The 107,563-nt window shown below is 71.2% G+C and carries 104 protein-coding genes and 3 pseudogenes; 50 read left to right on the forward strand and 57 right to left on the reverse strand.

Annotation, left to right across the window (positions count from 1 at the left end; genetic code table 11):
- The coding region (locus tag ACFHVL_RS13030; RefSeq protein WP_416627911.1) for a biotin/lipoyl-containing protein at window positions 1-723 on the reverse strand (723 nt) is incomplete at its 3' end.
- 18 nt (window positions 724-741) lie between these two features.
- Window positions 742-2,130 (reverse strand): dihydrolipoyl dehydrogenase, encoded by a 1,389-nt coding sequence (gene lpdA / locus ACFHVL_RS13035; protein WP_416627912.1) that lies wholly within the window; start codon window positions 2,128-2,130, stop codon window positions 742-744.
- A gap of 277 nt (window positions 2,131-2,407) precedes the next feature.
- On the opposite strand from lpdA, the gene ACFHVL_RS13040 reads away from it, so the two are divergent.
- Window positions 2,408-2,734, forward strand: coding sequence for a hypothetical protein (locus tag ACFHVL_RS13040; protein ID WP_416627913.1), 327 nt, complete (start codon window positions 2,408-2,410; stop codon window positions 2,732-2,734).
- Between the two features lie 80 nt (window positions 2,735-2,814).
- On the opposite strand, the gene ACFHVL_RS13045 is transcribed toward ACFHVL_RS13040, so the two are convergent.
- A complete protein-coding gene (locus tag ACFHVL_RS13045; protein ID WP_416627914.1) occupies window positions 2,815-4,407 on the reverse strand; it encodes a leucyl aminopeptidase in 1,593 nt (530 codons plus the stop codon).
- Between the two features lie 134 nt (window positions 4,408-4,541).
- Here ACFHVL_RS13045 and gcvT point away from each other — a divergent pair, with 134 nt between their 5' ends.
- On the forward strand, window positions 4,542-5,669 hold the full coding sequence (gene gcvT, locus ACFHVL_RS13050) for a glycine cleavage system aminomethyltransferase GcvT (protein ID WP_416627915.1): 1,128 nt from the start codon (window positions 4,542-4,544) through the stop codon (window positions 5,667-5,669).
- A 53-nt stretch (window positions 5,670-5,722) separates the two neighbouring features.
- On the opposite strand, the gene ACFHVL_RS13055 is transcribed toward gcvT, so the two are convergent.
- The 3 genes from ACFHVL_RS13055 to ACFHVL_RS13065 form a co-directional block, all read right to left on the reverse strand.
- Window positions 5,723-7,033 (reverse strand): DUF2314 domain-containing protein, encoded by a 1,311-nt coding sequence (locus ACFHVL_RS13055; protein ID WP_416627916.1) that lies wholly within the window; start codon window positions 7,031-7,033, stop codon window positions 5,723-5,725.
- 84 nt (window positions 7,034-7,117) lie between these two features.
- Entirely contained in the window at window positions 7,118-7,915 is a 798-nt protein-coding gene (locus ACFHVL_RS13060) for an adenosylcobinamide-GDP ribazoletransferase (RefSeq protein ID WP_416627917.1), read from the reverse strand.
- The gene (locus ACFHVL_RS13065; protein WP_416627919.1) at window positions 7,912-9,732 is read right to left on the reverse strand and encodes a bifunctional adenosylcobinamide kinase/adenosylcobinamide-phosphate guanylyltransferase; all 1,821 of its coding nucleotides are present in this window, start codon (window positions 9,730-9,732) and stop codon (window positions 7,912-7,914) included. The genes ACFHVL_RS13060 and ACFHVL_RS13065 overlap by 4 nt, the downstream gene beginning before the upstream one ends.
- A gap of 132 nt (window positions 9,733-9,864) precedes the next feature.
- Between ACFHVL_RS13065 and ACFHVL_RS13070 the strand changes: the two genes are divergently transcribed.
- Window positions 9,865-10,065: a hypothetical protein gene (locus ACFHVL_RS13070; RefSeq protein WP_416627921.1), complete on the forward strand. Its 201-nt coding sequence runs from the start codon at window positions 9,865-9,867 to the stop codon at window positions 10,063-10,065.
- Between the two features lie 61 nt (window positions 10,066-10,126).
- Here ACFHVL_RS13070 and ACFHVL_RS13075 read toward each other — a convergent pair whose 3' ends face one another.
- The 3 genes from ACFHVL_RS13075 to ACFHVL_RS13085 form a co-directional block, all read right to left on the reverse strand.
- Window positions 10,127-11,125 (reverse strand): aldo/keto reductase family protein, encoded by a 999-nt coding sequence (locus ACFHVL_RS13075; RefSeq protein ID WP_416627923.1) that lies wholly within the window; start codon window positions 11,123-11,125, stop codon window positions 10,127-10,129.
- A 134-nt stretch (window positions 11,126-11,259) separates the two neighbouring features.
- Window positions 11,260-14,694 (reverse strand): WG repeat-containing protein, encoded by a 3,435-nt coding sequence (locus ACFHVL_RS13080; protein ID WP_416627925.1) that lies wholly within the window; start codon window positions 14,692-14,694, stop codon window positions 11,260-11,262.
- Between the two features lie 322 nt (window positions 14,695-15,016).
- Window positions 15,017-15,571 (reverse strand): helix-turn-helix domain-containing protein, encoded by a 555-nt coding sequence (locus ACFHVL_RS13085; RefSeq protein ID WP_416627927.1) that lies wholly within the window; start codon window positions 15,569-15,571, stop codon window positions 15,017-15,019.
- Window positions 15,572-15,637: 66 nt separating this feature from the next.
- Here ACFHVL_RS13085 and ACFHVL_RS13090 point away from each other — a divergent pair, with 66 nt between their 5' ends.
- Together ACFHVL_RS13090 and ACFHVL_RS13095 are read left to right on the forward strand one after the other, a co-directional pair.
- Window positions 15,638-16,348, forward strand: a complete 711-nt coding sequence (locus ACFHVL_RS13090; RefSeq protein ID WP_416627928.1) for an AzlC family ABC transporter permease — start codon at window positions 15,638-15,640, stop codon at window positions 16,346-16,348.
- Window positions 16,348-16,656, forward strand: a complete 309-nt coding sequence (locus ACFHVL_RS13095) for an AzlD domain-containing protein (RefSeq protein ID WP_416627930.1) — start codon at window positions 16,348-16,350, stop codon at window positions 16,654-16,656. Before ACFHVL_RS13090 ends, ACFHVL_RS13095 begins: the two co-directional genes overlap by 1 nt.
- A 31-nt stretch (window positions 16,657-16,687) precedes the next feature.
- Here the strand turns inward: ACFHVL_RS13095 and ACFHVL_RS13100 are convergent, their stop codons facing one another.
- From ACFHVL_RS13100 to nadA, 3 genes are all read right to left on the reverse strand, one after another.
- The gene (locus tag ACFHVL_RS13100; RefSeq protein ID WP_416627932.1) at window positions 16,688-17,305 is read right to left on the reverse strand and encodes a DUF3043 domain-containing protein; all 618 of its coding nucleotides are present in this window, start codon (window positions 17,303-17,305) and stop codon (window positions 16,688-16,690) included.
- A gap of 168 nt (window positions 17,306-17,473) precedes the next feature.
- Window positions 17,474-18,829, reverse strand: coding sequence for a UDP-N-acetylglucosamine 1-carboxyvinyltransferase (gene murA, locus ACFHVL_RS13105; protein WP_416627934.1), 1,356 nt, complete (start codon window positions 18,827-18,829; stop codon window positions 17,474-17,476).
- A gap of 333 nt (window positions 18,830-19,162) precedes the next feature.
- Window positions 19,163-20,332: a quinolinate synthase NadA gene (nadA, locus tag ACFHVL_RS13110; RefSeq protein WP_416627935.1), complete on the reverse strand. Its 1,170-nt coding sequence runs from the start codon at window positions 20,330-20,332 to the stop codon at window positions 19,163-19,165.
- A gap of 69 nt (window positions 20,333-20,401) precedes the next feature.
- Here nadA and ACFHVL_RS13115 point away from each other — a divergent pair, with 69 nt between their 5' ends.
- The 3 genes from ACFHVL_RS13115 to ACFHVL_RS13125 all read left to right on the forward strand — a co-directional run bounded on the left by ACFHVL_RS13115 (window position 20,402) and on the right by ACFHVL_RS13125 (window position 23,203).
- Complete coding sequence (locus ACFHVL_RS13115; RefSeq protein ID WP_416627936.1) at window positions 20,402-21,547, forward strand: glycerate kinase; 1,146 nt, start codon at window positions 20,402-20,404, stop codon at window positions 21,545-21,547.
- Window positions 21,548-21,686: 139 nt separating this feature from the next.
- A complete protein-coding gene (gene erpA / locus ACFHVL_RS13120) occupies window positions 21,687-22,055 on the forward strand; it encodes an iron-sulfur cluster insertion protein ErpA (RefSeq protein WP_326552683.1) in 369 nt (122 codons plus the stop codon).
- Between the two features lie 170 nt (window positions 22,056-22,225).
- Entirely contained in the window at window positions 22,226-23,203 is a 978-nt protein-coding gene (locus ACFHVL_RS13125) for a carbohydrate kinase family protein (RefSeq protein ID WP_416627939.1), read from the forward strand.
- 456 nt (window positions 23,204-23,659) lie between these two features.
- Here the strand turns inward: ACFHVL_RS13125 and ACFHVL_RS13130 are convergent, their stop codons facing one another.
- From ACFHVL_RS13130 to ACFHVL_RS13140, 3 genes and pseudogenes are all read right to left on the reverse strand, one after another.
- Window positions 23,660-23,860 (reverse strand): DUF397 domain-containing protein, encoded by a 201-nt coding sequence (locus ACFHVL_RS13130; protein ID WP_416627941.1) that lies wholly within the window; start codon window positions 23,858-23,860, stop codon window positions 23,660-23,662.
- A gap of 14 nt (window positions 23,861-23,874) precedes the next feature.
- On the reverse strand, window positions 23,875-24,114 hold the full coding sequence (locus ACFHVL_RS13135; protein WP_416627943.1) for a Scr1 family TA system antitoxin-like transcriptional regulator: 240 nt from the start codon (window positions 24,112-24,114) through the stop codon (window positions 23,875-23,877).
- A gap of 38 nt (window positions 24,115-24,152) precedes the next feature.
- A pseudogene (locus ACFHVL_RS13140) lies at window positions 24,153-24,440 on the reverse strand (Scr1 family TA system antitoxin-like transcriptional regulator); the annotation flags it as partial.
- Window positions 24,441-24,456: 16 nt separating this feature from the next.
- Between ACFHVL_RS13140 and ACFHVL_RS13145 the strand changes: the two are divergent.
- Window positions 24,457-24,624: a hypothetical protein gene (locus ACFHVL_RS13145; RefSeq protein WP_416627945.1), complete on the forward strand. Its 168-nt coding sequence runs from the start codon at window positions 24,457-24,459 to the stop codon at window positions 24,622-24,624.
- Between the two features lie 10 nt (window positions 24,625-24,634).
- On the opposite strand, the gene ACFHVL_RS13150 is transcribed toward ACFHVL_RS13145, so the two are convergent.
- The 3 genes from ACFHVL_RS13150 to ACFHVL_RS13160 are packed head-to-tail and all read right to left on the reverse strand — an operon-like array spanning window position 24,635 to window position 26,674.
- Entirely contained in the window at window positions 24,635-25,249 is a 615-nt protein-coding gene (locus ACFHVL_RS13150) for a class I SAM-dependent methyltransferase (protein WP_416627947.1), read from the reverse strand.
- Between the two features lie 22 nt (window positions 25,250-25,271).
- Window positions 25,272-25,496 (reverse strand): sulfurtransferase TusA family protein, encoded by a 225-nt coding sequence (locus ACFHVL_RS13155; RefSeq protein WP_416628058.1) that lies wholly within the window; start codon window positions 25,494-25,496, stop codon window positions 25,272-25,274.
- A 38-nt stretch (window positions 25,497-25,534) separates the two neighbouring features.
- Entirely contained in the window at window positions 25,535-26,674 is a 1,140-nt protein-coding gene (locus ACFHVL_RS13160; RefSeq protein ID WP_416627948.1) for a cysteine desulfurase family protein, read from the reverse strand.
- Window positions 26,675-26,877: 203 nt separating this feature from the next.
- Here ACFHVL_RS13160 and coxB point away from each other — a divergent pair, with 203 nt between their 5' ends.
- Together coxB and ACFHVL_RS13170 are read left to right on the forward strand one after the other, a co-directional pair.
- A complete protein-coding gene (coxB, locus tag ACFHVL_RS13165; RefSeq protein WP_416627949.1) occupies window positions 26,878-27,861 on the forward strand; it encodes a cytochrome c oxidase subunit II in 984 nt (327 codons plus the stop codon).
- 10 nt (window positions 27,862-27,871) lie between these two features.
- On the forward strand, window positions 27,872-28,297 hold the full coding sequence (locus ACFHVL_RS13170) for a cytochrome c oxidase subunit 4 (protein ID WP_416627951.1): 426 nt from the start codon (window positions 27,872-27,874) through the stop codon (window positions 28,295-28,297).
- A gap of 8 nt (window positions 28,298-28,305) precedes the next feature.
- On the opposite strand, the gene ACFHVL_RS13175 is transcribed toward ACFHVL_RS13170, so the two are convergent.
- The 4 genes from ACFHVL_RS13175 to ACFHVL_RS13190 form a co-directional block, all read right to left on the reverse strand.
- Window positions 28,306-28,434 carry a hypothetical protein gene (locus ACFHVL_RS13175; protein WP_416627953.1) on the reverse strand — a complete coding sequence of 43 codons (129 nt, stop codon included), beginning with the start codon at window positions 28,432-28,434 and terminating at the stop codon, window positions 28,306-28,308.
- A gap of 16 nt (window positions 28,435-28,450) precedes the next feature.
- Window positions 28,451-29,527, reverse strand: a complete 1,077-nt coding sequence (gene trpD / locus ACFHVL_RS13180; protein ID WP_416627955.1) for an anthranilate phosphoribosyltransferase — start codon at window positions 29,525-29,527, stop codon at window positions 28,451-28,453.
- Window positions 29,528-29,594: 67 nt separating this feature from the next.
- Window positions 29,595-30,002, reverse strand: a complete 408-nt coding sequence (locus ACFHVL_RS13185) for a hypothetical protein (RefSeq protein ID WP_416627957.1) — start codon at window positions 30,000-30,002, stop codon at window positions 29,595-29,597.
- A gap of 120 nt (window positions 30,003-30,122) precedes the next feature.
- Window positions 30,123-31,034 (reverse strand): cytochrome c oxidase assembly protein, encoded by a 912-nt coding sequence (locus ACFHVL_RS13190; protein WP_416627958.1) that lies wholly within the window; start codon window positions 31,032-31,034, stop codon window positions 30,123-30,125.
- A gap of 108 nt (window positions 31,035-31,142) precedes the next feature.
- Between ACFHVL_RS13190 and ACFHVL_RS13195 the strand changes: the two genes are divergently transcribed.
- The 4 genes from ACFHVL_RS13195 to ACFHVL_RS13210 all read left to right on the forward strand — a co-directional run bounded on the left by ACFHVL_RS13195 (window position 31,143) and on the right by ACFHVL_RS13210 (window position 35,425).
- Entirely contained in the window at window positions 31,143-31,742 is a 600-nt protein-coding gene (locus ACFHVL_RS13195; RefSeq protein ID WP_416627960.1) for a cytochrome c oxidase subunit 3, read from the forward strand.
- Between the two features lie 79 nt (window positions 31,743-31,821).
- On the forward strand, window positions 31,822-32,682 hold the full coding sequence (locus ACFHVL_RS13200; RefSeq protein ID WP_416627962.1) for a c-type cytochrome: 861 nt from the start codon (window positions 31,822-31,824) through the stop codon (window positions 32,680-32,682).
- Window positions 32,679-33,782: a ubiquinol-cytochrome c reductase iron-sulfur subunit gene (locus tag ACFHVL_RS13205; RefSeq protein ID WP_416627964.1), complete on the forward strand. Its 1,104-nt coding sequence runs from the start codon at window positions 32,679-32,681 to the stop codon at window positions 33,780-33,782. The genes ACFHVL_RS13200 and ACFHVL_RS13205 overlap by 4 nt, the downstream gene beginning before the upstream one ends.
- A complete protein-coding gene (locus tag ACFHVL_RS13210; protein WP_416627966.1) occupies window positions 33,779-35,425 on the forward strand; it encodes a cytochrome b in 1,647 nt (548 codons plus the stop codon). Before ACFHVL_RS13205 ends, ACFHVL_RS13210 begins: the two co-directional genes overlap by 4 nt.
- Before the next feature lie 120 nt (window positions 35,426-35,545).
- On the opposite strand, the pseudogene ACFHVL_RS13215 reads toward ACFHVL_RS13210, so the two are convergent.
- The 5 genes and pseudogenes from ACFHVL_RS13215 to ACFHVL_RS13235 form a co-directional block, all read right to left on the reverse strand.
- Window positions 35,546-35,716 (reverse strand): annotated as a pseudogene (locus ACFHVL_RS13215) (Lrp/AsnC ligand binding domain-containing protein); the annotation flags it as partial.
- A 137-nt stretch (window positions 35,717-35,853) separates the two neighbouring features.
- Window positions 35,854-36,717: a sugar phosphate nucleotidyltransferase gene (locus ACFHVL_RS13220; protein WP_416627967.1), complete on the reverse strand. Its 864-nt coding sequence runs from the start codon at window positions 36,715-36,717 to the stop codon at window positions 35,854-35,856.
- On the reverse strand, window positions 36,714-37,292 hold the full coding sequence (locus ACFHVL_RS13225) for an NUDIX hydrolase (RefSeq protein WP_416627969.1): 579 nt from the start codon (window positions 37,290-37,292) through the stop codon (window positions 36,714-36,716). The genes ACFHVL_RS13220 and ACFHVL_RS13225 overlap by 4 nt, the downstream gene beginning before the upstream one ends.
- Window positions 37,293-37,302: 10 nt before the next feature.
- The gene (locus ACFHVL_RS13230; protein ID WP_416627971.1) at window positions 37,303-39,117 is read right to left on the reverse strand and encodes a RelA/SpoT family protein; all 1,815 of its coding nucleotides are present in this window, start codon (window positions 39,115-39,117) and stop codon (window positions 37,303-37,305) included.
- Window positions 39,118-39,241: 124 nt separating this feature from the next.
- A pseudogene (locus ACFHVL_RS13235) lies at window positions 39,242-40,951 on the reverse strand (DEDD exonuclease domain-containing protein); the annotation flags it as partial.
- Window positions 40,952-41,164: 213 nt separating this feature from the next.
- Here ACFHVL_RS13235 and ACFHVL_RS13240 point away from each other — a divergent pair.
- Entirely contained in the window at window positions 41,165-42,628 is a 1,464-nt protein-coding gene (locus tag ACFHVL_RS13240) for an NYN domain-containing protein (RefSeq protein WP_416627973.1), read from the forward strand.
- 13 nt (window positions 42,629-42,641) lie between these two features.
- Here ACFHVL_RS13240 and ACFHVL_RS13245 read toward each other — a convergent pair whose 3' ends face one another.
- Window positions 42,642-43,145, reverse strand: a complete 504-nt coding sequence (locus ACFHVL_RS13245; RefSeq protein ID WP_416627975.1) for a DinB family protein — start codon at window positions 43,143-43,145, stop codon at window positions 42,642-42,644.
- Between the two features lie 242 nt (window positions 43,146-43,387).
- On the opposite strand from ACFHVL_RS13245, the gene ACFHVL_RS13250 reads away from it, so the two are divergent.
- The 3 genes from ACFHVL_RS13250 to ACFHVL_RS13260 all read left to right on the forward strand — a co-directional run bounded on the left by ACFHVL_RS13250 (window position 43,388) and on the right by ACFHVL_RS13260 (window position 46,072).
- Complete coding sequence (locus ACFHVL_RS13250; protein ID WP_416627977.1) at window positions 43,388-43,621, forward strand: hypothetical protein; 234 nt, start codon at window positions 43,388-43,390, stop codon at window positions 43,619-43,621.
- A 67-nt stretch (window positions 43,622-43,688) separates the two neighbouring features.
- Window positions 43,689-44,951 (forward strand): M48 family metallopeptidase, encoded by a 1,263-nt coding sequence (locus tag ACFHVL_RS13255; RefSeq protein ID WP_416627979.1) that lies wholly within the window; start codon window positions 43,689-43,691, stop codon window positions 44,949-44,951.
- The gene (locus tag ACFHVL_RS13260; protein WP_416627981.1) at window positions 44,948-46,072 is read left to right on the forward strand and encodes a glycosyltransferase family 4 protein; all 1,125 of its coding nucleotides are present in this window, start codon (window positions 44,948-44,950) and stop codon (window positions 46,070-46,072) included. Before ACFHVL_RS13255 ends, ACFHVL_RS13260 begins: the two co-directional genes overlap by 4 nt.
- Before the next feature lie 51 nt (window positions 46,073-46,123).
- Here ACFHVL_RS13260 and ACFHVL_RS13265 read toward each other — a convergent pair whose 3' ends face one another.
- The 5 genes from ACFHVL_RS13265 to ACFHVL_RS13285 all read right to left on the reverse strand — a co-directional run bounded on the left by ACFHVL_RS13265 (window position 46,124) and on the right by ACFHVL_RS13285 (window position 53,072).
- Entirely contained in the window at window positions 46,124-47,785 is a 1,662-nt protein-coding gene (locus tag ACFHVL_RS13265) for a putative bifunctional diguanylate cyclase/phosphodiesterase (RefSeq protein WP_416628060.1), read from the reverse strand.
- Window positions 47,786-47,906: 121 nt separating this feature from the next.
- Window positions 47,907-48,716 (reverse strand): SAM-dependent methyltransferase, encoded by an 810-nt coding sequence (locus ACFHVL_RS13270; protein WP_416627983.1) that lies wholly within the window; start codon window positions 48,714-48,716, stop codon window positions 47,907-47,909.
- A 171-nt stretch (window positions 48,717-48,887) separates the two neighbouring features.
- A complete protein-coding gene (locus ACFHVL_RS13275) occupies window positions 48,888-49,556 on the reverse strand; it encodes a response regulator transcription factor (protein WP_123602728.1) in 669 nt (222 codons plus the stop codon).
- Window positions 49,557-49,563: 7 nt separating this feature from the next.
- Entirely contained in the window at window positions 49,564-51,261 is a 1,698-nt protein-coding gene (locus tag ACFHVL_RS13280) for a GAF domain-containing sensor histidine kinase (RefSeq protein WP_416627985.1), read from the reverse strand.
- A gap of 14 nt (window positions 51,262-51,275) precedes the next feature.
- Window positions 51,276-53,072: an AMP-dependent synthetase/ligase gene (locus ACFHVL_RS13285; RefSeq protein WP_416627986.1), complete on the reverse strand. Its 1,797-nt coding sequence runs from the start codon at window positions 53,070-53,072 to the stop codon at window positions 51,276-51,278.
- Between the two features lie 178 nt (window positions 53,073-53,250).
- Here ACFHVL_RS13285 and ACFHVL_RS13290 point away from each other — a divergent pair, with 178 nt between their 5' ends.
- The 6 genes from ACFHVL_RS13290 to ACFHVL_RS13315 all read left to right on the forward strand — a co-directional run bounded on the left by ACFHVL_RS13290 (window position 53,251) and on the right by ACFHVL_RS13315 (window position 58,558).
- Window positions 53,251-53,712, forward strand: a complete 462-nt coding sequence (locus ACFHVL_RS13290; RefSeq protein WP_326552713.1) for an SRPBCC family protein — start codon at window positions 53,251-53,253, stop codon at window positions 53,710-53,712.
- Between the two features lie 9 nt (window positions 53,713-53,721).
- Complete coding sequence (locus tag ACFHVL_RS13295) at window positions 53,722-54,399, forward strand: hypothetical protein (protein WP_416627987.1); 678 nt, start codon at window positions 53,722-53,724, stop codon at window positions 54,397-54,399.
- 113 nt (window positions 54,400-54,512) lie between these two features.
- Window positions 54,513-55,460, forward strand: a complete 948-nt coding sequence (locus ACFHVL_RS13300) for an ROK family glucokinase (protein WP_416627989.1) — start codon at window positions 54,513-54,515, stop codon at window positions 55,458-55,460.
- Window positions 55,457-56,227 carry an endonuclease/exonuclease/phosphatase family protein gene (locus ACFHVL_RS13305; protein WP_416627991.1) on the forward strand — a complete coding sequence of 257 codons (771 nt, stop codon included), beginning with the start codon at window positions 55,457-55,459 and terminating at the stop codon, window positions 56,225-56,227. The genes ACFHVL_RS13300 and ACFHVL_RS13305 overlap by 4 nt, the downstream gene beginning before the upstream one ends.
- Before the next feature lie 112 nt (window positions 56,228-56,339).
- Window positions 56,340-57,743: a flavin-containing monooxygenase gene (locus tag ACFHVL_RS13310; RefSeq protein ID WP_416627993.1), complete on the forward strand. Its 1,404-nt coding sequence runs from the start codon at window positions 56,340-56,342 to the stop codon at window positions 57,741-57,743.
- Entirely contained in the window at window positions 57,740-58,558 is an 819-nt protein-coding gene (locus tag ACFHVL_RS13315) for an alpha/beta hydrolase (RefSeq protein ID WP_416627995.1), read from the forward strand. Before ACFHVL_RS13310 ends, ACFHVL_RS13315 begins: the two co-directional genes overlap by 4 nt.
- A gap of 45 nt (window positions 58,559-58,603) precedes the next feature.
- Here ACFHVL_RS13315 and ACFHVL_RS13320 read toward each other — a convergent pair whose 3' ends face one another.
- The 3 genes from ACFHVL_RS13320 to ACFHVL_RS13330 form a co-directional block, all read right to left on the reverse strand.
- Complete coding sequence (locus ACFHVL_RS13320; RefSeq protein WP_416627996.1) at window positions 58,604-60,016, reverse strand: alpha,alpha-trehalose-phosphate synthase (UDP-forming); 1,413 nt, start codon at window positions 60,014-60,016, stop codon at window positions 58,604-58,606.
- A gap of 164 nt (window positions 60,017-60,180) precedes the next feature.
- Window positions 60,181-61,167 (reverse strand): DUF308 domain-containing protein, encoded by a 987-nt coding sequence (locus ACFHVL_RS13325; RefSeq protein ID WP_416627998.1) that lies wholly within the window; start codon window positions 61,165-61,167, stop codon window positions 60,181-60,183.
- A 200-nt stretch (window positions 61,168-61,367) separates the two neighbouring features.
- The gene (locus tag ACFHVL_RS13330) at window positions 61,368-64,895 is read right to left on the reverse strand and encodes an adenylate/guanylate cyclase domain-containing protein (RefSeq protein WP_416628062.1); all 3,528 of its coding nucleotides are present in this window, start codon (window positions 64,893-64,895) and stop codon (window positions 61,368-61,370) included.
- A gap of 268 nt (window positions 64,896-65,163) precedes the next feature.
- Between ACFHVL_RS13330 and ACFHVL_RS13335 the strand changes: the two genes are divergently transcribed.
- Window positions 65,164-65,394, forward strand: a complete 231-nt coding sequence (locus ACFHVL_RS13335) for a hypothetical protein (protein ID WP_416627999.1) — start codon at window positions 65,164-65,166, stop codon at window positions 65,392-65,394.
- A gap of 78 nt (window positions 65,395-65,472) precedes the next feature.
- On the opposite strand, the gene ACFHVL_RS13340 is transcribed toward ACFHVL_RS13335, so the two are convergent.
- A complete protein-coding gene (locus ACFHVL_RS13340; protein ID WP_326552722.1) occupies window positions 65,473-66,165 on the reverse strand; it encodes a Crp/Fnr family transcriptional regulator in 693 nt (230 codons plus the stop codon).
- 373 nt (window positions 66,166-66,538) lie between these two features.
- Between ACFHVL_RS13340 and ACFHVL_RS13345 the strand changes: the two genes are divergently transcribed.
- From ACFHVL_RS13345 to ACFHVL_RS13365, 5 genes are all read left to right on the forward strand, one after another.
- On the forward strand, window positions 66,539-67,045 hold the full coding sequence (locus ACFHVL_RS13345; RefSeq protein WP_416628001.1) for a polyadenylate-specific 3'-exoribonuclease AS: 507 nt from the start codon (window positions 66,539-66,541) through the stop codon (window positions 67,043-67,045).
- A gap of 177 nt (window positions 67,046-67,222) precedes the next feature.
- Window positions 67,223-68,251 carry a 6-phosphofructokinase gene (locus ACFHVL_RS13350; protein ID WP_416628003.1) on the forward strand — a complete coding sequence of 343 codons (1,029 nt, stop codon included), beginning with the start codon at window positions 67,223-67,225 and terminating at the stop codon, window positions 68,249-68,251.
- Window positions 68,252-68,366: 115 nt separating this feature from the next.
- Entirely contained in the window at window positions 68,367-69,185 is an 819-nt protein-coding gene (gene proC, locus ACFHVL_RS13355) for a pyrroline-5-carboxylate reductase (protein WP_416628005.1), read from the forward strand.
- Window positions 69,186-69,497: 312 nt separating this feature from the next.
- Complete coding sequence (locus ACFHVL_RS13360) at window positions 69,498-69,848, forward strand: DUF2203 domain-containing protein (protein ID WP_416628007.1); 351 nt, start codon at window positions 69,498-69,500, stop codon at window positions 69,846-69,848.
- A gap of 213 nt (window positions 69,849-70,061) precedes the next feature.
- The gene (locus ACFHVL_RS13365; protein ID WP_416628009.1) at window positions 70,062-71,657 is read left to right on the forward strand and encodes a glycosyl hydrolase family 18 protein; all 1,596 of its coding nucleotides are present in this window, start codon (window positions 70,062-70,064) and stop codon (window positions 71,655-71,657) included.
- Between the two features lie 62 nt (window positions 71,658-71,719).
- Here the strand turns inward: ACFHVL_RS13365 and ACFHVL_RS13370 are convergent, their stop codons facing one another.
- Together ACFHVL_RS13370 and ACFHVL_RS13375 are read right to left on the reverse strand one after the other, a co-directional pair.
- Window positions 71,720-72,514, reverse strand: coding sequence for an ABC transporter ATP-binding protein (locus ACFHVL_RS13370; RefSeq protein WP_416628010.1), 795 nt, complete (start codon window positions 72,512-72,514; stop codon window positions 71,720-71,722).
- A complete protein-coding gene (locus ACFHVL_RS13375) occupies window positions 72,507-73,412 on the reverse strand; it encodes an ABC transporter permease (RefSeq protein WP_416628012.1) in 906 nt (301 codons plus the stop codon). Before ACFHVL_RS13375 ends, ACFHVL_RS13370 begins: the two co-directional genes overlap by 8 nt.
- 274 nt (window positions 73,413-73,686) lie before the next feature.
- Between ACFHVL_RS13375 and ACFHVL_RS13380 the strand changes: the two genes are divergently transcribed.
- Window positions 73,687-74,319, forward strand: coding sequence for a TetR/AcrR family transcriptional regulator (locus ACFHVL_RS13380; RefSeq protein ID WP_416628014.1), 633 nt, complete (start codon window positions 73,687-73,689; stop codon window positions 74,317-74,319).
- Here the strand turns inward: ACFHVL_RS13380 and yicI are convergent.
- Genes yicI through ACFHVL_RS13400 form a run of 4 tightly spaced genes read right to left on the reverse strand, consistent with a single transcriptional unit; the run spans window position 74,285 to window position 79,742 of the window.
- Window positions 74,285-76,567: an alpha-xylosidase gene (gene yicI, locus ACFHVL_RS13385; RefSeq protein WP_416628015.1), complete on the reverse strand. Its 2,283-nt coding sequence runs from the start codon at window positions 76,565-76,567 to the stop codon at window positions 74,285-74,287. The two genes, ACFHVL_RS13380 and yicI, sit on opposite strands and share 35 nt — an antisense overlap.
- Window positions 76,568-76,589: 22 nt before the next feature.
- Window positions 76,590-77,444 (reverse strand): carbohydrate ABC transporter permease, encoded by an 855-nt coding sequence (locus tag ACFHVL_RS13390; RefSeq protein ID WP_416628017.1) that lies wholly within the window; start codon window positions 77,442-77,444, stop codon window positions 76,590-76,592.
- Window position 77,445: 1 nt separating this feature from the next.
- On the reverse strand, window positions 77,446-78,369 hold the full coding sequence (locus ACFHVL_RS13395) for a carbohydrate ABC transporter permease (protein WP_416628018.1): 924 nt from the start codon (window positions 78,367-78,369) through the stop codon (window positions 77,446-77,448).
- Between the two features lie 59 nt (window positions 78,370-78,428).
- Complete coding sequence (locus ACFHVL_RS13400) at window positions 78,429-79,742, reverse strand: ABC transporter substrate-binding protein (RefSeq protein WP_416628019.1); 1,314 nt, start codon at window positions 79,740-79,742, stop codon at window positions 78,429-78,431.
- Window positions 79,743-80,116: 374 nt separating this feature from the next.
- Here ACFHVL_RS13400 and ACFHVL_RS13405 point away from each other — a divergent pair, with 374 nt between their 5' ends.
- Genes ACFHVL_RS13405 through ACFHVL_RS13415 form a run of 3 tightly spaced genes read left to right on the forward strand, consistent with a single transcriptional unit; the run spans window position 80,117 to window position 83,147 of the window.
- The gene (locus ACFHVL_RS13405; RefSeq protein WP_416628020.1) at window positions 80,117-80,677 is read left to right on the forward strand and encodes a hypothetical protein; all 561 of its coding nucleotides are present in this window, start codon (window positions 80,117-80,119) and stop codon (window positions 80,675-80,677) included.
- A 9-nt stretch (window positions 80,678-80,686) separates the two neighbouring features.
- Window positions 80,687-82,093, forward strand: a complete 1,407-nt coding sequence (locus ACFHVL_RS13410) for a class II 3-deoxy-7-phosphoheptulonate synthase (RefSeq protein WP_416628021.1) — start codon at window positions 80,687-80,689, stop codon at window positions 82,091-82,093.
- A gap of 31 nt (window positions 82,094-82,124) precedes the next feature.
- Window positions 82,125-83,147: a threonine aldolase family protein gene (locus tag ACFHVL_RS13415; protein WP_416628063.1), complete on the forward strand. Its 1,023-nt coding sequence runs from the start codon at window positions 82,125-82,127 to the stop codon at window positions 83,145-83,147.
- Here the strand turns inward: ACFHVL_RS13415 and ACFHVL_RS13420 are convergent.
- Window positions 83,144-83,890 carry a TetR/AcrR family transcriptional regulator gene (locus ACFHVL_RS13420; RefSeq protein WP_416628022.1) on the reverse strand — a complete coding sequence of 249 codons (747 nt, stop codon included), beginning with the start codon at window positions 83,888-83,890 and terminating at the stop codon, window positions 83,144-83,146. The genes ACFHVL_RS13415 and ACFHVL_RS13420 overlap by 4 nt on opposite strands.
- 75 nt (window positions 83,891-83,965) lie before the next feature.
- Here ACFHVL_RS13420 and ACFHVL_RS13425 point away from each other — a divergent pair, with 75 nt between their 5' ends.
- Together ACFHVL_RS13425 and ACFHVL_RS13430 are read left to right on the forward strand one after the other, a co-directional pair.
- Window positions 83,966-84,916 carry an ATP-binding cassette domain-containing protein gene (locus ACFHVL_RS13425; RefSeq protein WP_416628023.1) on the forward strand — a complete coding sequence of 317 codons (951 nt, stop codon included), beginning with the start codon at window positions 83,966-83,968 and terminating at the stop codon, window positions 84,914-84,916.
- Window positions 84,913-85,692, forward strand: a complete 780-nt coding sequence (locus ACFHVL_RS13430; RefSeq protein ID WP_416628024.1) for an ABC transporter permease — start codon at window positions 84,913-84,915, stop codon at window positions 85,690-85,692. Before ACFHVL_RS13425 ends, ACFHVL_RS13430 begins: the two co-directional genes overlap by 4 nt.
- A 7-nt stretch (window positions 85,693-85,699) precedes the next feature.
- Here ACFHVL_RS13430 and ACFHVL_RS13435 read toward each other — a convergent pair whose 3' ends face one another.
- Both ACFHVL_RS13435 and pknB read right to left on the reverse strand, forming a co-directional pair.
- Entirely contained in the window at window positions 85,700-86,611 is a 912-nt protein-coding gene (locus ACFHVL_RS13435; protein WP_416628025.1) for a deoxyribonuclease IV, read from the reverse strand.
- Window positions 86,611-88,665 carry a Stk1 family PASTA domain-containing Ser/Thr kinase gene (gene pknB / locus ACFHVL_RS13440; RefSeq protein WP_416628026.1) on the reverse strand — a complete coding sequence of 685 codons (2,055 nt, stop codon included), beginning with the start codon at window positions 88,663-88,665 and terminating at the stop codon, window positions 86,611-86,613. Before pknB ends, ACFHVL_RS13435 begins: the two co-directional genes overlap by 1 nt.
- Window positions 88,666-88,794: 129 nt before the next feature.
- On the opposite strand from pknB, the gene ACFHVL_RS13445 reads away from it, so the two are divergent.
- From ACFHVL_RS13445 to ACFHVL_RS13455, 3 genes are read left to right on the forward strand one after another with little or no spacing between them, the layout of a single operon-like run.
- Window positions 88,795-89,187 (forward strand): Rv2175c family DNA-binding protein, encoded by a 393-nt coding sequence (locus tag ACFHVL_RS13445; protein WP_416628027.1) that lies wholly within the window; start codon window positions 88,795-88,797, stop codon window positions 89,185-89,187.
- 5 nt (window positions 89,188-89,192) lie between these two features.
- Window positions 89,193-89,609: a lycopene cyclase domain-containing protein gene (locus ACFHVL_RS13450; protein ID WP_416628028.1), complete on the forward strand. Its 417-nt coding sequence runs from the start codon at window positions 89,193-89,195 to the stop codon at window positions 89,607-89,609.
- Window positions 89,606-89,980 (forward strand): lycopene cyclase domain-containing protein, encoded by a 375-nt coding sequence (locus ACFHVL_RS13455; protein ID WP_416628029.1) that lies wholly within the window; start codon window positions 89,606-89,608, stop codon window positions 89,978-89,980. Before ACFHVL_RS13450 ends, ACFHVL_RS13455 begins: the two co-directional genes overlap by 4 nt.
- A 10-nt stretch (window positions 89,981-89,990) precedes the next feature.
- On the opposite strand, the gene ACFHVL_RS13460 is transcribed toward ACFHVL_RS13455, so the two are convergent.
- Window positions 89,991-91,073: a polyprenyl synthetase family protein gene (locus ACFHVL_RS13460; protein WP_416628031.1), complete on the reverse strand. Its 1,083-nt coding sequence runs from the start codon at window positions 91,071-91,073 to the stop codon at window positions 89,991-89,993.
- 60 nt (window positions 91,074-91,133) lie between these two features.
- Here ACFHVL_RS13460 and metF point away from each other — a divergent pair, with 60 nt between their 5' ends.
- Both metF and ACFHVL_RS13470 read left to right on the forward strand, forming a co-directional pair.
- The gene (gene metF, locus ACFHVL_RS13465) at window positions 91,134-92,051 is read left to right on the forward strand and encodes a methylenetetrahydrofolate reductase [NAD(P)H] (protein ID WP_416628033.1); all 918 of its coding nucleotides are present in this window, start codon (window positions 91,134-91,136) and stop codon (window positions 92,049-92,051) included.
- A gap of 47 nt (window positions 92,052-92,098) precedes the next feature.
- Entirely contained in the window at window positions 92,099-92,776 is a 678-nt protein-coding gene (locus ACFHVL_RS13470) for a CDP-alcohol phosphatidyltransferase family protein (protein ID WP_416628035.1), read from the forward strand.
- A 32-nt stretch (window positions 92,777-92,808) separates the two neighbouring features.
- Here the strand turns inward: ACFHVL_RS13470 and ACFHVL_RS13475 are convergent, their stop codons facing one another.
- The 7 genes from ACFHVL_RS13475 to ACFHVL_RS13505 form a co-directional block, all read right to left on the reverse strand.
- Complete coding sequence (locus ACFHVL_RS13475) at window positions 92,809-94,344, reverse strand: phytoene desaturase family protein (RefSeq protein WP_416628036.1); 1,536 nt, start codon at window positions 94,342-94,344, stop codon at window positions 92,809-92,811.
- 72 nt (window positions 94,345-94,416) lie between these two features.
- Window positions 94,417-95,610: a glycosyltransferase gene (locus tag ACFHVL_RS13480; RefSeq protein ID WP_416628037.1), complete on the reverse strand. Its 1,194-nt coding sequence runs from the start codon at window positions 95,608-95,610 to the stop codon at window positions 94,417-94,419.
- Window positions 95,607-96,371, reverse strand: coding sequence for a carotenoid biosynthesis protein (locus ACFHVL_RS13485; protein WP_416628038.1), 765 nt, complete (start codon window positions 96,369-96,371; stop codon window positions 95,607-95,609). The genes ACFHVL_RS13480 and ACFHVL_RS13485 overlap by 4 nt, the downstream gene beginning before the upstream one ends.
- Entirely contained in the window at window positions 96,368-96,958 is a 591-nt protein-coding gene (locus tag ACFHVL_RS13490) for a GNAT family N-acetyltransferase (protein ID WP_416628039.1), read from the reverse strand. The genes ACFHVL_RS13485 and ACFHVL_RS13490 overlap by 4 nt, the downstream gene beginning before the upstream one ends.
- A gap of 13 nt (window positions 96,959-96,971) precedes the next feature.
- Complete coding sequence (locus ACFHVL_RS13495; RefSeq protein ID WP_416628041.1) at window positions 96,972-97,742, reverse strand: monooxygenase; 771 nt, start codon at window positions 97,740-97,742, stop codon at window positions 96,972-96,974.
- Window positions 97,739-98,227 (reverse strand): YbaK/EbsC family protein, encoded by a 489-nt coding sequence (locus ACFHVL_RS13500; protein WP_416628042.1) that lies wholly within the window; start codon window positions 98,225-98,227, stop codon window positions 97,739-97,741. Before ACFHVL_RS13500 ends, ACFHVL_RS13495 begins: the two co-directional genes overlap by 4 nt.
- 257 nt (window positions 98,228-98,484) lie before the next feature.
- The gene (locus ACFHVL_RS13505; RefSeq protein ID WP_416628044.1) at window positions 98,485-99,234 is read right to left on the reverse strand and encodes a hypothetical protein; all 750 of its coding nucleotides are present in this window, start codon (window positions 99,232-99,234) and stop codon (window positions 98,485-98,487) included.
- Window positions 99,235-99,275: 41 nt separating this feature from the next.
- On the opposite strand from ACFHVL_RS13505, the gene ACFHVL_RS13510 reads away from it, so the two are divergent.
- From ACFHVL_RS13510 to ACFHVL_RS13525, 4 genes are all read left to right on the forward strand, one after another.
- Window positions 99,276-99,758, forward strand: a complete 483-nt coding sequence (locus tag ACFHVL_RS13510; RefSeq protein WP_416628045.1) for an NUDIX hydrolase — start codon at window positions 99,276-99,278, stop codon at window positions 99,756-99,758.
- 135 nt (window positions 99,759-99,893) lie between these two features.
- Entirely contained in the window at window positions 99,894-100,451 is a 558-nt protein-coding gene (locus tag ACFHVL_RS13515) for a hypothetical protein (RefSeq protein WP_416628046.1), read from the forward strand.
- Window positions 100,452-100,460: 9 nt separating this feature from the next.
- Window positions 100,461-101,003, forward strand: a complete 543-nt coding sequence (locus ACFHVL_RS13520) for a GNAT family N-acetyltransferase (protein ID WP_416628047.1) — start codon at window positions 100,461-100,463, stop codon at window positions 101,001-101,003.
- Window positions 101,004-101,288: 285 nt separating this feature from the next.
- The gene (locus ACFHVL_RS13525; RefSeq protein ID WP_416628048.1) at window positions 101,289-101,387 is read left to right on the forward strand and encodes a DUF397 domain-containing protein; all 99 of its coding nucleotides are present in this window, start codon (window positions 101,289-101,291) and stop codon (window positions 101,385-101,387) included.
- 34 nt (window positions 101,388-101,421) lie between these two features.
- On the opposite strand, the gene ACFHVL_RS13530 is transcribed toward ACFHVL_RS13525, so the two are convergent.
- Together ACFHVL_RS13530 and ACFHVL_RS13535 are read right to left on the reverse strand one after the other, a co-directional pair.
- Window positions 101,422-102,306, reverse strand: coding sequence for a diacylglycerol/lipid kinase family protein (locus tag ACFHVL_RS13530; protein WP_416628050.1), 885 nt, complete (start codon window positions 102,304-102,306; stop codon window positions 101,422-101,424).
- Between the two features lie 30 nt (window positions 102,307-102,336).
- Window positions 102,337-103,383: an EamA family transporter gene (locus ACFHVL_RS13535; protein ID WP_416628051.1), complete on the reverse strand. Its 1,047-nt coding sequence runs from the start codon at window positions 103,381-103,383 to the stop codon at window positions 102,337-102,339.
- Window positions 103,384-103,545: 162 nt separating this feature from the next.
- Here ACFHVL_RS13535 and ACFHVL_RS13540 point away from each other — a divergent pair, with 162 nt between their 5' ends.
- Genes ACFHVL_RS13540 through ACFHVL_RS13555 form a run of 4 tightly spaced genes read left to right on the forward strand, consistent with a single transcriptional unit; the run spans window position 103,546 to window position 106,627 of the window.
- A complete protein-coding gene (locus tag ACFHVL_RS13540; protein ID WP_416628052.1) occupies window positions 103,546-104,556 on the forward strand; it encodes an ABC transporter ATP-binding protein in 1,011 nt (336 codons plus the stop codon).
- Entirely contained in the window at window positions 104,553-105,380 is an 828-nt protein-coding gene (locus ACFHVL_RS13545) for an ABC transporter permease (RefSeq protein WP_416628054.1), read from the forward strand. The genes ACFHVL_RS13540 and ACFHVL_RS13545 overlap by 4 nt, the downstream gene beginning before the upstream one ends.
- Window positions 105,381-105,382: 2 nt before the next feature.
- The gene (locus tag ACFHVL_RS13550; RefSeq protein ID WP_416628055.1) at window positions 105,383-106,216 is read left to right on the forward strand and encodes an ABC transporter permease; all 834 of its coding nucleotides are present in this window, start codon (window positions 105,383-105,385) and stop codon (window positions 106,214-106,216) included.
- 48 nt (window positions 106,217-106,264) lie between these two features.
- The gene (locus ACFHVL_RS13555) at window positions 106,265-106,627 is read left to right on the forward strand and encodes a hypothetical protein (protein WP_416628056.1); all 363 of its coding nucleotides are present in this window, start codon (window positions 106,265-106,267) and stop codon (window positions 106,625-106,627) included.
- Window positions 106,628-106,747: 120 nt separating this feature from the next.
- Here the strand turns inward: ACFHVL_RS13555 and ACFHVL_RS13560 are convergent, their stop codons facing one another.
- Window positions 106,748-107,065: a DUF2087 domain-containing protein gene (locus ACFHVL_RS13560; RefSeq protein ID WP_416628057.1), complete on the reverse strand. Its 318-nt coding sequence runs from the start codon at window positions 107,063-107,065 to the stop codon at window positions 106,748-106,750.
- Window positions 107,066-107,563: the final 498 nt, after the last annotated feature.

Raw genomic sequence — 107,563 nt, forward strand, 5'->3', positions numbered from 1 at the left:
CGAGGCACAGGCCGGGGCCGCGGCTGGCTCGGGCTGCGCCGGGGCCGCGGCTGGCTCGGGCTGCGCCGGGGCGGCGGGTGCTGCCGCCGGCTCGGGCTGCGCCGGCTCGGGCGCGCCACCATTGGCACTGCCGATCAGCGCCAACTCGGCACCGACATCGGCGGTGCCGTCCTCGGCGACCTTGATCTCCAACAGGGTGCCGGCGACCGGTGACGGGATCTCGGTGTCGACCTTGTCGGTGGAGACCTCGAGCAGCGGCTCGTCGACCTCGACCGAGTCACCGACCTGCTTGAGCCAGCGGGTCACCGTACCCTCGGTGACGCTCTCCCCGAGTGCGGGCATCTTGACCGCGGTGGCGTCGCCACTCTGCGCGGCCCCGCCACTCTGCGGCTGCGGCTCTGGCTCTGGCTGCGGCTCAGCCGGCTGCTCCGTCGCGGCCTGCGGCTGTGCGGCGGGCTCCGGCGAGCTGTCCTGCCCGCCCTCGTCCGTGCCGGAGATGACCGCGAGCTCGCTGCCCACCTCGGCGGTCTCGTCCTCGCTCACCACGATCCGGCTGAGTACGCCAGCGGCGGGTGAGGGGATCTCGGTGTCGACCTTGTCGGTGGAGACCTCAAGCAGCGGCTCGTCGACCTCGACCCGGTCGCCTTCCTGCTTCAACCAGCGGGTGACGGTGCCCTCGGTGACGCTCTCGCCGAGCCGGGGCATGGTGACCGATACCGGCATATCTCAAGACTCCTCTAGTCAGGCGTGTGCGTGCAGCGGCTTGCCGGCCAGGGCCAGGTGGGCCTCGCCGAGAGCCTCGCCCTGGGTGGGGTGGGCGTGCACGAGTGGTGCGACGTCGGCCGGGTCGGCCTCCCAGTTGTAGATCAGCTGCGCCTCGCCGATCAGCTCGCCGACCCGGGCGCCCACCAGATGCAGGCCGACGACCGGGCCGTCGACCACCCGGACCAGCTTGACGAAACCGGTGGTCTTGAGGATCTGGCTCTTGCCGTTGCCGCCGAGGTTGTAGTTGTAGGTCTTGATCTTGTCAGCCCCGTACTGCTCCTTGGCCTTCGCCTCGGTCAGGCCGACCGACGCGAGCTCCGGGTCCGAGTAGGTGACCCGGGGGATGCCATTCTCGTCGATGACCGCCGGGTTGAGACCGGCGATCTGCTCGGCGACGAAGATGCCCTGCTGGAACCCGCGGTGCGCCAGCTGAAGACCGGGCACGATGTCGCCGACGGCGTAGACGTTGGGCAGGTTGGTGCGCAGCCGCTCGTCGGTCGGCACGAAGCCCCGGTCCATCTTCAGACCCTGCTCGGCGTACCCGATGTCGGCGGTGACCGGGCCGCGCCCGACGGCGACCAGCAACAGCTCGGCCTCGAGGGTCTCACCGCCGGCGATCGTCACCGCGACGCCGGACTCGGTGCGCTCGACCTTCTCGAAGGGCTTGCCGGTCTTGAACGCGATCCCGCGCTTGCGAAACGCCCGCTCCAGGGCCTTCGACGACTCCTCGTCCTCGGCCGCGACCAGCCGGGGGAGCGCCTCGACGATGGTGACGTCGACGCCGAAGGAGCGCCAGACGCTGGCGAACTCCACGCCGATGACGCCGCCACCGAGCACGATCGCGGAGGTGGGGACCCGGTCCAGCTCCAAGGCGTGCTCGCTGGTGAGGATGCGCTCGCCGTCGACCGCCACGCCCGGCAGGCTGCGCGAGTAGGAGCCAGTGGCCAGGATCACGTTGCGGCCGGTGTACCGGGCGCCGTCGACCTCGACCGTGTCCGGGCCGACCAGCCGACCGGTGCCCGCCACGTAGGTGATCTTCGAAGACTTGATCATGCCCTGCAGGCCCTTGTACAGGCGCCCGACCACGCCGTCCTTGTAGCTGTTGACCCCGGCCATGTCGATGCCGACGAGGTCGGCCTTGACGCCGAACTGTTCGGACTCACGCGTGGTGTCGGCCACCTCGGCGGCGTGCAGCAACGCCTTGGTGGGAATGCAGCCACGGTGCAGGCAGGTGCCGCCGACCTTGTCCTTCTCGATCAGCGCCACCGACAGCTCGAGTTGCACGGCGCGCAGGGCGGCCGCGTAGCCACCGCTACCGCCGCCGAGGATGACCACATCGAAGGTCCCGCCGTTCGGCTCACTCACAGTTCACTCCCAGATCGCGTCGCTGCACAGGAGGGCCGTCCCACACGTCGTCCCATGGAACGGGCAGACTTACCCCGGCCATCTTGTCACTTGTAGTGTCTGAACGCTCAACGAGGTGCCCAACGACACGTGGCAGCAACGTAGGCTTGCTCTGTTCGTCAATGCACGCGGGCACCGGTGGCGGGTCCGGTCCGACCGCACCAGCGGCGCCCGACGGCGTGCCGGTGCCTGATCGTCGAGGTGCGGTAGCGCCCGACAGCAGGGGAGGAGATCGCCGGTGGCGTGGTTTCGTCGGCGCAAGCAGTCGAGTGCGGGGCCGGGTGGTCGGCCAGCGAATCGTGCCGATCTCGCGCATCTTGAGGAGTTCATCCGGAGTCGTCGGGGAGTGGAAGCCTTCATCGAGCCACGGACCACTGTCACCGAGACGACGGTGATGCTCATCGCCCACGACGGCGAGTGGACCCGGCGCCGGGTGGACGGACCCGAGACCGCCCGTCGCTTCGCCCACAAGATGGCGATCCCGATCTACGACGTGGCACTCGTCGGCTACCCACAGCGGATGCGTGACTTCAACGAGCGGCGCAAGCGGGCCGACCGGGGCTGACCGCCCGCCCGGCGAGTGGTCGCCCCGGGGCATCGGGCGCGACAAGTTCCACGCTGACGCCCCGGGGCACCGTCGGCGCGTCAGCCGTTGGCCGCGATGTCCTCGACCACCTGCACCAGGGTGCGCACCGGCACTCCGGTGCCGCCCTTGCTCCAGTAGCCGTTCGGCTCACCCGAGTGGTACGCCGGCCCGGCGACGTCGATGTGCGCCCAGGAAACATCGTCGCTGACGAATTCGCGCAGGAACACCCCGCCCTGGAGCATGTGTCCGGCCCGGTCCATCGACGAGTTCACCTGGCAGATGTCCGCGATGTCGGACTCCATGCCCTTGCGTACGTCGTCCGGCAGTGGCATCGGCCAGGCCGGCTCGCCCACCGCTTCGCCACCCGCCTGCACCCGCGCGCACAGCTCGCTGCTGCCCATCACCCCGGCCATCCGCTTGCCCAGCGCGACCACCTGTCCGCCGGTCAGCGTGGACGTCTCCAGCAGGTAGTCACAACCGTCGGCGCAGGCACGGGCCATCGCGTCGCCCAGCACCATCCGGCCCTCGGCGTCGGTGTTGAGCACCTCCACCCGCTTGCCGTTGAACATGGTGACCACGTCACCGGGCCGGTAGGCCGTACCCGAGGGCATGTTCTCCGCCATCGGCAGATACGCGGTGACCGCGACCGAGGGCTTGAGCGCCGCGATCGCCAGCATCGCCGCGCCCACCGCCGCCGCGCCGGCCATGTCCGACTTCATCTCCCACATGCCCTGCGCCGGCTTGATAGAGACCCCGCCGGTGTCGAAGGTGATGCCCTTGCCGACCAGCGCGACCCGGGGCGCGTCCTGCGCGGCGCCGCCCGGCGGAGTGTAGGAGAGCACCACCATGCGGGGCGCGGCGGTCGATCCGCCGCCGACCGCCAGGATTCCGCCATAGCCGCCGTCGGCCAACGCCTGCTCGTCGAGCACCTGCACGTCCAGCCCGGCCGCGCTGGCCGCCGCGCCGACCGACTCGGCGAACGCCGGCGGCCGCAGCTCGTTCGGCGGGGTGTTCACCCAGTCGCGGCACGCCACCACCGCCGCCGTGACGGCGGCGGCCCGGACCACCTCGGCCTGCGCGGCCGGGTCGGCCGCGTCGGTCACCTGCACCGTGACCGAGGCGACCGGCGCCCGCCGGCCCGGCTGCGGACGGGTCTTGTAGCCGGCGAACCGGTAGCTGCCCAGCTGCGCGCCCTCCGCCACCGCGCGCAGCGCCGCCGGGCCGTCGGAGTCGTCGGGAATCGGCAACGCCAGGGCGACCCGGGCGGTGCCGGCGAGCGCCCGGACCGCCGCGCCGGCCGCCCGGCGCAGCGTTTCCGGAGCCGGTGCCGCACCGGCGGGTTCCGGACCCAGCCCGACCGCGACCAGCAACGGCGGCCCGATGGTGCCGAGCGTCGCCAACTTGATCACCTCACCGGCTGACCCGGTGGCGCCCAGCAGGGCGAGCGTCTCGGTGAGCCGGCCCTCGAACGCGACGGCGATGCTCTCCGCGCCGCTCGCCAACAGCAGACCGGTCGTTGGGAGCGGGCCGTCCGCCGCAGCCTGGCCGCCGGCCGGCTGGTCCTGGCTGTGTACGCCGATGACGAGTGCGTCGACGGCCAGTTCGGCGGGATCGGTGTCGACCAGGTCCAGGGTGGTGGTGAATGATGTCACTCGGCGTCTCCGGCGGCTGGGCCGGCCGCTTCGTGAGCGACCGGCGGGTTGGTCTCCGGCGCGACATGATCCGCCGGACAGGGTGGTGCCCGCCGATGCTAACCACCTGCGGGTCCGCGGGTAAGTTGCGACCCATGTCCGAGGTGACCCTGACCGGCAGCGGTCCGCTGCGCCGATCCCCCCTGCACGACCGGCACGCCGCGCTGGGCGCGAAGTTCGCCGCCTTCGGCGGCTGGGAGATGCCCCTGGAGTACGCTGGCGGCGGCGTACTGCGTGAACACGAGTCGGTACGCCGTGCGGTCGGTGTGTTCGACGTGTCGCATCTGGGCAAGGCCCGGATCACCGGGCCGGGAGCGGTCGGCTTCGTCAACTCCTGCCTCAGCAACGACCTGGACCGGATCGGTGCCGGAGCAGCCCAGTACACCCTGTGCTGTGACGAGGTGACCGGCGGTGTCGTCGACGACATCATCGCGTACCGGCACGCCGACGATCACGTCTTCCTGATTCCCAACGCGGCCAACACCACCGAGGTGGTGCGCCGGCTACGCGACGCCGCCCCCGGCGGCGTCACCGTCACTGACGAGCACACCGGGTACGCCGTCCTGGCCGTGCAGGGGCCGGCCGCCGTGGCGCTGCTCGACGGACTGGGCCTGCCCACCGGGCACCCGTACATGAGTCTCGCCGTCGGCCGGCTCGGCGGCACCGAGGTCGTCGTCTGCCGGACCGGATATACCGGCGAACACGGCTACGAACTGGTCGTTCCCGCCGACCACGCTGCGCAGGTGTGGGACGCGCTGTTGGCGGGTCGGGCGCCGGTGGCCGCGCAGGCCTGCGGGTTGGGTGCCCGCGACACCCTGCGGACCGAAATGGGGTACGCGCTGCACGGCCAGGACCTGAGCCCGCAGATCACCCCGGTGCAGGCCCGGCTCGGCTGGGCGGTCGGCTGGCGCAAGCCGCAGTTCTGGGGCCGCGCCGCGCTGCTGGCGGAGAAGACGGCCGGACCGGCCCGGCTGCTGTGGGGCCTGCGGGCGGTGCAGCGGGCGATTCCCCGGCCGGGCATGCCGGTGCTGCTCGACGATTGCCGGATCGGCGAGGTGACCAGCGGTACCTTCTCACCGACCCGAAAGGCCGGCATCGGGCTGGCGCTGCTGGACACCGCCGCAGTCACGGCCGAAGGCGTCGAGGTGCAGGTCGACGTGCGCGGCCGGCTGGCGCCGATGCAGGTGGTGCGCCCGCCGTTCGTGCCGTCGTCGGTGCGCTGACGGCACGGTTGGCCACGGTCGGTCCGGGCCAGGCCTGCCCTGTCTGGTGTCGGTCACTGCGTGGCGGGCCTGGCCCGGTCACCGCTGTCCAGCACCGCCTCGGTCCAGCCGCCCTCAGCCATCCGGCCGTCGTCGAGCAGCGCCCAGTCGACCACGTCGGCGGCGTCCACCACGACCGGGCTGCCGACCCGCACCGTCGGGTCGCTCGCCGCGTCGACCGTGCTGGCTGCCACGATCCGGCCCGGGTTCGGCCAGCCGGTGACGCTGGCCCAGACGTACTCACGTCCGTCCGGTGCGGCGAGACCGTACTTGACCAGCAGCTGGCCGCCACCTGGTAGCCCGTCGGCGAGGAACCGGGCGCGGATCTCGCCGAGCGACCGGCGGGCGGTCGCGATCGCCTGCGCCATCGCGTCGCTCGACCGCGCGTAGTGGATCTCCGGCTGCCCGGCCCCGAACAGTTCGCCGCAGACCTGGGCGAAGTACCGACGGGCATCGGCCTCGGCCAGCGGCTGCGGCGGGCCGAGCGTGAGGAACGAGTCGGCGTCCGGATCGGTCGACGGATCCAGCGCGATGCGCAGCAGCGCGGAGCCCGCAGAATCGTGCCGGTCCTGGTTGCCGTACGCGACTGCGATGTCGTGCCCGGTGACCGCCAGTTGGACCGGCAGCTGGACGAACGCCGGCGGGTCCGGATCGCTCAGCGCCTCCGTCCAGATCCGCAGCAGTCGGCGACCGACGCCCGTCATGATCGCGCCCCAGGCACGGACGTAGCGCGGTGGCACCCGTTGCGCCTGGAGCTCCAGCAGACCGAAGCGACGCAGCCCTTTGGTGGTGAACCACAGGCCCTCGTCGTCGGGCGAGTAGGGCACCAGAATCCAGTCGACCAGCCGGATCCGGCCGTCGGCGTCGGGCAGCGAGCGCAGCGCGGCCGGCGGGTCCAGGAACTGCAGCCCGAACAGGTCGATCAGGTCGACGCCGAGCGCGTCGGCCAACGCGGCGCCCACTGCCCGTGCGCCCCACTCGTGTGCCGGCGGCCAGCCGGGCCGGTAGCTGGCCTGCACCACGACGCACCGTTGCGCGCTGCGCAACCGTGCCAACTGTCCGCCGGTGGCGCCGAACGCGGCCAGCAGGTCCGGTGGCAACTCGGGCAGCTGATCGATCGGACGGGTCTGCACGGTCAGCAGCGGACTGCCGAGCAACTGTCCGGCCAGGTCACGCACCGGCTGGGACAACCGGTCACCGAGGCGGTCGAGTGCTTCCCGGGCGGTCGGCACCGGGGCGTCCGGCGGCACGATCGGCACCAGGTAGGTGGCCGTGAGCGACTCCGGCACCGGGACCGGCAGCAGCAGGTCGTCCGAGCTGGCCATGGGCGCCCCCGGTCGGGTGAGTCTCGCGTCGGTGATACCTGGCGAGGTGAACGCTACTCCGACCGGCCGCCGTCCACCGCCGGACTACCCACCGGTCACCAATCCCAGGTAGGCCAGCGTCGTGGTGACCTCGACCCCGCAGCCCAGTACGTCACCGGTCACCCCACCGAACCGGCGCACCAGGTGCCGCAGCAGGCCCAGCCACACCAGCGCCGCGACCAGCACCACCAGCGGTCCCTGCCAGGGCCGGCCCGGCACCGCCGCCACCGCGACCGCGGCGACGAGCACCGTCCCGGTCAGCGTCGCCAGCCGACCCTGGGTGCCGGCGACCAGGGCGCCGAGCCCGTCCGGGCGGGCAGCCGCAACGCCACGCCGACAGGCCCAGGTGACCGCGAGTCGACCGGTGCCGGCCGCTGCGGCCACCGTGGCCAGCACCGCCGGCCACGGGCGGTCCGCCGCCACGGCCGCGACAGCCGCCGTCTGCACCAGCAGCGCCACGACCAGAGCCACCACACCGAACGGGCCGATGTCCGGCCGGCGCATGATCTCCAGAGCGCCGGCCGCGTCCCGGTGCGAACCCAGCGCGTCGACGGTGTCGGCCAACCCGTCCAGGTGCAGGCCACGGGTCAGCGCTGCGGCCAGGCCGGTCATCACGGCCGCGGCGACCAGCGCCGGCGTCCCGGCGTACGACAGCGCGAGCAGCGCCCCGGCGAGGCAGCAGCCGAGTCCGGTGCCGACCACCGGGGCGAGTGCCATCGCGACCGCGGCCACCTGCCGGTCCACCCGGCCGGGCCGCACCGGCAGCACGGTGAACGTGGTGACGGCGAGCCGGATCCCGGCGGTCAGTCGCAGTGCCGGGCCGGCCTGGCCGGCGTCGGTCACCGGGTCGGATCGGTGCTCGCCGGCCCGGGGCCGGCCGGTTCGGGCTCGACGAACAACGTCACCTCGTCGTCGGGCTCGACGAACAACGTCACCTCGTCGGCGTCGTCCTCGGCAGCGCGGTCCTGCCCGGTGTCGACCGACACCGGGTCGGCCGACCCGGCCGGCGTCGGATGTTCGCCGAGGGCACCGGCGAGCGTCGGCGCGCACCGCAACAGCGGCAACGCGGCGAGGGCCGCCGTGCCCTCACCCAGGTCGAGTCGCAGGTCGACGATCGGCGTCAGGCCCAGTACGTCGGCGGCGTGCCGCACGGTCGGCTGCCGGCCGTGGTCAGGCAGCAGGCACCAGTGCCGGGCCTGGCCGGCGAGATCCCGGCTGACCAGTGCGGCGGCGACGCCGACCGGCCCGTCCAGCAGCACCGGAATCCGGTTGGCGGTCGCGCCGAGCAGTAGCCCGGTGGCGACCGCGATGTCACCGCCGCCGTACTGCGACAGCACGTCGAGGGCGCCCCGGGTGCCCCGGCGGGTCCGGTGCAGAGCGTCGCGTACGGCGATGCAGCGCAGCATCCAGGCGGCGTCGTCGATCTTCTTCCCGGGGGAGGCGACCCGGCCCAGGATCGCGGCCGGTTCCGCGCCGGTGGTCGCGGCGAGCACGGTGGCGGCGGCGCCGGCGGCACCGGCACCGCAGGCGGCGAGGACGATCGCCTGTACGCCGGCCAGGCCGGCCTGCTGCGCGACGTCCCAGCCGAGCGCCAGCGCGGCCTGTACCTCGTCGGCGGTGAGCGCCGGCCCGTCCTCGATCGGCGCGGCGGCCGGTGCCTCGACGACCGTCACGTCGGCGCCTGCTGCGGCGGCGAGCCGGGCGAGCGGGCCTTCGCCGGAGCGGGCCTGCCCGGCGCGTCGTGACGACTCCTGCGGGCTGTCGCCGGCCGCGATCCCACCACCGTGGTCACCGTGCAGCAGCACCACCCGTACGCGGTCCCACGGTCGGGGCGTCGCGTCGTCCTGGGTGGCGGCGGCGAACCCGACGACGCGCTCCAGCACCCCGAACCCGGACCCTGGCTGGTCCAGCGTGGCAAGGCGTTCGACGCTGGTGGCCCGGATCCGTTCGGCCGGCATCGGCAGCGTCATCCCGGGCTTGAACTCCGGCGGCTGACCGGCGTCGCCGCCGGCGTCGGAAGTGAGCTCCACCGCGGCCACGGGAACGGCGGGCGCCGCTGGCGTCGTAGCCGCTGGTTCGGCGGCCACCGGCGGGCCGGTCGGTGCGGAGGCCGCACCGTCAGACTTGATCGTCACCGGCTGTCCGGCCACTACCAGCGTCACCAGGTCGACGACCTCGGCCACCGCCTGGTTGGTCACGCCGAGCGCGTCGGCGAACGCCCGGCCGACGGGGGTCGTCGGCACCAGAGCCAGCCCTGCCTCCGGGCTGACCAGGACCAGCCGCGCCGGGCAGGCGCGCACGGCGGCGGCGAGTTCGGCGATGGTGGCCCCGTCGTCGGCAGGCTGATGCGTCGGATCGAGCAGGGCGTTGACCCAACCGCCGAGGTCGTCGACGAGCAACGTCTCCTCCGGCTGGGCCGAGGAGAGCACCTCGACCAGCTTGGCCGGGTGACCGGTGACCTCGTCGGTGTGCCAGCCGTGCGGTCGGCGTTGCCGGTGCGCCTCGATCCGGGCGAGCCATTCGGCGTCGGCCGGGTCGGTCGCGCCGGTCGCCACATATCGCACCACCGGCGTGTCGGCGACCAGCGATTCGGCGTAGCCGGACTTGCCGGACCGGATCCCGCCGAGCACGAGTACGGACTTCCAGCCGTCAACGGACATGTCCCGTACCTTACGGCGGGCGGTAGCCGACCTGACCGGCCGGGCGGGCGTCGCGACCGGCGATCCGGTATCCGTCGATGTCGGCGGTCGCGGCTAGGCTTGCGAGGTACATCGCCGAGGGGAGCACCGAACATGCCGTGGAGTTGGCGGTACGAGGACGCGGACGGCCAGCCCGTTGAAGGGCCGGCCGAGACGTTCGGCACACAGGCCGACGCCGAGTCCTGGATCGGCCAGACCTGGCGGGAGCTGGCTGCGGCGGGCGTCGCCTCGGTCGAGCTGATGGAGGACGACCGTTCGGAGTACCGGATGAGCCTGCTGGCGACCGGGCAGTAACCGGCGCGCCAGGTCTGCTGACAACGGCTCGGGGCCGACCGGCCCCGAGCCGCCACGGTGACTACGGCCGGGTGGCCGGGCTGACCGTCTTGCCGGGGTCGCGTTCGACGATCGGGTCCAGCACCTCGTCGATCGCCTTCAGCAAGCCGCTGTCCAGCTGGACCCCGCTGGCCTTGACGTTGTCCTGCACCTGCTCCGGCCGGGTCGCACCGATGATCGCCGACGAGACGTTCGGATTCTGCAGCACCCAGGCGATGGCCAGTTGTGCCATCGACAGCCCCGCCTGCTCGGCCAGCGGCTTGAGCTGCGCCACGGTGCTCAGCACCTGGTCGGTCATGAACCGGGAGATGAACGTCGCCCCACCGGACTGGTCGGTGGCCCGCGAACCGGCCGGCGGCGGCTGCCCCGGCAGGTACTTGCCGGTGAGTACGCCCTGACCGATCGGGGAGAAGACGATCTGCCCGATGCCGAGTTCCTCGCTGGCCGGCACCACCTCTGCCTCGATCACCCGCCACAGCATCGAGTACTGCGGCTGGTTCGACACCAGCGGGATCTTCAGCTCGCGGGCCAGCGCGTGACCCTGCCTGATCTGCGAGGCGTTCCACTCCGACACCCCGATGTAGTGCGCCTTGCCGGAGTGCACGACGTCGGCGAAGGCCTCCATCGTCTCCTCCAGCGGGGTGACGTGGTCGAAGCGGTGTGCCTGGTAGAGGTCGACGTAGTCGGTCTGCAGCCGGCGCAGCGAACCGTTGATCGACTCCATGATGTGCTTGCGGGACAGGCCCCGGTCGTTCGGGCCGGGACCGGTCGGCCAGAAGACCTTGGTGAGGATCTCCAGGCCCTCGCGCCGCTCACCGTGCAGTGCCCGGCCGAGCACCTCCTCGGCCCGGGTGCCGGCGTACGTGTCGGCGGTGTCGAAGGTGGTGATGCCGACGTCGAGCGCGGCACGTACGCAGGCCTTGGCGGCCTCTTCCTCCACCTGCGATCCGTGGGTGATCCAGTTTCCGTAGGAGATCTCGCTGACGAGCATGCCGGAGCGGCCAAGGTGTCGGAATTCCATTGCTCAACCCTAGTTGGCGCCGGGTGGTCGGGTGTGCCGGGAGGCCCATCACACAGCGGTAAATCGATCTCGTAGCGGGTGCCGACCGACCGAATGTCCGGGTCCGCCGCACCGGCCCGCCGGGTCACTGTGGTTCACAACACCGGCATGGTGTCCGCCAGCAGCCGGTCGATCTCGTCCATCACGGCGGCCCGAGACGGATGCGCCGGATCGATCAGTGGCTCACCGCGTCGGTCCAGCGCCCCCCACCGGCCGTCCGGCGTGGCGACCAGGAACGCCACCGGATGGATCGCCATCGCGGGGTGCACCGGCGGCACGATCATCCGGCCGGACCGGTCGACCACGCCCTTGCGTCCGCCAGCGTCGATGATGGCCAGCCCTTCGTCGGTGAACCCGTCGATGTACCGGCCGTCGGTCAGCGCCGTCGGGAAGCCGCTGTAGCGGGTCGGCAGCAGCAGCCGGCCGGTCTTGTCGACCGCGCCCCAACCGCCCCGCCGGACCACCGCGACCCCGCGGCGGAACGGTCGGACGTCGTCGAAGCCGGCCCCGATCACCACGGTGTTCTCCCGGTCGATGGCGATCCAACTCCCGGTGCCGTCGGCGGTCACCCAGGCGATTCCGTCGGAGAAGGAGCCGACGGCGATGTACCCGGCGGTCGCCGCGATCGTCGTCGTGCCGGCCTCGTCGATGAGCTCCCAGAACCTGGACTCGGGTCGGCGGACCCAGGCGACCCCGTCATGGAACGGCTGTACGTCGGCGAAGTTCGGCGCGATCACCAGGTTGCCGTCGGCGTCCGCGTAGCCCCAGCGCTGGGCCTGGTCGCTGAAGGTCGGTCGCGGCGGCCGGTGCAGGCGCAGGATCTCGTCACGGTCCCGTGGGTACGGCCCCCAACCGTTCTCGGCGACCTTCGCGAACACCGCGTCCAACGCCAACTCGGTACGGGCGATCAGGTCGGGATCCTCGACCTTGCGAAGCTCCAACGCGCGTTCGAAGTGGTTGCACGCCTCCATGTACCGGCCCTGGTCGTAGCAGGACCGGCCGGCGTGCTCGTGCATCGTGGCCCGCAGCCGGTCAGGCAACTCGGAGGAGTTTGCCTCCTCGAAGAGCCGGTCCGCCTCGGCGAAGTCGCCCCGCCACTGCAGTACGTGCGCCAGCCGGGCCTGGGCGATCGCGACCCGGCGCAGCTCACCGGTGGCCTCGGCGTGTGCCAACGCCAGCTTGGCGTCGGCGAGTGCCTTGCCGAGGTCGCCAAGGATCCGGGAGACCACCGCGCGCAGGCTCAGCAGCCGGGCCCGGGTCGCGTTGTCCGTCGCTGGCGCGATCTTCTCGGTGAGCCGGTCCCGGATCGCCCGCAGGTCGTCCGGGTTCTCCACCAGCTCACGCAGCGTGTCCGGGTGGAAGCGCCACTGGTACGCGGACAGCACGTGTTCGGGGTCCGCCGACTTCGGCTCGACCGGGGGTGGTGGGTCGGGCTCGGCGGTCTGATCCGGTTGCACCAGTGGAGCCAGCATGGTCGGCGCGCCGAGGGCGGTCGCCGTGCCGGCCGCGGTGCCGACGACCGGTAGGACCGTGTCGGGGCTCGCGGACTGCTCCGGTACGTCTTCGTCGGCAGACTGTCCGCTGCGGTCGGCGGCCTGTCGGCTGGCCGAGTCCTCGGGCTGCTCGCCTCCCGGCGGATCAGGGTCGACGGGTTCCCTGGTCCGGGCGGCAGGGGCGGCCGGCTCGACGGCCCCGTCTGCCGCGTCGACTGGCGGCCGCTCGCTTGCTTGCACCAGCGGTGTCGGTGTCGGTGCCGGTGCCGGTGGCTCCGGCACCCGCACGGCTGCCTCTACCAGGTGACTCGCGGGGTCGAGAGCAGCCGGATCGGCCGTACGCGGCTGCTCGATGTCGACGCCGGTGGGTTCGGCGGTGTCGGTTTCGGTTTCGATCGACCGGGATTCGGCCGCCGACCTGGCGTCGACCGTTGGCTGGTCGGTGTCGGTCGGGCCGGGTGTCCCGGTCAGGATCGGTTGTGGCGCGGGACGGGACACCACCGGCGCGTTGTCCTCGCGTTCCGGCGGATTGCGCACGATGTACGGCGGCGGGGCGTGCCGTGGCTCGGGTCTGGCCCGCACGACGTACGCGGGCTCGTCGGCACCCTGTTCCTTGCGTACCGGTCTGACCTGTGGGTGTTCCCCGGTGGCCGTACTGACCCGGAACTCCGGTGGCGGGCCGGCTGGCGCGGACACCGGGATCGGCAGTTGCTCGCCGGTCTGGTCGGGCGGGGTGGGGCGCCGTGGCACGGCGTCGACCGGTGGGCTGGCCGGGACCGGCCGGGCAACGGGGGGCTGGGCGGTGGGCCGGGTCGGTGGCTCGCGGTACTCGCGGCCGCCGGGACCGAACTGCGGCGCGGAGTCGAAGCCGGGAACCCGACTTCTGCCGGCACCGGAGGTCGGCCGGCCTGGCACGCCGGAGACGGGCCGACCGGGTGGCTGGGTGCGGGTCCGTGCCACCGGTGGCTGCTGCTCACCGCGCGGCGGTCCCGGCGGCGGCGGGCCGGGCTGCCGCACCGGCTCGGCCGCCGGGTCGCCGGGCTTTACCCGGTACACCTCTGCCGGACCGGGCCGGCGAGGGTCCGGACGGCTGACCGGCGGCGGTTGATCGGCCTGATGCGCGGGCCATCCCCGCTGCGACTCGGGCCGCTGATCAGGTTGCCGGTCTTCCCGGCGGTAGCCCTCCGGCGGCCGATCGCGGGGTCCGTCCCACCGGCCTGCCCGGTGGTCCGGTCGTCCCGGCGGTTGACCCTGGTCAGGGTGCCGCTGCCGATCGAACGGCTCGACGGGACGCCGTGGCGGCTGCCAGTCCGGGGGTGGTGCCGCGCGCTGGCGGTCCTGCGGGTGCCGGCGTTGGTGGAACGCGTCGTCGGGGTGCCGGCGTTGGTGGAACGCGTCGTCGGGGTGCCGGCGTTGGTGGAACGCGTCGTCGGGGTGCCGCCGTGGCGGTTCGCCGGAGTCCGGGCGGGGGCTGCCACGCTGCCCGTCCCCGGTGAACCAGTCCGCCCGGCCTCGGGCTGCCGGCCGCTGTGGGTCGGCCGGTCGGTAGACGTCGTCCGGCCGCTGTGGGTCGGCCGGTCGGTAGACGTCGTCCGGACGGTGGGTGTCGGCCGGCCGGTAGGTTCCGCGGGCGGCTGCGGCCTCCGGCCGTGCGCCCCGTTCGTCTATGTCGGCTTCGTGACGTCGGTATCCGTCGAGTTGACGCTGGTCGGGTGACGGGCGCTGGCTGGACTCGGCCCGGTAGACGTTCGCCCTGCCCCGGTTCATCGTCGCGGGCGGGTCGGGCTCGCGGCCGGGCCGCCGGCCGGCCATCTGGTCGCCCGGGTATCGCTGACCGGGCAACGGGACCCATTCGGTGGTGGGATCGGTCAACCACGCCGGCTCCTGCGGACGCTGGTCCCTGGCCCGGCGCATGGCTTCCCAGCGGTCGTCGTCGTCCCACCTGGTGTCACCACGGTCGTCAGCTGGACGGTCCGGCGTAGCGCCGTCGTCCCATTGCCAGGATTGCCAACGGCGGTCGAAGTAGCCCTCGGTCACGCCCGCACCTCGCCGTGTGGGCCGGTCCCCGTGGTCCGCCGGGCAGGCGAGAACCGTGTGAAAGCTTCACGTGGCTCGCTCACGGCGATGTCACCTCGTCGAAATACTCGCAGAGCAACCGTGGCAACCCGATAGAGTCCCCCCGGCCCGGTGGCAGCATGGTTGCGGATGGAGGGTAGCCGCGTAGGCTCGGTCGACGCCACCGAACCGCCAGCAATGAATCAAAACAGTGTCCTTTGGGTCGCGGTCGTCCGCCGCCTTGCCGGCTCCGGACCGGCACGTCGGACCGGGGCGGCAATCCGGCAGTGCCGGGGTCGCAGGGTCAACGGTGCTCCATGACCAGCACCGCCACCGTACCCGCCGCCAACGCCTGGTAGATGTGCGGCTGGTCGGCGGTGAAGGTCACGTAGTCGCCGGGGTCGAGCTCGACCGGTTGGTCGACGGGGCCGGTGCGCAGCCGTCCGCTGGCCAGGATCAGATGCTCCACGCTGCCGGGCAGGTGCGGTGCGGCGGACCGGCCAGGGCCGGGTTCGGCCCGGATCAGGTAGAGGTCGCGGCGGCCCGGTCCGGCGGCGGACAGCAGAGCGCTGATGAAGTCGGACTGCTCGGAGCGCAGCCCGGGGCCCTGTCCGGCGCGGATGACCCGGATCGTCGACCTCGGCGGCTCGACGAGTCGGCTGAACGGTACGCCGAGCGCGACGGCCAGTGACCAGAGCGTCTCCACGCTCGGGTTACCGCTGCCGGACTCCAGCTGCGACAGGGTCGATTTGGCGATGCCGGCCCGGCGGGCGAGCTCGGTCAGCGTCAGGCCTGCCTGCTCCCGTTCATGTCGTACGGCCCGAGGGATCGAGTCCAGCGGGGAGACCTCGTGCGCCATGTTCGCTCCTTCGGTCGAACTTGTTCGGTTTGACGAACCACTGCATGGTTGTTCATTATGGCGAACGTGCGATCGGGGAAGCGAACATCTGGCAACCGGTCGGAACGAGGGCTGGTCCGCGACGTTGCCGCGATCGCCGCGGCCGTCGGTGCGGTCGGTGCCTCCTTCGGCGCGATCGCCGTCGTCGCCGGACTTCCCGGCTGGCTCGCGGTGACCATGTCGATCCTGGTCTTCGCTGGCGGCGCCCAGTTCATGGCGGTGGGGCTGCTCGCCGTCGGCAGCCCGGTGGCTGCGATCGCAGCCGGGCTGCTACTCAACGCCCGCCACCTGCCGTTCGGCCTCGCTCTCGCCCCGGTCATCGGGCAGCGCTGGTGGCAGCGGGTGGTCGGCAGCCACCTACTCACCGACGAATCGGTCGCGTTCACCCTCGCCGAGCAGGACCCGGCGCGTCGCCGCCGTAGCTTCTGGCTGGCCGGCACGGCGGTCTTCGTCAGCTGGAACGTCGGCACCGTACTCGGCGTCGTGCTCGGCGGGGCCACCGGGGATCCGGCGGCGCTGGGGCTCGACGCCGCCTTTCCCGCCGGCCTGCTCGCGCTGTTGCTGCCCGCGCTACGCGACAGCGACGTACGCCGCTGCGTGGTCATCGGTGCCGCCGTGGCGGTGCTCACGACGCCGCTGCTGCCCGCCGGTCTGCCGGTGCTGCTCGCCCTCGCCGGGCTGCTGGCACTGGCGGTGCCGACCCCGCCTCGCTGGACCCGTCGGACAGGAGCCGCCTGATGCTGATCGCTGCGGTGCTGGCGCTCGCCGTCGGCACGTACGCCTTCCGGGTTGCCGGAGTCCTGCTACAGGACCGGATCGCGTTGCCGCCACAGCTGCGTACCCTGCTGCCGATCGCCGCAGCCACCTTGCTGGCGGCGCTGGCGGTGACCGCGGCCCTCACCGATGGTGGTGGTTTCGCCGGCTACGCCCGGCCCGCCGGCGTGCTGGCCGGGCTGCTGCTGGCCTGGCGTCGGGCACCGTTCGTGCTGGTCGTGGTGGCTGCCGCCGCGACCGCCGCGGTGCTGCGGCTCCTCGGCGTGCCGTGAGATCCGCCGAAGGTCGGGTCGGACCGTCGAGTCAGATCTTGTCGCCGAGCTGCACCCGGGGCGTCGGGGTACGCATCCGGCGGAACGTCATCGCCCGCATGATCGCGTAGAAGTACAGGCCCCCCATCCGCTGGTCGGACTTGGGGTAGCGCTGACGAACCAGCTTGCGGATGCGTCGGGAGATCAACACCGAGTCGACGACGACCAGCACCGCCAGGGTCACCCACAGTAGGTTGGAGCCCAGCTGGACGGCCGGTGGCATCGTCGGACCGGAGCCGATCAGCACGAGCAGCGCGCCGCCGAAGAACCAGGTGCCGACCGTACGGCGGGAGTCGACCACGTCGCGGGCGAGGCCACGCTCCGGGGCGCGGTCGCGGGGGCCGCCTTCGCGGCGGAACTCCTCGGAGATGGCCGCCCGTCGGGCCCGCCGTTGCTCGCGGGCCTCCTGCTTGGTCAACGCCTTGGTGTCGCCAGCGGGCCGGCGACCGGCGGCGGGCCGCTTCGGGGTGACCACCCCGAGCTCCTTCTTGCTCGGGGTGTGGCCCCGGACCCGGTTGGCTGCGGCTACCTGCTCAGGCTCGGGGACGTCGTCCCCCGGCCGATCGGCTTCCACGACATCGGCGGACTTGCGACGAAACAGGGAGGGCACTCGTGAAGGGTAGCCAACCAGGGACGGCAACCGCACCTCGCACCCGGTCGGCCGCACCTGCGCCGACGATCTCGCGCTCATCGAGGGACATTCGGCACAAATCTTCTCGATAAGCGCAAGATCGTCGGGATCTTGCGGCTTCGGCGCCAGGGGCACCGAGGGGTGCGTTCAGGGGCGTTCGACGTGGGCGCCGAGGTCGGCCAACTTGGCCTCGAAGTCCTCGTAGCCACGGTTGATCAGGTCGACGCCGTACACCCGGGAGGTCCCCTCGGCGGCGAGCGCCGCGATGAGGTGGCTGAAACCGGCCCGCAGATCCGGGATGACCAGGTCGGCGGCGTGTAGCTTGCTCGGCCCGGCGATGACCGCCGAGTGCTTGAAGTTGCGCCGGCCGAAGCGGCAGGGCGTGCCGCCGAGGCACTCCCGGTAGACCTGGATCGTCGCGCCCATCGTGTTCAGCGCGGCGGTGTAGCCCAGTCGCTGTTCGTACACCGTCTCGTGGACGATCGACAGGCCCCGGGCCTGGGTCAGGGCGACCACCAGCGGCTGCTGCCAGTCAGTCATGAAACCGGGGTGTACGTCGGTTTCGAGGGCGACCGCCCGCAGTTCGTTGCCGGGGTGCCAGAACCGGATGCCGCCCTCCTCGCCGGCGCTGCCGACCCGGGGCGGCCGGGCGTCGGTCACCTCGTACGCGCCGCCGACCGAGCGGAACACGTTCAGGAAGGTCATCATGTCGGCCTGCTGGGCACCGAGCACGTTGACGTCACCGCCGGTGGCCAGCGCCGCCGCCGCCCAGCTGGCGGCCTCGATCCGGTCCGGGATCGGCCGGTGCGAGTAGCCGCCGAGCCGGGGCACGCCGTGGATCTCGATGACCCGGTCGGTGTGTACCTTGATGATCGCGCCCATCTTCTGCATCAGGCAGATCAGGTCGATGATCTCCGGCTCGACCGCCGCGTTGCGCAGCTCGGTCACCCCGTCGGCGAGCACCGCGGTCAGCAGCACCTGCTCGGTGGCGCCGACGCTCGGGTACGGCAGTTCGAACTTCGTACCGTGCAGCCCGTTCGGGGCGGTCAGGTGCAGCCCCTGCGGGGTCTTCTCGACGACCGCGCCGAACTCGCGCAGTGCCTGCATGTGGAAGTCGATCGGGCGGGGCCCGATGTGGCAGCCGCCCAGGTCCGGGATGAACGCGTGGCCGAGGCGATGCAGCAGCGGTCCGCAGAACAGAATCGGGATTCGGCTGGAGCCGGCGTGCACGTTGATCTGGTCGAACGAGGCGCTTTCGACGTTGGCCGGGTCGAGAACGAGTTCGCCGTTCTCCTCGCCGTCACTGACCTTGACCCCGTGCAGTTCGAGCAGGCCACGGACGACCTCGACGTCGCGGATGCGCGGTACGTCGTACAGCCGGCTCGGTTCGTCGCCGAGTAGCGCGGCCACCATCGCCTTGGAGACGAGATTCTTGGCGCCCCGGACCCGGATCTGCCCGTGCAGGGGTGTGCCGCCATGCACGATCAGGACGTCGTCGGTCAACGAAACCTCCAGCGCGTCGATGCTGCCGTCGTATAGGGGTGGAGCTGGGCCCGGCGATGCGGGGAGATGTGTCCCGGTCGGCGGTGGGCGAAACCCGCACGACCGCGGACGGGGCCAGCGGTCGGTGGTGCGCAAGGCATCAGTCGGTTACCGACCGTGCGCATTGGCATCGACGATCCGCGTCGCCCGTTCGTCGCCGGGGAAGCATAGCGCTCTGTGATGAAAGAGGGATCCCGCAACCGCTGCGATTGGCACGAATTCGGGAACGATGGCCCGCTTATGTAGGTCTTAGATTACGTTGGGTGACCTATTGGTGGGGTGTCGGTTATCCGATCAGGGCAGCGCCAGCATCTGATCGAGCGCCACCCGCGCGAAGTGCGCCGTCCGCTCCTCGACCGTGATCTGATTGGGCACCCGCCCGGCGACGAGCTCCTCCAGCGCCCACACCAGGTGCGGCAGATCGATCCGGTTCATCGTCGAGCAGTAGCAGACCGCCCGGTCCAGGAACATGACCTGCTTGTCCGGGTGGGCCAGCGCCAACCGCCGGACCAGGTTCAGCTCGGTGCCGACCGCCCACGCCGAACCGGCCGGCGCGGCCTCGATGGCCCGGATGATGTACTCCGTCGAGCCGACCTGATCGGCCGCGGTGACCACCTCGTAGCGGCACTCCGGGTGGACCAGCACGTTGACCCCGGGGACCCGCATCCGTACCTCGTCGACGCTGCTGCGGGTGAACCGGCCGTGCACCGAGCAGTGCCCCCGCCAGAGCACCATCTTCGCCTCGCGCAACTGCTGCGCGGTCAGCCCACCACCGGGCTTGTGCGGGTCGTAGAGCACACAGTCGTCGGCGTCCAGCCCCATCTCCAGCACCGCCGTGTTGCGGCCCAGATGCTGGTCCGGCAGGAAGAGCACCCGCTGACCGCGCTCGAACGCCCAGTCCAGCGCCCGCCTGGCGTTCGACGAGGTACAGACCACCCCGCCGTTTCGGCCGACGAACCCCTTGATGTCCGCCGACGAGTTCATGTACGTCACCGGGACCGTCGAGGTCGCCGCGCCCGCGTCGGCCAGCGCCTCCCAGGCGGTCTCCACCTGGCCCAGCACCGCCATGTCCGCCATCGAACAGCCGGCGGCCAGATCCGGCAGGATCACCCGCTGGGCGTCGCCGGTCAGGATGTCGGCGCTCTCCGCCATGAAGTGCACGCCGCAGAAGACGATGAACTCGGCGGACGGCCGGGCGGCGGCCTCCCGGGCCAGCTTGAACGAGTCGCCGGTCACGTCGGCGAACTGGATCACCTCGTCGCGCTGGTAGTGGTGCCCGAGGACGAAGACCCGGTCACCCAGGGCGGCCTTGGCGGCGGTGGCCCGGGCGACCAGGTCCGGGTCGCTCGGTGCCGGAAGCTCACCCGGGCATTCGACCCCGCGTTCGGTAGCCGGGTCGCTACCCCGACCGAGCAGCAACAGAGCGGTCGCGGTGCTGGAGGGCTCAACCCACGTCGAAGTCACGAGATCCATGCTCGCACAGGTCCGCCCGCCCGCGACCAGCCCGAGTGTGGCCTGCCACACTGCCAGACCATGCGGGTCCTGATCTGTCCGGACAAGTTCGCCGGCACCCTCACCGCTCCCGAGGCGGCAGCAGCGGTCGCCGCCGGCTGGCGGGACCGGGCACCCGCCGACGAAATCGTGGAGTTGCCGCTGTCCGACGGTGGACCGGGCTTCGTCGACGCGCTCGCCGGCCCGACCGGCGGGCGGCGAATCGCCGTACCCACCGTCGACCCGCTGGGCCGGCCGGCCGTCGGGGAGATCCTGCTGGTCGACGGTCCGGCCGGCCGGACCGGGTACGTGGAGAGCGCCCAGGCCTGCGGCCTGCACCTGCTGACCCCGGCCGAGCGTGACCCGAAACACACCACCTCGTACGGGCTGGGTGTGCTGCTGCTCGCGGCGGTGGAGCACGGTGCACGTCGGGTCGTCGTCGGGCTCGGCGGCTCGGCCACCAACGACGCCGGTGCCGGCATGCTGACCGCGCTCGGCACCGCCGTGCTGGACGTCGCCGGCTACGCCCTGCCCTACGGCGGGGCCGCGCTCGCCGGCGCCCACTCGCTCGACGGCGTACCCCGGCTGCGCGCAGTGGAGCTGGTCGCCGCCACCGACGTCGACAACCCGCTGACCGGGCTGCACGGCGCCAGCAACGTGTACGGGCCGCAGAAAGGCGCCGACCGGGCCGACGTACTGCTGCTCGATGCCGCGTTGCAGCGGTTCGCCGGCGTACTCGTCGCGGGTCTGCCCGGCTGCCCGGCGGAGGTCGCCGCCTGGCCCGGAGCCGGTGCCGCCGGTGGCATCGGTGCCGCCCTGCTCGCCCTCGGCGGCCGGTGCGAATCCGGCATCGACCTGGTCACCGGCCTGATCGGGCTGCCCGCCGCGCTGGACGCGGCCGACCTGGTGATCAGCGGCGAAGGGTCGTTCGACCACCAGTCGCTGCGCGGAAAGGTGGTCGCCGGGGTGGCCGGCGCGGCCCGGGACCGGGGGTTGCCCTGCGTGGTGATCGCCGGCCAGGTGGCCACCGGGCGGCGGGAGGCCGCAGCGGCCGGGGTCACCGAGGCGTACGCCCTGGTAGACCACTTCGGCGGGGAGACCGGCGGCGGCCTGGACCAGGCGCTGGCCCGCCCGGCCGACGGGCTACGCCAGATCGCCGCCCGGCTGGCCGGTCAGTGGAGCCGTTGACGGTACGTCCGGCTACGGTGAGTGTGATCTGGGTGGCTCGTCATGCACAGATTGTCGGCGCCGGATTGGGAATCGTGGCCGGGGCGGTTAGCGTTACCCAATACGGACGAGTACGCACCGTCGCAGGGGAGACCTTCACGTGAGCACATCAGCCCAGTCCGAAACGGCCGAGACCGCAGCCTCGACCACCATCGCCCTCACCGACCTGGCGGCCGAGAAGGTCAAGGCGCTGCTCGACCAGGAGGGCCGCGACGACCTGCGGCTGCGGGTCGCCGTGCAGCCCGGTGGCTGCTCCGGCCTGCGGTACCAGCTGTTCTTCGACGAGCGTTCCCTGGACGGGGACGTCGTCACCGACTTCGGCGGCGTCGGGGTCGTGGTGGACCGGATGAGCGCCCCGTACCTCTCGGGCGCGAAGATCGACTTCGCCGACCGGATCGACGCCCAGGGCTTCACGATCGACAACCCGAACGCGCAGAACTCCTGCGCCTGCGGCGACTCCTTCCACTGAGCCTGCGCCACTGACACACCACCGGTGACCGTCCGGGTCGGCGACGACCCGGACGGTCACCGGTGGTGTGTCGATCGTGCGCTGTTGAGGCAGGTGTGGGTTGTGAGGGTGACCGTGCCGGTAAGCTGACCGACGCACGTTTTTCATACCCCCGACACCCGAGGGCCCTCATGAAGATCGCCGTCACCGGCTCGATCGCCACCGACCACCTGATGCACTTTCCCGGCCGGTTCGCCGACCAGCTCATCGCCGACCAGCTGGACAAGGTGTCCCTGTCGTTCCTCGTCGACGACCTCGTGGTCCGCCGGGGTGGGGTGGCGGCCAACATCGCCTTCGGGATGGCCCAGCTCGGCCTGCGGCCGGTGCTGCTCGGCGCGGTCGGCGCCGACTTCGCCGACTACCGTTCCTGGCTGGAGCGCCACGGCGTCGACTGCGACTCGGTGCACGTCAGCGAGCTGGCCCACACGGCCCGCTTCGTCTGCACCACCGACGACGACCTGTGCCAGATCGCGTCGTTCTACGCCGGCGCGATGAGCGAGGCCCGCAACATCGAGTTGGCGCCGGTTTCCACCCGGGTCGACGGCCTCGATCTGGTGCTGGTCAGCGCCAACGACCCGGCGGCGATGCTGCGGCACTCGGCCGAGTGCCGCGACCGCGGTTACCGGTTCGCCGCCGACCCGTCGCAGCAGCTGGCCCGGATGAGCGGCGAGGACGTCCGGCAGCTAATCGACGGCGCGGAGTATCTGCTGACCAACGAGTACGAGCGGTCGCTGCTGGAGAGCAAGGTCGGCCTCACCGGCGACCAGCTGCTCGACCTGGTGTCGGTCCGGGTCACCACGCTCGGTGCCGACGGCGTGGAGATCACCGGCCGGGGCTTCGAGCGGATCCACGTACCGGTGGCCCGCGACGTCGTCGCCGACGACCCGACCGGCGTCGGTGACGGTTTCCGGGCCGGGTTCTTCGCCGCGCTCGGCTGGGGCCTCGGCCTGGAGCGGGCCGCGCAGGTCGGCTGCCTGGTCGCCGCGCTGGTGCTGGAGACCACCGGCCCGCAGGAGTACGACGTCAAGCCGGACATCTTCCTCAAGCGTCTCGCCGACTCGTACGGCGACGCCGCCGCCGAGGACGTCCGCCCCTTCCTTCCCACCTGACCGCACGGTCCACCAGCGCACGCAGGTTCACAAGATCGGTTCACAAGATCAATGTGAGCGCCAGATACCCCAAAACCGCCGTTTAGGGTATCTGCCGCTCACATTGATCTTCAACCCGGCAGCCGGTCCAGCGCGGCGTGCAGGAAGGCGTCACCGTCGCCATCACGGTCCTTCGGATCCACCCTGTGATCCGAGAGATCCGGGTCCGTGGCTGGCCTCAGGGGGAGGACACCGTTCGACCGTGATCCCCCTGAGGGATTTTGATCCCGCAGGGGGATCAGGCTGAAACAGAGTTCGGCTTCCCATGCTCCGGATTGCTGACGGTCGTGCTAGCCTGCGGTCTTGCAGGAGGCCCGTAGTGGTTCCCGCAGCCGCCTTGGGGCCCGCTTACGCGGGCCCTTCGTGCATCTGGCAGCTTTTGTGCGTCTGGGAGGTCGGGGAGCGAACGCCGCCTGGTCACCTCACACGATCAGCAGCGAAGTGGGTGACGAACGCGGTCCACTGGTCGGCGGAGAAGAGCAACGTCGGTCCGGTGCGGTCCTTGCTGTCGCGGACCGCGACAGCGTCCGGCAGTACGGCGCACTCGACGCAGTCGCCGTTGTTGGCGCTGCGGCTGCTGGTGAACCAGCGGGCGGTCGTCGGATCGGGGGTGGGCATGACAGCCTCCGGTGCTATGCCGCGTCGGCCAGCTCCCGGATCAGCGCGCGGGAATCGGCGGGCGAGAGGGCGGCCTGACGCAGGTTGTCGGCCACCATCGTGTAAGTGCGCACCCCGTCCGGGTCCTGGATGTACATCGCACCGTCGAGCAGCTCGGTGTAGGCGATCGGCCGGACCCGGTCGAAGTCCAGCACCACGAACTTGCCGATCGCGCCGGCCGCATGCGGCCCGTCCTCGGGCCGGATGATCTGCACGGTGACGTGCGGCAGGCTGGCGAGGTCGGCCAGGTGCCGAGGGTGAGCGCCTGGGCGTACTCCTCGGTCTGGAGCAGGCCGGGGAGCACCATCGACTCGAAGACGAACGCGCTGTCGGCCAGCCCTTCCAACCCGACGTAGGTCCGGAACCAGTCGGGCACGACGTTCGCCCAGGGCGCCCACCAGGTCTTGGCGTCCGACCGTCCGGCCAACGAGGTGAGTAGCGACTCAGCTCGGCACCGATCAACCAGCGCAGAGCCGAGGGGTGACGAGCAGCGCAGGCTGCTGGAAGACCTACACGGAGAGCCGCCAGCGCGCTTCGCCATCTGCGAGGACAGTCGGGTGCTCGGATGGGGGCTGGCGTTCGACGACGAAGCCGTGGTCGTGCCGACCAACGGCGGTTTGCCCAACCCGTTCAGCGGCATCAAGGCAGCACTGCGGCTGTACGGGATGGTCCGCCGCGTACGACTGGTCTGGGTCGACCCGCCCGACGGTCGCCAGCTGACCTGACCGGCGGGGGTCAGGCCGGTCGTAGTACCGCGACCAGGAAATCCGCGCCGTCGGTGTACGGGCGCAGATCCCAGGTGGCCAGCAGCAGATCCTCGACCAGGTCGGCAGCCGGTACGTCGGCGAGGAAGTCGGCGACCGGGTAGCCCCGGTCGGTGCCGAATCCGACCACGATCCGGCCGCCGTCACGCAGGTGCAACCGCATCCGGCGCAACACCTCCCGGCGGGTGTCCGGAGCCAGGAACGTCATGACGTTGCCCGCGCTGACGATCGCGTCAAAGCCGTCGGCGATGCCCTGGGCGGGCAGGTCCAACTCGGCCAGGTCGCCGACCAGCCACCGCGGCCCCGGATGGTCGTGGCGGGCGGCGTCGATCAGCACCGGATCCAGGTCGACGCCGACGACGTCGTGACCGGCGGCGGCCAGCGCCGCACCGACCCGGCCGGGACCGCACCCGGCGTCCAGCACCCGCGCCGTACGCGGCAACATCGCGTCGACCAGCCGCGCTTCACCGTCGAGGTCGGCACCGTCGCGGGCCAGCGACCGGAACCGGTCGACGTACCACTGTGAGTGCCCAGGGTTGGACTCCAGCAGCTTGCTCCACCCGTTGTCCGCACTCACGCCAGCCATCCTCGCACGCACCGCCATTCGTTCAGTGGGTGCGGCGGATGTCGAAGGCGGGGGAGCCGGCGACGGTCGAGGCGGCGACGAACTCCTGCCCGCGCATCCGGCACCAGGCCGGGATGTCCAGCGCGGCGGCCGGGTCGTCGGCCAGCACCCGCACCACCGACCCGACCGGCAGCTGCGGCAGCCGTCGGGCCAGCGCGATCACCGGCAGCGGGCAGCGTCGACCCAGGCAGTCGAGGGTCTCCGACACCGCGTCACCGTGGGACTGCGCCACCGCGTCGTCGCCGGTCACAGCCCGACCACCCCGGCCTCGGCCCGCAGGTCGGCCACCACCTGCGGCAGGTCGGCCAGGAACCGGTCCACGTCCGACTCGGTGGTGTCGGAGTGCAGCGACACCCGCACGTTGCCGTGCGACAGCACCCCCATCGCCTCCAGCACGTGCGACGGGCGCAGCGTCGACGCCGTACATGACGAACCGGACGAGACGGCGTGCCCGCGCCGGTCCAGCGCGTGCAGCAGCGCCTCGCCGTCGACGTACAGGCAGGAGAAGGTGACCAGGTGTGGCAGCCGGTCGGCCGGGTCGCCGACCACCTCCACGTCCGGCACGGTCTCGGCGACCGTCGCGCGAATCCGCTCCACCAGCGCCGACAGCCGTGCCGCCTGCGCGTCGGCCTCGGCGGCCACCGCGCGCAGCGCCGCCGCCGCGGCGACGACCGCCGGCAGGTTCAACGCTCCGGGCGTACGGCCGGATTCTCGCTCGTCGGCCGGGTAGGGCGACTCCCAGCGGACGCCCTTGCGCACGGCCAGCACGCCGACGCCGGGCGGGCCGCCCCACTTGTGCGCGCTGGCTGACAGCACCGACCAGCCGTCCGGCACCGGCAGCCGGCCGACCGACTGGGCGGCGTCGACGTACAGCGGCACGCCGTGCGCGGCGCACGCCCGCGCCGCCTCGGCGACCGGCTGGACGGTGCCCACCTCGTGGCTGGCGCTGATCAGCGTGGCGAACGCCACGCCCGGCCGGGCCACCGCCGCCGACCAGGCGGCCAGGTCGAGTCGGCCGAGCCGGTCCACCGGTACCGACACTGCCTCGCCGCCGGCGGCGGTGTGCCGCTGGGCGGCGTGCAGCACCGCCGAATGCTCGATCGCCGAGTGGACCAGGGTGGGCCCGGATCGGCGTCGCCCGGCGAGCCCGCCGAGGACCGCGGCGTGCGCGGCGGCCGTACCGCTGGGTGTGAAAGAGATCTCGTCCGGGCGGACCCGCAGCGTCTCGGCGGTGGCCGCGCGGGCCGCGTCCAGCAGTTGACCTGCCCGGCGGGCCTGCGCGTACAGCCGGGCCGGGTCGGCCCAACCGTCGACCAGCGCCGCCAGCAGTGCCTCGCGGGCGACCGGGTGCAGCGGGGCGGCGGTCGCGGCGTCGAGATAGCTCACAGCGTCCGACGGTACCGGCCGCCGGAGCCTTGGTTGGCAGTCGTGGCAGGTGACAAACGAGACCCCTCGCCGATATCGAGGCGACTGGTCGAGTAATCTGCGACCGTCGGTGACGCCTTTGGTCACTGATGTCGCCACACGTGGCAGGTGGTGCTCACCGGCTACCGGTGGCATCGGTGACGCCGTTAGGGAGGCAGGACCAGGTGGTCGCACGGGATTCAGCAGCGCAGCTGTCGGCTGCAGGGCTCGGCGGTGGGGATCGCCCGCGGTCGCGTACTGCGCGCGGGCACGCCCGGCGGGGTCTGCCGGTGCGGGCCGCCGGAGCCGGCCTCGGCGGCGTGGCACTGCTCACCCTGCTCACCGGCTGTGACGTCGGGGCGGCGTTCGACGGATTCGGGTGGCCGCAGGGCGGGATCACCCCGCAGGCCAACCAGATGTACGACCTGTGGATCGGGTCGGTCATCGCGGCGCTCGCCGTTGGGGTGTTCGTGTGGGGCCTGATCTTCTGGTGCATCATCCGTTACCGGAAGCGCGGCGACCAGCTGCCGGTGCAGACCCGGTTCAACATGCCGATGGAGTTCCTCTACACCGTCGCCCCGATCCTGGTCGTGTCGGTGCTGTTCTACTACACCGCCGTGGTGCAGACCGACGTCGACCGGCTCAGCGAGGACCCCGACGTCACCGTCGAGGTCGTCGCGTTCAAGTGGAACTGGCAGTTCAACTACCGCGACGGGATCGGCGAGGACGCCAACACGGTCGCCTCGACGGTCGGCTCGTCCGACATCATCCCGATCCTGGTGGTGCCCTCCGGGCGGACCGTGCGGTTCGAGGAGACCAGCACCGACGTCATCCACTCCTTCTGGGTGCCGGAGCTGCTGTTCAAGCGGGACGTCTTTCCCGGCAGCATCCGCAACCAGTTCGAGGTGACCATCCAGCAGAACGGTGCCTACGTCGGGCGCTGCGCCGAGTTGTGTGGCACGTACCACTCGATGATGAACTTCGAGCTGCGGGTGGTCAGCCCCGAGCAGTACGACCAGTTCCTCGCCGCGAAGCAGGCGGGCAGTTCCACGCAGGACGCGCTGCGTACGATCGGGCAGGAGCCGTACGCGGTGACCACCTTCCCGTTCGAAACCAAGCGGGATGTGCAGAACTTCGGCAACACGAGCGCCCAGGGCGCGGGAAACTGAGGGGCCGGGCATGAGGACCGAGTGGCGGATCTTCGCCGTCGTCGCGGCGTTCCTGCTCGTCGTGTCCGGGGCCTACCCGGCCTGGACGTACGGGCAGATGGGGCACGTCGAGTGGATCGGCAGCACGGCGCTGATCCTGTCGTTCCTGCTCTGCACGATGTGCGGGGGCTTCTTCTGGTTCGTGTCGCGTCGCATCGACCTGCGCCCGGAGGACCGGCCGGACGCCGAGGTCGCCGACGGTGCCGGCGAGGTCGGCTTCTTCAGCCCGGGCAGTTACTGGCCGTTCGGCGTGGCGTTGGCCGCCACGATCGCCGGGCTCGGCCTGGTGTTCTGGCAGTGGTGGCTGATCATCTTCGGGCTGGTGTCGGTGACGCTGGCAGCGGCCGGGCTGCTCTTCGAGTACTACACCGGCACCCGGCGTACCGCGGAGCACTGAGCCCGTCGTCATTCGGCACGGCGTTGCTCGTTCAGGTCGAGCACGATCGCTCCGGCATCGGCCGCCTGTCGGGCGGCGCCATCGGTGCAGGCGTCCGAGCCGACGAACGACCGGTACGGGCCGGTACCACCCGTCACGGTGCTGGACCGACTGTCAGGCCTGCCCAGCCGCTGCCTGGGCGACCTGCAACCAGCGATCCAGCAGGGCGGACGCCGCACCGCTGTCGATCGCCTCGGCCACCCGCCCCAACTCGGCACGGATTGCCGCCGCCGGGTCGTCGACCGACACCGAGCCGGTCTGCGCGCCGTGCGCCACCAGCGCGGCGGCGGCGTTGACCAGGACCGCGTCGCGTACCGGGCCGGGCTGACCGGCGAGCAGTCGCCGGGTGACGTCGGCGTTGAACGCGACGTCGCCGCCCCGCAGATCGCCCGGGGCGGACCGTGGCACGCCCAGGTCGGCGGTGGCATCCACGACCAGCTCCCGCACCCTGCCGGCATGGGCGAACCACACCCGGGTCGGGGCGGCGGTGCTGAGCTCGTCCAGCCCGTCCTCGCCCCGCATCACCAGCGCGGTGTCCCCCCGGCTGGCGAACACCTGCGCCATCACCGGTGCCATCCGGGTGTCGAAACAGCCGATCGCTCCGGCCCGGGGCCGGGCCGGGTTGGTCAGCGGGCCGAGGAAGTTGAACACGGTGGGTACGCCGATCTCCCGCCGGGTCACGCCGGTGTGGCGCATGCCCGGGTGGAACCGGGCGGCGAAGCAGAACGCGATGCCGACCTCGGCGACGCACCGGGCCACGCCCTCGGGGCCCAGATCCAGCGGGATGCCGAAGTGCTCCAGCAGGTCGGCGGCACCACACGACGACGAGGCGGCCCGGTTGCCGTGCTTGACCACCCGGGCACCGGCCGCTGCCACCACGATCGCCGCCATGGTGGAGATGTTGACCGTGTGTGCCCGGTCGCCGCCGGTGCCGACGACGTCCACCGCGTCGGCGCGCAGCTCATCGGGCAGGCCGACCGGTACGGCGTTGGCGAGCATCGCCTCCACCAGCCCGACCAGCTCCGTCGATGTCTCGCCCTTGGCGCGCAGCGCGATGGCGAACCCGGCGATCTGCGCGGGGGTGGCGGAGCCCACCATGATCTCGCCCATCGCCCAACTGGTGTCGGCGGTGGAAAGCTGCTCACCCGCGAGAAGGGCGCTGAGCAGGTTCGGCCAGGACCGTTCACCCATGGGGGCCTCCCAGATGCGTGGGGTGGGTGGTGCCGAGGGCGGTGCAGTGCCGCAGTGGTTCGTGTTGTCAGGCGGCGGGCAGTTTGCCGGCCCGGGCGCGGAGCATCCCGGCGACCGTCTGCCCGGTGGTCACCGGGTCGAGCGGGTGCATCAGGGTGGCGTCGACCTGTGCGAACGAGGCGAGCCAGCGGTCGGCAGCCCGGGCGATCACCACACAGGTCGGCGGCGCGTCGTCGCGGTCGTCCTTGATCTGCCGGGCGATGCCGAGCCCGCCACCGGGGGTGGCCTCGCCGTCGAGCAGCATCAGGTCGACCTCGTACTCGTCGACCAGCCGGATGCACTCGGCGTAGTCGGCGGCGTCGAGGAACTCGACGGTCAGGTCGCTGGCGGGTCGGGTGCCGACGGCCAGCCGCATCCGGTCCCGCACCTGCGGGTCGTCGCTGTAGAGCAGGACGGTGTGCACACGCTCGGTCATCTTCTCGCCTGACTCCCACCTCGTAGCTGCCGGCCGATCGTACCGCCCGGACCGACCGGCGGGCGGACCGGTCACCTGCCCGCGCGTCGCGGCGGTTGCCGGGCCTGTGCGCCGTACCGGTCAATCGGCGGTGGCGGCGGTGGCCGCTTCCTGGCGTGCCTCCTGGCGGTCGAGGTCCCGGTCGACGCGCCGGGCCTCCCGTTCGGACTGCCGCATCCACTGCAGCACCAGAACGGCGAGCATCGTGACGCTGACGAACTCGCCACCGGCCCACAGGACGCCGCCGGCGACCTCCTGGTCGGCCCACGGGTCGACCCAGTTCAGGCCGAGTGAGGGGTACCAGTCGCCGCCGAACAGGGTGGTGCTCTGCATGACGGTCAGGCCGAGCACGGTGTGGAACGGCACGGAGAGCACCATCAGCAGCGCGCGGGCCGGGTACGGCCAGCGGCCGGGCAGTGGGTCGAGCCCGACCAGCGGCCAGAAGAACAGGCAGCCGGTCAGGATGAAATGGGCGTGTACGACCTCGTGGGCGAGGGTGTTCTCCAGGGTCAACCGGTACAGATCGGTGAAATACAACACAAACGGGTTGATAACAAAGAGCCCGAAGGCGACCAGCGGGAAGGTGATCACCCGCACGTACCGACTGTGCAGGACGGCGAGCAGCCGGCGCCGGGGTGCCCCGGTCAGGGTGCGCAGGGCCAGCGTGACCGGCGCGCCGAGGGCAAGGAAGATCGGTGCGATCATCGACAGGACCATGTGCTGGACCATGTGCACCGACAACAACGTGGTGTCGTACGCGTGCAGCCCACTGACCGTGACCGTGGCGACGCCGCCCAGCCCGGGGCCGATGAACAGCACGGTGCGCGAGACCGGCCACCGGTCGCCGCGCAGCCGCAGCCGGTGCACCCCGTACAGGTAGAGCCCGGCGACCACGACGAGCACCAGCGCCAGCCAGTTGTCCAGGCTGATCTCGGTGAACAGCGCCGAGACGGTGAACGGCGGCGGGGCGGCGATCAGGTCGACATCTGCCACGCCGTCGAGGCTAGGTCAGTGCGGCCGGTCGACGTGATCCGCCCCTCCGACGGGTCGGGTTTGCCACCCCGCCGCTCGTGGGCACTGACCGGCAGCAATAATGACCGCGTGACTGCGGCCCCAGCGATTGACAAGAGCCGGATCCACTCGCTGACCCGACCGAACATGGTCAGCGTCGGGACGATCGTGTGGCTCTCGAGCGAACTGATGTTCTTCGCGGCACTGTTCGCGATGTACTTCTCCATCCGCGCGGCGGACTACAGCATGTGGGAGGAACACACCCCACAGCTGAACATCCCGTACGCGACGGTGTTCACCGCGATCCTGGTCGCCTCCTCGGTCACCTGCCAGATCGGGGTCTTCGCCGCGGAGCGGGGAGACGTACACGCGCTGCGGCGGTGGTTCACCATCACCTTCGTGATGGGGCTGATCTTCCTGCTCGGGCAGGTCAACGAGTACCGGGAGCTCGTCCACCACGGGATCAAGATCAACGCTGACGGGTACGGCTCGGTGTTCTACCTCACCACCGGCTTCCACGGGCTGCACGTGGCGGGTGGCCTGATCGCCTTCCTGATCTTCATGGCCCGCTCCACGATGGGCCGCTTCACCCCGGCGCAGGCCACCTCCGCGATCGTCGTGTCCTACTACTGGCACTTCGTCGACGTGGTCTGGATCGGTCTCTACTTCATGATCTACTGGCTGCAATGATCAGCGCGTGGTCACGCTCCGTGCTGCTGCCGTGTGGCATCCATCAGACAGCTCGCAAAACCGTTAAGGACTACAGGCCATGACATCTGACACCCCCGCCGACCGGCGAGCCGACCGCGGACGCGGTCTCCTCGCCCGGCTGCGCAGCGGGCGGGCCACGCCTCGCGGCCGGGGCCGCCGGCGGTTGGGCACCGCGGTCCGGTTGCTCGTCGCGCTGTTCCTGGCCGGCGGTGTGTACACCGTCTTCGCGCCGGGTCTGCAGGCGCAGGACACGCCGCAGCTGTCCCGGGCCGCCGAGGACGGCCAGGCGCTGTTCGACCAGAGCTGCATCTCCTGCCACGGACGCAACGCCCAGGGCGTCGAGGGGCGCGGCCCGAGTCTGATCGGGGTCGGGTCGGCGTCGGTGGAGTTCCAGGTCGGTTCGGGGCGGATGCCGATGGCGCGCCAGGAGGCGCAGGCCGAGCGCAAGCCGGTGGTGTACACCGAGGAGGAGATCCGCCAGCTGGGCCAGTACATTCAGGAGCTGGGTGGCGGGCCGCAGCTGCCGGACGGCGAGATGCTGCGCAACGGTGGCGACATCGCCGTCGGCGGCCAGCTGTATCGGATCAACTGCTCGTCGTGTCACGCGTTCAGCGCTGGCGGCGGTGCCCTGTCGTCCGGCAAGTTCGCGCCGAGTCTGGAGCCGTCGACCGACCGGCAGATCTACGCGGCGATGTTGACCGGTCCGCAGAACATGCCGGTCTTCGGTGACAACCAGCTCACCCCGGAGCAGAAGGCCGACATCATCGCCTTCGTGCAGGAGGGGCTGAAGACCGACGGGGATTCGGGCGGCCTGACCAACCTCGGCCGGTACGGTCCGGTCACCGAGGGCATCGCGATCTTCCTGGTCGGCATCACCGCACTGGTCTTCGCCAGCCTGTGGATTGCGGGGAAGTCATGAGCACCGACCTCACCCCGACGCACCGTGGCCAGGCCGGGCCGGTGGACCTGAACGACCCGCGGCTGACCCAGCTCGACGTGCTCACCGAGGGCGCCCGCCGCGACGACATCGAGATCGTGCACTACGAGCCGCCGTTCCCGGTGCCCGGCACCAGGGCGGAGCGGCGCATCACCCGGTTCGTGGCGACGCTGTTCCTGCTCTCCGGGCTCGCCGCCACGGTGTTCCTGGTGGTCTTCATCTGGTGGCCCTGGGAGTACGAGCTGGGTGACGGTGCGAGCAAGTTCTACACCCCGTTGCTGGGCATCACCCTCGGGGTGACTCTGCTGGCGATCGGCGTCGGCATCCTGACCTGGGGCAAGAAGCTGCTGCCGCACGAGGTGGCGATCCAGGACCGGCACGACGGTGCCTCCAGCGCCGACGACCGCAAGATCACCGGCGGGACGCTCGCGTACATGGCGGACGAGCTGGGCGTGAAACGCCGTCCGTTGCTCGGGGTTTCGCTGCTGGCCGGTCTGGCTCCGGTGGCCGCCGTTGCCGCCGCGCCGCTGGTCGGCGGGATGATCCGCAACCCGCACGAGAACAACCAGATCGCGACCACCGGCTGGGCGCCGACCGAGACCGCCGGCGGCGCCACCCAGCTGATCCGGCTGACCCGGGAGGACGGCTCGCCGATCCGCCCCGAGGACGTCAGCGCCGGCGGGCAGATGACCGTCTTCCCCGGCATCCCGGGCGGGCACACCAACCGGTACGCCGACTCCTCCGCCCTGCTGATCCATCTGCGGGTCGACGACGCCCAGCAGGCCCGGGACAACAACGAGACTGCGGGCAAGTCCGACTACATGTGGGGCAGCTACATCGCGTACTCGAAGATCTGTACCCACGCCGGCTGCCCGGCGAGCCTGTACGAGCAGCAGACCAACCGGTTGCTCTGCCCGTGCCACCAGTCGCAGTTTCTGATCACCGACAACGCCAAGCCGATCTTCGGCCCGGCCAGTCGGCGGTTGCCGCAGTTGCCCATCTCCGTCGACGACGAGGGATTCTTCGTCGCCACCTCGGACTACACCGAGATCGTCGGGCCCGACTTCTGGGAGCGGCCATGAAACGTCGTAAGTTCGATGCCCGGGCCCTGCCCGGCAAGGCCGCCGGGCAGATCGACGACCGGTTCCAGGTGGCCACCCCGCTGCGGAAGCTGCTGAACAAGGTCTTCCCGGACCACTGGTCGTTCCTGCTCGGCGAGATCGCACTGTTCTCGTTCGTGGTGGTGCTGCTGACCGGCGTCTACCTGACCTTCTTCTTCGACCCCTCCCTGGAGGAGGTCACCTACGACGGCAGCTACTCGCCGCTGCGTGGGGTGCACATGTCGGCGGCGTACGCCTCGGCGTTGGACATCTCGTTCGACGTGCGTGGCGGGCTGATCATGCGGCAGATGCACCACTGGGGTGCGCTGCTGTTCATGGCCTCGATCGTGGTGCACATGCTGCGGGTGTTCTTCACCGGCGCGTTCCGCAAGCCACGTGAGGCCAACTGGATCATCGGCTCGCTGCTGTTCTGGGTCGGCTTCCTGGCCGGATTCACCGGCTACTCGCTGCCCGACGACGGACTGTCCGGCACCGGGCTGCGGATCGCCTCGGCGATCATGCTCTCCATCCCGGTGATCGGCTCCTGGGTGACAGCGTCGATCTTCGGCGGGGAGTTCCCCGGGACGATCATCATCAGCCGGTTCTACATCGCCCACGTGCTGCTCATCCCAGGGCTACTGGTGGCGCTGATCAGCGTGCACCTCGGGCTGGTCTTCAAGCAGAAGCACACCCAGTGGGCCGGCCCGGGGCGGACCAACGACAACGTCGTGGGTGAGCGGATGTTCCCCCGCTACGCCATCAAGCAGGGTGGCTTCTTCATGATCGTCTTCGGGGTCGTCGCCCTGATGGCGGGAATTTTCCAGATCAACCCGATCTGGCTGTTCGGTCCGTACGAGGCGGCCGTCGTCTCCGCGGCCAGCCAACCAGACTGGTACGTGATGTTCCTGGACGGCTCCACCCGGTTGATGCCGGCCTGGGAGCTGAACATCCCGATCGGCGACGGATATGTCATCCCGCCGCTGTTCTGGCCGACCGTGGTACTCCCCGGCATCCTGGTGATGCTCTCGCTGGCCTATCCGTTCCTTGAGGCCCGCCACAACAAGGACACGGCAAGCCACAACCTGCTGCAGCGGCCCCGGGACGTCCCGGCCCGTACCGCCGTCGGCGCGATGGCCGTCACCTTCTTCATCGTCCTGACGATCTCCGGCGGCAACGACGTGTTCGCCGACAAGTTCTACATCAGCCTCAACGCGATGACCTGGGCCGGCCGCATCGGCCTGATCCTGCTGCCACCGCTGGCCTACTACATCACGTACCGGATCTGCCTCGGGTTGCAGCAGCACGACCGGGAGGTGCTGTCGCACGGCGTCGAGACCGGCATCATCCGCCGGCTGCCCGATGGCCGATTCGTCGAGGTGCACCAGCCACTCGGCCCGACCGACGAGCACGGTCACGGCAAGCTGGAGTACGTCGGCTGGGTGGTGCCGAAGAAGATGAACCGACTCGGCGCGCTGGGCCCGGCGGTCAAGGGCTTCTTCTTCCCCCTCGAGCAGCCGGTGCAGGCGTCGCCGCCGCCGCATGTGCCGATCGACCCGGCCGAGGAGCCGCCGGCCGCCGCGGCACCGCCGGCGAACCGGGAGGAGATCAGCAGCGGTAGCCGCTGATCACCGTCGACCAGCCACGACAGCGCCCGCCGGTCCACCGGCGGGCGCTGTCGTTCGTCCGTACCGTGACCGCCGTCCGGCCGTACCGTCCCGGCGTGGCCGAGGTCTCGTCGCGGTGGCCGCGTCGCCCAGCCCGATGGCGAAGGCGGCCTCCAGGTCATGCTGCGAGTACGTCCGGAAGGCGATGTGCGATTCGGTGTTGAGGACCCCGGGAACCTTGGAGATCCGGCCGGCGATCACCTCGGCGATCTCGTCGAACTCGCGTACCCGCACGATCGCGATCAGGTCGACGGGCGTTGTCGCACCCTTTCCGATGGTATCCAGCGCGGCACCTGGGCAGGGCGTTCCCAGCCTGGTTGCCGGCTGCCCGGCTTGTCCGGCTGTCCGGCCCGGCGTCGGCGTCGGCGGGCGGCGGGCGGCGGCCACCGTCAGCGGGCGGCCACCGTCAGATCCGCGCCGACCCGGATCGCGTCGACCAGCCGTTCGCCGTCGGCGACCCGCGCGCCGGGCCAGATCACCGAACGGGTCACCGAGCCTCGGACCACCGCCCCTGCCCCGACAACCGACTGAACGTGTCGCCCGACGACGGTTGCCGACGGGTCGAGCAGGCTGTGGCCTCCGGCAGCGTCCAGGTTGGCGGTCAGGTAGTCCCGCGGTGTGCCGGTGTCCAGGTAGGTGCCGGTGAAGCTGACCACCTGGAGCGCGCCGGCCGCTTCCGCCGGCCGCCACACGGTGCGGACCAGGTTGCCGAACTCGGCCGGCAGCGCGCTGACGTAGCGCCACGGCAGCAGTGAGAAGCCGGCGAAGCGGTGCCCGGCGAAGCCGCCCCGGTCGTCGGGGTCGGTCAGCCGTTTGCCGAGCAGCCGTACGGACTCGCCGTCCCAGCCGTCCAGCAGCGCCGCGATGTCCGGGCCCGGGGCGGCGCCCCGGCTGGCAAGGTACCCGTCGACGTTGCCGACCAGCACCCCGCGTCTGTCGATCCAGTCCCGCAACCGGCCGACCCCGCCGGAGGTACCCAGCGGGTCACCGGGCTCCACCGACAGGTGCGCGCGGTCCCCGACGTGGCGCACCACCTGATCGCCGAGGTAGCAGGCGTTCACCGCGACCGCGTCGGGACCGGTGAAGCCGAGGGCGCCGACCCTGGCGAGTGCCCGGTCCAGCAGCGCGACGTTGCCGACCGGACAGAGTGCCTTGGGCACCCGGTCGGTCAGTGGTCGAAGTCGGCGGCCTTCGCCGGCGGACAGGACCACCGCGCAGATCCGGCCGGGATCGACCGGTATCGGTCCGCTCACCCGGATCCCCGTGGCTGCTCCGGGGTGTCGACCGGCGGTGGGATCCGGTCGGTGTCGGCCTGCTGCGCGACGAGTGGGCCGATGCCGTAGCGGGCCAGTAGTCGGGCGGTCGACGGGCTGAGCCGGGGGAGGGCGTCGAGCCGGTGCCAGGCAGCCTCGTAGACCTCGGCGCCGTCGACCACCAGTTCGGTACGCGACGCGGGCACCGCGACGTCGAACACGACGTCCACCCAGCCCTTGGCGTGCACCACCGCGTTGGGCACCGCCGGGCGCAGCGCCTGCGCCGGGAGGTGGATGCCGGTCTCCTCGGCCAACTCCCGGGCCGCCCCCACCACGGGTGCCTCGCCACGACGCAACAGCCCGGCGGGCAGGGTCCAGCTGCGGCCGGGCGGTTGCCGCAGCAGCAGCAGCCGGCCGGGCCCGGCCGGGTCGGCCTCGGAGTCGGTCACCAGGGTGACGGCGCCGACGATGTACTTGTGCACCGCCATCCGGACCAGCCTGCGACGCAACGGGTGCGGCAGCCGGTAGAACACGCCGTACAGCAGTGCGCGTGCGGGGGATCGGCGGGTGATCATACGGTCCAGGCTAGAGGTAACCGGACTGCTCCGCCGGAGGCAGCCCACCGCGTTGGTCGACGATGGCGATGAGCTGGTCGACCACTGCCTCGGGCTCGATCGTCCGATCAACCACGGCGACTAGCAGGGTCTCCAGGTCGGGGTAGTTCAGGGCTTCGGCGAGCCGGCGCAGCGGCTTGTCGTTGGACAGCGCCCGATCATGTTTGCGCAGGATCAGGCTGACCGTGGCGCGTCCCAGCCGGACCTTGTCGTTGATGCTGATGCCCGGCTCGGAGTGCTCGGCGAACCAGCGGTTGATCTGCATCTGCGCCCGCGGTGACTTGACGAACCCGAGCCACTCCTTGCGCGGACCAGCTGGTGAGGGCACGGCCCCGGCGGGCTGGTCCTCGCTCTCGGTGAAGATCTCCACCACGTCGCCGTCGGACAGCTCGGAGGCGAGCGGCGCCAGCCGGCCGTTGATCCGTACGGCGAGACACCGCGAGCCCTTGTGCGGGTCAAGTTCGTACGCGAGATCCACCGGGGTCGACCCGGCGGGCAGCACGATCTGCCGGCCCTCGGCGAACACCTGGATCTGCGCGTCCACCAGGTCGCAGCGCAGCGAGTGCACGAACTGGTCGGCGTCGATGGTCGCCTGTGACCAGTCGAGAGCTCGGCGCAGCCAGCCCAGTTCCTCGGACCGGCTCACGGCACTGGCCCGCTGCGCCGTCGGGAAGTGGTACGGCGCGGCGACGCCGAACTCGGCGGACCGGTGCATCGCCTCGGTCCGGATCAGCACCTCCACCGGAGAGTCGTCCGGGCCCATGACGGTGGTGTGCAGGGACCGGTAGAGGTTGTTCTTCGGCGCGGCGATGAAGTCCTTGAACCGGCCGGGCACCGGGCGCCAACTGCAGTGGATGGCGCCGAGTGCGGCGTAGCAGTCGGTGCCCGGGCCGGCCACCACGATCTCGATCCGAGGCAGGTCGACCGGCATCTGGTGGCCACCGGCGACGGTGTCCTTCCAGATCGAGTAGCGGTGTCGCGGCCGGGGTGCGACCTTGGCGGTGACTCTTTCCCGCCGCAACGCCACCTCGGCCTGGGCGCAGACCCGTTCGAGATACGGTGCCCGCTCCGATCGGCTCGCCAGGTGCTCCTCGATCCGCTGGTAGGCATCCGGCTCCAGGTGGAACAGGACGATGTCGTCGAGCTCACGCTTGAGCTTCTGGATGCCGAGTCGGTCACAGAGCGGCACCAGCACGTCCAGGGTGGCCCTGGCGATGCGGGCCCGCGACGCAGGGGAACGTACCCCGAGGGTCCGCATGTTGTGCAGCCGGTCGGCGAGCTTGATGACCAGCACCCGGACGTCCTTGGCCGCCGCGATGATCATCTTGCGGATGGTCTCGGCCTCGGCGGCCTTGCCGTAGAACGCCTTGTCGAACTTGGTCACCCCGTCGACCAGGTGGGCCACCTCGTCACCGAAGTCCGCAGCCAGGGAGGGCAGGTCGTACGTGGTGTCCTCGACGGTGTCGTGCAGCAGTGCGGCGACCAGGGTGGTGGTGTCCATGCCGAGTCCGGCGCAGATCTCGGCGACCGCCAGCGGATGGGTGATGTAGGGCTCGCCGCTCTTGCGGTACTGCCCGGCGTGCATGCTGTCGGCTTTCTGGTAGCCACGACGCAGCACACCCGGGTCGGCGGTCGGGTGGACCGACCGGTGGACCCGGATCAGCTCCGCGACCGGGTCAGGAGATCCGGGGGACCAGGACAGCCAGGCGCGTAGCCGCGCGGACAGCGGTGTCGCGGTGGGCAGGAAACGTCTGATTGCGGCGCCGGGACCGGCGTCGACGTCCACGCGGAGACACCTCCTCACCCATCGTCCAGCCGGGTACCGGCCTGGACGCACGCCACGAATCGGGCGTTGGCTGACAGGACTGCACTTCTCTAACAGCCTAAGCGAGCGGGCGTCGTACGATCGGCTAGTTGCGGCTGTGCGATCGGTCGAGTCTTGGTGCCGGTAGGTCACCGGCACCCGTCACCCGGGCGGCCTCCTCGGCTCTGACCAGCAGCTGATGGAATCGGCCGGCACCGCGCGCCGGTGACACCCAGTCGTCGGTGACGCTCACCAGCCGGGTTTCCGGTGGTTCCAACCAGGACAGGATGCGCTCGGACTCCGCCGCGCTGGCCCGTGGCACCGGCCCGTGTCCCGCCGGGACGGTCTCCGCAGTGGCGCGGAGCAGGTCGATCGTGCCGCGTGGATGTTGCCGTGGCGGCGACACGCCGGCGGCGGCCAGCCGGCCGTGCCGGACGACGGCCAGCTCCCATCCACCGTGCTCGGCACGGCGGGCGGCCACCAGTTCGGCGATCCGGGCCAGCGCGGACAGCCGCTGCATCCGCAGGATGACCCGCAGGAGGGCGGCGAGCCGCCCCCGGACCGTCGCCGCCTCCTCGTAGCGTTGGCCGGCGGCGAGGGTGTCGATCCGGGTGAGCAACGTGTCGACCAGTGTCTGCGGGTCGTCGCCGATGGCGGCCCGGATCGGATCGACGGCGAGCTCCGCGTACTCGGCCGGGCTTATCCGGTGTTCGCAGGGTGCCGGGCAGCGACCCAGCTCGGCGAGGGCACACGCCGGCGTGCGGGTTCTGGTGGACAGTCGGTGGGTGCACTGCCGTAGCTGCAGTGCGTCGTGGATCCCGGCGGCGGCCAGCTCCGCGGCCCGCCGCGACGGGAACGGACCCAGTACTGTCTCGTCGGCCGGCGAGACCGCCCGGACGGTGGACAGCCGGGGATACGCCTCATCGGTGACCTTCAGCCAGACCATCCGCTCGGGGAACTTCGACTGCCGGTTGTACGGCGGTGCGTGCGCCGCGATCAGCCGCAGCTCACGCACCTGGGCCTCGAGCCGGTGCGCGCATTCGACCGCCTCCACCCGAGTGGCGGCGGCCAGCATCTCGGACATCCGGGCCCGGCGCTCGGCGGCGGTGAAGTAGCTGCGCACCCTGGTGGCGATGTCACCCGAGGTGCCGACGTAGAGCGGCCGGTCGTCGGCGGCCCGGAAGATGTAGACGCCAGGAGTGCGGGGCAGCCCGTCGGCCAGGTGCCGTTTGCGTCGCTGAACGGCGCTGACCGCCCGGCTGAACTCGATCGCGTCACCGATGGTGGACACCTGGAAGCCGCCGAGCCGGGCGATCAGCCCGTGCAGCACGTCGACGGTCGCCTGGGCGTCGGCGAGCGCCCGGTGGGTCGGCTGCCGCGGGGTGCGGAAGAAGGCCGCGAGCGTGCCGAGCTTGCGGTTGGGCACCTCGTCGCGGACCAGTACCCGTCTGGCGAGCGCGGCGGTGTCCAGCACCGTCGGTGCCGGCCACCGGTAGCCGTGTCGGGCGCAGGCCGCCTTGAGGAACCCGACGTCGTACGGCGCGTTGTGGGCGACCAGCACCGCGTCGGAGAGGAACTCGAGCAGGCTGGGCAGCACCTGCTCGATCGGCGGCGCGGGCACGAGCATGGCCTGGGTGATCCCGGTGAGCACGGTGATGAACGGCGGGATCGGCTGCCCGGGGTTGACCAGCGTGGCGAAGACCCCCAGCTCGTCACCGCCACGTACCTTGACCGCGCCTATCTCGGTGATCCCGCCACCGTCGGGGGCGCCACCGGTGGTTTCCAGGTCGAGCACGACGAAAGTGGTGTCGTGTAGTGACGCAGAGTGCCCGTCTGTGAACAGTGTGTCGATAGTGCCCTGGGTGTACCCCGAATGGGGGGCGGGATCCGGTATCGACACGACAGCCACCGTAGGACACGGGTACGACACAGCCGCCCCACCCGTACCATCGGTAACGATCCGATCGACCCAGAGGGATCATTCTTCCTGTCGGGCACGCGGCGGCCCACCGGTGGGAGACTGGGGTGCATGGCCGCACCGGATCCGACCGACGCTCGTCCCGAGGGGGCGGCGCCGACGACCGGCGCCCATATCCCGCCCGCCAGCACCATGCCGTCGACCGGTCCGGACCTCGGCGCAGCGGCCGAGACGTCCCCCGAGACGTCCCCTGAGCCGGTGCTGCCTGAGCCGGTGCTGCCCGAGCCGGTGCTGCCCGAGGCGGTGCGCTCGCGCATCGTGGTGCTCGCTGCGGGCGCGTTGCCGGAGGTTCCGGTCGACGAGCTGCCGGCACCGCTGCGCAAGGTCGCCAAGTTCGCGCCCAACCGGCGGGCCCGCTACGGCGCCGCTCCCATCGCGGCCCAGCTCACCAACGACCCGTTGTTCCGCCAGCGGGTGGCCGCCCGCGCCATGGACGAGGCGGGGGAGTTGGGTGAGGCGGTCGCCTCAGGTGTCACCCCGGGCGCGGCGGACCCGGTGGAGGTCGCCGCCCTGGCGTACCTGATGCGCCCGGTCGGCTGGCGTGACCTCGTCGCCGCCGCCGGGGCGGCCGTGCGGGCCGAGGCGGACAGCGCCGCCGTCGCCGCGCTGATCAACGACGCCGAGGCTCGCGCCAACCGGGCCGAACACGACCGGACGGTCGCCCGGGTCGAGGTGGACAAGCTCCGGGACGAACTGGCCCGGGTCCGCGAGGAACTCGGCCAGCTGCGCGAGGAGTCCCGGCTACTGGCCCGTTCGTTACGGGAGGCGCAGACACAGCAGCGCCGCGCCAACGAACTACTGGCCACCGAACGCGGCCGAGCGGCACGCGCCGCCGCCGATCACGACGCCGAACTGCGCCGGCTCCGGGCCAAGCTCGCCGACGCGGAGCTGTCCGCCGGCTCGGCCCGCCAGTCCGCGAAGGAGGCCCGAGCGGTCGACGACGCACGGCTGTGGCTGCTGCTGGAGACCATCGGACAGGCCGCCCAGGGGCTGCGCCGGGAGCTGGCCCTCGACCCGGCCGACAAGCTGCCGGCCGACTTCGTCGCCGACAGCTTCACCGACCGACCGGCGGCCGCGACGTCGACCCGCGCCCGGGACACCGACGACCCGGCCCGGCTCGACGACCTGCTGGCCCTGCCCCGGGCCCATCTGATCGTCGACGGCTACAACGTGACCAAGCGCGGCTTCGGTGAGGTACCGCTGGAGCAGCAGCGCAAGCGTCTGATCACCGGGCTCGGCGGGATCGCCGCGCAGACCGGCGACGAGGTGACCGTGGTCTTCGACGGCGCGGAGCGGATGCACGGCCTGCCCCCAGCGCCCCGTGGGGTGCGGGTGCTGTTTTCCCGCAAGGGCGAGACGGCGGACGAGCTGATCCGACGGTTGGTGCGCGCCGAGCCGTCGGGGCGGGCGATCGTGGTGGTCTCCTCAGACCGGGAGGTGGCCGACGGGGTCCGCCGGCACGGCGCCTACCCGATGGGCGCCGACTCCCTGCTGCGCCGACTGGCCCGATCCTGAGCCGGCCACCCCGTCAGCCCATGGTCTGCTGCCCGTCGATGGACTCGCGGATGATGTCGGCGTGTCCGGCGTGCTGAGCGGTCTCCGCAATCAGGTGCAGCACCACCCGCCGCACCGACCAACTCGCCCCAGGCTCGAACCAGGGTGCCTCCGGCAGGGGGTGAGCCGTGTCCAAGTCGGGCAGGTCGGTGATCAGCTGGTCGGTGTGCGTGGCGACGGCGGCGTACCGATCGAGCAGCCCGGTGAGCGTCTCGTCAGGCCGCATCCGGTGCTGGTCGAGCCAGTCGACCGGCTCGCGCTCCATCTCCGCCGCACCGCCGACCGCGAACCGCATCCACCGTTCCTCCGTGGTCGCAACATGCTTGATCAACCCGCCGATGGTCAGCACGCTGACCGTGCTGCGGGTCCGGGCCGGCTCGTCGTCGAGGCCTTCGGCGGTGAACCGCAGGAAGCCCCGATGCAGCCGCAGTGTGGTGAGCAGGTCGGTGCGTTCACCGGTGAGCGTGCTGCCCGTCAAGATGGTCTCCTCGTGTCGACCGGCGACGCCGGCAGGCCGATCGGCCGCCGGATCCGGGGCCGTGGCACACGGTAGGGCGACCCACCGACAATCGGCGGGACGGACAATGTCGTACCCGATGCCTACCGTCGATGTCACAGGCGGTGGTCGGGTCGCCGGCGCTGGTCACGGCGACAGCGGTCGGTGGCACGGGGGCCGGCCGCCGCCGCCCTACGTCGTCGCCGACCGTGAGGAGCCCAGCGATGATCATCGACTGTGACAGCTGCGCCGTGACCCGCGGACCAGCCTGCGGAGGCTGCCTCGTCAGCGCCCTGCTCGACACTCCCGACGAGATCGGCGCACTCGACGCGGGCGAGCGCCACGCGATCGAGGTGCTGGCCCGTGCCGGTTTCGACGTCGAGGTCCTGACCGCGCCACCGGTCTCCGCCCGCGTCCGCGGCCAGCGGCGGCCGCGGGCGCGAAGACGCGTCGCCTGAGCGCCGTTCCGGCGGTCCGCCGGCACTCTAGGATGACCGTCAGGCCGCTGGCAGGAGGTTATCGAGAATGTCCCCTCGCGCCTGGGCGCTGCTGACGTTCGTGGTCCTGCTGGCAGCGATCGCCGTGGCGGCGGCGGTGCTGGTGCCGTGGCGGTCACCGCCGGTGCCCCGGGCCGAGCAACTGGCCGCGTTGCGGGACCTGCCCGTCGAGCAGGTGGAGCGTGGTCGTGCCCTGCGCGCCGCACTGCGACCCGGCCGGTACGCGGCCCTGCTGACCGGGCTGGTGGTGGCGCTGCTGCTCGGGCTCACCCCGGTCGGCGCCCGGCTCGTCGAGCTCGCCGGCCGGCCGTTCGGCGGCCACTGGGTGGCTCAGGCGCTGCTCGGCGGTCTGCTGGTGGTGCTGCTCGCCGACCTGTTGACGTTGCCGTTCGCGGCCTGGCGTCACCGCGTGCTCACCGAGTACGGGCTGGCGACCCAGGGCTGGGGCGGCTGGGCCGCCGATCTGGCCAAGTCGTACGCGGTCGGCGCGGTGATCGCCGCGGTGGCGCTGCTGGGTTTCTACACGACGACCAGACTCGTGCCCCGCTGGTGGTGGGCGGTGGGTGCGGCCGGCGCCGCGACCCTGGTGGTGCTGCTGTCGTTCATCCTGCCGGTGCTGGTCGAGCCGGTGTTCAACAAGTTCACCCCGATGCCGGCCGGCCCGTTGCGCAGCGAGCTGATGGCGCTGGCCGACCGCGACGGCGTGCCGGTGCGTGACGTGCTGGTCGCCGACGCGTCCCGCCGGACCACGGCGGTCAATGCCTATGTGTCCGGGTTCGGGCCGACCCGGCGGATCGTCGTCTACGACACCCTGCTGCGCGAGGCGCCGCCGGTCGAGGTGGCCGCCGTCGTCGCCCACGAGCTGGGACACGCCAAGGACCGGGACGTGCTCACCGGCACCGTGCTCGGCGCGCTCGGCGCCGCCACGGCGGTGATCGGGCTCTACCTGCTCGGTGGGGTGGGCCCGCTGGTGCGGGCCGCCGGCGCAGCCGGTATCGCCGAGCCGCGCGCGGTGGCCCTGCTGCTCGCGGTCGTCACCGTCGTCGGGTTGCTGGCGACCCCGGTGCAGGCCCTGGTGTCGCGGCGCATCGAGCAGCGCGCCGACGCCCACGCGTTGGCACTGCACGGCGACCCGGCGGCCTACGAGGCGGTGCACCGCAGGTTGTCGGCGGTCAACCTGGCCGATCCGGATCCGCCGCGTTGGGAGTATCTCTACTCGGCCACCCACCCGTCGACGGTGGAGCGGATCGCGGCGGCCCGGGCGCACACCGCCGGTCGAGGCGGGCGATGAACCGCACCCTGCTGGTCACCAACGACTTCCCGCCCCGCCCCGGCGGTATCCAGGCGTTCGTCCACAATCTGGCGGTACGCCAACCGGAGCAGAGCATCGTCGTCTATGCCTCCAGTTTCGACGGCGCGGCCCGTTTCGACGCCGAGCAGCCGTTCGAGGTGATCCGTGACCCGACGGGCATGCTGCTGCCCACGGCGGCGGTGGCCAGGGAGACCGCCGCGCTGGCCCGCGCCCGGGGCTGCGACACCGTCTGGTTCGGCGCGGCGGCCCCACTCGGGCTGCTCGGTGCCGGTCTGCGTCGCCGGGCCGGGATCACCCGGGTGGTGGCCCAGACCCACGGGCACGAGGTCGGGTGGGCGGCGCTGCCCGGGGCCAGGTCGCTGCTGCGGCGGATCGCCCGGTCCGCCGACGTGGTCACCTACCTGGGGGAGTACACCCGGGTGCGGCTGGACCGGGCGGTGCACGGCCTTACCCAGTTGCGCCGGCTCGCCCCCGGCGTCGACACCGACGCCTATCACCCAGGGGTCGACGGCAGCGAGGTGCGGCGGCGTCATGGGTTGTCGGATCGCCCCGTGGTCGTCTGCGTGTCCCGGCTGGTGCCCCGCAAGGGTCAGGACACCCTGATCCGGGTGTGGTCGCAGGTGCGCCGACGGGTGCCGGGCGCGGCGCTGCTCGTCGTTGGCGGCGGCCCGTACCGCGACCAGTTGGGTCGGCTCGCCCAGCGGGCCGGGGTGGCCGACGACGTGATCTTCACTGGTGCCGTCGAGTGGGCGGAGTTGCCCGCGCACTACGCCGCCGGCGACGTGTACGCCATGCCGTGCCGCACCCGGCGCGGTGGTCTCGACGTCGAAGGGCTCGGCATCGTCTACCTGGAAGGCTCGGCCACCGGGCGGCCGGTGGTGGCCGGCGACTCCGGTGGGGCACCGGACGCGGTCCGCGACGGCGAGACCGGGTACGTGGTCGACGGACGCGACCCGCAGCAGCTCGCCGACCGGCTGGTCGAGCTGTTGACCGACCGGGAGCTCGCCCGGCGGATGGGAGCCGCCGGCCGGGCCTGGGCCCAGAGCGAGTGGCGGTGGGACACCCAGGCTCAGCGAATGGCCTCGCTGCTCGCGGGCTGAGTGGCTGGACTGTTCACCGGCCGACCGCCGACCGCCGACCGGGGTCGGTGGTCAGCCAAGCCGGTCGGTGATGCCCGTGGCCGGGCCGGGGCGGCCGAAGTGCCAGCCCTGGGCGGCGTCGCAGCCGATCGCGCGTAGCCGCTCCGCCTGTCCGGCGGTCTCCACACCTTCGGCGGTGACGGTCAGCCGTAGTGTGTGTGCCAGGTTGACCAGGGTGAGCAGGATGCTCTCGTCGGTGCCGTTGGTGCTCGCCGGCGTGCGTAGCCCTTCGACGAACTTGCCGGCCAGCTTCAGCTCCTGCACCGGCAGGGAACGCAGGTAGGACAGGTTGGAGTAGCCGGTGCCGAAGTCGTCGATCGCGATGCGTACCCCGAGATCGGCGAGCTCGCGCAGGGTCCGCACCGGGCCGTCGGCGGTGCTCATCAGGGTGCTTTCGGTGATCTCCAGTTGCAGCCGGGCCGCTGGTAGCCGGGTGTCGGCGAGCACCTCGTTGACGTACTGCACCAGGCCGGAGTCGTTGACCTGTCGGACCGCCAGGTTGACGCTGACAAAGGGCGCGTTCGGGCTTCGGTCCAACCAGCGGCGGGCTTCCCGGCAGGCCTCGGCCAGCACCCACGAGCCGAGTCGGATGATCAGACCGGAGTCCTCTGCCAGCGAGATGAACCGGTCGGGTCCGAGTACCCCCAGCGTCGGGTGCCGCCAGCGGACGAGGGCTTCGACCCCGAGCAGTGCGCCGCCGGCCAGCGAGACCAACGGCTGGTAGTCGAGGAAGAACTCGCCCCGGTCGAGCGCGGCCGGCATCGCAGCGGACAGCGCGTACCGGGCGAGCAGTTGTTCGTTGCGTACCGGGTCGAACAATGCCCACCGGCCCTTGCCCGCCGATTTCGCCCAGTGCAGGGTCACGTCCGCCGCGCGCATGACATCGCTCGGCGTCGTGCCGGCCACCAGCCGTTCCACGATGCCGATGCTGGCGGTGACGGTGAGCTCGTGGCCGTCGATGATCGCCGGTTCGTTGATCGCGGCGAGCGCCGCGTCGGCGACTTTGAGGACGTCGTCGGTGCAGGTGGTGTCGGCCACCAGGATCACGAACTCGTCGCCGCCGAGGCGGGCGACCAGATGCTCGCCGGCTCCACGGCGCAGCCGTTCGGCGACCGACACCAGCAGCAGGTCACCGATATGGTGCCCGAGCGTGTCGTTGACCACCTTGAACCCGTCGAGGTCGACGAAGCAGACACCGAGCCGGCGGTGTGCCGGGTCATCGGCGGCGAAGACCGCGTCCAGCCGTTGGGTGAACAGACTACGGTTGGGCAGGTCGGTCAGCGGGTCGTGGGCGGCGCGGTGCCGGTACCGTGCCTCGCTCTCGCGTAGCGCGATCTCGGCCTGCTCCCGGGCGACCAGAGCGGCCCGGCGGATGGTCTCCTGCTCGTCGAGGGTGCGGTCGCGCAGGGCGCGGGTGTAGCCGGTCGCGATCCCGCCGAGCAGCCGTGCCATCCGATCGGGGGTGTCGGGGTCGCCGATGTCCAGGTCGCGCGGCAGCCGCAGGTCGAGCACCTCGACGGTGCGGCCGAGGGCCTCCGCCGAGGCGATGTGGGCGGCGACCAGCTCCGCGCCGATCTGGTGGCCGACCCGGACTCCGAAAGGCTCGGCGCGTAGCGCGGTCGCCAGTCGCACGGTCAGCCCCGCGAGGAACTCCTCCAGCTGGGCGTGGGTCATCGGCAGGTAGCTGGTCCCGGTGACCGCCTTGGCCCAGGCCCTTGCGACCGCGTCGACGCCCGGCAGCCGGCCGGGCCGGCCACTGTGGGCCGCCGGGGGGTCCTCGGTGGGATCGGACTGCTCAGTCACCGAGCCGGCCCACTCCGCCCATGAAGACGGCCCGTTCCGCGTCGTCGGCCGCTTCGGGGGTCTCCGGGCGCCACTGGGGGACCCACACGACGCCCGGGTCGACCAGCTGGAAGCCGGCGAACAGGCTGGTCAGTGCTGCCCTGGAACGGACGCTGAGCGGGCTGTCGGTGCGTTGGTAGATCTCGTCGGCCTCGTGTCGCTCCTCGTCACTGCGGCCGTCGTCGCTGGCCTGGGACAGGACCAGATAGCTGCCGGGCGCGACCGCCTCGCGCAGGGTGGCGAGGATGCCGGCGGGGTCGTCGGAGTCGGGCACGAAGTGCAGGACGGCGACGGCCATCACCGCGATCGGCTGGTCGAAGTCGAGCAACGCGCGCACCCTTGGATCGTGCAGGATCCGTTCCGGGTTGCGCAGGTCCTCGTGCAGGATGGTGGTCCGGTCGTTGCCGGCGAGGATCTCCCGGCTGTGCGCGACGGCGACCGGGTCGAGGTCGACGTAGGCGACCCTCGATTCCGGTGCCAGCCGCTGCGCGATCTCGTGCACATTGCCGACGGTCGGAATCCCCGAGCCGATGTCGAGGAACTGCCGGACACCCGAGTCGACCAGAAATTGCACGGCCCGGCGAAGGAAGGCCCGGTTGGCCTGCGCCATCAATGGCGCTTCCGGAACGGCGGCGATCATCGCCTGGGCGGCAGCCCGGTCCACGGCGAAGTTGTGGGAACCGCCGAGGTAGTAGTCGTACATGCGGGCGACGCTGGGTCGCTCGACGTCGATGTTCTCCGGAGCCCAACGCGGCCGATTCATACTTGCCCCTTTTGTCCCTTAATTCGGCTTTTGGTGCCTGGCTGGTAGCGGTAGCAATTCTGCCCGCTCCGTGCCCCGGCATCCAGACCGCCCGAACTGCGACGATCGCACCGCCGATCAAGGCCCCGTGAACGTGGGCCGGCCCACCCGTCGCCGGCACCACGTACCGAGTCAGAACTTCGGCGCGTCCGGGGCCTCCAACAGCCCCAACCGCAGTGCGGTCATCAACGCCTGGGCCCGGTTCGCCGCGCCGAGCTTCTCGTACAACTTGGAGATGTGGGTCTTCGCCGTCGACTCGCTGACGAACAGTTGCTTGGCGATTCCCGCCACGCTCATCCCGTCGGCGAGCAGGCGAAGCACCTGGCCCTCGCGCGGCGACAGTTGCGGGCCGGACGGCGCGAGTCGACGCTTCATCGCCTCGGCCAGGTCGGCCGCGGTGAATGCGCTCGGGGAGGAGGCGGCGTGGCGGGCAGCTGCGACGACCTCGTCGGCCGGCGCGGTCTTCGGCACGAATGCGCTGGCTCCGGCCTCCAACGCGCCGAACAACTGGTCGTCTCCGGCGTACATGGTGAGCACCACGATGCCCATCGTGGAACTCGATTTGCGCAGGGCCCGGGTCGCTTCGAGGCCGCTGCCGTCGGGCAGCCGCAGATCCATGATCACGACATCGGGTTGCAGGGCGCCGGCCTGGCGTACGCCCTCTGCCGCTGTTGCGGCCTCACCGACGACCTCGAACTGCCGGTCCCGCTCGAATGCGTGCCGCAGGCCCTTGCGGATGAGGTCGTGATCATCGACAAGCAGGACCTTGGTCCGGGTGGTCGGTGTGGGGCTGGTGGTCATGCTGTGGCTACTCCCCTTCTGATGCTGTCACGCTATCGCGCACGCTATCGCGCCGGGGCGAGGTTCCGAGCACCACTGCCACGGTCGTTCCGCTCGGGTGTCGTGGCCTGATCTCCAACCGGCCCCGGATACGTTCCGCTCTCTCCGCCATGATCGCAAGACCGTAGCGACCGTCCGGACGCTGGTCAGCGATCCCCTGACCGTCATCCGACACTTCTATTTGCGCGAAGGGAGGGTCTATGTCACAGGTGACCCAGAGATTCGCCGCCCCGGCGTGCTTGCGCGCATTGGTAATCGCCTCCTGGGCGATGCGCAGCAACTCCGCCTCGGTCGCCGCGGGCAGCCGGGCACCCGACTCGTCCAGCGACAGGTGCACCCGTAGCCGGCCGGACGAGCCGACCGTGCGCGCGTACTCGGCGATCGCCGCCGCCAGCCCACCGTGCCGGTCGACCTCGCTGCGCAGCTCGAACAGGCTCAGCCGCAGTTCGGTGATCACCCTGGTGACCTCGCCGCGCAGCGTACGCAGATCCTCGGCGGTCTCCTTGGCCGCCTCCGGCAGCGTGGCCAGGGCGTTGTCGATGCCGTAGCCGACCATCACCAGCTCCTGGGCGACCCCGTCGTGGATCTCCCGGGCGAGTCGTTGCCGCTCCTCGTTGGTGGCCAGCGACCGGACCTCGTCGAACAGCAGCGCCGCCTCCAGCCGCAGCGCCGCCGGCCGGGTGAACGCGGTGATCCGGGCCACCACCGGCGCCGGGTAGGCGTTGGCGCTGTCGGTCTCCAGGATCACCAGGCCGACCGTACGGACGCCGGCGACCAGCGGTACCACCAGCGCCGACACGTCGCCGCCGGGGTGCGACCGGGCCTGTGACCGGGCGGCGGTCTGGGGCAGCTGGCTGGCCCACGCGTCGGCGATGGCCGAATCGGCGTCCAGCGTGGTCTCCCAGTCCACCCGCTCCAGACCGGCCTGGGCGAGGACCACCAGCCGGCCGCCGCCGCTGCCGGAGAGCACCGCCGTGCGCCCGGTCGGGGCCACCGTACGCAACTCCTCGATCAGGTGCTCCGAGATGCTGCCCGGGTCCAGGGTGGCACCGGGCAACTGGCGGGCGACGCTGCGCAGCTGGGTGAGCAGCCGGGTCGCCTCCGCGTACGGGGCCGGCTTGCCGTCGCCCCGGGCCTGCATCACCTGGTGCAGGGTTCCGGCGGCCAGGATGCCCAGGCTGGCCAGGATCAGCCACTGCGCGCAGACGGCGACGTAGCCGAGCTGGGTGATCTGCCGTTCGCCGTTGATCGTGGTCAACAGCCCGCCGACGACCAGCGTGGTCGTCACCACCGCGAGCAGCGCGGTCGCCTCACGGGTACGCCGTTGCAGTACCGACACGGTCAACGGCACCGACAGGTACGGCAGCATCGCCGACGCGCCCAGACCGGCGCCGAGCGCGCCGCGGATGTTCGCGGCGGCGGCCACCTCGCTCGTCGCCAGCCCGATGATGATCACCTCGGCGAACCGGCCGACCGGCGCGACGACCGGATGACGTGGCGCCAGGATCGCGGGAAGGCCGGCGACCGCCAGCAACGCCACCCAGCGCAACTCGCCCACGTCCCGGGTGGTGATCAGAGTCAGCACCGCGACGAGCGCGAGCATGACCAGACGGGCCACCGCCGCGAGTGGCTGCGGGCGGGGCACGTCGGATGTCGATGCGGACACGTGACGGATGGTAGTCAGCTCCCGTAGATCTTGGTGATCTCGGCCTCGTGATTGTCATGGATCACGGCCCGTTTCACCTTCAGCGAAGGGGTCAACTCGCCGGTCGCCTCGGTGAAGTCCCGGCCCAGGATGCGGAACTGCCGGATCGACTCGGCGGACGAGACGGCCCGGTTGGCCTCGTCGACGGCCAGTTGGATCTCGGCCCGCAGCGTCGGCTCGTCGGACAGCTGCGCCACGGTCTGCCCGGCCGGGTGGCCGTTGCGCTCCAGCCAGCCGGGCCAGGCATCTTCGTCGATGGTGATCAGCGCGGCGATGAACGGCCGGCGGTCGCCGACCACCACGCACTGGCTGACCAGCGGGTGGGCACGCAGCCGATCCTCCAGCATCGCCGGCGCGACGTTCTTGCCGCCCGCGGTGACGATCAGATCCTTCTTCCGGCCGGTGATGGTCAGGAATCCGTCGCTGTCGAGTTGGCCGAGGTCCCCGCTGCGGAACCAGCCGTCGTCGGTGAGTACCTCGGCGGTCTGCTGCGGGCTGTTCCAGTAGCCCTGGAAGACCAGGTCACCGGAGACGAGGACCTCGCCGTCGTCGGCGATGCGCACACTCACCCCGGGCAGCGGCCGGCCGACGGTGCCGATCCGGATGGCGTGTTGCAGATTCACCGAGACGGCCGGAGAGGTCTCAGTCAGCCCGTACCCCTCGTAGACGGTGACCCCGACGCCGCGGAAGAAGTGCGCCAGCCTGGCCCCCAGCGGCGCGCCGCCGGAGATCGCGGTGCGGCATCGACCGCCGAGCGCGGCCCGCAGCTTGCGGTAGACCAGCCGGTCGAACAGGGCGTGCTGGGCGCGCAGCGCGAGTCCCGGTCCGCCGGGGGCGTCGAGGGCTTCGCTGTACGCGACCGCGGTCCGGTCCGCCCGGTCGAAGATCGCACCCTTACCGTCGCGGTGTGCCCGTTGTTTGGCCGCGTTGTAGACCTTCTCGAACACCCGGGGGACCGAAAGGACGAAGGTCGGTCGGGTCTGGGCCAGATCGGCGACCAGGTTCTTCGGGTCGGCGGCGTGCGTCATGGTGGCCCGGGCGTGCACCGCGCCGATCTGGATCAGCCGGGCGAACGAGTGGGCCAGCGGCAGGAACAGCAGGGTCGACGCGCCCTCGTGGAACAGGTTCGGCAGTCCCGGTACGGCGTTGGCGATGTCCGCGTACATGTTGCGGTGGGTGAGGACGCAGCCCTTCGGTCGCCCGGTGGTGCCGCTGGTGTAGATGATCGTGGCGGTGTCCGTGGCGCGCAGGTCGCGCCGGCGCCGGTCGACCTGCGCCGCGTCGACTGTCGCGCCGCGCCCGGTGATCTCGTCGACGCCGCCGGTATCCACCTGCCAGACCTCCCGCAGCGCGGGCAGCTGGTCGCGTACCGACGCCAGGGTGATCGCGTGTGCGTTGGTCTCGAGCACGCAGGCGACCGCGCCGGAGTCGGCGAGGATCCAGGCGACCTGCTCGGCGCTGGACGTCTCGTAGATCGGGACGGTGACGGCGCCGACCGACCAGATCGCGTAGTCCAGCAGGGTCCACTCGTACCGGGTCTTGCTCATCAGCGCGACCCGGTCCCCGGCACCGACGCCGGCGCCGATCAGGCCCCGGGCCACGGTCACCACCTCGTCGCGGAACTGCCGGCAGGTGACCTCCACCTGACCGGCCGGTCCGGGCCGGGTGAACTGGACCGCGTCCGGAGCCGTCTCGGCGTTGTCCCAGACGGGATCGGTCAGCGTGGCCGCGTCACCGACAGTGACCACCGGTGGTACGGAGAACTCGCGCACCTGCACTCCCTCGCGCTCGCGGGCTGAGTTGTGCCGGTGCCCGGGGGGTGGGACTTCCGGCTACCCGCAACCTACCGGGCGGCCGATGACCTGCGCGGTCAGCCCGTCGCCCGGGCCGACAACGACCGTTACCGGGCGCTGGCTTGATCTTGCCCTGGTACCGGGTAGCCTGCCCCTCATGGCGGAGTCCTCCACCAAGTCGATAGTCGTCGCCGCGCCCGCGTCCCGGGTCACGGCGGTTATCTGCGACTTCGCGTGTTACCCGGAGTGGACCGAGGCGCTGGACCGGGTCGAGGTGCGCCAGGAATACGAGGACGGCTACGCGCGTGAGGTCCTCTTCGCGCTCGACGCGGGGGTGCTCGCCGACGAGTACACGCTGATCTACGAGTACGCCGAGGACCTGTCCCGCATCGAGTGGCGGCTGGCTGAGCCGTCCCGGATGCAGCGTCGCCAGGTGGGGTCCTACGACATCGAGGACAACGGCGACGGGACCACGACGGTGACGTACACGCTGGAGGTGGACCTCTCCGTCGGGATGCTCGGGATGTTCCGCCGCAAGGCCGAGAAAATGATCATGGATGCCGCCCTGACGCAGCTCAAGCGCCGGGTGGAGCAACTCGGCACCGCGGAAACCGGGTAGGGGGCGCAGATGGCGGGATCCGAAGCACACTCGGCGCGGGTCGAGGCGGAGCGGTTGGTGGCGACCGCTCTGGCGATGGCGCGGCTGGCCGCCCAGGGACAGCGCCACGGCGCGGCCGGTCTCGGGCTGGCCCGGGACCTGTTCGGCGGTGCCGCTGCGGTGGCCACCGGGGAACCCGCCTGTTGCGTCTGCCCGATCTGCCGGGCGATCACCGCGATGCGTGATCCCAGCCCCGAGTTCGCCGAACGGCTGGCCACCGGTGCTGGCGACTTCGCCGCCGGCGTGACCAGCCTGCTGCGGGCGCTCGCGCCGGACAGGGACCCCACCGGGCCGGACCCCTCCGGACCCGAGCGGGCCGGGCCGGACCCCTCCGGACCCGATCAGCAGGCCAGGAACTCGACACCCGGAAAACACGATCCCCCGTCCGGCCGGACCACCTCGGACGACGAGGTGTGGCGCCGGGCCACCCAGACCAGGGATGATTCGGGCTCAGCGGATGATCGGGACGTCTGGTCAGCCGCGACGAACGCCCCCGTCGACGTCGCCGGGGCGGGCGCACCACCAGTCCAGAGCCGCGGCGACCGCGCCGGGGCGGCCGACCCGGGGGCACCGGGCGCGGACGCCGCCGTACCGGACCCGCGACGGACTGGCCCCGCTACACCGCCGGACCCCGGCCTGCCGGGGTAGAGACCGACCTGATCCAGGTCCGGCCGGGCCCGGCTGCCCCACCTCGACCGGCGGACCGGTCCCGGTGGGGACACCGGCGCGCGCGAACAGCACAGCAGAGGGGAGCGGCAGCGGTGACGCTGACCATCGGAGTCGACATCGGTGGCACCAAGGTCGCCGGCGGGGTCGTCGATCCGGACGGGGAGGTTCTGGCCCAGACTCGGCACGAGACACCCGCCGACGACGTGGCCAAGACCCGGGACGTGATCATCGAGGTGGTACTAGAACTTGCCGCCACCCACCCGGTCACCGCGGTCGGGATCGGTGCCGCCGGCTGGATCGACGCGCAGCGCTCGACGGTCCTGTTCGCTCCGAACATCGCCTGGCGCAACGAGCCGCTACGCGACTACGTCAGTGCGGCGGTCAACCTGCCGGTGACCGTGGAGAACGACGCGAACGTCGCCGCCTGGGCCGAGTTCCGCTACGGCGCCGGGCGCGACGCCGCCGACTCGATGGTGATGTTCACCGTCGGGACCGGCATCGGTGGCGGCATCGTGTACGGCGGCGAGCTGGTCCGTGGGGCGCACGGCATCGCCGCTGAACTCGGCCACACCCTCGCCGTGCCGGACGGACACCAGTGCGGCTGCGGACGGCACGGCTGCATCGAGCAGTACGCCTCCGGCAACGCCCTGGTGCGGTTCGCCCGCGCCGGGGCACGCCAGGAACCCGACCGGGCCACCATCCTGCTCACCCTGGCCGGCGGCGCCGCCGACGCGATCACCGGTCCGATGGTGACCGCGGCGGCCCGCTCCGGTGACCCGGTCTCCTGCGAGGCGTTCGCGCAGATCGGCCGCTGGCTCGGCATCGGCCTGGCGGACCTGGCCCAGATTCTCGACCCCGAGGTGATGGTGATCGGCGGCGGTGTGATCGAGGCGGGGGACCTGCTGCTGGGACCCGCCAACCGGGCGTACCACGAGGCGCTGGCGCAACGCGTACGGATTCCGGTCGCACAGGTCCGCCCGGCCGAGTTGGGCAACGCCGCCGGCGTGGTAGGCGCCGCGGACCTGGCCCGGCGGTTGTGAACCCGCCCCCGGCGTCCGAACCGACCGACGTGCGGTTGCGGGTGCTCACGTACAACATCCACGGCCAGCGCGACGACCGGGCCGCGCTGGTCGACGTGGTCCGCTCGGTCGCGCCGGACGTGGCGATCCTGCAGGAGGCGCCCCGGCGCTGGCGCTGGCGGACCAAGTCCGCGGCCCTGGCCGCCGACTTCGGCATGGTCGTGGGCGAGGGCGGCCCGCCGGCGTTGGGCAATCTGGTGTTGACCACCCTGCGGGTACGGGTGCTCGACACCTGGTCGGTCCGCTTCCCACTCACCCCTGGCCGACACGTGCGCGGTGCCGTCTTCGCCCGCTGCGCGCTGGGACCGACCCGGTTCGTGGTGGCGGGGTCGCACCTGTCCACCGACCCTGCCGAACGCCCGGGGCAGGCGCGTCTGCTGCGTGCGGCCTGTGCGCTGGTCGACGAACCGGTGATTCTCGGCGCGGACGTCAACGACACACCGCCGTCGGCGACCGACGCCGGTGTCACCACGCCGGGCGACGCCGCGTCGACCTGGCAGATCGTCACCGCCGGGTTGACCGACGTGGCGCAGACGGCCGGTTTGGGGGACGTCTGCACGTACCCGTGCGCCGGACCACGTCGACGCCTCGACGCCATGTTCGCCGACCCCCGGGTGCGGGTGGCCGGGTACACCGTGGTGGACACGGCGGTGTCGCGACGGGCAAGCGACCACCTGCCGGTGGTCGCCGATCTGATCCTGCCCGCGCACCACCCGGCCACCGCCTGAGCGCGGCCGGGGACTGGCGGATTCGGGCGGTCACTGCCGGATTCGGGCCGGGGACTGGACAAGCAGGGCGGCTAGCCGGCACGATTTCGCAGCCGTACGAAGGAGATTGCCGGTGCCTCGTTCCGCTGACCACGACAGTTCCGTCACCGGTGCCGCCCAGTGGCGAGACGAACGCTCGATGACCGAGCAGAGTGAGAACGTCTGCGTCATCGGTGCCGGGGCCAGCGGGCTGTGCACCGTCAAGAACCTGCGCGAACAGGGCTTCGGGGTCGATTGCTACGAGCGGGAGACCGGGGTGGGCGGTGCCTGGAACTGGCGGCACGACCGCAGTCCGGTGTACGCCAGCACCCACCTGATCTCGTCGAAGCCGTTCAGCCAGTATCCCGACTTTCCGTTGCCGGACGACTGGCCGGACTATCCGCACCACAGCCAGTTGCTGCGCTATCTGGAACGGTACGCCGATCATTTCGATCTTCGCCGGCACATCTGGTTCGGCACCGAGGTCGTCCGGGTCGTGCCGGCCGAGGGCGACCGGTGGGACGTGACCACCCGCAGCTCCGGCGGAAACGGTGCCGAGCGCACCCAGCGCTATTCGGCGGTGATCATCGCCAACGGACACAACTGGGCACCGAACCAGCCCGACTACGAAGGACTGTCCGACTTCACCGGACAGGTCGTCCACGCGTCGGCCTACCACGACGCCACCCAGCTCCGTGGCCGCCGGGTCTTGGTGATCGGCGGCGGCAACACCGGATGTGACATCGCGGTCGAGGCCGGGCAGCAGGCCTCCCACTGCTGGCACTCGACCCGCCGCGGCTACTGGTACACCCCCAAGTACGTCCTCGGTCGACCCAGCGATCAGGTCAACGCCCGGCTGCTGGCCATGCGGCTGCCGCTGGTGCTACGTCGGTGGATCTACCAGCGGATGCTGCGACTCACCGTGGGCGACCTGACCCGGTTCGGGATGCGGGCACCGGATCACCAGGTCTTCGAGAGTCATCCGATCGTCAACAGCCAGCTCGTGTACCACGTCGGCCACGGCACGGTCCGGCCGGTGCCGGACGTGGCCCGGTTCCGGCGTCACGCGGTCGAGCTCGCAGACGGCAGCGAGATCGATCCCGACCTCGTGGTGCTCGCCACCGGCTACCAGCCGAGATTCGACTTTCTCGACCCGCGACTGCTCGGTGCCGGCCCGGACGGGCGGCCCCAGCTGTACCTGCACGCCTTCGCCCGGGAGCATCCGACCCTGTCGGTGGTCGGGCTGCCGCAGCCCGACTCCGGGATCTTCCCACTCATCCACTGGCAGAGCGTGATCGTGGCCCGTTGGCTGCGTACCCGGATGGCGGATCCGGGTGCCACCGCGACGCTGGCCGCCCGGATCCAGGCCGAGGCCGGCCGGCACTGGCACGACGGCAAGGTGAGCGACTCACCCCGGCACCAGTTCGAGGTCAGCCAGCTCACCTACCTGCGCGCACTTCAGTCAGCTATGGACAGTCTGGAGGTGGCGACCCGGTGAGCCGGACCACGCGAGGTACCCGCATCGTCCGCACCCGGGAGTGGAGCGACCCGGTGCCGGCGGTACGCCGCGAAGTGCTACGCGCCGACGTGCTGCACGACGACGGCAAGCCGCCGGTGCTGTTCGTTCCCGGCTTCGGCCACGGTGCCTGGGTGTTCGCCGAACACTGGCTGGAGCGCGCCGCCGACCGGGGCTTCCCCGCGTACGCGGTCAGCCTGCGCGGACACGGTGCCAGCGCCGCGGCACCGGACGCCACGATCCGGGCGTACGTGCACGACGTCGTGCAGGCCGCGGCCGGACTGCCGCGACAGGCGGTGCTGGTGGGCCACGGCGCCGGCGCGCTGTTGGTGTCGCACGCGTTGGCGCGCTACCCGGCGCGGGCGGCCGTGCTGGCCGCGCCGGTACTCGGCGGCTGGCCGCTGCTCGGCACGGCGTTGCTGCGCAACCCGATGGGCACCCTGCCGGCGGTGTTCGGCGCAGCGCTGCGGCTGCGCGCCGGCCAGTTGTTCAGCCGGGAGCTGCCCACCGCGGTGGCCGCTTCCTATGTCGATCGTCTCGGTCGGGCCTCGGCCCGCGCGCAGTGGCGGCTGCTGTCGCGGCAGCGGTTCGAACCAGCTGTCGGCGACCCGCCGGTGCTGGTGCTGGGCAGTCCGGACGATCAGGTGGTGCCGGTGTCGGCGCTGAACCAGGCCGCCCGTCGCTTCGGCGGTGCGCCGCTGCTGTTTCCCAAGATGGGTCACGACCTGATGCTCGACGCCCGATGGTCGGAACCGGTCGACGCGATCCTCGACTGGTTGGACAAGGGATCCGACTGAGCGGACCGGGGGCTGGTCCCCGGTCCGCCGGCGGAGCCACCTGACTCAGACGGTCAGCCGGGCGGCCAGTGAGCCGGTGCGGTCGAGCGCGGTCAGATAGCCGTGCACCCAGGCGCGGATGTCGTGGATGCGCAGGTGGTCACGCATCGACCGCATCCGGTCGGCGATGTCGGTGGGAGACGCCTCCAACGCGTGCATGAGCGTCAACTTGAGACCGTCGAGGTCGTGCGGGTTGACCAGGTACGCCTGCTGGAACTCGGCGGCCGCGCCAGCGAACTCACTGAGCAGCAGGGCACCGTCGTTCTCCACCCGGGCCGCGACGTACTCCTTGGCGACCAGGTTCATGCCGTCGCGCAACGGGGTCACCGCCATGATGTCGGCGACCCGGTACAGCGCGGCGAGATCGGCCCGGCTGAACGACTGGTTGAGATAGTGGATCGCCGGCTCACCGACCCGGCCGAACTCGCCGTTGATCCGACCGACCTCCCGCTCGACCCGGTCGCGCAGGATCCGGTACTGCTCGACCCGCTCCCGGCTGGGTACCGCCACCTGGACCATCACCATGTCGCGCACCTTGATGTGGCCGTCGGCGATCAGTTCGCTGTACGCCTTGAGTCGCTGCTCGATGCCCTTGGTGTAGTCCATCCGGTCCACGCTGAGAATCACGTGCTGCGGGTCGCCCAGGTCGGACCGCAGCTGGCGGGCCCGCTCCGCCACGTCGGGCCGGGCAGCGAGTGATTCCATCTCAGACATGTTGATGGAGACCGGGAAGGCACCGATGCGCACCACCCGGTCGTCGATGGCGATCCGCCGGTCGGTGGCCGGCACCTTGAGCACCTTCGTGGCCAGCTGGGCGAAGTTGTGCGCGGCCTGGGCCCGTTGGAAGCCCACCAGGTCCGCGCCGAGCATGCCCAGCATCAGCTCGGCCCGGCGGGGCAACTGCATGAACAACTCCGGCGGCGGGAACGGCACGTGCAGGAAGAAGCCGATCAGCAGGTCGGGGCGCAACGCCCGCAGCATGCCGGGCACCAGTTGCAGGTGATAGTCCTGAACCCAGACCAGCGCACCCGGCTCGGCGGCGGCCGCCGCCGCCTCGGCGAACCGTTGATTGACCCGCTGGTACGCCTCCCACCAGCTGCGGTGGTACGCGGGCTGCTCGACGGAGTCGTGGTACAGCGGCCAGAGCGTCGCGTTGGCGAACCCCTCGTAGTGGTCGCGGATGTCCTCCTGGGACAGAGCGACGGTGTGCATGCGGACACCGTCGATGTCCGGCAGGCTCGGCGCGGGGCCGGTGCCACCGGCCCACCCGACCCACGTGGCAGGGGTGTGCTGCAGGATCGGATGGAGGGCGCTGACCAGGCCGCCGGGGCTTCGACGCCATTCGCACGCCCCGTCGGGCGCGACCGTGTCGTCAACCGGAAGCCGGTTGGCCACTACGACGAGGGAACTCTGACGCATGAGGGGACCTCGTTTCGCTGCGGCGGCTGCCGCGCATGGCGAGTGATCACGAACTCGTGAGGGATTGACTACCGGAATTATTCCTACTGAGACCAAGTTACGCGAGTGTTACACAGTGACCACAGTCGTCAATGAATCTATTTTTTCGCCATCCGCTGGTCAGTTCAGACGACAGCGCCGTCGTCGTGGCCCTCATCCTCGTCGTGGTCCGGCCGTAGTCGCCAGATCAGCGTGACGAAGCCACCGACGACGCCGGCGAAACCGAGCAGGATGGCCAGCCCTCGATCCACCGGAAGAACCGTCGGGAAGACGAACAGGATGAAGCCGGCGATGATCGCCAGTACCCCGAGGACCGCAGCGGGCGAGACCTGCGGCAGTGGTGGCGGTGGCGGTGGCGTGTAGCCCTCTTCGGGCTCGTCGGGCAACTGTGAGCCGAAGGTGTCCAACCCTTCCAGCAGCGACGGCTCGTCGCCGTGTCGTCCCACCGAGATGTTGGTGAACCCCACGGCCCACGGCAGCGGATCGGGCGGGTTGGTGCCCGACGGCGTCGGCTCGGGCCCGGCCGGCCGATCCGTGCTGTCGCGTTCCGCGATCTCGCCGCCGGGGTCGTCGGTGGTCGCCGCACCAGTGCCGGCCTGCCCGGCCCGGGTCGCGGCGTCACCGGTGCCGTCGCGCCCCGGATCCACGGCCGGCAGGTCCTCGGCCGCCGGCCAGGGCGCGGCGGTCGGGTCGGTCAGGGCCGGCGCGTGGTAGCTGGCGATGATTCCGGCCCAGACCGCGTCGGCGTCCGGCACCGGACCCCGACCTGCCGGCGGGCCGGAATCGTAGTCGGGTGCGTCGCCGGGCCCGTTGCCGGCCCGCTTGCCCGGCACCGTCGGGCTGTCCTCCCCGAGCTGCACCAGATAGCCGCGGGCGGTGTCCAGGTGCACTCGGTCGACGAAGAGCCGGTCGACCGGCCGGGCCGGCACCGTCGTGGTGCGGGTCACCGGATTGACGTCCGAGGACGGCTGCAGGTAGGCGGCGATCCCACCGGCGGCGAGAACGTCGAGCAGATGCTCACCGACCCGCGGATCGACGTCGCCGGCAACCGCGTACTCGGATGCGTCGAGGCCGTTGTCCCGCCGCCCCCGGCGTGCGCCACCCGCAGACACCGAATCCGCTCCTCACCGGCCGCCGTCGCGCCCTGTCCCTACCGGCGTGCCCCGGTCGGGCGTGCCGTGTCCCTGAATCGTGACACGCCGGGAGGGGGTTGCGGGAGTGCGTTGTGGCGCGCCGTGCCCGCGCTGAGGACTCGGCTCCGCCAGTCGGGTCGCCCGGCGGCGCGGACGGGCCGGAGGCTGACCACCCACCGTCACGAAGCCAGGGTGGGCGACCAGCCGTACCCGCTGGCGTCTCGCAAGCCCAGGCTCAGCAGCCGAGGTGCCTTGTTGCGCAACGCGAACCCCTGCACCTCGGCGAGGGTCGCCGCCCCGGCGTCCCGGTCACCGGCCTGCCGCCAGGAACGCACCGCCAACGCCAGCGCGATCATCCGGTCGGTGGTGGCGTCGATCTCGCCGAAGCCGGCGGCGGCCGCACCGTGCAACTCGGCGGCCCGCCGGTGGTCGGCGTCGGCGGAAGCGACCGCACCACTGACGGTGTGCAGCGCGGCCTCGGCCCACGGGGTGCGGTACCGGAGCCGGTCGAGCATCGAACGCACCCGCACCGCGGTGTCCCGTCCACTGATCGCGGCGGCGAACGCGGCGGCGGCGATCCACTCGCCGCTGGCCAACGCGGTCACGTTGGACCAGGACCCGTCCAACTCGTCGAGCAGCGCCGCGGCCTCGGTGGTACGACCCTGCAGCGCCCGGCACAGTGCTCCCAGCCCGAGACTGTTCCAGTACGGCCGGCGGAACCCGCTGTCCCGGGCGGTCTGTACCGCGTCGGCGATGTCGTCGTTGCCACCGGCCCCGGCCACCGGCACCGGTTCGCCGCACAGCACCCGCAGACAGGACCGCAGACCGCGTACCTGGATGTCCCACCGGCCGCTGGGCGTCTCCACGAAGACGTCGGCGGCGGCGAGGAACGCGGCGAAGTCCCCGGCGAAGTAGGCCCGCATCGCCTCACCCGAGTAGCCGGTGCTCAGCCCGGATCCGGAGGCGGCGCCGGCCATCAGCTGTTGAGCGCCGGACCAGTCGCCCTCCTCGCACAACGCGTACGAGAGGTTCTGCAGGGCCCGGGGCAGCGCCAGCAGTTGCTGCTCCCGGCACATGTCGGTGGCGGCGCGCAGCTCGTCGAGGCCGCAGCGTTCACCGGACTGGTAGCGGGCCATCGCGACGGTGATCCGCGCGTTGATCGACATTTCGGCGAGACCGAGACGTTCGGCGATGTCAGCCGCGGCGCCGGCTGCGGAGATCGCCGGATCCCGCTCCAGGTTGAGCATGTGCAGCCGGCCGAGTTCGGCGTACGCGTCGGCCTTCTGGTCGCTGTCGGGCAGGTCGTCGAACAGCTCCACCGCCCGGTCGAGGCAGCGCAGCGCCGCGTCCCGGTCGGTCCGTAGCCACGCGGCCCGCCCGAGCAGCGTCCAGGCGCGGGCCGCGCAGCCCTGGTCACCGATCGCGGTGAGCTGATCGGCCAGCGTACGCAGCTTCTCCTCGCCGTCGGCGGCGAGGAACGCCGGGCCGTTGCGCAGGAACGCGATCTCCTCGTCGAGCAGTTCCAGTTGCAGCCGCTGCGCCCGCCCACTGGCGCCGCCGTGGTCCACCACACCCAGGGCCCGTTCGACGTGGCCGGCGGCCACGTCCAGGGCATGCAGGCCGTACGCGCGGCGCGCCGCCCGGTGCAGGGCGTCGCGTACGTCGTCGGCATAGCCGCGGATGTCCAGGCCCAGCGTGTCGGCGATCTCATGGGCCGCCCACCGATGGTGGGCCAGCACCTCGGCCAGGTCGGTGTCCCGGTCGCCGGCGAGGGTGTCCAGCCAGTCTGCGGTCCGGGCGTGCCGGGCCACCCGTTCGCTGCGCGGCAGCCGCTGGTAGCACACGTCGCGCACCAGGATGTGCCGGAACCGGAACTCCGGCTGTTGGGCCATTGCCGAACTTGCCTCTTCGTGCACGAAGTCGCGCTGCTCCAGCCGGCGCAGCGCCCGGTCGACCAGCTCCACCGACTGGCCCAGTGCGGCGGCCACCGCCCCCGGCCAGAACTGCACCCCGACCACCGCGGCGGCGAGCAGCACCGCCCGATCGGTGGCGTCCAAGAGATCGACCCGGTTGGCGATCACCCCGTGCACGCTGTCCGGGATCGGCAGGCCACCACCGTGGTCGAGGGCCCATCCCCGTCCGTTGCGTCGCAGCGCCCCCTGCTCCATCAGCATCCGCACGTACTCGTGGGCGTAGAGCGGGTTGCCGTCGGCGACCTCGACCAGCGGGCCGAGCAGGTCGGCGGAGAACGGCACGCCGCCGAACATGTGGGCGTAGAGGGTGGCGACGCCGCTGTCGCGCAGCGGCGGCAGGGTGACCGTCAGCGCGCCGGAGGTGGTGCCGGCCCAACCCTGGTCCCGGCTGATCAGCTCCGGGCGGGCGGTGCACAGCAGCAGCAGCGGCACCTGCCGGGCGGTGGCGCTGAGCAACTCCACGAAGCGCAGCATCGCGCCGTCCGCCCAGTGCAGGTCCTCGAAGACCAGCACGGTCGGTTGCCGGGCGGCCAGTGCCAGCAGGAACCGTCGCCAGGCCGACTCGGTCTCCTCGGCCGGAAGGTTGCGGTGCGGCAGCCCGACCAGCGGGCGCAGCGCGTCGACCAGCCGATCCGTCTCCGTGCCGACCAGGGCGCCGACAGCGGCGGTGAGCCGGCGTTCCGCGACGCTCGCCAGGTCGGTGTCGAGGATGCCGGCCTCCGCCTTGACGATGTCGGCGAGCGCGGCGAAGGTGACGTTCTCGCCGAACGGGGGGCACCGGCCGATCCGCCAGGTCACTGGCTGGTCGACCAGCCGTTCGGTGTGCCGCAGCAGTTCGCGGACCAGCCGGCTCTTGCCGATGCCGGCCTGGCCGAGCACCGTCAGCACCTGCGGCCGCTGGTCACGGATCGACCGGTAGAGGGCGTTGACCAGCAGCCCCAGCTCGTGCTCCCGGTCGATTAGCGGGGTCGCGTCGCTCTGCTGGTCGATCGGCGCCGGCCGGAGCACCGCGACCGCCAACCACACCTCCGTCGGGGACGACCGGCCACGTAGCGTCACGGCCGGCTGGGCGTCGTACCGGATCACCTCCTTGGTGAGCGCATGGGTGGTGCCGCAGACCAGCAATCCGCCCGGCGGCGCGACGGACTGCATCCGGGAGGCGGTGTTGACGACGTCACCGGCGAGGAACGCCTGGCCGCCGTCGCGGGCCGCGCCGATGTCGACCAGCGCTTCCCCGGTGGCCACCCCGATGCGGAACCGCAGACCGTCGCCGGCGGTCTCGGTGAAGTCGACCAGGGCGCGGCGCAGCTCCAGCCCGGCCCGTACACAGCGCAGCGCGTCGTTCTCCGTCGCCACCGGCGCGCCGAACAGAGCCATCACCGCGTCGCCGATGTACTTCTCCACCACCCCGCCGTACTGGCCGACGACCCGGCGCACGACGGAGAAGAAGCTGGTCTGCATCCGGCGGACCTGCTCGGGATCCACCCGCTCGACATACGGAGTGAAGTTGATGAGGTCGATGAACAGGACACTGACCCGGCGCCGGTCCTCCTGGCTCGGCTCAGTCTGCCGGCGGGCGGTCTGCGGCTGCCCACAGGAGGTGCAGAAGCTTGCGTCCGCGGCCAGCGGCCGGTCACAGTGTGCACAGACAGGAGTCAGCGCCGTACCGCAGCCGCCGCAGTAGCGGTCGTTCTCGGCTGCGGCCCGGCCGCACTTGTCGCAGGGAGCGGTGATGCCGGCCTCCTCGCAGGAGCGTCGAGTCGGGAGCCTACTGTCGCATCTGGCCCGCCGCCCTGGCCAGCGGCCTCCCGGCCGGGCGTGGCGGCGGTACAGCTGACCGTCGGGGTCGACCGGACGGCCAGGTCACAGCCTTCCTGCGGCCGAGTACCTCCGGAGGCGTCAACTGTCCATAACCGGGCTGTTGGCTAATGGACAGTCCATCTGGCGGTGGTATCGGGATACATTCGTTCCGCCAGTTCAGACCGAGCAGGGGAGTCCTGACATGGTGTACGTCAAGTTGGAGAAGGACTGGACCGACGCCTCCGGCGCCGGCCACTCCGCAGGGGAGATGGTGGATCTCGACGCCGGCACCTTGGCCAAGCTCCAGAAGGAGGGCGTGGTTGCCGAGGACTGGATCGGGCCGACCGGCGAGAAGGTCGGCACCACCTGGATCGGGCCGACCGGCGAGAAGGTCGGCACCACCTGGGCCGGGCCGGGCGGCAGCCAGCCCTGAGTCGCAGCTTTCGAGTGTCGGGCGGTACGTGGCGGTCGTCGCGTACCGCCCGCTGCTGGCACGGTGTCGGCGGGCGGGTCAGCGATCGGCCATGCCGGCCCGGCGGCGCAGGGCTGCGACGTCGGTCACCACGATGCGCCGGCCCTCCGTACGCAGCCAGCCCCGGCTGCTGAACGACCCGATCGCCTGGTTGACGCTCTGCCGGGAGCCACCGGCCATCTCCGCGAGTTGGCTCTGGTTGAGCTCGATGGTGATCATCGGCGCCTGGCTCTCGCCGGCGAGTCGCACCAGGGTCTTGGCCACCCGCCCCGGGAGATCGAGGAAGACATGATCGGCGTTCTGTTCGGTGAGTCGGCGGATCAACGCGCCGAGTGAGCGCATCACCGCGTCGAGAATCCGGGGATTGGAGTGCACCAGATCCATGAAGGCGCCTCGGGACAACGCCAACGCGGCGCAGTCCTCGATGGCCTCCGCCGAGGCGGACCGGGTGGAGGCGTCCAGCAGCGACACCTCACCGAGCACATCGGGCGGGCGGATCACCGACAGCACCGCCCGCTCGCCGGTCGGTGCGGTGCGGAAGACCGCGATCGCCCCCCGTTTGAGCACGATCAGCGAATCGCCGGGATCGTTCTCCACGAACAGCAACTGCCCTCTGCGATAGGTGCGGGGGACGGCGGCGGCGATCACCCGTTGCCGGACCTCAGGCTCGAGACCGGCGAACATGTCCACGCCGGTGAGCGCGTCACCCGGCTCCGGCAGGCGCATCTCCACGGTCCAACCCCTCCCACCAAAGGCACCACGCCACCGAGGGCACCATCTGGCTGAGGGCGCCATCGCACCCGGCCGGGATGCCACCGTCACGGGCGAACATGAAATAGATACCGTTCGGAGAACGGTGTCAACATCAGATCATGGCTCCCGTGTCGCGTGGTGTACACCCCCACCATCATTTCTGTGACAGTCCTGTGCCCGACAAACCGGCAGGCTAGTGGCCAGATCCGCCGGTGGGTGGGGGCCGGGACGGGGGCCCGGTGGATCGGGCCGTGGGAAACAGTTGCCGGCCGGAGCGCGACCCGTCGGGGGGTGACGCTCCGGCCGGCACCCCGGTGGGCGTCGGGTGTCGGCATCGGCGAGGATGGCGGCAATGACCTACCGCTACTTCTACGACTGCGAGTTCATCGAGGACGGCCGTGTCGTCGACCTGGTCTCGATCGGGGTCGTCGACGAGCACGGCCGGGAGTTCTATGCGGTCTCCACCGAGTTCGACGCGACCCGCGCCGTCCCGTGGGTGCGCCGCAACGTACTCGACAAACTTCCGTCGCCGGCCGACCCGGCGTGGCGTTCCCGGGAGCGCATCCGCGACGAGCTCTACGAGTTCCTGGTGGCCCCGTTGCGCGACGGTGCGGCCGACGAGCTCGAGCTGTGGGCGTGGTACGCCGCATACGACCATGTCGCGCTGGCCCAACTGTGGGGCGCCATGCCGGCATTGCCCCGGGCGATCCCGCGTTTCACGAAGGATCTTCGTCAGCGATGGGACGACGCCGGCCGGCCCCATCTGCCGGCCGCCGTGGCCGACCGGCACGACGCGCTCGTCGACGCCCGGCACAACCTGGCGCGCTGGCAGGTGATCAGCCAGGCGTACCGGCGGTGACCGGTGCCCCCGGCCCCGGTGATCCTCGGGGTCTGGTCGGCGCGTCACCGGCCCGGCCGATACAGTGCAGCTCTGACGGCCCGCCCCGGGCTGGCAATGACGCCGACGGTCTGACCGGACTTCGTTCCTGGGGCTCGAGTGGGCTTACCGCACAGTTTCCTGGAGGATGAGCGGATCATGCGTATCGGCGTGCTCACCGGTGGTGGCGACTGCCCTGGCCTGAACGCCGTGATCAGAGCGGTGGTGCGCAAGGGCGTCGCCAGCTACGGTCACGAGTTCATCGGGTTCCGCGACGGCTGGCGTGGACCGTTGGAGGGGCTGAGCCGGCCTCTCGGCATCGACGACGTGCGGGGCATCCTGCCCCGTGGCGGCACGATCCTGGGCTCGTCCCGCACCAACCCGTTCAAGATCGACGGTGGGGTCGAGCGGATCAAGGAGAACCTGACCAGCCAGGGCGTCGACGCCTTGGTCGCGATCGGCGGTGAGGACACCCTCGGTGTCGCCACCAAGCTGCACGAACTCGGCGTCCAGGTGGTCGGCGTGCCGAAGACGATCGACAACGACCTCAACGCCACCGACTACACGTTCGGCTTCGACACCGCGGTCAACATCGCGATGGAGGCCATCGACCGGCTGCACACCACCGCCGAGAGCCACCACCGCACCCTGGTGGTCGAGGTGATGGGTCGTCACGCCGGCTGGATCGCACTGCACGCCGGTCTGGCCGGTGGCGCGAACGTGATCCTGCTGCCCGAGCGTGAGTTCGACATCGAGCAGGTGGCCACCTACGTCGAGAAGCGCTTCCAGAAGCAGTACGCGCCGATCGTGGTGGTCGCCGAGGGCGCCCAGCCGATGCAGGGCCAGATGGTCCTGCAGAACCAGGAGCTGGACTCCTTCGGGCATGTCCGCCTCGGTGGGATCGGCCAGTGGCTCGCCGAGCAGTTGGAGGCCAAGACCGGCAAGGAGGCCCGTACCGTGGTGCTGGGGCACATCCAGCGTGGCGGTACGCCGACCGCGTTCGACCGGGTGCTCGCCACCCGGCTCGGCCTGCACGCCATCGACGCGGCGAACGACGGCGACTGGGGCAAGATGGTCGGCATCCGGGGCACGGACATCGTCCGGGTGCCGCTGGCCGAGGCGACCCGTGAGCTCAAGACGGTGCCACTGGAGCGCTACACCGAGGCCGAGGTCTTCTTCGGCAGCTGAGGCATCGTGGCGGCGGGTGGGGCGTACCCCGTTCCTCGGGGGTGCCCCACCCGGCTCCCGGGCTGAGCCGGCACCGCCGGCTCAGCCCGGCCTTCCGACGAAAGGTGACGTACGGATGCCTCCCGGCGCGCACACCATCGCCGTCATCGGTGCCGGCAAGATCGGTGAGCTGGTCCTCTCCGGCCTGTTGCGGGCCGGTTGGCCGGCCGCCCAGCTGATGGCCACCACCCGCCGACGCGAGCGGGCCGAGGACATCGCGGTGCGCTACGGCGTCTCGGTGGTGGACAATGACACCGCTGTCGACCGGGCCGAGGTGCTGGCGGTCGCGGTCAAGCCCCAGGACGCCGCCGCCCTGCTGGACCAGATCGGTCCGAAGGTGCCCGCCGACAAGCTGGTCATCTCGCTCTGCGCCGGCCTGCCGACCGAGTTCTTCGCCCGCCGGCTACCGGTCGGCACCCCGGTGGTGCGGGTGATGACAAATACTCCGGCGCTGGTGGATCAGGCGATGACGGCGATCTCCGCCGGCCGGCACGCCACCGCCGAGCATCTGGCGTTGGCAGAGGAGATGTTCACCCCGCTCGGCATCACCATCCGGGTGCCGGAGAGTCAGCAGGACGCGGTCACCGCGCTGTCCGGCTCTGGTCCGGCGTACTTCTATCTGCTGGTCGAGGCGATGATCGACGCGGGCATCCTGCTCGGGCTGCCCCGTCAGGTGGCGCACGATCTCATCGTACAGACCGCGATCGGCTCGGCGGTGATGCTGCGCGACTCCGGCGAACATCCGGTGAAACTGCGGGAAGCGGTCACCTCACCGGCCGGCACCACCATCTCCGCCATCCGTGAGTTGGAGAACCACGGTGTACGGGCGGCGCTGCTCGCCGCGCTGGAGGCGGCCCGGGACCGGGCCCGTGAGTTGGCGGCCCAGCACGGGTGAGGTATTCATTCACGCCGTAGGGCTTCCGCCCAACGTGTCGAGTTGACTACCGTTTGCAACATCGGTGGTCGTGTTGGTCCGATCTTCGCCCCCGCTGACCGGAGCCCGGCGAGCACCGAGATCGACGTCGTGTCGTGACTTCCCCCTGCGGCGACGTCGAGAGCCGGCCCTGGTTGCCCCCCTGCGGTCGGCTGACCGGGCGCGTCCCGCCGACGCGCCCAGTGCCGCCGCCGGCGCTCGGCGACCGGCGGCGGCCCGGGGCAAGCCTTGGCGGCAGCCCGCAAAGCGGCCGGATGGACCATACTGTCGGACGTGTTCACGCTCGCCCAGGCACGTCACCTGATGGCCACCCTCTGTCCCCGGATCGACGAGCTGGTGCTGCTGCGCGCCGATCTCGCCGAGCTGCGCGCAGACCTGGCCGGCGGATCGCAGAGCCCGCACGGTGGGCTGGCCGAGGTGAAAGGGCTGGAAGCGCGGATCTACGGCATCCTCGACGAGCTGAACGAACACGACATCCAGGTCAAGGGCGTGGCTCCGGTGTTGCTCGACTTCCCTGGTGAGCTCGACGGCCGTCCGGTGCTGTGGTGCTGGCTGGAGGGCGACGGCGAGATCCGGTGGTACCACCGCCTGGAGTGCGGGTTCTCCGGTCGTCGCCGCATCTGATCCACCCACCCACCCACCCACCCACCCATCCACCCACCCTCTCGACGATCTTGCGCTCATCGAGAGGTTTTGCACGAATTGTCTATCGACAAGTGCAAGATCGTCGGGCGTGGTGAGGTATCGAGATATCGACATCTTGACGAGGTGGCGTGCGTGTGAGTAGCGTCTCGGGCACTTTATGGAAAGTTTCCTAACTATTTAGGGAGACGCCTGATGAGAAGATCACTGCGCCGCGCCATGTGGGCGGGGGCGTTGGCCGTGGTGACCGCCGCGGCGGCAGTGCCGGTCACCGCGGCCTTCGGTGCCGGCACGATCTCGGCCGGCTTCGTCGCCACCTCCGACTGGGGCACCGGCCACGAGGTCAGAGTCACCGTGGCCAACGGATCCGACGCATCGGTCAGCACCTGGCGGATCGAGTTCGACCTGCCGGCGGGCACCACGATCGGCAGCTTCTGGGACGCGGACGTGACCCGCAGTGGCACCCACTACACCGCGGTGAAGAAGAGCTGGGCGGGCAGCCTCGCGCCAGGGACCTCGTTCAGCTGGGGATACGTCGGCACCGGCGCCTACCGTGCCCCGACGAACTGCACCGTCAACGGGGTCTCCTGCGCCGGTGGACCGGCACCGACGACGGCACCACCCACCACCGCCCCGCCGACGACACCGCCGCCCACCACGCAACCCCCGCCACCGGGCGGCCAGAAGGTCGTCGGGTACTTCACCCAGTGGGGCGTGTACGGGCGCAACTACCACGTGCGCAACATCCACACGAGTGGGTCCGCGGCGAAGATGACTCACATCCTTTACGCCTTCGGCAACACCACCGGCGGTCGGTGCACCATCGGGGAAAGCTACGCCGACTACGAGAAGGCGTATCCGGCGGCGGAGAGTGTCGACGGGGTCGCCGACACCTGGGACCAGCCGCTGCGCGGAAACTTCAACCAACTACGCAAGCTCAAGGCGATGTACCCGCATCTCAAAGTGATCTGGTCGTTCGGTGGCTGGACCTGGTCCGGCGGCTTCACCCAGGCTGCGCAGAACCCGGCCGCGTTCGCCGAGTCCTGCCACAACCTGGTCGAGGACCCGCGATGGGCGGACGTGTTCGACGGCATCGACATCGACTGGGAGTATCCGAACGCCTGCGGCTTGACCTGTGACGCCAGCGGCCCCAACGCGTTCAAGAACGTGGTCTCGGCGTTGCGGACCCGGTTCGGCTCGTCGGCGCTGGTCACCGCCGCGATCACAGCCGACGGCAGCAACGGGGGCAAGATCGACGCCACCGACTACGCCGGAGCGGCCGGCAACCTCAACTGGATCATGCCGATGACCTACGACTACTTCGGCGCGTTCAACGCCCAGGGTCCGACCGCACCGCACTCACCACTGACCTCGTACGCGGGGATCCCGCAGCAGGGCTTCTGGTCGGATGCGGCGATCCAGAAGCTCAAGAGCAAAGGCATCCCGGCGAACAAGCTGCTGCTCGGCATCGGCTTCTACGGCCGTGGCTGGACGGGCGTCAGCCAGACGACGCCCGGCGGCACCGCCACCGGAGCCGCGCCCGGCACCTACGAGCAGGGGATCGAGGACTACAAGGTGCTCAAGAACACCTGTCCGGTCACCGGAACCGTCGGTGGCACTGCCTATGCCAAGTGTGGCAGCAACTGGTGGAGCTACGACACGCCGGCCACCATCGGCGGCAAGATGAGCTACGCCCGGGGACAAGGGCTGGGCGGGGCGTTCTTCTGGGAGCTTTCCGGCGACACCGGCAACGGCGAGCTGGTCGCCGCGATTCGTAACGGTCTCGGCTGACCCGCGCCACCACCCGGTCGATGCCCGGAGCCGGCGACCGCCGGCTCCGGGCATCGGAGCGTTCACTTGCGGTTGACGTGATCCTGGTAGGCCTTGACCACCTCGGCGCTCGGGCCGTCCATCCGGATCACCCCGGCCTCCAGCCAGATGCTCCGCTCACAGGTGTCCAGGATCGACTTGTTGCTGTGGCTGACCAGGAAGACCGTGCCGGCCTCGGCCCGCAACTCGCGGACCCGTTCCTCGCTGCGCCGCTGGAAGGCGGCGTCACCGGTGGCCAACGCCTCGTCGATCATGAGTACGTCGTGGCTCTTCGCCGCAGCGATGGAGAACCGCAGCCGGGCCGCCATGCCGGAGGAGTAGGTGCGCATCGGCAACGAGGCGAAGTCCTCCCGAGCGTTGATCCCGGAGAAGTCCACGATCCCGTCGTACTTGGCCCGCACCTCGGCGGGGCTCATCCCCATCGCCAGGCAGCCGAGCACCACGTTGCGCTCGCCGGTCAGATCGTTCATCAGGGCGGCGTTCACCCCGAGCAGCGACGGCTGGCCCTGGGTGTACACCTTCCCCCGGCGCGGCGGTAGCAACCCGGCAACCGCCCGGAGCAGGGTCGACTTGCCGGAGCCATTGCTGCCGATGAGGCCGATGGCCTCACCTCGGTACGCCACGAAGCTGACCCCGCGAACGGCGTGCACCTCGCGAACCGAGGGAGCGTGCTGGCGGGTGACGATGCGGCGCAACGCGGCGACCGGGCTGGTACGCCCACCGCCACCGGTGGTGACCCGGTAGACGACGTGCAGGTTGTCGACGATCACCGTGGGCACCCGGGTGTCGGTGCCGGTGGCGGTCAGCTGTTCAGCCACGGCCGTACTCCTCCTCAGCACGCCAGAAGTAGATGAAGCCGGTGACGCCCATCACCAGGGCCCAGCCGGCCGCCGCCGGCCACAGATAACCGGGGGTGGTGCCCATCGAGTCCATCAACGCGTACCGGACCACGTTGATGTAGACGGCCATCGGGTTGAACTGCAGCACGGTCGAGACCCAGCCGGGCAGGTCCGCGGTGAACCGGTCGATGCTGTAGAACACCCCGGAGGCGTAGAGCCAGGTCCGCATCACGAACGGGAGCAGCTGGGACAGGTCGCTGGTGCGCGCCGCCCAGCGGGCGACCATCATCGCCAGTCCGGCGCTGAACAGGGTCTGCAGGAGCAACGCCGGCACCACCAGCAGCCAGCTGAGGTCGATCCCCTCCCCGGTGGCCAGCATGATGACCACGAGGACGCCCATCGTGGGGAGCATCTGCTGCACCTGGACCAGGACCGTGGTCAGCGGCAGGCTGACCCGGGGGAAGTGCATGGCCCGGATCAGGTTCAGGTTGTCGGCGATCGACCGGGCCGCGGTGCTCACCGTCTGCTGGGTGAAGGTGAAGATGAAGATCCCGGTGCAGAGGTACCCGATGAAGTTGCCGATGCCGCGGTCGGTGCCCAGCAGCAGCCCGAAGACCAGGAAGTAGACCCCGGCGTTGGCCAGCGGTGTCAGCACCTGCCAGATCTGGCCCAGCCGCGCGTTCGTGTAGGTGGCGATCAGCCGGGCGTTGGCGTACGTCCAGATGAAGTGACGCCGGGACCACACCTGCTTGAGGTACGCGCCGAGTCCGGGTCGTGCCCCACTGACCGCCAGGCCGTGCTGGTGCGCCAGCTCGGCGAAGGTCGGCCCGCTGGCCGGTTCCAGCGTCACGGTCGTGCCGCTGGTTGGCTGATGCATTCCGTCAGTCCTTCCGTCAGCCAGCGTTGCCGCTCGCGCACACCCCCACCCCTTCCCCCGAGGGGACCTGTCTCGTCCCCGGCCGCCGCCCTCGGCATCGCCGATCGGGCGCGGCGCGGAAACCGGGTCAACCGTGGCGAGAACGGGTCCGATGCCCCCGTTGCTCACCATCCGTGCCCGGTGGCACGGAACGATACCGTCGCGTCCTGACGGAAACGGTAGGGGAGCCTACGACGATACGCAACCGTACCGTCGTGCGGTTACACTCGTTCGAATGCGGGGCGACGGAAAGCGACCACCGGCTGGCGCGGCGGTGCTGCGGGAGGACGTGACGCAGGCGATCCGGGCTGCGGCGTTGCAGGAACTGGCCGCAGCCGGCTATGGCAGGATGTCGATCGAAGCGGTCGCCCGCCGCGCCGGGGTCGGCAAGACCGCCGTCTACCGGCGGTGGGGTTCGAAACTCGAGATGGTGATCGGGATCGTCTCCGAAGTCGCCGTCGGGGTGACCGCCGTGCCGGACACCGGCACCCTGCGTGGCGACCTTGAGCTGGTGCTGACCATCGCGGCCCGGGCGTTGCGCCATCCGCTGGCCGGGCAGATCGTGCCGGACCTGCTCGCCGAGGCCGCCCGCAACCCGGCGATCGCCCAGACCCTGCAGACAGCCCTGCGGGACAACCAGCGTGAGATCGGGACCCTGGTGACGAACCGGGCGGTGCGGCGGGGCGAACTGCCCGCCGACACCAGTCCCGACTTCGTCGTCGACCTGATGGTCGGCCCGCTCTACTGGCGGCTCGCAGTGGCCCGTACCCCGCTGCCGCGCGGCTACGTTGCGCTGCTGGCCGCCTCGGTCACCGCCGGCCTGACCACCCCGGCTAGCGGGTCGTCAGTGCCCCCTGCCACCGGGTGACGTCGGCGGCCATCTCCCGGACCTCCCCGTGGCCAACCAACTGCACCCGCCACGGCAGGGCCGCCCCGGCGACCCGGTCCGCGGTGACCGCCGCACCATTGCGGGCGACCACGAACCGGGCGGCCTCGGATCCGTCCAGCGCCGGCACCGACACCTGCACCTGCTGCCCGTCGGCGAGCTGGTACACCGCCAGGGTCACCCCGTCGGCGTACGGGTAGTCCGGTCGGTCCGTGTTCGCCCCGAGTGGCAGCACCGTGCCGGGGCGCACCAGGACCGGCACCTGGTCGAACCCGACCGTCCGGCGTATCCAGCCCGGCCCGGTGACCTCCTCACCGGTCTGTAGGTGGGTCCAGGTGCCGGCCGGCAGGTAGAAGTCCACCTGCCCGTCGGCCCGGAACACCGGCGCCACCAGCAGGCTGTCCCCGAGCAGGTACTGCCGCTCCAGGTGGGTCACCGCCGGATCGTCCGGGAACTCCGCGACCAGCGGGCGCATCACCGGGATGCCCTCCCGGTGGGCCAGCACCGCCTGACCGAACAGGTACGGCATCAGTCGCGCCTTGAGCCGGGTGAAGATCCGCAGTACGTCGACCGCCTCCTCGTCGAACGTCCACGGCACCCGGTAGGTCTGACTGCCGTGCAACCGGCTGTGTGAGGAGAGCAGACCGAACGGGATCCAGCGCTTGAACACCTCCGGTGCCGGCTGACCCTCGAAGCCGCCGATGTCGTGGCTCCAGAAGCCGAACCCGGACATCGCCAGCGACAAGCCGCCGCGCAGACTCTCCGCCATCGATTCGAAGGTGGATTCGCAGTCACCGCCCCAGTGCACCGGGAACTGCTGCCCGCCAGCGGTGGCCGACCGGGCGAACAGCACCGCCTCGCCCTCGCCGTGGTGCTCCCGGAGCAGGTCGAACACCGTCTGGTTGTACAGGTGGGTGTAGTAGTTGTGCATCCGTTCGGGGTCGGCGCCGTCGTGCCAGACCACGTCGGTCGGGATCCGCTCACCAAAGTCGGTCTTGAATGCGTCGACGCCCATGTCCAGCAACGCCCGCAACTTGTCGGTGTACCAGCGTCGGGCGTCCGGGTTGGTGAAGTCGACCAGACCCATCCCGGCCTGCCAGAGGTCGCACTGCCAGACGTCGCCGTCGGTGGTCCGGACCAGGTAGCCCCGCGCCGCCCCCTCGGCGAACAGCGCCGACCGCTGCGCGATGTACGGGTTGATCCACACGCAGATCTTCAGGTCCCGCTTGCGTAGCCGGTCCAGCATCAGCTCAGGTTCGGGGAAGACCTGCGGATCCCATTCGAAGTTCGACCAGTGGAACTCGCGCATCCAGAAACAGTCGAAATGGAACACCGACAACGGCAGCTCGAGCTCTGCCATGGTGTCGATGAACGAACTGACCGTCTGCTCGTCGTACGAGGTGGTGAACGAGGTGCTCAGCCACAGTCCGAACGACCAGGCCGGCGGCAGGGCCGGGCGGCCGGTCAGGGCGGTGTACTTGCGCAGGATCTCGCGCGGCGTCGGGCCGTAGATGACCAGGTACTCCAGGCTCTGCCCGGCGACGCTGAACGACACCCGGGAGACCACCTCGGAGCCGACCTCGAACGAGACCAGTCCGGGGTGGTTGACGAACACCCCGTACCCACCGGTTGTGAGGTAGAACGGGACGTTCTTGTACGCCTGCTCGCTGCTGGTGCCGCCGTCCTCCTGCCAGATGTCCACCACCTGACCGTTGCGTACCAGCGGACCGAACCTCTCGCCGAGCCCGTACACCGTCTCGCCGACGCCGAGGCTGAGCTGTTCCCGCACGTACGACCCGTCGTCGGTGTCCAGCGCGGCCATGCTCTTGTAGCCGCTGCCGGTGAGTACCCGGTCGGCGGCCACGAACTCCAGCTGCCAGTGGTCACCTCGGGCGAACCGGGCGGTCAGCTCGCCCGAGGTGATGCTGGCGTACTCGGTGCCGTCGGTCACCTGGACCTCGGCGTCCGGGTCGGCGGCCACGGTGAAGTCCGGATGCCGGGGTCGTCGGCCGAGGAAGTGGCCCACCTGGACGGAGATCACGTCGGGGACGGGGGAGGTGCAGCGAACGGTGAGCAGCGGCTGGTTGAGGGTGTCGCCGCGGCCGGTGATCCGCCGGGTCGGGGCGTACACGGTCAGCGCCGCTGGTTCGATCTCGACGTCGTGCACCTGCGCGGGATACAGCGGGCGTACGCCGTCGCGCATCCGCCAGTAGCCGTGACTGAATTTCATTGAGCCTCTCTTGCGTCAGGTCCTACTTGACCGCGCCGGCCAGCACACCCCGGGTCAGGGTGCGCTGGAAGATGAGGAAGAACAGCACCGCCGGCACGATGCCGAGTAGCGCCGACGCACTGGTGGTGGTGGCGTCCATCATCCGGTCCCCCTGCAGGACGCCGAGCGCGACCGGCACCGTCTGCTTGTCGTTGGAGATCAGGAAGATCAGCGGCAGGAAGAACTCGTTCCAGGTCCAGATGAAGAAGAACGTGAACAGCACCGACAGGGTCGGCCAGCTGGTCGGCACCACGACTCTCCAGAGCACCCGCCACTTGCCTGCCCCATCCATCGCGGCAGCTTCCAACAACTGTCGCGGGAAGTCCCGGAACACCGAGGAGAGCAGGTAGGTGCCGAACGCCGCCTGGATCGCGGTGAAGATGATGATGACGGCGATCCGGCTGTTGTAGAGCCCGACCTGTTTGGACAGGTAGTACAGCGGGTAGACCAGCGCCTCCTGGGGCAGCAGGTTGGCCAGCAGGAAGAACATCAGGAACGCGATTCGTCCCCGCATCCGGCCGATCCCGATCGCGTACGCGTTGAACACCGAGATCAGCACCGCGAGTACGGCTACCGTGGCGCTGATGAGAAAGCTGTTCCACAGCTTCTCGCCGAAGTCGACCCGGAACCAGAAGTCCACGATGCCGCGCAGGTAGAGCTCGCCGGGTAGCGAGAGCGGACCGTTGGCGGCGTACTCGGCAGGTGCCTTCACGGCGTTGAGCGCCACGACCAGGAACGGTGCCAGCACCAGCAGGGTGAGCACGGTCAGGCCGGTCAGGACGGTCGAGGCGGTCAGCCGGCCGGGCCGGCCGCGTCGGGAGGGTGGGGCGGCGACCATCTCAGCTCCTTTCCAGGCGCTCGTCGCGGGTCTGAATCCGCAGGAACAGGTAGGTCAGCACGACGATGATGATGGTCAGCACTGTGGCGATCGCCGAGCCGTATCCGGCGTCAGCCTTCTCGAAGAAGTTCTGGTAGGCGAAGTACGACGGCACCAGGGTGGCGTTGCCCGGGCCACCCCTGGTCAGTACGAAGATCTGCCCGAAGATCTTCAGTGCGGCGATGGTGGTGGTGACCAGCACGACGTAGATCTCCGGCTTGATCTGATGCACCGCGATGCGGGTGAACCGCTGGAACCAGCCGGCGCCGTCGAGATCGGCCGCCTCGTAGAGTTCCGGATCGACCCGCTGCAGCCCGGCCATGAACATCACGACCGGGTAGCCAAGTTGGAACCAGATCATTACCGCCATGACGCTGAGCAGGGCGTACGTCGGGTCACCGAGCCAGTTCTGGGCGAGGGAGCCCAGGCCGACCCGGTCCAGGGTCGAGTTCAGCGCGCCGTAACTGGGGTGCAGGATCCAGCCCCAGACGATGCCGGTCACCGCGACCGGCAGCACCTGTGGCAGATACAGTCCGGACCGGAACACGCTCGCCGTACGCGGGCCGATCCGCTTGGCCACGTAGTCGAACAGGACAGCGGCGAGGAACAGGCCGAGCAGCGTCGGCAGCACCGCCATCGCGAGGATGATGAAGCCGATGTTGCGGAACGAGACCCAGAAGTTGGTGTCTTGCAGCAGCCGGTCGTAGTTGTCGAACCCGATCCATTCCGGCATCCCGACACCGGACCATCGGGTGAAACTGATCCCGATGTTCATCAGCAGCGGCACGACGATCACAGCGAGGAACAGCGCGATCCCGGGCAGCAGGAAGGCGACGTATCCGTAGTCCGTTTTCCGGGTACGGGGGCGGGTGAGCGGCTTTGCCATGGAACCTCCCGGCGCAGACCGTGCGCCGGGGACCAGCGTCCCCGGCGCGCGGCCGTCGCTCACTCGCCGCCGATGCTCGCGAGGTTGTCGTTGTACGGTTTGGCGATCTCGTCGAGCACCTCGTCCGGGGACTTGCTGCCGTTGATCAGCTGCTGGATGCCGGCGACCAGGACGTCGTAGTAGCCCGGTGCCGGCCAGTCCGGGTAGAAGGCCAGCCCGTCCGAGTTGTTCAGCGTGTTGAAGCTCTCGATGAGCTCCTGGGCCTTCGGGTTGCTGATCGCCGCCGGGTCCGCGGCAAGTGGCACCCCACCGGACTCACCGAGCAGGTTCTGGATGTCCGGCTGCATGGTGATGTCGATGAAGTCGTAGGCGAGGTCCTTGTTCTCGGCGTTGGTCGGCACCGCCCAGATGTTGCCGCCGGAGCCGAGGTGCAGGTCGCTGCCGGGGAAGAGGAAGGTTCCCCAGTCGAAGTCGGTGATCTCGTCGCTGAACCGGCCGTACCACCAGCTGCCGGAGATCATGATCGGGAAGGTGCCCTGGGTGAACGCGACACCCATGTCCTCGGCCTTGATGCCGGCGGAGTCGGCACCGATGAAGCCCTTGTCGACCCATGCGGCGAAGGTGTCGGCGGCGTAGCTGAACTCGGGACCGGTGAAGTCGACCGGGTTCGCGTAGAGCTGGAAGTCGTCGACGAAGGACCGGTCGGCCTGGCTGAGCGCCAACTCGTAGAAGATCTGCTGGGCGGGGTACTCGGCGCCGCCGACGGAGATCGGGGTTATGCCGTTGTCGACGAAGGTGCCCAGTACGTCCTCGAACTCGGCGAAGGTGGTCGGCACCGGCAGGTCGTACTCGGCGAACATGTCCTTGTTGTAGTAGACCATGACGAATTCGCCGTAGTTGGGCACTCCGTACCAGGTGTCACCGCCCATCACGCCGTTGGCGTCGTACTTGCAGGTGGTGGCGACGCTCGAGGAGATGATCTCGTCCCAGCCGCGTTCGGTCACCACGTCGGTGAGGTCGGTGAGTAGCCCCTGCTTGGACAGTAGCCCGGCACTCGCGTTGCCCTTGTTGTACTCCAGGATGTCCGGGCCCTGGTCGGAGTTGAGGATCATGCCGGCGTTCTGCCGAATCTGCTCGAAGCCCTTCTCCTCGTAGACCACGGTGACGCCGGGATGGCTGGCCTCGAACTGCTTGATGGCTTCGGCCCAGGCGATGCCCATGGCGCTGTTGGCACCCTCGTAGTGCCACAGGCGCAGGGTGCTGCCGTCGCCGCTGTCGTCGGAATCGGCGCCGCAGGCCGACAGGGTCAGGGCGGTGGCGGTGAGTGCGGCGGCTATCAGGGTGCGGGTGTTTCTTTTTCGTCGTTGGAACATTTCCAGCCTCCTCGCAGGTGTGCCGGAGGGGCGGCGCGGTGCAGACGCCGCCACGGGACATGGATTCAGGTGAAGTTCATGGACCGCGGTGAGGTGCCTGCCGGCGGCGGGATCTCGAGCGCGGCTGATCGGTGGAGGGGGTAGCCGACTTCCTTGTCGAAACGCTTCGACGAAGCGATTCGACAAGGAAGCTACGACTGTGTCGACGGCATGTCAATCCCTTGACGGATCTGTTGCTGCCGACTGTCGTGCCTGGTCGGCGGGTTGTGCCGGGCCGCGCGCCAGCCGACCCGGTCGTAGAATGGTCGGCTGGCGGCGGCCAGCCGCGACGCTGGCCGACCTCGGCGCCGGCCAGCGGTACGGGAGGAAACAGGATGCGGACCACCGCGTTCGGGTCGCGGACCCGGGCACCAGCCGCAAGCGTGACCGTCGTCGCCGTGGCCCTGCTGATGTTGGCGGTCACCGGCTGCACCGGCAAGCCGCAGTCGCGACCGGAGCCGACCGCAACGGGCACCCCTGTGGCGGCCGAGGAGTCCCAGCGGCTCGTGCAGGACTACCTCGACGCCATGGGTGCCAAGGACGTCGACAAGGGGCGGGCCCAGCTCTGCCCCGCGACGCAGGAGATCTTCGACGCGAGCGCCACCGGCCCCAACGGCGACTTCGCGGAGTCGTTCCTGGTGGAACGGGCAGAGATCGTGGATTCCCGGACGGTCCCGGTCGGCCACGAGGTCACCGCCACCGTCACCGCCGCCGTTGGTTCCGACACGATCCGGGTCGGTCTCGTGTTCACCGTCACGCCGACCGGCACCGGTGACGGCGTCTGGTGCATCCACGACGAGACCGCCACCGAAGCGGACCAGGACAGCGACACTGGTCCGGTCGGCGGGCCCGGCACGTCCCCGGCCGGCGGGCCCGGCGCCGCACCGCGAGACTAGGCTTTGGCCATGGGCCAAGAATGGCATCAGTTGAGGTACCCGTCGGTTGGGCATCCCAGCCTGCAGACCAGCCGACCCACCGCCGACTCGGTCGAAGACGAGGCGTTCGGGCTGGAACGGTGGCGCGAGCTGCCCCGGGCGCAGACCCCGCCCTGGCCGGACTCGGCTGCGGTCGACGAGGTCTGCCAGGTGCTGGGGAACGTCCCCTCAGTGGTCGCCCCGTACGAGGTCGACCAGTTGCGGGAGCGGCTGGCGCTGGTCTGTGACGGCAAGGCCTTCCTGCTGCAGGGCGGCGACTGTGCCGAGACCTTCACCGACAACACCGAGAGCCACCTGCTGGCCAACGCCCGCACCATCCTGCAGATGGCGGTGGTGCTGACGTACGGCGCTTCGCTGCCGGTGGTCAAGGTGGCCCGGGTCGCCGGCCAGTACACCAAGCCCCGCTCGTCGCCGACCGACGCGCTCGGCCTGCCGGCGTACCGCGGCGACATGATCAACTCGTTGGAGACCACGGCGCAGGCCCGCGTCGCCGACCCGCAGCGAATGATCCGGGCGTACGCCAATTCCGCCGCCGCGATGAACATGCTCCGCGCCTACCTCGCCGGTGGGCTGGCCGACCTGCACGCGGTACACGACTGGAACAAGGGGTTCGTCAAGCGGTCCCCGGCCGGCGAACGTTACGAGGCGATCGCCCGGGAGATCGACCGGGCGCTGGCGTTCATCCGGGCCTGCGGGATGACCGACGACGAGGCGTTGCGGACCGTCACCCTCTACTGCTCGCACGAGGCGCTCGCGCTGGAGTACGACCGGGCGTTGACCCGGATCTCCGGTGACCGCCCCTACGGGCTGTCCGGGCACTTCCTGTGGGTCGGCGAACGGACCCGGCAGATCGACGGCGCGCACATCGACTTCATCTCCCGCATCGCCAACCCGATCGGCGTCAAGCTCGGCCCCGGCACCAGCCCCGAGCAGGCCCTCGAGCTGTGCGAGAAGCTCAACCCGGACAACATTCCCGGCCGGCTCACGCTGATCAGCCGGATGGGCAACCACAAGGTTCGCGACGCGTTGCCGCCGATCGTGGAGAAGGTCACCGCAGCCGGGGCCCGGGTGGTGTGGCAGTGCGACCCGATGCACGGCAACACCCACGAGTCGTCCAACGGCTACAAGACCCGCCACTTCGACCGGATCGTCGACGAGGTGCTCGGCTACTTCGAGGTGCACCGGGGGCTGGCGACCCACCCCGGCGGTCTGCACGTCGAGCTGACCGGTGAGGACGTCACCGAGTGCCTCGGCGGTGCCCAGGCGATCGAGGACATCCACCTGCCGGACCGGTACGAGACCGCCTGCGACCCGCGGCTGAACACCCAGCAGTCCCTCGAGCTGGCCTTCCTGGTCGCGGAGATGCTCCGTGGTTGAGCCGACCCCGTCCGGCAGCGCCGTCCCTCCGGTGGTCGACCTGCGGTCGGACACCGTCACCCGGCCGACGCCGGGGATGCGGGCGGCGATGGCCGCGGCCGAGGTCGGCGACGACGTGTACGGCGAGGACCCGACGGTCAACGCGTTGGAGTCCGAGGTCGCCGCGATGTTCGGCCACGAGGCGGCGCTGTTCGCTCCGACCGGCTCGATGGCCAATCAGGTCGCCCTGCAGACCCTGGTGCCGCCCGGCGGCGAGCTGCTCTGCGACGCCGACGCACACGTGGTCACCTACGAGGTCGGTGCTGCCGCCGCGTACGGCGGGATCTCCTCACGGACCTGGCCGCCGGTCGGTGGCGACCTCGACCCCGACCTGGTCGCGGCGATGATCCGGCCGGCCGGGTACGGCGCGGTGCCGACCCGGGCGGTCGCGGTCGAACAGACCCACAACCGTTCCGGCGGGCAGATCATCGGGCTGGACGTGCTGCGTGGGCTGCGGGCGGTCACCGCCGACGCCGGGGTGGCGCTGCACTGCGACGGTGCCCGGATCTGGCACGCGCACATCGCCGACAGTGTTCCGCTGGCCGACTACGGCGCACTGTTCGACACCCTGTCGGTCTGCCTGTCCAAAGGGCTCGGCGCGCCGGTCGGCTCGGTGCTGGTCGGCAGCGCCGAACGGATCGCGGCCGCCCGCGTCCTGCGTAAGCGGATGGGTGGGGGGATGCGACAGGCCGGGGTGCTCGCCGCCGCCGGGCGGTACGCGCTGCGCCACCACGTCGAGCGGCTGGCCGACGACCATGTCCGGGCGGCCCGACTGGCGCACGCGTTGGCGCCGTACGGCATCGTCGAGGCGGAGCAGGTCCGTAGCAACATCGTCGCGCTGGATCTGACCAAGGCTCCGGTGGACGCCGCCGCTCTGGTGGACGCGGCCGGCGTCGAGGGGGTCCGGCTCGCGGCGGTCGGGCCGGGCGCCGCCCGCCTGGTCACCCACCTGGATCTCGACGACGCCGCGGTGGACCGGGCGGTCGAGGTACTCACCGGCATCCTGGGCCGTTAGCGCTCCAGCAGGCGTTCCAGCCCGTCGACGATCCGGTCGAGCCCGAAACGCAAGGACCGCTGCGGGTCGCCGATGGCGTTGTACTCCTGGCCGGCGGCGGTGCCGACCCGCGACGAGATCGGGTAGGCGTCCGGGGGCATCACCCGCTCCAGGACGGGGGCGTTGATCTCCCACCACTGGGCGTCGGTGATGCCAGAGCTGGCGACAGCCGCTCGCGCCTCGATCGAGGCCCGCGCGGCGCTGGCGGTGAACCCGCTGATCAGGGTGACGACCTGGTCCATTTCGAGGTCGGTGAAGCCGGCGCCGTCGATGGCGGCCAGTTGCCACTCGTAGCGGTCGGACCCGTTCGGGCCGATCCACGGCCGGCTGTTGTCGACGTGCAGCAGCCACGGGTGGCGGTGCGTCTCGTCCCACTGGTGACGGGCCACCGCGTGCAGCCGCTGGCGCAGGTCGCCGGAGTGTGGTGGTAGCTCCCGCTCGCCCAGCACCTCGTCGACCATCAGGCCGATCAACTCGGATCTACCCGGCACGTACGTGTAGATCGACATCAGTTTGAGTCCGAGCCGGTCGGCGACCTTGCGCATCGAGAAGGCGGCCAGGCCTTCGTCGTCGGCCACCGCGATCGCCGCGCGCACCACCTCGTCGACGCTGACCCGCTGTTTCGGCCCACGGGAGCCCTGCGGAGTGCCCAGGGTGCGTCGCCAGAGCAGCGTCAAAGTCTGGTCGACGTCCCGATTCTCCATGTGCGCAGACTACCTCGTGGGGTGTACGGTGTTGCATGCGGATTCACCGTGACCCATACGGAGTTAGGAGCGCAGGTGGCCACCACGGATGCCCTGTCAGCTGACGGAGTTCGAAAGCGCTACGGCGAGGTCACCGCCCTCGACGGATTCGACCTGCACGTCGCCGCCGGCACGATCCACGGGCTGCTCGGCCCGAACGGCGCCGGCAAGAGCACCGCCGTCAAGGCCATGGCCACCCTGATCGACGTCGACCAGGGTGCCGCCCGGGTCGCCGGCTTCGACGTACGGACCCAGGCCCGACAGGTACGCCAGCGGATCGGACTGGTCGGTCAGCACGCCGCCGTCGACGAGATCCTCGGCGGACGGCAGAACCTGGTGATGTTCGGCCGGCTCTACGGGCTGAGCAAGGCCGCCGCCCGGCAGCGGGCCGACGAACTGCTCGACGGCTTCGACCTCGTCGACGCCGCGCACCGGGCCGTCGCCACCTACTCGGGCGGGATGCGACGGCGACTGGACATCGCCGCCGGGCTGATCCTCGCCCCGGCGGTGCTGTTCCTCGACGAGCCGACCACCGGCCTGGACCCGCGAGGGCGCAACGAGGTCTGGCAGAGCATCCGGGAGGTCGCCGCCCGCGGCACCACCGTCCTGCTCACCACCCAGTACCTCGACGAGGCGGATCAACTGGCCGTCGAGATCTCGGTGATGAACCACGGCCGGGTCGTCGCGTCCGGCAGCCCGGACGCGCTCAAACGGCAGATCGGCGGGGACCGGGTCACCGTCACCCTGCCCCGGTGCCAACCACTCGACCCGATCGTCCGTCAGCTCACCGGGGCGGTCGGCGAGCCGTCGGTCGTCGACACCGAGACCCACCAGCTGACCTTCGAAGTCGGCGGCGGGGTGGCGACGCTGGCCGGCATCGTGCGCACCCTGGACGAACTGCGGGTCACCCCGGAGGACCTGCAGCTGCGCCGACCGACTCTGGACGAGGTCTTCCTCACCCTCACCGACCGGGAGGTCACCCGATGAACACGTTGCGAGCCGGATGGGTGATCACTCAACGGGACCTCGCCCACTGGGTACGCCAGCCGTGGGCGCCGATCTTCAACCTGCTGTTCGCGATCATGCTGCTGCTGATCTTCGGATTCCTGTTCGGTGGCGCGATCACCGTTCCTGGCGGCGGCGACTACATCCAGTTCCTGCTGCCGGGCATGCTCGCCCTCAGCATGATGTTCGGCGTCGAGGCGACCGCCACCGCGATGGCCAACGATGCGCGCAAGGGCATCACCGACCGGTTCCGTTCGATGCCGATCAGCAGCGCGGCGGTGTCGCTCGGCCGGGTCGGCGCCGACATGTCGAACTCGGCGGTGGAGCTGCTGGTGCTGATCGTCGGCGGGCTGATCATCGGCTGGCGCGTCGACGCCGGTCCGGCGCCGGTGGCCCTGGCCGTCGGGCTGCTGCTGTGGCTGCGGTTCGCGCTGCTGTGGCTGGGTATCTACCTCGGCCTGCTGCTACGCGGCGAGGGGGCGACGGCGGCCGTGCAGGTGCTGGTCTGGCCGATCGGGTTCCTCTCCACCGCGATCGTGTCGGCCGAGACCATGCCCGGCTGGCTCGGCGCGATCGCCTCCTGGAACCCGCTGTCCGCCACCGCCGCCGCCGCGCGGCAGCTGTTCGGCAACCCGACCGGGCTCACCGAGGGCCCGCTGGTCGACGGCGCGGTGTGGCTCGCGATCGGCTGGCCACTGTTGATCACCGTGATCTTCCTGCCGTTGTCCGCGCGGGCCTACCGCAGGCTACGGACCTGACCCCAGGTCAGACACCTGACGACGCGTGGCGGACGGTCGCCAGCCCGGCCGGGCCGTCCGCCAACCGTCGCAGCGTGGCGATGTCGGCGGCGTGACCGACGTGCTTCTCCGACGGCGTCTCCACCACCACCGGCACCCCGGCTGTCGCCGGATGAGCCATCAACTCGACGAACGCCGCCGCACCGATCATGCCGGCACCGATCGTCTCGTGCCGGTCCCGGGTCGACCCGCACCCGTCACGCGAGTCGTTGGCGTGCACCAGCCGCAGCCGGTCCGCGCCGACGGCGGCGACCAGCGCGTCCAGCGTCGCGGTCATGCCACCCGGTGCGGCCACGTCGTGCCCGGCGGCGAAGGCATGGCAGGTGTCGAAGCAGACGCCCATCCGGGGATGCCAGTCGACCACGGCGAGGTACGGCTCCAGGTGCTCCACCCGCGACGCCAGCGACCGACCGCCACCGGCGCTCGGCTCCACCAGCAGCATCGGCCCGCCCGCCGCGTCGGCGGCGTCCAGCAACGGCAGCAGCGACTCACGGACCTGACGCATCGCGGTGTCGGCGTACCCGTCGTCGACCGCACTGCCGGCGTGGAAGACGACCGCCTCGGCGCCGATCGCCCGGCCCCGGCGCAGCGCGTGCGCCAGGGTCGCGGCGGAGCGTTCGACGGTGGCAGCGGTCGGCGAGCCCAGGTTCACCAGCAACGAGGCATGGATGTACGCGCGCAGCCCACGCTCGGCGCAGCCGTCGCGGAACGCCACGTCCTGGGCCGGGTCGCCGTCGGGCATCGCCCAGCCGCGCGAGTTGCCGACGTACACCTGCACCACCTCGGAGGCGGCCGCGTCGGCGTACGGCAGCGCGGCTCGGGCCAACCCGCCCGAGGTGGGCGTGTGCGAGCCGACCGGCCGGTCTCCGTCGACAGCCATCAGAGGCAGCCGATCACGATCTCGGTCCCCGGCGGTACCTCGGAACCCTCACCGGGGTTCTGGTAGCGGACCGTGGCGTCGGGGTTGAAGTCGACCCGCACCGCGAAGCCCAGCCCTTGCAGCTCGGCCAGCGCCTCCTGACACGGCCGGTCGATCACCCGTGGCACGACGACGGCCGGCGGGCCCTCGCTCACCTTGAGTTTGATCTCCGCACCCTCCTCGACGCCCGAGTCGACGGCCGGGTCCTGGGAGATGACCTCATCCCGGGGCTTGTCCGACTCCTCGGACGCGATCAACGGCTCCAGCCCCAGCTCCTCCAGCATCCGCCGTGCCTCGTCGACGTTGCGGCCGACCACGTTCGGCACCGTGATCGGGGCACGACCCTTGCTGACCGTGACCCGTACCGGGTCACCCTGCTTCACTTCGGCACCGACCTGCGGGTCGACGCCGACCACCACACCGGCCGGCAGATTGTCGTCGTAGCGGTCGTCCGTCCGTTCGACGGTGAGCTGGGCGTTCTCCAGATCGGACCGGGCCAGGTCGAAGGTCTTGCCGACCACATCCGGCACCTGGAAACGCTCCGGGCCCAGCGACAGGGTCAACACGATCTCGCCGCCCCGGACGATCCGGTCGCTGCTCGGTGGATCCTGGGCGAGTACCGAGTCCCGGGCGACGTTCTCGTCGTGTCGCGGCTCGGCGAAGCTGACGGTGAAGCCCTGCTGGCTGGCCAGCGCCTGCGCCTGCGCCTGATCGAGGCTGACCAGGCTGGGTGTGACCGTGTATCGGCCGGCGCCGAGCCACCAGCCGCCGATGCCCAGTAGCAGGACCACCGCGACCACGCCGGCCACCGCCGTGAGCCGGGCACCCGGATCGCGTGTCAGCCGTTCCCGTATCCCGCCAGCGCCTGACGGCGGCGTGCCGGCACTGCGGCGCCGTCCAGGCGTGCTCCCACCGCCGCCGGCCGCCGAGACCGGCGGCCCGCCGGCCGCCGCGGAGCGCACCACCGTGCTCGACGCCGCCCGGCGCTGCGGCGTGGACCTGTCCCGCCGGTCCTTCGGCTCCGGCAGCCGGGCCCAGGCCGGACGATCGGCCGGCGCCACCGGGGAGACCGCCATCGTGGGCTGGGCAAGCTGGCGTAGCACCGCGGTGTTGGCACTGGCGTTGCCCAGGTCGTCGCGGACGGTCTGCACCTGGGTGAGCAGCGCACCGGCGTCGGTCGGCCGCTGCCCCGGATCCCGTCGGGTGGCCCGGACCACCAACTCGTCGACCATCGCCGGAACTCCCGGGACCAGCTGCGACGGCGGCGGCACGTCCTCGTCGACGTGCTTCCAGGCCACTTCGGCCGGCCGGTCACCGTCGTGCGGGACCCGGCCGGTGAGCATCTCGAACAGCACGATGCCGGCCGAGTAGACATCGGTACGGGGATCGGCCCGCCCTTCGGTGACCAGCTCCGGAGCCACGTACGCGACGGTGGCCATCAGCTGCCCGCCGCCAGCTTCCGCACTGGCCTGCACCGCCTGGGCCAGGCCGAAGTCGGCCACCTTGACCACGCTGTCGATCAGGTTGCCCGAACCGCCGGTGGGAGCCTCCGCCACCAGCACGTTCTCCGGCTTGACGTCCCGGTGCACCAGCCCGGCCCGGTGCGCCGCGCCGATCGCCGCCAGCATCTGTTCCAGGATGGCCAACGCCTCGCCCGGGTTGAGCCGCCGCCGTTCGTCGATCACCTCACGCAACGTGCGGCCCCGGACGTACTCCATCACCAGGTACGGCAGCCCCTGATGGGTGCCCTGGTCGTAGACGGCGACCACGCTCGGGTGGGTGAGCCGGGCGATGGTCTTGGCCTCGTCGGTGAACCGCTCCAGGAAGCCGGGGCCGCGGCTCTGCGCGTCGCGGACCTGACCCGGATGGATGATCTTCAGCGCGACGGTGCGTTCGAGCCGCTCGTCGGTCGCGGTGTACACGGTCGCCATGCCGCCCTGTGCCACCCGGGAACGGATACGGTAGCGCCCGTCTATCAACGAGCCCAGCAGCGAGTCGGCGACCTGTGTGTCCATCGGCAGGCAGTCTATGCGGCCGAGGCGTGGGGGCAGAACACCGATCACGTCCAGGTACGCCGAACCGGGCCAAACCGTTACCTGCGGGGTCCGTGATGAAGCTGGTGTGGTGCGTGGCAGGGTGGTCATGTGACAGATCCCGCCACCGCGCCGGCCACCACCGCCGGCCCTGCCGCGCCGGCCACCGCGGACGAGCCCACCGAATGGCTCACCCTGCCCGACGTCGCCGAACGCCTCGACGTGACGATCAGCAAGGTCCACCAGATGATCCGGGACCGGGAGCTGCTCGCTGTCCGCCGCGACGGCGTCCGGCGGGTGCCGGCCGAACTGGTCGCCAACAACACCGTACGCAAGCACCTGCCCGGCGTGCTGACCCTGCTGCACGACGCCAACTTCTCCGACGAGGAGATCCTGCAGTGGCTGTACCGGCCCGACGACTCGCTGTCCGGCACGCCGGCGACGGCGCTCGGCGGTGACCGTGCCCGTGAGGTGAAACGCCGTGCCCAGGCCGAAGGCTTCTGACCCGGATGGCGCAACTCAGCTACCTGGCGGTGCTCGCCGGCTGCCTGCTGGCCGCGCTCTGGCTGGAGCCGATCCTGCGGGTCAACGTGCTGCGGCGCTGGCGTCGGCTGCTGCTGACCCTGCTGCCGGTGGTGGTGGTCTTCGTCGCCTGGGACATCGCCGCCATCGCCGCCGGGCACTGGAGCTTCGACCCGGCGCAGACCACCGGAATCCTGCTGCCCGGTCGGCTGCCCGTCGACGAACTGCTGTTCTTCGTCGTCGTGCCGATCTGTACGGTGCTCGGCTTCGAAGCCGTCCGCGCGGTGCGCACCCCACCGGGCAAGCCACGCCGGGCAGACAGCCGGTGGTCCGCCGGCGACGAGACACCCGACGGTCCGCGCGGCGGTGACGTCCGGGGCGACCCGCAGCGGGCAACCCGGTGAGCTACACGTTCGCCGCGGTACTCGGGGTGGTCGGCGCGGTGCTGATCGACCTCGTGGTGCTGCGTACCCGGCTGGTGCTGCGGGCGGTCTTCTGGGCCACCTATCCGATCATCGTCGGCTTCCAGCTGCTCTCCAACGGCATTCTGACCGGCCGGGACATCGTGCGTTACGACCCGGCCGCCATCATCGGCCTGCGGATCGCGTACGCCCCGGTCGAGGATCTGCTGTTCGGGTTCGCGATGGTGTTGTTCACCCTGTCGGTCTGGGTGTGGCTCGGCCGGCGTGGCGTGCAGCGCGAGCCGGCGGCCGGCACCGGCGACTGGCTGCTGACCTGGCTGCGGCGCCGCCGCCGGCCGGCGGTCAGCAGCTGACCGGAGCGGCTCAGCCGGAGCGGCTGGTCGCGGCCACCGCCAACTCGACGAGAACCTGCCGGGCGTACGGCTCGATGTCGGCCGCCGTGATCGCGGCCAGTGCCCGTTCGGTCAGCTCGGTGATCCGGGCCTCGGCGGCGGCCAACGCACCGCTGTCGACGATCACCGCGCGCAGCCGGTCCACCCCGTCGGCGTCCAGCGCCGGGTCACCGAGCCGGGTGTCCAGCAACGTCCGGCCGGCGTCGCCGCCCGACTGGTACGCCGACGCGACCAGGAAGGTGCGCTTGCCCTCACGCAGGTCGTCGCCGGCCGGTTTGCCGGTCCGAACCGGATCCCCGAACACCCCGAGCACGTCGTCGCGCAGCTGGAACGCCTCGCCGAGCGGCAACCCGTACCCCGAGTAGGCGGCCATCACCGGTGCCGGCGCGTCGACCAGCGCGGCGCCGAGCAGCAGCGGCCGTTCCACGGTGTACTTCGCCGACTTGAGCTGGGCGATCTGGGTGGCCCGCGACACCGACGTGTCCGCAGTGAACTGGGTGAGTACGTCCAGGTACTGCCCGACGGTGACCTCGGTGCGCATCTCGTCGAAGACCGGCCGGGCCCGCTGCAGCACCGTCGGGTCCAGCCCGGCACCGTGCAGCACCTCGTCGGACCAGACCAGACTCAGATCCCCGAGCAGGATCGCGGCCGACGCGCCGAACCCGTCCGGCGCGCCCCGCCAGCCACTGCGCCGGTGCCGGGCCGCGAACCGGCGGTGGATCGACGGCTCGCCGCGTCGGGTGTCCGAGCCGTCCATCAGGTCGTCGTGGATCAACGCGCTGGCCTGCACCAGCTCCAGCGCGGACAGCGCCGTCACCACCGCCGCCGAGTCCGCCCCGCCGGCACCCCGGTAGCCCCAGTAGGCGAAGGCCGGGCGGAGCCGCTTACCGCCGCCGAGCACGAAGTCCTCGATCGCGTCGGCCATCGGCAGCAGCGCCTCGTCGACGTCGCGCAACCAGCGGCGTCGCCGCTGGAAGAACGCGGCCAGCGCCGCATCGACGCGTTGCCTGAGGTCGGCGTGGTCCGTCGGGGCCACGGCGGTACGGTCTGCCACGCCCTGACGCTATCGGCTGGCCGCTGTGCCCGCCGCACGCCACCCGGTACAGTCATATGCGTGGCTCTCGGTCTACCGTCCGTACTCCCCGGCTCCCGGCCGTCGATCGGGGAGCTGATCCGGCACGGCCAACCGACCTTCTCGTTCGAGTTCTTCCCAGCGAAGACCCCGGCCGGTGAACGGCTGCTCTGGCAGGCGATCCGCGAGCTGGAGCCGCTGCAGCCGTCGTTCGTGTCGATCACCTACGGCGCCGGCGGCACCACCCGCGACACGACGGTCGACGTCACCGAACGGATCGCCACCGAGACCACCCTGCTGCCGATGGCGCACCTGACCGCCGTCGACCACTCCGTCGCCGAGTTGCGCAACGTGATCGGCCGGCTGGCCGGTGCCGGCGTGCGCAACGTGCTCGCCGTGCGGGGCGACCCGCCCGGCGACCCGACCGGCGAATGGATCGCCCACCCCGACGGGGTGCGGTACGCCGAGGAGCTGGTCCGGCTGGTCCGTGAGGCCGGCGACTTCAGCGTCGGCGTCGCCGCCTTCCCGTACAAGCATCCGCGCTCGCCGGACATCGCCACCGACACCGAGTACTTCATCCGCAAATGCCGGGCCGGCGCCGACTTCGCCATCACCCAGATGGTCTTCGACGCCGAGGACTACCTGCGGCTACGGGACCGGGTCGCGGCGGCCGGCTGCGACACCCCGATCCTGCCCGGGGTGATGCCGGTGACCAAACTGGCCACCATCGAGCGTTCCGAGCAGCTCTCCGGTGCCCCGTTCCCGCCGGCGCTGGCCGCGCAGTTCGCCCGGGTCGCCGACGACTCCGAGGCGGTCCGCCAACTTGGCGTCGAGCAGGCCAACCATCTCTGCCGGCGGCTGATCGACGAAGGCGTACCGGGCATCCACTTCATCACCATGAACCGCTCGACGGCCACCCGCGAGGTGTGGCTCAACGTGGCCGCCGGCGCCCGGGTGTGATCGGCGCGTCCCCGCCACCCCCGACGTCCCGGCACGGTTGAGCTGTCGTGGAGACCAGGCTCAACTGGCAGGACTACGCCGTCACCTGGGCGCGCCTGCACGGCGGATTCGATCCGCGTACCGCCACTGCGGTGGTGCGCTACTGGCTGCGCGCCGCACACACCCTCGCCGACCTGCTCGGTCGGGCCAAGGTCGGCCCGACCGCGGTCACCGCCGCCGGCGTGCTGCTCTGCCTCGGCGTACCGCTGCTCGCCCCACGCGGCGGGTACGGACTGCTCGCCGCCGCCGCGTTGGTGCTGCTGGCCGCGGTCGCCGACACCGTCGACGGCGCGCTCGCCGTCGTCACCGGGCGGACCACCCGGCTCGGCTACGTCTACGACTCACTCGCCGACCGGGCCGGCGAAGCCCTGTGGCTGCTCGGCTTCTGGCTGGCCGGCGCGTCCGGCCCGCTGGTGGTCGCCGCTGGCACGCTGTCCTGGCTGCACGAGTACCTGCGGGCGCGGGCGGCGGCGGCCGGGATGCGGGAGATCGGTGTGGTGACGGTGGGGGAGCGCCCCACCCGGGTCAGCGCCGCCCTGGTCGGACTGCTGCTGGCCGGGGTGGCCGCACTGATCGCCCCGGACCTCGCCGCCGGGGTGCTCACCCTGGTCACCGCCGTCTGGCTGCTGCTCGGCCTGTTCGGGCTGAGTCAACTACTCACCGCCGTCCGCCGCACCCTGCGCTGACCCGCCAGCCAGCCCGCGCCGATCGGGTCTGGTCAGCGTCCAGCCGGGCCGATCTGGTCAGCGACGATCTGCGCCGACAGGGTGACCATCGGCAGCCCACCACCTGGATGCACCGAGCCGCCGACCAGGAACAACCCGGCCGCCGGACCCCGGTTCGCCGGGCGCAGCAGTCCACCGGCCGTACCGTAGATCGACCCGCCGGGGGTGCCGGTCGCCGTGGCGAGGTCCGCCGGGGTACGCACCTCGCGGAACAGCAGCCGATCCCGTACGTCGACCCCCCGGTCGGCCAGCACCCGCAGCACATGGTCGGCGTACGCGTCGGCCAGCCCCGGCCGCCGCCAGTCCACCCCGGCCAGGGAACGGTCCTGCCGGGCGGCGTTGACCAGCACGAACCACGCCTCGTGGCCGTCCGGGCGGGAAGCCGGGTCGTCGGCCACCGTGACGAAGATCGTCGGATCGGTGGCCGGCCGCGCCGGGCGACCCCGACCCGGGTCGCCGAAGACCGCATCGAACTCGGCGTCGTAGTCGCGTGGGAAGAACACCGTGTGGTGGGCCAGCTGTTCGGTGCGGCCGCGAACCCCGAGCAGCAGCACGAACCCGCTCAGGCTGCGGTCGGCCAACCGGGTGAGCCGCCGGGCGTCCGGCAGCAGCTCCCGGTAGACCCGGGACGCGTCCACGTTGGCCACCACCACGTCGGCCGGCACCGGCCGGGCCTCACCGGCCACCCGTACGCCATGCACCCGGCCACCGGCGGCGTCGATCGCGGTGACCGTCGTGCCGGTCCGGACCACCACCCCCAGATCCAGGCAACGGGACAGCAACGCGTCGGCCAGCGCGCCCAGCCCGCCCCGGACGTACCAGCCGCCGAAGGCCAGCTCGGCGTAGGGCACCGCGAGCAGCGCCGCCGGGGCACGGCGCGGATCGGCACCGGTGTAGGTCGCGTACCGCTCCAGCATCGTCCGTAGCCGCGGGTCGCGCACCTCCCGGCGTAGCACCCCGCGCAGGCTGCGGCCGGGCGCGATCGCAGCCAGGTCACCGAGGCGGTACGCGAGCCGCGCCACCGCCAACGGCGAGCCGGCCTCCCGGCGCAGGACGTCCCGCCAGGAGGCGTCCCAGATCCGCCGCGCCCGGCGCCACACCCGCTGCCAGTCGTCGGCCGCAGGGTCGCCGAAGGCCGCCGCGATCCGTTCGGTGAGTCGCGCCGGGTCGGCACACGAGTCGAGCCAGGTCGCGGTGGCCGCGGCACCGGCACCGGCACCGTCAGCAAGGCCGGCACCGCCGGGGAATTGGTGCCGTACCACCGGGTCGAGCCCGACCAGGTCGAGCGTCTTGTCCAACGGCTCGCCGGTGGCGTCGAACAGGTCGGCGAAGACCTGCGGCAGGGTCAGCAGACTCGGCCCGGTGTCGAAGGTGAACTCGCCCAGCGGTGTCTGCCGCGACCAGCGGGCCAGCTTCCCGCCGACGGTGTCGGCCTGCTCGATGAGCGTGACGTCGTGCCCGCCGTGGGCCAACCGGATCGCGGTGGCCAGCCCACCGACCCCGGCACCGATCACCACGACCCGACTCATCGGCATTCCTCCTGGCAGCAACTCGGTCGGACCAGTCTCAGGGCATGGTCGGTCCTGAGGACCTTGGCGGTCTCAGGGCATGGTCACCGGGCGGCCACGCCAGGCGAGGCGTCGCCGCTTGCGCAGATAGTAGGACCGGATCACCAGCCAGCCGAGCAGCGTGACCGACACCGGATGTGCCAATCCGTCCGGCAGCGCCCGCCCGCCGGTGGCCCGGGCGCAGACCCCCCGGCCGGTCACCCCGAGCAGGTAGCCCACCGCACCGGCCGTGGCCAGCACCGCGGCTGCCGGGCCGGCGCCGACCGCTAGCCCGAGCAGCCCGGCGACGGCCAGCAGCGGCGGCACCGCGTACAGCGCCAGCAGCACGGCCACGACGGCGGCCGCGCCGACCGGCGACGGCAACGACGCCCACAGCGACTTGGTGTAGCCGGCCGACAGCTCTCGCCAGGACCCGTACATCCGGCAGGTCGCCAGTGCCGACCCGTCGGCCAGGGCGATCCGCCCGCCACCGCGCTTGACCGCCCGGGCCAACGCAATGTCCTCCAACACCTGGTCGCGCACTGCCGCGTGTCCGCCGGCCCGGTCGTACGCGGCCCGGTCGACCAGTAGGAACTGCCCACCGGCGGCGGCCAGCGAGGTACGCGGCGAGCGTTCCATCGCGCGCAGCGGCAGGAAGGTCAACCAGGTCCACTGCAGCAGCGGCTGCACCAGCCGTTCGCCGACCGAGCCGACGACGATCCGGGGGTACGGGCTGAGCAGGTGCGCCGGCACCGACCGCAGCATGCCGACGGCGGCGGCGACCGCCTGGGCATCGAGGACCACGTCGGCGTCGACGAACACCAGCACGCCGTCGGACCGACCTTCGGAGGTGGCCGACTCGGCGGCGTCGGCGAGTTGCTGACAGGCGTGTGGTTTGCCCAGCCAGCCGGCCGGCAGCCCGGCGCCGGTCAACAGCCGTACCCGCTGGTCGTCGCCGACGACCGCCCGCACGACGTCGGCGGTGCCGTCGGCCGACCCGTCGTCGAGGACGACGATCTCCCAGTCGGTCAGTTGCCGCTGGGCGAGCAGCGCCCGCAGGCACGGCCTCACCCGGTCGGCCTCGTCGCGCAACGGCAGCAGGATCGACACCGGCTCGGTCACCGGACCGCAGACCGGGGCCGGCCGGCGCAGCCAACGAACAGCGTTGATCAGCGTCAACGCGGTCAGCCCGACCAGCACCGCGACGAGCACGATCGCGCCGCCGGCCACCGCCGCCCACCAACTCATCGTCGTCGGGCGCGGATCAGCGTCACCGCGAGCGGCACCGCGACCAGTCCCATGCCGAGTCCGCCCCAGCCGGCCGAAGCGGGCAGCCCGAGGAAGACCGCGTGGGCGAGCACGCTCGACGCGTACGTCCACAGGTACAGCGCGTACATCGGCGAGTCGACCGGGCCGGTGCGTTGGACCCGGCCGCCGCCGACGGCGGACAGCAGGGTCATCATGACGAGCGCCGCCGCCAGCCAGCCCAGGTAGTTGCCGAGCGGGACGTCCGGTACCCCGGGCAGCGCCGGATCGGTGTCCAGCCAGGTCCAGTGGCCCTCGGTGACCATCTGCGGGTCGAGGAAGAGATCCCAGCAGGCCAGCGCGACCGCGGCGAGGGCGACCCGGGCCGCCGCACCGCGGACCAGCCGCGCGGCGACCAGCCACGCCGGCCAGGCCATCCAGGTCCAGGCCAACGGAATGATCAACGGTACGCCGAGCAGCTTCGGCCCGAGCGTCCCGGCGTAGTCGTACCCGCCGAACGGGAACCCGGTGGCCACTCCGCACGCCTCGACCGCCAGCCCGCCGCCGGCGGTGACCGCCACCAGAACGGCGGCCGGACGCGGACCCCGGCTGAGCAGGGCGTGGCTCACCGACAGCCCGAAGCCGATCACCACAGTGGCCACGGTCAGCCCGGCCCGGGTCGCGCCGGCGGTGAGCGGATAGCCGATCTGGGCCAGCACCAGCAGCGCCAGTAACGCCCAGGGCAGCCCTCGCCGCAGGCTCATGACCAGCGCGGCGCCGGATCCGGCGCTGGCTCGGGCGGTGGCTCGGGCGGTGGCAGCGGCAGGGTGCGGCCCAGCACCGCGAACGCCCGCTCGTCGCCGGGAAAGGTGAAGTCCCGCAGCACGTCGACGAAGCCGAACCGGCGGTACAGCCGCCAGGCCCGGGACCGCTGTTCGTCGGCCTCCGGGGTGGACAGCAGCGTGGTCGCGCCAGTGGCCATCCCGAGCAGGGTACGCAGCTGGCGCGCGCCGACGCCGTGGCCCTGCGCCCGGGGATGCACGTGCAACTCGACGACTTCGAAGCAGTCGGTGAGCCAGGTCTGCCGGGCGGACCGGCCCAGCGCGCCGCGTACCTGGTCGTGCCACCACTGGCCGGACGCGGAGCGGTAGCCGTAGCCGAAGCCGGCGAGCTGACCGTCGGTGGCGAGGGTGGCGACCGCCCGGAAGCCGGGGCGGCGGACGTGGGTGGCGATGTAGCCGCGGCGTACCTCCAGCAGCTCCGCCCGGTAGTTCATCGCCTCGCCGTAGACGGCGACCACGTCGTCGAGCCGGCGGAGCAGATCGTCCGGCAGCCACGGCACCAGCCTCATCGGCGTCCGTCCCTCACTCGCCGCCAATGCCACATGTTCCGTCGCCATCCTCTCCGTCCCAGCCCAACACAGCCCGGTCCCCGTCGATGGCGAGCACCTCGAACCGGGCGAAAAGCTCCTCGGCGTACCACTTTTGCACCGGGGTCTGGGTGATAGCCGCCCGGTGCTGCGGGTGACGGTACGCGAACCGGGTGAGGTCCGCCGCACTGCGCCACACGCTTACCGTGCCCTGCCAGCCGATCGGGGCCTCACCGATGCCGAACCGGCAGTGCAGCCCGTCGGCCTGCGTGAGGGCGGCGGCGACCGGGCCGATCGACCGCCAGAAGGTCAGCGCCTTCGCCGGCCGCAGCCGGGCCCGGGTCAACGCCAGCACCGGCGAATCGGCGCTGTCCGACGACCCGCCGCCGGTCGGGTCGCCGAACGGCGCGGCACCGGACCAGCGGCCACGGCTCAGCAGCGGCCGCAGGTCGAGGCGGACCTGACTGTCGGCGATTCGCTGCCAATCCTGGCCGACCGGCGCGGCGTCGAACCCGGCCGCTGCGGAGGGCTCGCCCCACGCCACGAGCGCCGCCCACCGGGTCGGCTCGGAGTCGGTCGGCCCGAAGCCGGTGCCGGTCCCGGTGCCGAGCAGTTTCGCGAACCGCACCCCGGGCGTACGGCGTAGCCGGCGGGCGTCGAACGCCATCCGGGCCAGCACCCGCGGCAGCCGCCGCCGGGGCACCCGCCAGGCGTGCAGCGTGACCAGCTCGGGGACCGGCGTGGCCTCGTCGGTCGGGTCGATCACGCGACCTCGGTGGCGGTTCCGGCGGTGATCCGCAACAGCTCGGCGTAGGTGGTCGGGAACACCGCCCGGGGTACGCCGCCGGCCGCCCAGACCTCCGGGTACTGCTCCAATGCCGTGTCGACCAGGGTCCGGACCGGCTTGGGATGCCCGAGCGGGGCTACTCCGCCGATCGGCTGGCCGGTGTGTTCGCGGACGAACTCCGGCGTGGCCCGGCGCAGCGCGGTCAGCCCCAACGCGGCGGTGACCTTCGCGGTGTCCACCCGGTGCGCGCCGGAGGTCAGCACCAGCAGCGGCTCGCCGTCCGCGTCGAAGATCAGCGAGTTGGCGATCTGGCCGACCTCGACGCCGAGCGCGGCCGCCGCCGCCGCTGCGGTGTGCACCGCGTCCGGTAGGACCTGCACCCGGCAACTGGCTCCCGAGCCGTCCCGGGCGTCGGCGATGTTCAATGCGTCCTGCACCGCCTGCACGTTCGGATGTGTCTGCATGGCCTCTATCTTGCTCGCCGACGGTTCGCTGCCCGATACCGGGAGCGCGTCACCGGTATCGGACTGCGGGCGGCCGCGCCCGGTACGAGAAACCGCCTGCGGTGTCTCGTACCGGGAAGGAGGTGTCGTCGATGTATCCCACGCTGATTGCGCCTCCCGGGCCGGCCTGATCGACATCCCGCCCGGGAGCGCGTCCCAAGCGCAAGGGACAACCGGAGGCTTCCAGTGGACTTGTCACCAGGTGTGGAGAATCCCGCTCACATCACTGCGAAGTTCGCCGATGCCGTGTAGTGGCGGGTCACCTCGAGCTTGACCTCTCCCTTGCGGGTGGCGAGCCGGCCCATCTTCAGCCGCGGCCGGACGAACGCCTTCCCGGCGAATCCCGGCGGGACCTCGGACTCGTCGTGGAAGTACTCCATCCGCAGACCCGACGACGGATCTGCGTCCGGGAGGCTGAAGGACAGGCGGATCCCGAGGTATCCGAAACCTGGCCCGTACCACCTGGCGAGGCGTGCGTCCAGAATGCCCCGTAGCCGGCCCAGCTCTTCCACGAACGCGTGCGCCGACTGCGGGTAGCTGCCGTCTCGCACCAGCCGGATCGGGTTCTTCGGCAGCGGGTTGCGCTGAGACGCCACCGTGGTCAGTGCCGAATCGGCCAGGTTTGTCCGATCCGGTCCGTCGTCGAGCACGAACGTCGTACCGCGCCTGCGCCACCCGCGATCCGTGCCAGGAAGACTCTCGAACGTCGCGGTACGCAGCTCGGTGTACATGCTGCCGTTGATCCACTTCTCGGCGTACGCCTCCACCGGCCGGCGCTGACCCCAACCGACGAGCGCGAGAACCTCGCAGGCCCGGACCAGCCGGTTCCACTCGGCCAGCGACCGGTACTCGCGGAGTTCGTCATACTCGGCAAGGAGCCGGGTGCGCACCGCGTCCTGGTCGAGTCCCCCGACTCGGCGTTCCAACTCGTCAAGAGGCAGCTCGCCGAACAGGGCCTCGTCCATCACCGCGCCAGGATAGCCAGCGTCGGAGGGAAGGGAACGATTCCATGGCCATGGGTGACGTGCGGGTCGCCGCGTACGGGGTGTGCCTGGTGGCGGGGCGTCTGCTGGTGGCGCGCTACGTTTCGCCGGACCGGGTCCGCCAGCATTGGACGTTGCCCGGCGGCAAGGTCGAGCACGCCGAGGATCCGGCCGACGCGGTGGTGCGGGAGGCGGCCGAGGAGACCGGGTACCAGGTCGAGATCGAGTGCCTGCTCGGCGTGGATTCGCGGACGGTGCCCGCACATCGACGGCTCGTCGGCCGTGGGGAGTTGCACAGCGTGGGGATCTTCTACCGGGTCCGGGTGACCGGCGGCGAACTGCGACACGAGGTTGCCGGATCGACCGACCTGGCCGACTGGTTGCCGGTGACAACGGTCAGACAGCAGGCGCGGGCGGTGATCGTCGATGTGGGGCTGGAGTTGGACCGTACCCGTCCCGCCAGCGGCCACGTGCCCCCGATCGCGGTCGCCGGCCTGCTTCGCGCATAGTGCGCGCCCACGATCTGTACGCCGCGCTCGTCGCCGATACCGCTGACGATCCCGCCGGGTCGATATGCGTTCTGGGCGTGTACCGCTGCGGCATAGCGGTGAAACGGAGGTCCGCTCCCCGAATACGATCTGGCGATGGCGACGAACGGTCAGTTGATCGACCTGGACCAATCTCAGCGCGACACGAGCCGTGGCACCGATGGGCTGGCTTCGCCCCGCTGGCACCATGGCCTGCTCGTCGGCGTACTGCTGATCGGGGTAGTGGTGGGTGGCCTCGGCGGCTGGCTGCTGGGCGACCATCAGCAGCGGCGGGAGTCTGCGGTAGTCGAGCTGGTGGCGTTGGCCGGCCGGATGTCCAGCAGGGGGACCGACCAGCTGGCGGCGGACCTGACGCTGGTCAACGCCGGCGGCCGATCAGTGTCGGTCCGGGTCGTCGACACCGAGACGCCCGGTCTCACCATCGCCGACGCGGGAGGCCAGGCCCGAATACCACCCGCGAGCATGGGATCGATCCCGGTGCTGCTGCGGTTCGACTGCGCCACGGTCGTGCACCGGTACAACGATCCGGTGCCGGTCCGGCTGTCGGCCACCGTCGCCGGTGGCCGGGTCAGCGAGGTCAGTTACCCGGTGGCGATCAACGGCGACTGGCGGGAGTGGATCGACCGGTCGTGCCGGCTGGCGTCGCGCCGCTAGGATGCGGCGATGGGGGAGTTGAGCACCGAACGGCTGTTGCTGCGGCACTGGCGGGAGTCCGATCTGGAGCCGTGGGTGGCGATGAACGCCGACCCGCAGGTGCGCGAGTTCTTTCCTGGCCTGGCGACCCGCGAGCAGAGCGCCGCCACCATGCTGCGTTGCCAGACCGGTCTGGAGCAGCGCGGCTGGGGCTGGTGGGCGGTCGAGGTGCTCGACACCAGCGAGTTCATCGGCATGACCGGGCTCGATCCGGTGGACGCCAACATGCCCTCCGGCGGGGTGGAGATCGGCTGGCGGCTGCGCCGGAGCGCCTGGGGCCACGGTTACGCGAGCGAAGCGGCCCGCGCCTGCCTGGCGTACGGCTTCGATGAGCTGGCGCTGCCGGAGATCGTGGCCCTGACCGCTGCCGGCAACCTGCGGTCGCAGGCGGTGATGCGGCGGATCGGGATGACCCGCGACCCGGCGGGCGACTTCGACCACCCGAACGTGCCCGACGGCCCGGTGCGCCGCCACACCCTCTTCCGCATCCAGGCACCGTCGCGCTCACGCTGACCATCCCGGCCGTACGTCGCTTTGGTCCGACAGAGTTGCGCCTGCAACCTCCACTCCAGAGTGCGGATTCGATCGTTCTTTCCTGATCGGATCAGCTGGTGGATGTCGATATGTGGATCAAGGCCTGCAAAGCGGCCAGGGCAGCGGCGGACGTCTCCCAGGATCAGCTCGCTCCGAAAGTGCGGGTGCCGACGAAGCCTTGCCCGAGGGCGACGATGTGGTGCATGTGGATGGCGTCTTCGGGCACCCGGTGGACCATCCGAGCGGCGTGAAGCACCCGGCCAGGTGCTGGTCCGCGACAGCAAGGACGTCGCCGGCCCGGTGCTCACCTTCGGCCCGGCCGCCTGGTCTGCCTTCGTGACCGAGCTGACCGCCACCCACTGACCGTCACCCACTGACCGGCCGATGGCCGGAGCGGTCAGGTGGGGACGCAGACGGTGATGGCGGCGGGGACGACCCGTACCTTCATCCGTTTCGAGGGGGCACGGGCGCCGCCGTCGAGTTCGTAGGTCATCGGCTCGGTCAGCCGGATGTCGATCCGCCGCGCCCGGGTGACCCGCACGAACGGTGACTTCTCCGACCGCCCGACGGCCATCCGGCCCAGCGTGCGCGCCCACTCCACCGCGCCCTGCGCGGTGGTCACCCCGACCTCCAGCCAGCCGTCGTCGGGCTGCGCGTCGTCAAAGGCGTGAATCCCGCCGGTGATCTTGCCGACGTTGCCGACCAGGACGCAACTGGCCGGCTCGTCGAACCAGGTCGTCCCGTCGACCTTGATCCGTACCGTCGGCGCGGCACCGCGCACGTGCCGCAGCCCGGTCCAGACGTACGCCAGTTGGCCGGCCCGGGCCTTGAGATCCCGGTCGGCGTCGCGGATGAGTCGACCGTCGAAGCCGGCCCCCGCCATCACCGCGAAATGCTCACCGTTGATCCTCCCCAGGTCCAGCGGGCGCCGCTCGCCCTCAAAGCCGATCCGCACCGCCTCGCCCAGGTCGTTCGGGATGCCCAGGTTGCCGGCGAGCAGGTTCGCGGTGCCGGCGGGCACGATCGCCACCGTGGCGCCGGAGTCCGCGAGCGCGTCCATGGTGCGCTGCACCATTCCGTCGCCGCCCCACACGAAGACCAGGTCGGCGCCCCGTTCGACGGCCCTGCGCGCCTTCTTCGGCGCCTTGCGGCTCTTCGGCACCTCGTACCAGTCGATGTCCTGCGGCCCGTGCCCGGCGATCGCCGCCCGCAGCTCGTCCAGGCCGCCGCCGAGGGTCTTCTTCCGGTGGGCGACGACGGCGACGCGCTTGGGTGCATTCATGCTGGCACCCTTACCCGCGGAGCCGGCCGGCTACGCCGTCGCGCTGGTCACCGGCGGTGGACCCGCCGCGACAGCGGCCGGGGGTGAGCCGGCCGCGGTCACGGCCGGCGGCGGTGGTGAACCGTCGGGCACCGGCGGGGTGGCCGGTGGGCCGCCTGACCGGGCCGTCTCGGCCAGCACCACCCCGGCGAGCACCAACGCGCCGCCGGCCAGCTGCACCGGGGTCAGCGCCTCACCGGCGCCGATCACCACCCAGGCGACGGCGGCGGCGAGCACCGGCTCGATCATCGCGACGATACCGACGCTGGTGGCCGGCAGGTGCCGCAGCGCCGCGGTGATCATCAGGTACGGAACGATCGAGCCGAAGACCACCACCGAGCAGCAGAGCAGCGCGACCGGCACTCCGGTCTCGGTCCGGGTCAGCAGCGGCTGCCAGCCGTCCAGCCCGGCGGTGAGCGAGCGGACGATCAGTCCGGCGATCGCCGCCGCGCCGAACGCCCAGGTGGTCAGCGACAGGGCGTCGCGGTCCTGCACGCCCCGGGCCCCGATCACAAAGTACGCGGCGAGCATCACGGCAGCGCCCAGCCCGGCGGCCACCCCGAGCGGGTCGAGGATCAGCCCGCCCCACACCTGCGCCACGCAGGCCAGCCCGGCCAGGCTCAGCCCGAGTCCGGCCCAGATCCGTGGCCGCACCTGTTGACGCTGTACCGCCCAGACCCACAGCGCCACCATCAACGGGGCGGTGTACTCGAACAGCAGGGCGATACCGACCGGCAGCCGGGCGATCGCTACGAAGTAGCACATCGGCACCAGGAAGAAGCCGGTCAGCCCGTACGCGATGAGCAGCGGCACCTCTCGCCGGCGCAGCCGCAGCCGCCGCACCCCGGGCCGCAACACCACGCTGAGCGCGAGCAGACCGATGAACGCGCCGACCGCCCGCAGCAGGGTCATCTGCGGGGCGTCCAGTCCGGCCCGCAGCGCCAGCTTCGACACCGTGCCGTTGATCGCGAACAGAGCACTGGCCCCGATCACCAGGGCCAGGCCGAGCAGCGGCCGGCGCAGGTACGCAGTCGTCACGGCGGTGAGGCTACCGCGGTACTTGTCAGCGCCCAACCGGATATGGCCCCTTACCGAATGGTGGGCGCGCGCCTGGAGTCCGGCGGGCTCCGGTCTGCACCGTCGTGGGCGGCCGGCGAAAATCGGTGGGCGGCCGGTCGATGGCTGCGGCACCATTTCGGCATGGCCTTCATCGAAGCTGACGGTTTGACCAAGCGGTTCCGCCGGCCGGTGAAGGACCCGGGTCTGCGCGGCGCGGTGAAACACCTGTTCACCCGGAGGTTCGCCGACCACGCCGCAGTCGACGGCATCGACCTGCGGGTCGAGGCGGGCGAGGCGGTCGCGTACGTCGGCCCGAACGGCGCCGGCAAGTCGACCACGGTGAAGCTGCTCGCCGGCATCCTGGTGCCGACCGCCGGTGAGGTCCGGGTCGGCGGGGTCGTGCCGCACCGGCAGCGGGTCGCCAACGCCCGGCAGATCGGGGTGCTGTTCGGCCAGCGTACGCAGCTGTGGTGGGACCTGCCGGTCCGCGAATCCCTCGCCCTGCTGCGCGACCTGTACGACATCGACGCCCGCACCTACCGCGAGCAGCTGGAGCGCTTCGACGACGTCCTCGGCCTCGGTGAGCTGCTGCCGGTGGTGGCCCGCAAGCTCTCCCTCGGCCAGCGGATGCGCGCCGACCTGGCCGCCGCGCTACTGCACCGGCCCCGGGTGGTCTACCTCGACGAGCCGACGATCGGGCTGGACATCGCGGTCAAGGACCGGGTCCGGGCCTTCCTGCGTGAGCTGCGCGCCGACGGCACCACACTGATCCTCACCACCCACGACCTCGGCGACATCGAGGACGTCTGTCAGCGGATCGTCATCATCGACCAGGGGCGGATCATCTACGACGGGCCGTTGGTCGGGGTCAAGGACCAGTTCGCCCGGCACCGCTCGATGCATCTGCACCTGGCCGACCCGCTGCCGCGCGACACGGTCACCGCCGCGCTGCCCGGCCTGGAGGTCGTCGAGGGGGCGACGCCGGGGGAGTTCACCGTCCGGTTCGACCGGTTCGCGGTCACCGCCGGTCAGGTTATCGCGGCTGTGTCGGCCCTGTCCGAGGTACGCGACCTGCGCATCGACGAGCCGGCGATCGAGGACGTGATCCGCAAGGTGTACGCCGGTGAGCTGCGCCTGGTGCCGGCCCCGTGACCACCGTCGCGGCCGAGCCGCCGGTGCGGTACGCGGTCGTCCGCCCGTACCGGGCGCTGGCCAGGGTCGCCGCCCGCAGTGTGCTCGCCTACCCGTTGAGTTTCGTCTTCGGCATCGCCGGGGTGCTGCTGCAACTGCTCGCGATGCTCTCCATCTGGGCGGTGCTGCTCGGCTCCACCGACAGCATCGGCGGGTTCAGTTGGCCGCAGATGAAGGCGTACCTGTTGATCGCGTACGTCACCGGGGCGTTGATGTCGTTCGGCGACTGGGAGATGGGCGCCCGGATCCGTGACGGGATGGTGGCGGTCGATTTGACCCGGCCGGTCGACTACCAGCGGGCCCGCTTCGCCGAGACGGTGGGTGTCGCCGTCGTCGAGGTCGCCTTCTCACTGACGGTCTGCGCCGTGGTGTTGGCGATCACCGGGCCGGTCCCGGTGCCGCCGCCCGGCCAGGCCGCGCTGTTCGCCGTCAGCGCGCTGCTGGTGCTGCCGCTGCGGTTCACCACCGTCTACCTGACCGGCTTGTTGGGCTTCTGGACGCAGAACATCTTCGGGGTGTCGTTGGCCCGAGGGGCGATCACGAATCTGTTCTCCGGGGCACTGGTGCCGTTGACGCTGCTGCCCGGCTGGCTGCAGGCGATCGCCGCGGTGCTGCCGTTCGCCGGGATGACCTTCACCCCGGCGACGATCTATCTCGGACAGGCGACCGGGGTGGACGCGCTGCGGCTGATCGGTATCCAGGCGGTGTGGACGGTGGCGCTGTGGTGGGGTGCCCGGCTGGCCTGGCGGGCGGCGGTGCGTCGATTGACCGTACACGGGGGATGATCATGCGACGACGGAGCGGGCTGCGTCGGGGGGTCCGGCTCTACCGGCGCAGCCTCGGCGCCCACCTGCGCGCGACCTTGGAGTACGAGGCCGACTTCTGGATCCTGGTGGTCGGTTCGGCGTTGACCCAGCTCGTCGGGCTGGCGTTCCTCGGCGCGATCTTCTCCCGGGTGCCGCACGTCAACGGCTGGAGCTTCGCCGAGGTGGTCCTGATCTACTCGGTCGTGGTGATCTCCGACGCGATCGGGCCGCTGCTGTTCGAAGGTACCTGGCGGCTGCCGTGGCTGGTCAACAAGGGCGAGTTGGACTACAAGCTGGTGCGGCCGTACCCGGTGGTGCTGCAGGTGCTCAGCGACGATGTCGGCATCAACGGGCTGGGCAACCTGGTCACCGGTGGGGCGATGTTCGGCTGGGCGTTGTGGCGGGTCGACGTCGTCTGGAGCCCGGCGCTGGTCGTCGGTGGGTTGTTGCTGTTCGCCAGCGGCATGGTGGTCAAATTGTCGATCAATCTGATCACCAACTCGTCGGCGTTCTGGATGCAGAGCGCACACTCGATCTTCGCGTACGCGGTGCACCAGATCGGCGACCTGGCCCGCTACCCGGTGTCGGTGTACGCCCTCGGAGTGCGGCTGGTCCTGGTCGTCGGGCTGCCGTTCGCGTTCGTCAGCTTCTTTCCGGTCAGCGCGATCCTCGGCGACCCGGACGGCGCCGGCCGGGCCGGGGTCGGCCCGACCTGGCTGGGTTGGCTCACCCCGCTGGTCGCCGCCTACTGCGTGACGGTGGCGGCGTTGGTGTTCCGCGCCGGACTACGCCGCTACGAATCCGCCGGCAACTGAGTGTCCGATCAGTAGTCTCGGCGTACTGGTGGATCTATATTCTTCGGCATGGGATCTCTGGTCCTTCGGCGGCAGGTCGTCGCCGGGCTCGCCGCGTCCCTGCTCGCGGCCGCCGCCGCGATCGTCGCACTGCCCGCGCCGGCGCTCGCCGCCGACGCCAGCTACCGGTCGCTGATCACCGCCAGCAACCCCGACTGGCTGCGCCGGCTGCCGGACGGCGCCAACCTGGCGTCGCTGTCGCTGTCCGGCACCCACCAGAGCCTGTCCATCCACGGTGGGTCCTTCACCCAGACCCAGGAGAACCACGGCAACGGGGCGGCGCCGCTCGCCGCCCAGCTCGCCGCCGGCATCCGGGTGGTCGACCGTCGGGGCGATCGCCACCAAGCGCGACCAGGTCCGCCGGCACCTTGACGCCACCAGCTACGGCGACCCGACCAAGCTGTACGTCAACTTCGCCAGCGGCTCCAGCGTCTTCGCCACCCCGGCGGCGGTCTGGTCAACAAGATCATCTCAGTGAACGGAGTCTGAGGTTCAGCTCAGGCCCATCGACTCGACGTACCGCTCGGCGGTGTTCGGGTACGGCAACGCCAGCGGATTGCGGCAGTACCGACCGTCGGCCCGGGTCATCAGCCCGGCCTCGATCAAATAGCGGCGAACGGTGATGTGGTCCACGTCGCCGCCGTCGCACCAGTGGCGCAGCAGCTCGTCGACCGCCGGTTCGTCGTAGACCACGTCACGGTCGAAACATGCCTCGACGATGTGCGTCAGCACTGCGCGGCGTCGGGCCTGCCGCGCCGGCAGAGAGACGAGACGCCCGTCGCGCACGAACGGACGAAGATCGGGGTTCATACCGCCCGACGGTACGCATCCCGCCTTCATGATCACGACCGGTTTCGTCCTGGGGCAGCGCCCTGAGGCAATCCGGCCGTCACCGGTGCCGGGTTGTGCGGGATCAGGCCGCCTCGGCGGCGGCACCCACGCCGAGCGCCCGCACCATCTGCCGGCGGCCAGCAGGGTGCCGAGGTCGAAGCCGAGACCCTGGTCCACGAGTTCCTTGTTCGGCCGGGCCAGCGGGCGCACCTCGAAACGCGGGGCCGCGCCGGGTAGCTGGCGGCGTCGCCTGTATCTCCCTCCGTCCGTGACCCACGGTAGGTCTCTGCGCGGTGACCCGGAGGTGACTTTTGAGAAGAACTCGCCGCATCATCGCGATCATCCGGCGCGTGGGGAATCGAACTGGCCTAAACGGTTCGTCCTGTTTGCGAGGTTCGGTGTGCTGGCCGGGTGCGGGGAACATCGGCCGGTCGGGCGGCGTTGGATCCTGGTGTTGGACCGAGTAGGCGAACGCCC

This window comes from Micromonospora sp. LOL_023, assembly GCF_048060115.1.
In the GTDB taxonomy this organism is placed as follows: domain Bacteria; phylum Actinomycetota; class Actinomycetes; order Mycobacteriales; family Micromonosporaceae; genus Micromonospora_E.

Excerpts from the sequence above, each read along its gene's own strand:
- ACFHVL_RS13095 (WP_416627930.1), top strand. The coding sequence starts at position 16,348 with ATGCTGATCGCTGCGGTGCTGGCGCTCGCCGTCGGCACGTACGCCTTC.
- ACFHVL_RS13275 (WP_123602728.1), bottom strand. The coding sequence starts at position 49,556 with ATGACCACCAGCCCCACACCGACCACCCGGACCAAGGTCCTGCTTGTC.
- trpD (WP_416627955.1), bottom strand. The coding sequence starts at position 29,527 with ATGGGTGAACGGTCCTGGCCGAACCTGCTCAGCGCCCTTCTCGCGGGT.
- ACFHVL_RS13295 (WP_416627987.1), top strand. The coding sequence starts at position 53,722 with ATGGCGGGATCCGAAGCACACTCGGCGCGGGTCGAGGCGGAGCGGTTG.
- ACFHVL_RS13320 (WP_416627996.1), bottom strand. The coding sequence starts at position 60,016 with ATGCGTCAGAGTTCCCTCGTCGTAGTGGCCAACCGGCTTCCGGTTGAC.
- ACFHVL_RS13475 (WP_416628036.1), bottom strand. The coding sequence starts at position 94,344 with ATGAGTCGGGTCGTGGTGATCGGTGCCGGGGTCGGTGGGCTGGCCACC.
- ACFHVL_RS13405 (WP_416628020.1), top strand. The coding sequence starts at position 80,117 with ATGCGGACCACCGCGTTCGGGTCGCGGACCCGGGCACCAGCCGCAAGC.
- ACFHVL_RS13380 (WP_416628014.1), top strand. The coding sequence starts at position 73,687 with ATGCGGGGCGACGGAAAGCGACCACCGGCTGGCGCGGCGGTGCTGCGG.
- ACFHVL_RS13250 (WP_416627977.1), top strand. The coding sequence starts at position 43,388 with ATGATCATCGACTGTGACAGCTGCGCCGTGACCCGCGGACCAGCCTGC.
- ACFHVL_RS13345 (WP_416628001.1), top strand. The coding sequence starts at position 66,539 with ATGACCTACCGCTACTTCTACGACTGCGAGTTCATCGAGGACGGCCGT.
- yicI (WP_416628015.1), bottom strand. The coding sequence starts at position 76,567 with ATGAAATTCAGTCACGGCTACTGGCGGATGCGCGACGGCGTACGCCCG.
- ACFHVL_RS13430 (WP_416628024.1), top strand. The coding sequence starts at position 84,913 with ATGAACACGTTGCGAGCCGGATGGGTGATCACTCAACGGGACCTCGCC.
- ACFHVL_RS13270 (WP_416627983.1), bottom strand. The coding sequence starts at position 48,716 with ATGAATCGGCCGCGTTGGGCTCCGGAGAACATCGACGTCGAGCGACCC.
- ACFHVL_RS13400 (WP_416628019.1), bottom strand. The coding sequence starts at position 79,742 with ATGTTCCAACGACGAAAAAGAAACACCCGCACCCTGATAGCCGCCGCA.
- ACFHVL_RS13125 (WP_416627939.1), top strand. The coding sequence starts at position 22,226 with ATGAAGATCGCCGTCACCGGCTCGATCGCCACCGACCACCTGATGCAC.
- ACFHVL_RS13410 (WP_416628021.1), top strand. The coding sequence starts at position 80,687 with ATGGGCCAAGAATGGCATCAGTTGAGGTACCCGTCGGTTGGGCATCCC.
- ACFHVL_RS13150 (WP_416627947.1), bottom strand. The coding sequence starts at position 25,249 with ATGGCTGGCGTGAGTGCGGACAACGGGTGGAGCAAGCTGCTGGAGTCC.
- ACFHVL_RS13265 (WP_416628060.1), bottom strand. The coding sequence starts at position 47,785 with ATGACCCACGCCCAGCTGGAGGAGTTCCTCGCGGGGCTGACCGTGCGA.
- ACFHVL_RS13225 (WP_416627969.1), bottom strand. The coding sequence starts at position 37,292 with ATGATCACCCGCCGATCCCCCGCACGCGCACTGCTGTACGGCGTGTTC.
- ACFHVL_RS13530 (WP_416628050.1), bottom strand. The coding sequence starts at position 102,306 with ATGAATGCACCCAAGCGCGTCGCCGTCGTCGCCCACCGGAAGAAGACC.
- ACFHVL_RS13070 (WP_416627921.1), top strand. The coding sequence starts at position 9,865 with ATGCCGTGGAGTTGGCGGTACGAGGACGCGGACGGCCAGCCCGTTGAA.
- pknB (WP_416628026.1), bottom strand. The coding sequence starts at position 88,665 with ATGGACACACAGGTCGCCGACTCGCTGCTGGGCTCGTTGATAGACGGG.
- ACFHVL_RS13350 (WP_416628003.1), top strand. The coding sequence starts at position 67,223 with ATGCGTATCGGCGTGCTCACCGGTGGTGGCGACTGCCCTGGCCTGAAC.
- ACFHVL_RS13210 (WP_416627966.1), top strand. The coding sequence starts at position 33,779 with ATGAAACGTCGTAAGTTCGATGCCCGGGCCCTGCCCGGCAAGGCCGCC.
- ACFHVL_RS13560 (WP_416628057.1), bottom strand. The coding sequence starts at position 107,065 with ATGAACCCCGATCTTCGTCCGTTCGTGCGCGACGGGCGTCTCGTCTCT.
- ACFHVL_RS13170 (WP_416627951.1), top strand. The coding sequence starts at position 27,872 with ATGAGGACCGAGTGGCGGATCTTCGCCGTCGTCGCGGCGTTCCTGCTC.
- ACFHVL_RS13450 (WP_416628028.1), top strand. The coding sequence starts at position 89,193 with ATGGCGCAACTCAGCTACCTGGCGGTGCTCGCCGGCTGCCTGCTGGCC.
- ACFHVL_RS13490 (WP_416628039.1), bottom strand. The coding sequence starts at position 96,958 with ATGAGGCTGGTGCCGTGGCTGCCGGACGATCTGCTCCGCCGGCTCGAC.
- ACFHVL_RS13240 (WP_416627973.1), top strand. The coding sequence starts at position 41,165 with ATGGCCGCACCGGATCCGACCGACGCTCGTCCCGAGGGGGCGGCGCCG.
- ACFHVL_RS13510 (WP_416628045.1), top strand. The coding sequence starts at position 99,276 with ATGGCCATGGGTGACGTGCGGGTCGCCGCGTACGGGGTGTGCCTGGTG.
- ACFHVL_RS13065 (WP_416627919.1), bottom strand. The coding sequence starts at position 9,732 with ATGTCCGTTGACGGCTGGAAGTCCGTACTCGTGCTCGGCGGGATCCGG.
- ACFHVL_RS13555 (WP_416628056.1), top strand. The coding sequence starts at position 106,265 with ATGGGATCTCTGGTCCTTCGGCGGCAGGTCGTCGCCGGGCTCGCCGCG.
- ACFHVL_RS13205 (WP_416627964.1), top strand. The coding sequence starts at position 32,679 with ATGAGCACCGACCTCACCCCGACGCACCGTGGCCAGGCCGGGCCGGTG.
- ACFHVL_RS13115 (WP_416627936.1), top strand. The coding sequence starts at position 20,402 with ATGCGGGTCCTGATCTGTCCGGACAAGTTCGCCGGCACCCTCACCGCT.
- ACFHVL_RS13200 (WP_416627962.1), top strand. The coding sequence starts at position 31,822 with ATGACATCTGACACCCCCGCCGACCGGCGAGCCGACCGCGGACGCGGT.
- ACFHVL_RS13550 (WP_416628055.1), top strand. The coding sequence starts at position 105,383 with ATGCGACGACGGAGCGGGCTGCGTCGGGGGGTCCGGCTCTACCGGCGC.
- ACFHVL_RS13390 (WP_416628017.1), bottom strand. The coding sequence starts at position 77,444 with ATGGTCGCCGCCCCACCCTCCCGACGCGGCCGGCCCGGCCGGCTGACC.
- ACFHVL_RS13365 (WP_416628009.1), top strand. The coding sequence starts at position 70,062 with ATGAGAAGATCACTGCGCCGCGCCATGTGGGCGGGGGCGTTGGCCGTG.
- ACFHVL_RS13485 (WP_416628038.1), bottom strand. The coding sequence starts at position 96,371 with ATGAGCCTGCGGCGAGGGCTGCCCTGGGCGTTACTGGCGCTGCTGGTG.
- ACFHVL_RS13375 (WP_416628012.1), bottom strand. The coding sequence starts at position 73,412 with ATGCATCAGCCAACCAGCGGCACGACCGTGACGCTGGAACCGGCCAGC.
- ACFHVL_RS13075 (WP_416627923.1), bottom strand. The coding sequence starts at position 11,125 with ATGGAATTCCGACACCTTGGCCGCTCCGGCATGCTCGTCAGCGAGATC.
- ACFHVL_RS13260 (WP_416627981.1), top strand. The coding sequence starts at position 44,948 with ATGAACCGCACCCTGCTGGTCACCAACGACTTCCCGCCCCGCCCCGGC.
- ACFHVL_RS13335 (WP_416627999.1), top strand. The coding sequence starts at position 65,164 with ATGGTGTACGTCAAGTTGGAGAAGGACTGGACCGACGCCTCCGGCGCC.
- ACFHVL_RS13420 (WP_416628022.1), bottom strand. The coding sequence starts at position 83,890 with ATGGAGAATCGGGACGTCGACCAGACTTTGACGCTGCTCTGGCGACGC.
- ACFHVL_RS13520 (WP_416628047.1), top strand. The coding sequence starts at position 100,461 with ATGGGGGAGTTGAGCACCGAACGGCTGTTGCTGCGGCACTGGCGGGAG.
- ACFHVL_RS13055 (WP_416627916.1), bottom strand. The coding sequence starts at position 7,033 with ATGGCCAGCTCGGACGACCTGCTGCTGCCGGTCCCGGTGCCGGAGTCG.
- ACFHVL_RS13290 (WP_326552713.1), top strand. The coding sequence starts at position 53,251 with ATGGCGGAGTCCTCCACCAAGTCGATAGTCGTCGCCGCGCCCGCGTCC.
- ACFHVL_RS13130 (WP_416627941.1), bottom strand. The coding sequence starts at position 23,860 with ATGCCCACCCCCGATCCGACGACCGCCCGCTGGTTCACCAGCAGCCGC.
- proC (WP_416628005.1), top strand. The coding sequence starts at position 68,367 with ATGCCTCCCGGCGCGCACACCATCGCCGTCATCGGTGCCGGCAAGATC.
- ACFHVL_RS13500 (WP_416628042.1), bottom strand. The coding sequence starts at position 98,227 with ATGCAGACACATCCGAACGTGCAGGCGGTGCAGGACGCATTGAACATC.
- ACFHVL_RS13255 (WP_416627979.1), top strand. The coding sequence starts at position 43,689 with ATGTCCCCTCGCGCCTGGGCGCTGCTGACGTTCGTGGTCCTGCTGGCA.
- ACFHVL_RS13515 (WP_416628046.1), top strand. The coding sequence starts at position 99,894 with ATGGCGACGAACGGTCAGTTGATCGACCTGGACCAATCTCAGCGCGAC.
- ACFHVL_RS13395 (WP_416628018.1), bottom strand. The coding sequence starts at position 78,369 with ATGGCAAAGCCGCTCACCCGCCCCCGTACCCGGAAAACGGACTACGGA.
- ACFHVL_RS13540 (WP_416628052.1), top strand. The coding sequence starts at position 103,546 with ATGGCCTTCATCGAAGCTGACGGTTTGACCAAGCGGTTCCGCCGGCCG.
- ACFHVL_RS13480 (WP_416628037.1), bottom strand. The coding sequence starts at position 95,610 with ATGAGTTGGTGGGCGGCGGTGGCCGGCGGCGCGATCGTGCTCGTCGCG.
- ACFHVL_RS13435 (WP_416628025.1), bottom strand. The coding sequence starts at position 86,611 with ATGGCTGTCGACGGAGACCGGCCGGTCGGCTCGCACACGCCCACCTCG.
- ACFHVL_RS13085 (WP_416627927.1), bottom strand. The coding sequence starts at position 15,571 with ATGGCGCACGAGGTCTCCCCGCTGGACTCGATCCCTCGGGCCGTACGA.
- ACFHVL_RS13185 (WP_416627957.1), bottom strand. The coding sequence starts at position 30,002 with ATGACCGAGCGTGTGCACACCGTCCTGCTCTACAGCGACGACCCGCAG.
- gcvT (WP_416627915.1), top strand. The coding sequence starts at position 4,542 with ATGTCCGAGGTGACCCTGACCGGCAGCGGTCCGCTGCGCCGATCCCCC.